Source organism: Acinetobacter variabilis, from assembly GCF_000369625.1.
GTDB lineage: Bacteria > Pseudomonadota > Gammaproteobacteria > Pseudomonadales > Moraxellaceae > Acinetobacter > Acinetobacter variabilis.
The window spans coordinates 150,536-265,878 of sequence record NZ_KB850112.1; the positions used below are offsets into that span (position 1 = coordinate 150,536).

Sequence of the window (115,343 nt, forward strand, 5' to 3'; positions counted from 1 at the left end):
TGAAGATTAACTCTGAATCAGTTGAGTCAATTCATCGACATAATCCTGCATTGGTCGGGGATTGTGATCCCGACGGCTTTCAATATTCAGACGCAATAGCGGTTCAGTATTCGATGCCCGCACATTAAAACGCCATGCACCAAAATTAAGGCTGACCCCATCGGTCTGATCGATCTCCGGCTGCTGATTGGCATAATGATCGAAAAGTTTTTGGATGGTCGCTTGGGTATCGGCGACTTTAAAGTTGATTTCACCACTGCATGGGAACTTGGCGATCATCTCCTCTACCAGAGAAGATAAAGATTGCTGTGTTTCTGATAATACGGTAATAGCCAGTAACCATGGAATCATGCCGCTATCGCAATAGGCAAAGTCGCGGAAATAATGATGGGCACTCATTTCACCGCCATAGGCCGCATTATGTTCACGCATGACATCTTTAATAAAGGCGTGACCTGATTTTGACTGAACCGTGATCCCTTGGTATTGCTCTACAATATCCAGTGTATTCCAGACTAGACGCGGGTCATGTACGATCTTTTCGTCAGATTGTTTTAGCAAGAAGGCCTGAGCCAGAAGACCAACAATATAATAGCCTTCAATAAACTGGCCTTTTTCATCGAACAGGAAGCAGCGGTCAAAGTCGCCATCCCAGGCAATCCCCATATCCGCACCATGCTGAATGACCGCCTCACGAGTGCTGTCACGGTTTTCAACCAGAATTGGATTCGGGATACCATTTGGGAAGTTACCATCCGCTTCGTGATGAATTTTAATAAATTCGACAGGAATATTCAGTTCCTTGAACTTTGCCTCAATCGCATCAATCACATGACCTGCAGCACCATTACCGGCATTCACCACCAGTTTTAACGGGCGAACTTTTGCAGGGTCGATATATGTCATTAGATGATCGACAAATTCAGGCAGGATATTATATTTTTTGGTTGTGCCTTTTTCTGCAACCTCATTAAAAGTACCTGTTTCAGCCAGCGCTTGAATTTCTTTTAAACCTGTATCGGCACTGATCGGACGGGCATTTTCACGCACCAGTTTCATGCCGTTATAGTCCATTGGGTTATGACTGGCAGTGACTTCAATACCACCTTGCACATCTAAGTGGAAGGCACCGAAATACACTTCTTCAGTCCCAGTCATACCTAAATCTAGAACATTCACGCCCGCATCATTTAAACCACGGATGGTGGCCTGCTTTAAGGCTTCACTGCTGAGGCGCACATCACAGCCCACAACGACTGTTTTAGGCTGGTAAATCTGAGCATAGGCACGGCCTATTTTATAGGCAATGTCTTCGTTAAGTTCTGTACCGAGTTTGCCACGAATATCATAGGCTTTAAAGCAAGTTAGTTTTGTCATGTAATCCTGCAATATCCCTCAAAAAAGGAAAAGATATAAAGATATAAAGATATAAAGATATAAAGATGAGCATCTGGTAAGCACATCTTAGCTAAGCATTTTAACAGCCTGAATAAGTCTTTACTAAAAAATTACCGAAAGACATCCTTTATGGGGGGAATACTTCAATGTTTACAGTATTTTTCACCAACACACGATACATGTACAGCATTACTTTTAATCGTATTATCTAAGATTAATTGAGTGGAGAATGCCCTAAGGTAGATAGGTGTCTGATAATATTCTGCCGCCATAGCTCTATTTCATCCGAAGTATATTGCATGGATTCCTGTGACTTTTTAGGATGATGAATGGTTTTAAATGACCCCCATTCTGAAAGTGTTTCCTTAGTAGGCCAACGTAAAGAGCGTTTCACAATCATCCGTGTAAGTTCCTTAATGACCTCTTGACTAGGCTGTGTGTTAGCCTTCCATTGAATTATTAGGGTAGAAATACTCTTCACGTGGTCATCAAGATCAATTTCAAAAATACTTAAAGCCTTGCCTTGATATTTGAATCTGAACTCAAGCAATGTTCGAGGCTGATCTTTATAGGTGTAGTGTAGCCGTGATTTACCTACCTTGGGTAAACGATGGTAATGTGGATCTTCGGAGTCTAATACGATAACCTTTGACTCATTTAAGCCCAGGATCATTTCTTTGAATGCGGTAAGGCCTTCACTGTAATATTCTAGATATTGCAGATCATCTGCGAGACCCATGAATTCACCTTGACCAATGGTTCCTAATATTGATGGTTCATCTGTCGCAACGACATCTGGATCATCAAAGGTACCTCGTTCTTCCCCATATGATCTGTTCATCCCCTTGTGTTTTATATAGCGTTTTGCGGTACGGATCGGTTGCTGAAAACTTAACAGTACTGGTTCAGATTTGATAATCACTGCACCCTTATCTGAACTTGCTTCCTGTAGATCATCAATATCAGGTTCTTCTGGCATTTTTTCAATACGATAGCTACCTTTTGTTGAACTGTTCTTTCCATTCTGTTTTTGGATAAAGTGAGAGCTAGAAAACTCAACCAGCTTAGGAAGTTTGGGTTGTATATTTTTAATTTCAAGAATTTCATTGATATAAATCTGATCTGATTCTTTTGAGTAATAGGCTTTTACCGTAATTTCTGTATTTCTTAAAGACGGACAACTAAAGTCGAAATTCCATTTCTCTCTTGATCTGTCTTGATATTTTTGTGAAATAAAGTGGGCGCCAATACTTTTATAGCAGGCTTTGATTTCACGATTAATCAGGATCCAAGAGAGAACACTGCGTATTTCAACAGAGTCATAGAGCGTAGAAGGAAAACTTTTTGACACTAATTCATGAATAATGTAATGATCTTTGGTTCTTTTTTGGACAAAGAACTCTGCATCCAAAAATTCTGGATTGAACACATTACGGGCAAAGTATGCATTATGAAAAAACAAAGCACGGGCAAGTTCAAGCTTGGGCAAATGCACTAAGGTATTTTCATAGCGATGATCAAGATCAGTCATGATCTGAGACAACTGATTTTGTTTGCTATAGATGTTGCATGTATTGTGCCAGCGTCTGAGATGTTCGATTTTATAAGTCAGAATGAGTGGCTCTGCCGATTTGTAATCTGGAGTTGGTTTTAAACATCTTTGACGTGCAAGTAAATGCATATTTGAAAATCTAACCCCGAGAGGATATTTTTTTTTCGACATCAGGTCGTTGAGTTGGAGTTCGATCATCCAAGCTTGGTTTTTTTGTTCTTTATAAATAGTCCCTATTGAACGAATAATGGCATTCTCAGGAAAGTTTTTCAGCATTATTACACCTTAATAATCTGATCATATTGTATGACCTGGTTGAGGAAGGTTCGGGTTTCTTTTGTCATTCTGTCTGTTGTTAAGCCAGCTTTTCTGAGTAACACCCACAAGGGGATAGACTCATTTTTGAGTTTATTTAGCAGAAGTTCACGTGATAAGCGCCGAATTTGATAGCAGCTAACATCCTCTTGGTATGTGCTTAGAAATTTTACGATTAATGGCAAGCTATCTAAATTCTTTTCAATAGTTGATGGGTTTTTTAATTGTTTGATCCACCAAGTTTTTGTCCGTCGAGGAGAGTCAAGATTATCGACTAATTTTTGATTTAAACGAAGTAAATATTTAACACCATCCCAATCACGTTGTCTCCAATTGACCTTTTTTCCAGAGGGAATAAATGGCATCTGTTTCTGACTGTTGGTCTCCATCAGCCACTTCTTATCATTACGGTACAGCCAAGCATAAAGTGCTGTATTCTGTTTTCTTGCTTCAATAATGGAATTTTGTGCTAAAGCTGTTAACCATGAATGGCGTTGAGCCTGGATAACCTCGGACTGTAAGTTTTCCTGTGAGGTGTCATTTGAAGGACGCATTGGGGTAGCATGGCAGGCTTTCACCTCTTTGAAGATATCTTGAAAAGACCAAGGACTTCCAGCATAAAATGCTTCAATTACAATTAAATGTTCTAAGTAGCTGAAGCTACGTCTATGCTTTCTAAAGATATTTTTAAGCCAACTATTTTCTGTGTCTATCTCACCTAGTCCATGTTGTACTAAAAATGACATAGACCAGCGTTGTATGATTTTCTGATAAATGAGTTCATATATGATGTGATGATTGCCTTTGACCATACCGTGCTTTGAGGCAAGGGTTTTATAGAAAAGCGTCCATTGCTGTAAGGTGGCAGAAGAGCTGTTTGCAAGTGAACAGAGTTCAGTGGCTTTTTGGGCAATCAAAATTTCGTCTGGGGATGCGGGTTCTTGTTCAAGTATTGGACAATTATCCACACAGGCGGCTTTGAATTCATGCTTATGGATTGGTCTGTATTTCACACTACTATTAAGTAGCTTGCCATGTTGAGGGCAGCAAGTGACGCCTGGAACTTGCCATAGTCTTGACCAATACCATTCTCCATATATTTGTAATTGTTCGTCGAAACACTGAGGGCAATAGCGTAAGTATTCTGGAATACGAACTTTTGATGCATTCAACCCCACTGTTAAGTGTAAGGCACCATGCGATGCTCCTTGCATGAATCGTAAGCAGTCCTGTCGTCTTTCTTTAGGAATAAAGAATGTATACAGTGGAAATAATGTGTGATGGTTAATGAGATACATTACGTCATAGTGTGCTGAGGGTAGCCACTGTAGAATTTTGTCCAAATGAGAGGGAAGATCTACGGTCGCAGAAACTTTACGGTTCTGAAACACTTCATCGAGGAGCTGTTTGGGACTGGTAAGTGCTAAACGTATTCCAGCACGCGCTACAGTACTATATATCAGCTCATCGACATGAGGCATCGGAAAATTAAACATACTGTTAACTCTCCCTGAGCCATTGCTCAATATCGAGCACGTACTCTGTGTGGTTTTTCAGATGTTGGTAAAAGGATAGGTGGGATTCTTTTTGACTGTATTGAAAACGTAAATCAGCACTTTCTAAGCGATGCCAAACTGCAGCAGTATTCGTGGATTTTCGAGTGGATTGAGGCGCCTTTTTCTGCTCTTCGTCCATTACTTTTTCGAGATCATTTTCATCTTTGAGCCATTGCATGATCACTGGCAACAAAATTTGTATATCTGTATCTGGATAAGACTGAAAAGCTCGTTTAATGATGTTGGGTAATAGATCTGATTGATAGCCCAATTCAATCAGTAGACGATGCATACGGATCGCCTGTGAATTGCCGTCATAGATATCGACATCATCTTTTTCGAAGTGTGCTTTTCTGATTTTCTCTTGTAAGTACAGGAGCTTTTTGTCGACTTCAGGAATAATTAAGTCTGAATACTGCGCAATTCTTGCAGGATCTCGACTAAGTAACGCCTCAATCATGGCATGGATTGGGATCATATCCTGCTCATAGGTGGTCTTCAGCAGTTTGATGGTGATACGCTCTATCCCAGTCTCAATTGCTCGGATTTGAGCCAGTACAAACAGTTTAACAACGATATCAGGTATACCTTGTGACAGTTCATACCAACATTCTCGTATATCTTCAGACAGGGTTAGGTCTGCTTTGGTCAACCATTGGTATTTCCAAAGTGTATCTGTAAACCCCACCCATTCAGACTTGACGACTTGCTGGGTGTGAGGAGAAATAGTATTTTTTTCATTTTTAATCGGCTCCCATAATACAGCGCCAAATCCAATAGCTCTTCGGGCTGATCTGAAATCAGCATCAAATATAGGGCGGGCTTTTGGGGTTCCTACCATTACGACTGGCAAACTGATGATATTGACAAGCGTGACGAAAAAATTAAGCATCTTTTTTTCACCACCAGACTTATTGACGCTTAAGTGCTGAATTTCATCAATAATTAATAAGCCAATCGCATGTAGATTGGCGATTTGGCTCATCAGATGCATCAGAGTTTCAATGCCGTGCCTTTTAAGAGCATATTTTTTCTCATAATCCGAACCAATAGCAGAATCCACGGCTCTAAAGAAATGCAGACATAAGCTTTTTAATGAACCATCGTGCGGACAGTCAATTTTAAGATAGGCAATTTGGGTAAAATTATATTTCTCATGAAAAATGACCTGAGGATATGTAGCTAGGATCCGATTTAATGTGGTGGTTTTTCCACTACCTGAACAACCAATGAAAGACATACTTTTTGCGGTTGACTGGGCTGTTTTAAAGCGAAATGCATTAATTTCACCTGTCATCATCCGTTCGTAACCATTCTGCAGATGAGTGGCTAAATTACCATTCTCAAGATTACGTGCGACATATCCATCACGAATCATAATTGCGATCTTTTGCTCAAGTGAATAGTGTCTTGAAATTGGAAGAAAGAAACTATTCATTAGCTGAGCAATCAGGTGGCTTCTGACTACCCCAGGTTCATGTTTTTCAAGTGGACTGATGTCTACAGTACATTTCAAAGCCGTTTTAATATCGTTAAAATCACGTATTGGCGGCAAGGCTTCAATGAGCGGGTTACCTTTGTATTGACCAAAGCTCGGTTGATAGATAGCTTTTACTTTCATGGTTGTTCCTCACTTCAGTCATCATCAAATAGTTGATCAAAAAATGCAGGTCGATCATATGAATCATGCTCATCGGTCTGTGCTGCATTTTTTGAAAAAGGAAGGATGTTGCTTGGCAGGTCTTCACTGAATTCACTTTCGGACAGAGAGTTTTTCAACATCTCTCGTTCTTTATCACGTGCTTTTAGACGATTTTCTTTGATCTTGGAAAGACGCTGAGCATTGCTGTGAGTCGATGCCCGCGTGGATGCAATGGCTTTTTGAATAATCTCCTCATTTGAGCGCTCTAATTCAGCCCGTGCGAGTTGCAATGACATATGGTAATTTGCTTGTATTGACTTTTGCTCTTTTTGAACTTTCCAAACCTCCCAAAAGCTGCATCCTATAAATTCTCTTGAACGTTGGGCTAGATGTGCTTCCCAGCGATCTGATGTCGAAGGAGAGAAAAAGAGATACACTTTTTCTGCATTGGCAGGATCGTATGCCACGGTTATTTTTTTGGGGCGACGTGTTGAGGTAGACCGATGCATCCAGCCATTTTCTAAGATTTCTTTACAAATATAGTAAAGGCCAAAAACCTTGATACCTAAATGAGAGAGAGTACCTTCAGTTCGGGGCAAGAGTGCAATATAAATAGCACGTTCAGAAGCTGTTCTTAATTTTCCGGTCCGGTTTTGGATTCCCCAATTCCATAACTGTAATGGAATATTGGGAAGATCTGTTGGCATATCGATATCACGATCATAGGATCTAATCTCATGTGTCTGATTATGCATTAATACAGAGTTAAGTATGATCTTAGTAAATTCATGCACAGTCAGAGTGGCATCTAAACGGTAGTCTGTGCCACCACGTTTCTTTTCTTTAATAGGCTGTACAACACCTGGCGCATATGGCTTAAATTCGGCTTGGATAGTACGAAAATAGCGTTCAATGATACCTTTGAGATCACCTCTGTATGCCGGTGCATTTTCAATTCGTATAGCAAAACTTTTTTCTAGATGTTCAATTTGATGACCAAGCAATTCACCGCGATCCGCTAAAATGGCTTCAGGTAAACCAATACAAGGCCAATCTTCAGAGCGTATTTCACGGCCAAAATTTTTACAGTATTCGACTTTGTCACACATAGCGATGCGTAGAACTTGCATGCTGGTGACATAGGAGGGATTTTCAAGGCCAACATACATACCGGTCACCATGCGACTAAATTCATCTATCATGAAATAGACAGTCGGGCGGCCGATAATGCATGCACGATCAGAATCAGAGATAAGATATATATCTGCAATTGTGGCATCAATTTGATATCGAGCACCTGGCCCTAAGACTTGAGAGTTTGTTGTAGATACTAAAGGCCTTGTATCTTTTAAATATTCAATTTGATGAGAACGTTTTTTCAGCCTGATGGTGCGGTTGAAATCTCTCTCGTAAAAATATTTAAATTGCCAAAAAGAAGGATATTCGCTCTCTGGTATATCAGGGTAACGTTCTTGATAAAGTATCAAAAATTTTCGGTAAGCGTATTTGACTGAAAATTTTTTGTCATTCAGTAAATATTGATTGATGACTTTTTTAAATAAATTTTCGACAGTGGTATCAATTAATGCACCTGTCCCTTCAGAAATGACACGCGGTCGTCCTAATTTCTTTTCAGTCACTCTTTTTTTTATACCTTTTCCCCCAGAATTATAGTAATGAGGAATAAGTGCATTAGGTGTCATGCCACGTTGCCAATAGTGCCGTAATAAACGATAAATAGTTTGCTTAGTCGCGACTTTTTCTTGTACAAGTTGGTTAATCAGATAAGCACGCTCTTTACGTTCATAAAATCGCTCATGTTCAATAACTGGTTTGATTATGGCAAAGTTTTGATCACGCTTTGTTTGGTAGATAGATCCTTCCGTTACAGTGAACAAACTGAGATCAGAGAATGGATCATCAGTCAGTTCGGCTTGCCCTAGTTCAATTCGTTGTTCGAGCTCCGAAATTGGAAAGAGTTCGGGCAATGCTTTGTCAGACTCAATATCTATCCAAACCAAATGCTGAGGATATATTTTCAGAATGCGAAACCGATGATTTAGTTTATAAACATGATTAACCTGAAACATTTTTAAGTTTCTCCAAATGTTGAATATTCCCAATCTCAATGTCCCGACCACGTATTTTTCTATAGCTTTTGGAGATATCGAACAAAAAATACCGCTGGGCAAGCAGTTCTCTTATTTCTAGAAGAGATGCGCCTGTTTCCATGGAATACTGAGTGTCAAGGTATTTGGATAGCTCTATCAGGGTAAGTTCAGGTTTTTGAAGAAAATGACTCTGATAAAAGTCTATTTTTGAAAAGATATGGATATCGTCAGTTGCTCTATTCAGTGGGTAGAGCCATTTAATATTTTCTATTGCTGTTGGTGAAATCTCTTTTTCTGTAACGACAAACCAAGGTACTTGTTGTTCATCCCAATAACGCCTTTCAAGTTCCAATTGGGCAATGGTCTTCTTTTGATCTAGGTGCGCGGACTTGATAGCTTTTATAACAAAGCAAGGAGGCTTTAGCGGGGAGTTGTTTACAACAAAAAAAGTTGAAGTAAGAATTTGATGAACATTCTTTTCGATAGGGTGCTGAATTTTTAAATCTTCAGCAATTTGCAGGGTAGTTGTAAGATCAAGTGGAATTTGCTCACGTATATCTTCGACCTCTTGAATTCTGTCTAATGCGAGAAATAAAGCTAACTCTAAGTCAGAAAATAAATGATGAGTTCTTTGGGTTTTATAACCATATACACGGCTAGACCGTTCCGTCAGGGATTTGTTATCTCTAACATTTAAAAAAGGCTTATATGAATGTAATCGCCCTTGGCCACGTCCTTCTTGTAGCCAGCGTAATTGTTGTTCTTTTGATGCCATCTGAACCCCCATACTTTTCTTTAAACCTATCACCTGATTTATTTTTAATCAATATAGTCTTATATTTTATTTTTATAAATTAAATATTTTTACTTAGTATGATTGTTTATTTCTATTTAAATATTGCTGTCAAAGTGATAATTAAATTATTTTATTTTTAATAATCAATTATTTATTTAATTTAAAGTTTGTAATTATAGTGATTAATATATTACTTTAACTTATGAGAAAAAATAAAATTTATAGATTTCTTGAGGACTAAATCAGATTTTTTACTGAAATCGAAAAATTTATATTTTTATTGTAGAGTAAAATAGTTTAATACTTTATTTTTTATAAGTTATTTATTTTATTTATTAAAATTTTAAATAACTATTTAAAGAAAGTATCATCCTTTCTTGGTTTGTGCTCTTTAAATATAGTCAAGAAATAAAAAAGCCCCATACTTGTATTTTAACATATTGAAAATATAAATATTATTTTATATATGTCAAAAAAAGTATGGGGCTTTATTACACTAAGTGTAGGCTTTATTACATAGTATTAAACTATTTTACTTACTTACATCATATAACAGGCTAATTTTATGGATTATTCAACTGTTACTGATTTTGCCAGATTACGTGGCTGGTCAACATCAGTACCACGCAGGACTGCCACATGGTAAGACAGTAACTGTACTGGAATACAATAAACAATTGGCGCTAAAACAGCGTTTACTTCAGGAATATGCACGACATGCTGACGTTCTTTGGCTTTAATACCGCTATTTTCATCAGCGAAGACAAATAATTCACCACCACGTGCCTGAACTTCTTCCATATTGGATTTCAGTTTATCGAGCATGTCATCTTGCGGCGCTAGAATTACTACTGGCATGTCATTATCCACCAGTGCCAATGGACCGTGCTTCAGCTCACCCGCCGCATAACCTTCTGCATGAATATAAGAAATTTCTTTCAACTTCAGTGCACCTTCCAGTGCGATCGGGAAGTGTGTACCACGACCGAGGAACAGACAGTGCTGTTTCTCTACAAACAGTTCAGAGAGACGCAGAATTTCATCATCATGACTTAAGGTATCCAGAAGTACCTTAGGCATATGCCATAGTCCAGCCGTGATCTCAGTCATCTGTTCAGCTGAAATGGCATTTTTCACTGTCCCGATTTTCAGTACCAGTAACATCAAAGCTGCGAGCTGGGTGGTAAATGCTTTGGTAGAAGCCACACCAATTTCAGGACCCGCTAAAGTCAGCAGACTGTAATCTGTTTCACGTACCATTGAAGATGTAGCGACATTACAAATCGTCATCGTCGTAATGTTTACACCTTTTGATGCAGCACGTTTTTGGGTATCACGCAGAGCGGCCAAGGTATCGGCTGTTTCACCTGACTGAGAAATACACACATAGAGTGTGTTATTGACAATCACTGGCGTACGGTAACGGAATTCACTGGCAATCTCGACCTGACAAGGCAGATTAATCAGCTGTTCAAACCAGTATTTGGCAATCATGCCGGCGTGGTAACTGGTACCACAGGCAATAATCTGGATTTGCTGGATTGTTGAAAAATCCTGTTCAGCATTCACCAGAAATTCTTCACGCAGTGTATTGCCATTTAGGGCTTGTGAAATGGTCTGTTTTAGCGCTTCAGGCTGCTCATAGATTTCTTTGAGCATGTAGTGCTTATATTCACCTTTAGAAGCATTGCTCACGGTTGCATCCAGTTCTTTTACTGGGCGATCCACCAACTGGCCATCAACAAATACTTCAATGGTAGTACGGGTTAAACGTGCAATATCGCCTTCTTCCAGATAGATGAAGCGATTGGTAATTGGTAATAAAGCCAACTGGTCAGAACTGATAAAGTTTTCACCAATCCCGACACCAATCACCAATGGTGAACCTTCACGAACAGTAATCAATTCATCTGGATGATCTGTATGTACGATCCCGAGCGCATAAGCGCCTTTCAGCTGTGGTACGACCTGACGAACAGCTTCAAGCAGGCTAGGGGTAGATTTCAGTGCATCATTGACCAGATGGGCAACCACTTCAGTATCAGTTTGTGAAGTGAATACATAGCCTAAAGCTTCAAGATCATCTTTCAGCTCCTGGTAATTTTCAATGATACCGTTATGAACCACAGCAACATTACCCGAAATATGGGGATGAGCATTGTTTTCAGTCGGTTTACCATGAGTTGCCCAGCGTGTATGAGCGATGCCTAATGAACCATTAATCTGTGATTCATTCACAGCTTGTTCAAGGTTCGCGACTTTACCCACACGACGTTCACGGAGCACCTGGCTATTATTGATTAAGGCCAGACCCGCAGAGTCATAACCACGGTATTCAAGACGTTTTAGGCCTTCAATTAAGATATTGCTGATATTACGTTCCGCGATGCCACCGACGATACCACACATACTAACTTCCTCTTATTTCTTGATTTTTTGCGGACGCTGATAGTTTTCTTTGGCAAATTGCTTAGAACGTTCTACCGCTAAACTGTTCTCTGCCACATCACGGGTAATCGTTGAACCCGCTCCCACTGTCGCGCCATTACCGATCTGGACCGGTGCAACCAGAGAGCTGTTAGAACCAATAAAAGCATGATCCCCAATGATAGTCTTAAATTTGTTGGCACCGTCATAGTTGCAAGTAATCGTCCCTGCACCAATATTGGAACCGCTACCGACTTCAGCATCACCTAAGTAAGTGAAATGATTCGCCTTAGAACCTAGACCAATGCTTGAGTTTTTGACTTCAACAAAGTTGCCAATATGGACTTCAGCTGCCAGTTTTGCCCCTGGACGCAAGCGTGCAAATGGACCAATCTGTGCATCTTCACCGATAACAGCATTATCAAACACGCTATATGGCTGAACTTTAGTACCCGCAGCAATCTTGGTATTTTTAATCACGCAGCCTGCACCGATTTCAACATTATCACCGAGTTCGCAATCACCTTCGATAATGACATTGATATCGATACGCACATCTTTACCAACAGTGAGTTGGCCTCGTAAGTCAAAACGGCTTGGGTCAATCAGATGTACACCTTGCTGCATCAACTGTTTAGCTTGATAAGCCTGGAACTGACGCTCCAATGCAGCCAGTTGCACACGGTCATTGACGCCTTCCACCTCAAAAGTCAGCTCAGGTTCTACAGATGCAACACTCATACCATCTGCCAGTGCCATTGCCACGATATCCGTCAGGTAATATTCACCTTGGGCATTGTCATTGCTTAAACGTGGTAGCCATTCATGTAATTTGGCATTGCTGACTGCATAAATACCGGTATTAATTTCTTTAATTTGACGCTGTTCTTCAGAAGCATCTTTATGTTCAACAATGGCTTGAATCTGACCATCTTTACGCACAATACGACCATAACCACTGGCATCTGCAAGCGTTAATGTCACTAGGCCAATACCTTGCTCTTGAGTAGCATCGAGCAGATTCTGAAGCGTCTGCTGGCTAATACAAGGGACATCTCCAGACAGGATTAGTGAAATACCATCTTTCGGCAAAACAGGTAGTGTCATTTGTACGGCATGACCGGTACCAAACTGTTCAGCTTGTTCTACCCACTGGATATCTTGGTCTGCAAATGCGGACTGAACCTGCTCACCGCCATGACCATAAATGGTAATAATATTGTCTGCATTGAGTTTTTTTGTTGTGTCGACCACATGGCCGAGTAAAGGTCGTCCTGCAAGCGGTTGTAATACTTTCGGTAAGTTGGAACGCATACGGGTTCCTTTACCTGCAGCAAGAATAATCACAGTCGTAGACATGTTCTAGTCCTAGATATGGCTTAAGCCATCGTGAAGTAAAAATAAATCCAAATACAAAGTGCTGCCCAGAGGCCAGCGATAATGTCATCCAGCATAATGCCAAAACCACCCCCAACCTGACGGTCAATGACTCGAATCGGCCAAGGTTTCCAGACATCAAATAATCGGAACAGGGCAAAGCCAATGAGTAGCCATAACCAGTTCATCTGACCTAAATAGATCAGTGGCAAAAAGGTGATGGATTGTCCTGCAAACTCATCCCAGACAATACGTCCATCATCATGCACACCCATGACTTTGGCAGTTTGGCCACAGATATATATGCCAACCAGGGACATGATGACAATGGCAAAAAGACTATTTACAAAACCTAAGTAGAGCCAGATGGGTACAAATAAAAGTGCAAAAGCTGAACCAAAAGTTCCGGGCGCTTTAGGCGCCAGACCAGAACCAAATCCTACCCCACTAAAGACAATGAGCCGGTTGATCCATGACATGCTTTTAAAATTGATCGCAAGTTTATGCAAAATGTTGATATCCGTTAAATTGAAGTGAATGATCTACGCCATCTTTTTCAAAAGTTAAACCGTGTTGCTGCTGAATGGAGCCAATTATACTAATCGAAACATCCAGATGTTTTTGCAATAATTTTTCATAATTTTGCGGGCTTATTGTAAAGCATAACTCGTAGTCATCACCACCCGCGAGTGCGTATTGCCAACGCTGTTCATCATTTAATGCCTGCAGGGCGGGACTGATCGGTAACTTTTCAAGTCCTAAAGTCGCTCCTACCTGAGAAGCTTTGAGAATATGTCCCAGATCCTGTGCGAGGCCATCCGAGACATCAATCATACTGTTGGCTAGGCCTTTTAAGGCAGTACCCAACTGACAGCGTGGGGTTGGATAATCCAAACGTTTCTGTAATGGATGACCAAGATGATTTAAAGCAAAAGCAGCATCACCCACTGTACCGGATACACAAATCAGATCACCAGGCTTGGCACCTGAACGGGGTACAGCTTTACCAATCTCTACCCAGCCCAGGGCAGTCACAGATAAGGTCAAATGAGGACTTTGTGTGGTATCACCACCAATTAAGCTCACACCAAATTGATCGCAACAATCATAGAGACCCTGACTAAAGGCTTTTAACCAGTCATGATCAATTTGGGGTAGGCTCAAGGCGAGTAAAATACTATGCGGGGTCGCGCCCATGGCTGCAATATCAGAAAGATTAACAGCGACAGATTTCCAGCCAATCGCATGAGGATCGGTGTCTAAAGGAAAATGACGTCCAGCAACAAGGGTGTCGGCACAGATGACCACTTGTTGCTGTAGAGGAGGGGTGAGCAAGGCTGAGTCATCGCCAACGCCTAAATCGACAGAATTTTTATTCTGACGATTAAAATAGGTATCGATAATCGAAAACTCAGCCATACAACAATTCGACTAGATTAGTTGGCTTGCTGTTTTTCTGCTGCACGTAAAGTTGTCGCTAAACGGTCCAATACACCATTGATGTATTTATGGCTGTCTGCACCGCCAAAGTGTTTAGCTAACTCAATTGCTTCATCCAGAACCACGCGGTATGGAATCTCAAGATGTTCTTTGAGTTCATAGGCGCCTAGGCGAAGTGTAGCGAGTTCTACACCATCAAGTGCAGAAAGTTCACGATCCAACACAGGGATAAGCAAAGCATCCAATGCTTCATGATTGGCAACCACTTGAGTCAACAATTCATGATAATAGCTGAGATCCACTTTGTGCATGGCATTGTCCACACGAGTACGTGCTTCAATCTCATGCACCGGATTGTGGCTCATCTGCCATTCATAAATTCCTTGTACAGCAAAGCGACGTGCTTTACGTTTTGCTGCATAAGTTGCTTGAAGTGTTTGCGACATAGCGTTAAATAGCCTTTAACAAGTTAACCATTTCAATAGCAGTTAAGGCAGCTTCACTACCTTTATTACCTGCTTTTGTACCCGAGCGTTCAATCGCCTGTTCGATACTATCCGTAGTCAATACACCATTAATCACTGGTAAGCCAGTGTCCAAGCCAACTACGCCCAGACCTTTGGCACATTCACCAGCTACAAAATCGAAGTGAGGCGTGCTGCCACGAATCACAGCGCCCAGCGCGATGATGGCATCGAAACGATCTGAAGCTGCCAGTTTTTTCGCAACTACAGGAAGTTCCCAAGCACCAGGTGCATGAACAACAGTGATATTATCCTCTGATACGCCATGGCGTTTCAATGTATCAATGGCACCTTCTAACAGATGTTCAACAACAAAGCTATTAAAACGACCAACTAAAATCGCATAACGGTCTTCGTTCGCGAGATGCAACATACCTTCAATACGGCGAACTGCCATAGGAACCTCGATTATTTCTCTGATGTTTGTTGTGCGGTGATGTATTCCACCACTTCTAAGTTAAAGCCGGACAGGGCATTGAAACGTAATGGAGAGCTGAGCAGCTTCATTTTTTCCACGCCGAGGTCACGTAAAATTTGTGCGCCTACACCAATGGTCTGATACTGCTGGGAAAGTGCAGCATTGGATTTTACATTTTTTGGTGCTGTCAGTGTATCCAGGGCAGGGCCTAAGTCCTGTAAATGGCGCTGGCCAATCCAGACCAGAACACCACGATCACTGTTTGAAATTTCTTTTAAGGCACGGTCCAGATTCCAGGCCGGTTCACCATCTTGCTTGTTCAGCTTTAATAAATCACGGGTTGGGTTAAAGCCATGCACACGTACAGTCGTCACGCCGTCTTCAGGCTGACCTTTCACTAGTGCTAAATGAATGTCCGGGTTACCGATTTCACGGTAACGATAGAGATCAAACACACCGTATTCAGTATCTATAGTTTGCTGATCAATACGCTCAACCGTTTGCTCATTGGTCATACGGTAATGAATCAGATCAGCAATAGTGCCAATTTTCAGGCCATGTTTTTCTGCGAAAATTTCAAGATCTGGACGACGCGCCATAGTGCCGTCTTCTTTGATGATTTCACAGATCACAGATGCAGGTTCCAGACCCGCAAGACGAGACAGGTCACAACCGGCTTCAGTATGACCGGCACGGTGCAATACGCCACCTGGCTGTGCCATCAATGGGAAGATATGACCAGGCTGTACGATGTCACTTGGTTTGGCATGTGCAGCCACCGCAGTTTGAATGGTGTGCGCACGTTCAGCTGCAGAAATACCGGTAGTAATGCCGTTGGCTGCTTCAATTGAAAGGGTGAAGTTGGTTCCGTGCTGAGCGCCATTGGCATCCACCATCAAGGGTAGATTTAACTGCTGGCAACGTTCTTTGCTTAAAGTCAGGCAAACCAGACCACGCGCATGGGTGATCATAAAGTTGATGTCTTCAGGACGCACGTGGGTCGCAGCAATCACCAGATCGCCTTCATTCTCACGGTCTTCGTCATCCATCAGGATAACCATTTTTCCTGCACGGATATCTGCTACAAGCTCTTCAACTGTATTGAGCGGCATCAACCTTCACCTTCTTTTTGATCTATACCAGACCGAATCATGACATTATTACTGCATAGTCTAACGCTTTTTAAGCAATTTTGCCTATGCTTATTGCTTTCCCTCAGGGGTTCATTGTTATACACAGTCTTGCGTAGCATGAAAAGTCGACTTTAAATGAAAGCACAGGCTTTATGCTGGATTTTTAAACGATCGGAAAGCATAAAAAACGACAAACTTATTTAAAATCAACATAACTATAAATAATCTCTTATTTTTTATGCAGTTTTATTTATTAGTTTAATACAGCCTCTAAAAATACGTATACCTCCTCATTCTTTCCTTTATAAATTTTTTACCAATCAGTTTAAAATTCTGTTTGAAATAATGAATGAATCAATCAGGCGGACCGAAGTCCACCCGAATTTAGATCAGTTTAGAAGAAGCCTGCTGGTTTGGTTGAATAACTCACTAACAGATTTTTGGTTTGCTGATAATGGTCCAGCATCATGCGATGGTTTTCACGACCAATCCCGGATTTTTTATAGCCACCAAAGGCTGCATGAGCCGGGTAGATGTGGTAGCAGTTGGTCCAGACCCGACCAGCCTGAATCGCACGACCAGCGCGGTAAGAGATATGTGCTGAACGTGACCAGACACCGGCACCGAGTCCATAAATCGTATCATTGGCAATCTTGATGGCTTCATCGAAGTCTTTAAAAGTCGTCACTGCCAATACCGGTCCAAAAATTTCTTCCTGGAAGGTGCGCATGTCATTGGAACCTTTAAAAATCGTTGGCTCGATATAAAAGCCTTGTCTCACTTCCTGACGTTCATTGCCGCCTAACAAGATTTCAGCACCTTCTTCACGGCCCGTTGCAATACAGCCTAGAATTTTGTCCTGCTGCTCCTGAGAAGCCTGAGCACCGATCATGGTCTCAGTATCCAATGGATGACCAGTCTTGATCTTTTTCACTCGCTCTACTGCGAGTTCCAGGAACTGGTCGGCAATACTTTCCTGAACCAGCGCACGTGAAGGACAGGTACAAATTTCACCCTGATTCAGGGCAAACATGGCAAAGCCTTCCAGAGCTTTTTCCAGATAATCGTCTTCTTGGTCCATGATGTCAGCAAAGAACAGGTTTGGAGATTTACCCCCAAGTTCCAGAGTCACTGGAATAATATTTTCAGTCGCATATTGCATGATCAGCTGACCCACAGCGGTAGAACCGGTAAAGGCAATCTTGGCAATGCGTGGATTAGTCGCCAGTGGACGGCCGACTTCAACGCCGTAGCCATTCACGATGTTTAACACACCTTCAGGCAACAGATCCTGAATCAGCTCAACCAGTACCAAAATACTCACCGGCGTCTGTTCAGCGGGTTTCAACACAATACAGTTTCCGGCTGCGAGAGCAGGGGCCAGTTTCCAGGCAGCCATTAGAATCGGGAAGTTCCACGGGATAATCTGCCCAACCACACCTAAAGGTTCATGAAAATGGTAGGCAATGGTATCTTCATCAATTTCGGAAATGCCACCTTCTTGGGCGCGAATACAGCCGGCAAAATAACGGAAATGGTCAATCGCGAGAGGAATATCTGCTGCCAGGGTTTCTCGGATCGGTTTTCCATTGTCCCAGGTTTCTGCTACAGCCAACATTTCCAGATTTTGTTCCAGACGGTCGGCAATTTTCAACAGAATATTGGAGCGGGTGGTCGGCGATGTTCTGTTCCATTGTTCTTTGGCTTTGTGCGCTGCATCCAAGGCCAATTCAATATCTTCCACTGATGAGCGCGGAACTTTGGTAAAGGCTTTACCATCTACGGGAGAGACATTATCAAAATATTCACCTTTGATGGGTGGGACCCATTTTCCGCCAATGAAGTTTTCGTATTGGGATTTAAATTGCACTTTTGAACCGTCAGTATTGGGATCTGCATAACGCATAATTCTATTCCTTGATATGATTATTATTGATGAATGCCGAACCACTTCTACTCTGCAAAAGTCCTCAGATTCAACATCTCAGCTCTACTATAGAGAGGGAAAAAAATCGCAGGATAAATACTTACAAGCTTGCTACAAAAGGCAACATTTGAATAAAAATAGAATTTATTATTTTTATAAATTTCAATATCTTATTGTTGTAATGAGATGATTTTAATATGTAAAAAGCATTACTGATCAGCTTGATATTTTTATTTTATATTCAGGAAAAATAGGTAAATAAAATTATTGGAAAATAAGACAGGCAGAGCTTTCTACCTATCTTATTCATCTGGCTTATAGGGCCTTATTCTCCAGCCATTGAAATAGCTGCTGATAGACCTGCTCACGAACCGGTTTTTCTGAAAGAACCAGATCATGTACCCCATTTTGAATAGAACAGAGTTGCACATCGCCCTGGATTTTCTGTGCATGTTCAATCATGTCGTGTACCTGAAGAATCACATCACTGGTTTGGGAATTACGGTTAAAACGTAGGGGATAAGTGGTTTTATGGGCATGCATCAGCAAAGTCGGAATATTTAAACGTACACCTTGATGAATTTCTTTTTGTGCTTCGTGAATGGCATGTACAAAACTCAGACGCACCCAGTGATAGCTGGGTTTTTTCCATTCCAGATCAAAATGCCATTCCCCCTGATAGCTAATATGCAGGCTGGGCACATAATGACGGTTTAAGCGGCTAGGAAATAGCATTTCCGGAAAACGTTTTCCCAGACGGCTCAATTTAGGCACCAGAAACTTTTTCTCAAAAGGTGTCATATTAAAGTCATAAAAAGGACTATTGAGCCATAAGCCTTTAATTAAGGGATGATCTGGATGATGTGCTGCATACAGGGTAGTAATTAGTCCGCCGGTAGAATGGCCACTGAGTAAAACCGTATCATGGCCTTCCTGTCCAATAATTTCGAGAGCCTGACTGATTTCTGCATCGTATTCTGATAGATGATAGACATTATAAAGTTTCTGATGGGACATATAGGATCGGCCATATTTACGTAAATCCAATGCATAAAAATCAAAACCTTGCTGATTAAAATGCTCTGCCATTTCAGTCTGGAAAAAATAATCAATAAAGCCGTGAATATAGAGGACAGCTTTAGAGGTGGGCTGGTCTGTCTTTTTGCGGATCAGTGTGGCAACTACTGTACCTTCAGTATCTGGCGGAAATTCTAAAGTGGCCTGTTCATAACCTTCACCCAGAATATCAGGTTGATATTCAAGGCTGGAAAGCGGATGGGACATATTGTTCTACTCATGATTATTTTTATTCACTTATCCTTATGGATTGGCTTGCATTTGTCAAATCCTGCTGTCTAACCCATTCGAGATCAGTAGTACCATTCAGAGAATAGCCAAATATAAAATCTCAGGTCATTAGTAACCTGATTGACTAATATAAAGATTAATAAAAAACCCCGGCATCCTGCCGGGGTTTTTCGTATTGGTTAGCTCGGTATAACTCCTGTCGTACCTTACAATCCTTGTGCTTATCTATTGTGATTGTTATATGGAACTTCCTGTTCCTGATGTAAGTATCATAGGAAAATTCCACTATCCGGGATAGCCGCAAAGAACCAGAATCGATGTAAGTCAATGCGTACATGTCTGACTAAAAATTATCCATATTTTCTGTAGAAGTGAGGATTTATTCTGAATCATGAGCTTCGATAAACTAGCCGCTTATGGCTATTTTGCCTGTTTTTAAGACAATTTTTTTATTTTAATGCAGTTAGAATATGTTGATTGATGAGGGGATAAAAAATGAAATCTATTGCAGTCTTTTGTGGTTCAGCTATGGGGAATAGCAAAAATTTTAAAGAGCAGGCCCAAGCTTTGGGTGAGTCTATTGCGAATCGTGGAATCACACTGGTTTATGGGGGTGGCCGAGCTGGTCTGATGGGTGTTGTGGCTGATAGTGCCTTAAATGCCGGTGGAACAGTCATTGGAGTGATTCCACAAAATTTGGTCGATGCAGAATTGGCTCATCCGCTGTTAACAGAGCTGCATGTAGTGAAAAATATGCATGAACGTAAAACAAAAATGTCTGATCTGGCAGATGCGTTTATTGCCTTGCCGGGCGGGGTGGGGACTTTAGAAGAAATTTTTGAGCAGTTGACTTGGGGGCAGTTGGGCCTTCATCAGAAACCTTGTGCATTTTTAAATATCCACGGATTTTATGATGAATTACTAAATTTCCTGATGAAAACGACTGAGGCTGGATTTACCCAGTCACGTTTTACCGATGCCTTGATCTTCTCAAGTTCAATTGAGGAAGTATTGGATGCTGTGGAGCATTATCATGCGCCTGAACCGAAATGGAATAAAAGCGTAAAGGCAGTAGAATCGGTATGAGTAATACCCCAACCTTGGCAATAGTCACCGACATAAAATACACTAAATAACATAATTGGTATTTCAATAAACCCTATATATAACAGTTATATAGGGTTTTTATTTTGTGTGGTGTAATTTAAGGTAGAGTAGGGTGCTTTAAGTTTTGGTCACTAATTTTAATATGTAAATCAACAATAATTACCGACATATATATTCTCTTTCTAAGAGTAGTTTACTATTTGGTATAATATTATGATGAGGTTAGGGCTTTGACTGCTACGATTTCTGTTTGGCCTTTTGGCGTAAGACATACAAATATAAGTTTTCTACTTTTTCACGTGCCCATGGGGTGGTACGCAAGAATCGCAATGATGATTTAACACTTGGGTCTATGCAAAAACATCTAATCTCAATTTTACGACTTAAACCTTCAAAGCCACCGTAGTAATCCAATAATTCATCCAAAATGTCAGCAAGTTTTTTACCGTGTAAAGGATCATTGGTGGTGTTCATAATAGATCAATCGTATTTTGGGTGGCCATTATTATAACCTGGGCTAGTTGGAAAACTAGAGAGTTGGAATGTAGGTAATGATGGACTGAATAGCCACTAAAATTCTAGACACACATAACCATATTTTGGACTGCCACTGCTGTCCCACAATTTTTACAAGAGGAAGCTTACGCGAGCTTCCTCTTGATTGATGGAGGCTTTATCGAGTGAAAATAACGCTTTTAAGGTTTTTATTTCAAATAAATTTACTGGAATTATTCTGAGTAAGCGCTGAACTGTATTAGTTCAGAGTTAATCTGATTTTTTATCTTAGGAAAGAAAATTATTTCACCTAACCTTAAAATAATGTTTTTCAGTAACCAGCTAAATTTTTATTTGTTTATAAAGACGCTCTTTAGGGTCTTCATTTGATTTTGTGACTTTATCAGCAAATTTCTTATCTAACATCAAGGCTGCATATGTTTTGGAACCTATCTCCAATCGGTCTACCTTATTTCCTTCTTGTTCAAACTCTTCAATTAATTTATTGACTTTTTTTACGCTGATATCACTCATATCTTTCAACCATTTAATTTGGGGTTCTTTTAATCTAATCTTTAATTATTGAGATTAGATTAAAGTACAAAGCGCATTTAAGGGCTAATAGCTTATGGAGTAATCACCCCAGGTTAATTAACCCGAATCGCGGATAAGAAATAAACTTGAAAAATAAGAGGACTAGAGCCATCAGTTGAGTTACCAAACCTAAAGCTTTAGCCCCGATGTTCAATAGTAACGAATTATTCTGCGTAATTGATGATTTCTTTCTGAAATTTGAAGCAACTTATTGGAAATTTTCTAAATAAAGTCATCAGTCTATAAGAATTCGAATAGCCCAACTCAGCCTCTCAGAAATTAGTTTTATCGTCATTTGGTATATTTAGGACTTGGAAAAATTAGGCTTCATAGAAATGTCATAATTTAGAGATATTAATGTCATCGAACTGGATTAAAAAAGAACAAAAAACCCACAATAGCAAGCTGTTATGACTAAAAAAATATCCAGACGTGAACTGCTTAAGACCTCCATTGCAGGCTTCGGTGCTTTGTCTTTACCCATATCTTTGACCGCTTGTGGCAGTGATGAGGATGCTTCAGATCAAGCTCAGGCACATCCTAAAGTCGCTTTTAAACATGGGGTGGCCAGTGGTGATCCCTTACAGGATCGGATAATTCTATGGACACGCTTAAGTCCGGAAGATGAAAACCTGCGTTATCAGGTGCAGTGGGAAATTGCTGCCGATCAGGATTTTCGCCAGATAATCAATACAGGACAAGTTGAAACCAGTCGGTCGCAAGATTTCACGGTTAAAGTCGATGCGGATCGTCTATCGGCAGGGCAAACTTATTTTTACCGTTTTAAGTGTGCATCGGTATATTCATCTGTCGGTCAAACCAAAACTTTAGCCACGCAAAGCAAGCTGGTGCAATTTGCCGTTTGTTCATGTTCCAATTATCCAGCCGGATATTTTCATATCTATCAGGAAATTGCCCAGCAAGACCTAGATGTGGTGATTCATTTAGGGGATTACATTTATGAGTACGGGATGGGTGGTTATGCGACTGAACAGGCTGCAGCATTAGGCCGAAGTCTGGCTGCAGATAATGCTGAGGAAATCATTAAACTGGAAGACTACCGCAAGCGTTATGCCTTGTATCGAACTGATGCGGACTTACAAGCAGCACATCAGCGTCATCCATTTATTGTGGTCTGGGATGATCATGAGCTGACCAATGATACCTGGGAGCAGGGTGCGGAAAATCATGATGTTTCAGAAGGTGATTTTTTTGCACGTAAGCTGGCTGCTTTGCAGGCCTATTTTGAATGGATGCCGATTCGTCCAGTGTCTGAAAAAGATCATTTGAATATTTATCGCCAGTTTAATTTTGGTGATCTGGTTCAGCTGAATATGCTGGATACTCGTATTTTGGCGCGTAACAAGCAATTGCAATATGCTGACTATCTTACCGCGACAGGACTAGATGTCAATAAATTTCAGACAGATTTGCTCAATCCGACGCGTACCTTGTTAGGACATACACAACGTGAATGGATACTGAAACAACTCAGCCAATCGAATGCCGTCTGGAATGTGCTGGGTCAGCAGGTGCTGATGAGCAAGATGCTAATTCCGGCCGAAATTCTGGCTGTTTTGGGGCAGATCACCAGTGGTCAGGCCACTGCAGATGTGTTGCTACAAGTGCGTCAGATGCTGACAGAACTGGTAGGCCTAAAAATACGCTATCTGCAAAATGATCCAACTTTGACAAAGGCAGAATTAGCCAGAATACTGACTGTTGTGCCTTATAATCTTGATGCCTGGGATGGGTACGTCGTGGAGCGTGAGGTGATTTATACGGCTTGTAAACAGCTGAATAAAAAACTGATTGTACTTGCAGGAGATACCCATAATGCCTGGAACTCCACTTTGAGAGATCAAGCCGGCAGTACAGTCGGGGTAGAACTAGCGACCAGTTCAGTTTCATCACCGGGTATGGAGAAGTATTTGCAGATTCCCTTAGCCCAGTTACAGGAATTTGAAATGGCATTTACTACGCTAATTGATGAGCTGAATTATTGTAATTTGAATCAACGCGGATACTTGAGTGTTGCATTTACCCCGGATCAGGTACAGGCGAACTGGATTTTTATCGATAGCATCCAGAATCGTAGTTATCAGGTTGATCAAAGCCGTGCGTATCAGCTTCAATTAGATCATGAATTAAATGAAATCAAACCGTTAAAGCAAACTGCCTAAGCTGCTTAGAGTTTAAATATCCGGGCCAATGCCCGGATATTTTTTTATAACATTTCATCCCTATAGCTATCAATATCCAGATGTTTGATCGTATTTGCAATACTGATGCTCATATTTTAGTAGCCGCGTATATAATCCGGCAAAGTGAATTAATTGCTGTTTTAGTTCGGCATACCGAGGATCATGGCTTGAATAAAAACGTAATTTTAGTCGTAGCAGGCAGGTTTTTTATAAGCCCAAAAACAGATTTTATGTAATGGGAACAAAAATCATGGCAGCCAAGGCCCAAGGAATTAAGAGCTTGGCTTTGTCCCTGATTCCGCGGATTTTAATTTGGGGATTTACGCATTGTTATGTGCATATCAACTCACCCATCAAAATAAGCCAAAAATTCTAATTATAGAATCAGTGGCTTAAACAGGATTCGGGTTAATTAAGATGTATGGTTTAATAAGTGCTGTTGTGCGATATACATGGGCTTATCCAAACTTGGTGTACATTGAATCCATGTTCCATCTGCTTGAAGCTCCCATGCACGGCGGTTATCTTGAAGATAATTCATTAAGCCATCTTGCAGAATTTGTTTACGAAGTTTTTTATCTTCGATTGGGAAACAGGTCTCGATGCGAGAGAATAAATTACGCCCCATCCAATCTGCACTGGCGCAATAAAGCTTGTTTTCGCCCTGATGGTAAAAATAATAAACCCGGGTATGTTCTAAAAAACGTCCCACAATTGAGCGGACTCGAATATTTTCAGAAAGCCCTTTCACCTGTGGGCGTAAGCAGCAAATTGAACGGACAATCAAATCGATTTGAACGCCCGCTTTAGATGCCCTATATAGGGCATCAATTAGTTGAGGTTCAGTTAAGGCATTTACTTTAATAATAATCTGCGCTTTTTTGCCTGCTTTGCTATTTTCAGTTTCAGTTTCGATGAGTTCAATCAATTGAGAATGCAGAGTAAATGGTGCATGAAAAAGTTTTTTCAATTTGACCATTTTCCCCATGCCTGTGAGCTCCTGAAAGACTTTATGGACATCTTCACAAATATCAGCATCACTGGTCAGTAGTCCATAATCAGTATAGATTTTGGCATTCATTGCATGATAGTTACCTGTGCCTAAATGAACATAACGTTTAATTTTGTCTATTTCACGACGCACGATCAGAATCATTTTGGCGTGGGTTTTATAGCCAACGATCCCATATACAACAACCGCCCCAGCTTCTTGTAATAGATTGGCAACTTCGATATTTGACTCTTCATCAAAGCGAGCACGTAATTCAATCACTGCTGTGACTTCCTTACCATTTCGTGCCGCTTCAGCAAGGACTTGCACAATTTCAGAATGTACACCACTCCGATAAAGGGTTTGTTTTATGGCTAACACATGTGGATCATGGGCTGCCTCTTTCAGTAGCTTAATGACCGGAGCGAAAGAGTGAAAAGGGTGATGTAATAAAACATCTCCGGTTTTTAATACCTCAAATATGGATTTTTTCCCATACAACACTTTCGGTAATTTTTGTACATGGGGAGGAAAACGTAACTCTGGCAAATTGAAGTTCGATATAAAGCGCGCCAGATTAAGCGGGCCGTCAATACGATAGAGTTGCTCTTGCTTAAGATCAAATTGTCCAAGTAAATAATCAATAATATTTTCAGGGCAATTTTTAGTCACCTCAAGTCTTACAGCCCGACCAAAGCGCCGTGAGGATAGTTCATCTTTTAAGGCAATTGCTAAGTCTTCAACATCTTCTGAGATAGTTAAATCTGCATTACGTGTGACCCGAAATTGATAACATCCAGTGGTGGTTACCCCTGGAAATAACTCATGAAGATGTTGCTGAATAATGGCTGAAAGTAGAATGTAGTGTTCATCCTCGCCAGAAATACTATTAGGTAACTTTACTAATCTAGGTAATGATCGTGGTGCGGGAACAATCGCCAAATCAATTTTTCGTCCAAATGCATCTTTACCTTCTAGGGTTACAATGAAATTTAGACTTTTATTCACTAGCCGAGGAAAGGGGTGGGCTGGATCTAAACTGATAGGTGTGACCACAGGTCGAACTTCATTATGGAAATAGTCCTTAATCCATTCTTTATGTTTTTCGAGGATGTCACCATACTGAATGAAATGAACACCATGTCCTTGCAGTTGTGGTAAGAGATTATAATTAAGTATTTTATACTGTTCTTCGACAGCTTCGTGTGCAAGTTTGGAAATGGTGGTGACTATATCTGAGAGGAGTGAGTTATCTGGACGAGCTCTAGCATGATCTGAAAGTTCAATTTGTTGCATTAAACTGGCAACTCGTATTTCAAAAAACTCATCCAGATTACTTGAAAAAATAATTAAAAAATTTAATCGTTCAAGTAAAGGGTATTCAGTATCTTTCGCCTGTGCCAACACCCGCTTATGAAACTCAAATAGTGAGAGCTCTCTATTTATATACTTTTTTAACGGATGTGATGAAGAGTTTGAAGACACATTTAAGGTAGTCATTTATGGCTCTTATAAAGTCAGATTGCAGCGCTGAAGGAAGCTAATAGAAAATTCTTTAAAGCCTTTGAAAGAGGTTAATTGACTCTTTGTAAATAAAAAAATGACTAATTCTGTAGAAAGGCTAAGAATTAAACTTTATTCAACTAAGCATTCTGTGACTGTTTCATGACATATTTATGACATCGTACTGTATTGTTATTTCATCTGGGTAATATTCAGACTTTTATCTGAATTTAGAAGAAAAGGGGCAACGTTGATTTAAACCGGGACAACTTGGGGGCTTAATGAGAAAAATTCTAGAAAAGCGATTTCACTAAAACTGTCATCAGTTATTCATAGTGATGTCATGTATAAAAACTAAGCTATTTTGAATTTTAACAACTGTTCAAAATCATTATGAATATAAAACCAAAAATATTGAGTTTAAGTTTAATACTTATGGGGTGCTCGTTTTCTGCACATGCACAATTAATGTTTAGTCAGTATATAGATGGTACATCTAATAAAAAGGGTTTGGAAATCTATAACCCTGACAGTTTAACAGTGAACTTAGCTGATTATGAGATTCAACAATTTACTAATGGTTCAACCACGAAATCTGCGACTTTTCAATTAGAAGGTTCATTGGCAAGTAAAGCAAAATACATTATTGGTCGAACAGAGTTGCAGGCAGTAATTGGTAATAAAGTCAATCAAGTGGCAGGACTTGCATTTAATGGAGATGATACCTTGGTCCTGTTTTATAAAGGTACTCCAATAGACCGTTTTGGTCGTGTGGGAGAGGATCCAGGTACTGGTTGGGGAGTGGGTTTTAGTAGTTATCAAAATAGTTTGTCACGTACTAAAACTTCAAATAATGTAACTTCAATTGATCCTGCAACAGCATTTGAGTTAGAAAGCGAATGGTCTAAATGGTCTGATCGAAATGAGTTTTCCCAGTATTTAGATACAAGCGCGCCTATAACCTCCCCCGTTACTCCTATCAGTTGTAATACAGCAGATACGGCGATTGCGGACCTACAATCTGCCGCAGAAAATCAACCATATGTTGTTCGTGGTGTTATTACCGCAGACTACCGTTATGACAATGGTTTTTCTGGTTTTTATATACAAACGCCCGATAGTAAAGCCAAATCCAATTTAAGTAATGCTATTTTTGTCTATCTTCCTGCAAGTAGTAAAATCACTGGAGGAAAAGTAGGTGAAGAGGTTATTTTAAAAGGTCGTTTAACCTCATATCAAAACCAACTCCAAATAGATCAACTTGATCAAAATATTCAAACCTGTCATACACAAGCATCCAATACAGTCACGGCACAGGCACTTAATTTACCGTTTACCAGTTTGACGGAGATAGCAGGAAATGTACCTAAACGCTATCAAGGGATGCTGGTTAAAATCCCACAAACTTTAACGATAAGTGAAAATTACAATTACGGTCGTTATGGTGAGCTATCTTTAAGTTTAGGTCGCTTGTATATTCCAACTAATCTATATCCTGCAAAATCTGCTGAAGCAGTTGCATTAGCCCAGCAAAATCTGCTTTCTAAAATTATCTTGGATGATGGCTATAATAATCAAAATAGAACACCATTACTTCCGCAAAACTTCAATGCCATAAATACATTAAGAACAGGTTCTGAACTGAAAAATGTTGAGGGGATTTTAGAATATCGTTTTAATGCATGGCGAATTCAACCGATACAGGGGAAGGTACAACCTGAAATTATCAAGGATACTAATTTACGTCCTTCAACGGTGATTCCAAAAGATGTTAAACAAATTCGCGCTGCGGCTTTTAATGTCTTAAATTATGATAATGGTTCAGAAAAAGGTTTCCCAACAGAACGTGGTGCAAGCTCAGAAACTGAGTTTAAGAAGCAACATCAAAAAATTGTCAGTGCTTTAAAAACAATTGATGCCGATGTGTATGGGTTAATGGAAATCGCAAATAATGGTTTTGATGATAAAAGTGCAGTGGCATACTTATCGCAAGCCTTAGGTGCAGACTGGAAATATGTCATTCCAACCCAAATGACAAAATTAGGTACAGATGCAATTGCAGTTGCGATTATCTATAACAGTAAGCGCGTAAAACCTGTAGGTGAGCCTGCAGTTTATGATGATCAGACTGAAAAGAACCGTGTCACCATGGCGCAAAGTTTCCAATCTGTAAATGGTGGAAAAATATTTACGATAGTACCCAATCACTTAAAGTCGAAAGGCAGTTGTCCTACCGATAAAACTCTGGCCGATGCTGATCAGGGTGATGGTCAAGGTTGCTGGAATGCAACACGTTTAACTGCAGTACAAGAACTTATGCAGTGGATTGCAAAAAATCCAACACAAGTGGCTAAACCAAATTATTTGCTGGTCGGTGATATGAATAGTTATGCTAAAGAAGATCCGATTTTAGCATTAGAAAAAGCCAATTATAAAGTCTTGCTCAATGACGAAAAAATTGGACAAGGTAAAACAGCCTATAGTTATGTATTTGGTGTTGCAAGTGATGCCAATGGCAATGGGGGCGCAGGAAACCTAGACCATGCAATTGCTGATGCAGACTTATATCCAATGGTGAAACGCGCTTTTGCTTGGCACATCAATGCTGATGAGCCGACGGCCTTAGACTATAACGAAGAATATAAAACAGATGAGCAAATTGCAGCATTCTATAGCGATGATGCATTCCGTTCTTCCGATCATGATCCTGTAATTGTTGATATGGATTTAAACGAAAATATATCGAGTAATCCTGATACAGGAAAAATAAGCGGTGGCAGCATGGGGATCTGGTCAATGTTAACCTTAACGGGCCTCGTTTTAGTTTCCATGATACGCAGACGTAAATTTTGATATGAGTTCATCGACTGTAAATTAAGAAAACTGACGAAATAAATTTAATCTATAAGGGGAAATTTCATATTTCTCCTTATTTTATTGAGTGCTTAAAAAATTAGCCAAGCAATAATCAAACATATGCTTATTCAAAATTTATAATTTAAGCTTGGGGCATGAAATGAAAAGTTCCCTAATGGGATAACTTAACCATTTGTTAAAAAACAATTAGAAAAAATAGTGAATGTCATGAATTTTAAACAGCAGACCTACATGATGTTTGTTTAAATTATAATCAGGTGGGGTGGTCATGTCTTTTAATAATAAACTAACTAGGTATTCGGGTTTTACATGCAGTTTATTAGTTTCTAGTATGTTTTTAACTGGGTGTAATAATGATAGTAAAGAAAATACGAATATAACGCCTGTTATTCCTCCTAAACCGCTGGAAGTCAATTTAGTACATATTAATGACAGTCATTCACATTTGGATGAGGAAAGTACTATATTAATGCTTGAAACTTCGATGGGTAAACGTGAAGAAATACAAGTCTCTAATGGTGGTTTTGCACGCGTTGCTGCGTTGATGAATACTTTGGCAAGCACTGAGAAGAATCCAATAAAAATTCATTCAGGTGATGCCATTACTGGGGACCTCTATTTTACTTTGAAAGAAGGTGAAGCAGAGGCAGATCTCATGAATAGTGTTTGTTTCGATACGTTAACGCTAGGTAATCATGAATTCGATAATACGGATGATGGCTTAAAAAAATTTATTGGATTCTTAAATGATAAAGGTAATTGTGAAAATAAAACCCAAGTCTTGAGTGCAAATGTCGAGTTTGGAAAAACTTCAGCACTATACCAAACTAACCTTGTTAAACCTTATACAGTTATGGAAAAAGAAGGGCAGAAAATTGCTTTAATTGGTTTAACGATTGCCAATAAAACTAAAAATGCTTCTCGACCAAATCAAGATACTGTATTTAATGATGAAGTAGTTACTGCACAAAAATATATTGATGAGCTAAAACAGCAAGGCATCAATAAAATTATTGTTCAATCTCATTTAGGGTACGGGTTAGAAAAAGATTTAGCCACTAAATTGTCAGGCGTTGATGTCATTGTTGGCGGAGATTCTCATACCTTGCTGGCAGATGCGAAACTTAAAAGTTACGGTATAAGCCCAGAGGGTGACTATCCCACTGTATTAAAAAATAAAGATGGTGATCAGGTCTGTGTTGTACAGGCATGGCAATATAGTTATGTCGTCGGACAACTCAAAGTCAACTTTGATGCCGATGGTAAAATTGAAGCATGTGCAGGAAAAGCCAATGTATTGATTGGCGATGATTTTAAACGTACAGCTAAAGATGCTCCAGCATTGATGAGTACGGAACTAGATTCTATTAAGCGAGATATTGAAAATAGTAACTCCTTACGTATTGTACAGCCTGATGCTATAGCTTTAAGTATTTTAGAACCGTATAAAGTCGCTAAAAACTTATTAGGCAAAGAAAAAGTTGCCATTGCTAATGATAATTTATGCTTACGTCGTGTTCCAGGAATGACCAAAGATACATCACGTTCTAGTTTAGGTGATGTCTGCAATAAAGCAGATTTTATTAATCAGCATGGGGGTGATGTACAGCAGCTGGTTGCCGAAGCATTTCTACAGCAAGGTAAAAAATATTTTAATGCAGATATTTCAATCCAAAACGGAGGAGGGGTAAGGGTAGATCTGCCTCAAGGTGATATTACGGTAGAGAAAATTTATACAGTGCTGCCATTCAAAAATACCTTAGTACAATTAAATGCAACTGGCCAAGAAATTAAAGCAGTGCTGGAAGATGCCATGGATGCTGTTACGAGTAATAACACAGGCAGTTATCCATATGCGGGTGGACTACAATGGGATGTAGATTTAACTAAGGCAAAGGGTCAGCGTTTATCCAATTTAAAGGTTCGAAATGCACAAGGTCAATATCAGCCATTAAATATGAATCAGACCTATCAAGTAATTACCATCAACTTTCTGGCTGATGGTCAGGACTTTTACACAAGCTTTAAAGACATTACTGGTGAGCGTCGTATAGATGTGGGATTAGATTATGCAGAAGCATTTTTGCAGTATGTAGAAGGGTTACCTGGTGAAAAAGGGCAAAAGGCCTTGTCCCGATTGCCAGTTGAGCAATACAGCACGCAAAATTATAAAGAATAAAAAGGATTTATTGATAAAAGATAAAAATTTTGGCTCAGACCGATCCATAGTTTTAAAAAAAAGAAGCTCCATTGAGCTTCTTTTTTTTAAAACTATGGATTAGAGAAATATTACTTTTTAAATTTTCATTCAAATTAATTTAAAAGGGGAAATAACTATTCCGATTCGTAAAGCGTATATTTGGTCTATATAGTACAATGGAAGTTGATTACATAGTTTTTGCTGGAAAATCTAAGGTTTGTCGTAATTTTTTGAAAGACGTTAAGTGATATTTAAGAATCAAATAAACTATTTTCATCATAGTGAAATAATTTGATTTTATATTTAGTGCAAATAAATAATACTGAATAATTAGTGATACAGCGCAAATTGATCTGTTTAATTTGGGAGAGTTAAACAGATTTTTTTCTTGAAAAAAATATCTAATCCCTAGCCGAAATTGTTACGGCACTAACAGCCCCGTCAAGTTATTGAGCGGGGTTTTTCTTTTCTTATTGGTGGTACACATGGATGCAGTCAATGCAAAGAGAACCTTAAATAAATTACACAATGAGTGAAAGAGATATGAAAACTTTGAACCGACATTTATAAACAGCTAACAGGTGATCACTATTGATGATAATGATGCCTAGAGAGATGGATCCGTAAATTTGAACAACTCCTATAAGTGATATTCTGCTCCTCAAATGATGTTATAAACATCAATATATGGAGTATTTTATGGCACGTAGACCAAGAAGAAATCATTCAAATGATTTTAAAGCTAAGGTAGCACTTGCTGCGATTAAAGCAGAAAAAACACTTGCTGAATTGAGTGCTGAATTTGATGTTCATCAAAACCAAATTATTGACTGGAAAAATCAATTGATCTCAGCTTCCTCGCAAGCTTTCGATCAATCAAAAGCTCCATCAGAACCCCCCATTGATCTTAAAAAGTTACATGCAAAAATCGGTGAGCAGGCATTAGAAATTGATTTTTTAGAAGGTGTGTTGAAGAAACTGGGCCGCTTCAACCACAAAAGTTAATCGATCACTCACTTCAGATTTCAGTATCTAAACAAGCTAAGTTACTGAAAGTCTCCCGTGGTTGTTATTATTATCGCCCAAAACCTGTTAGCTCATCAGATCTGAAGCTGATGCGATGTATTGATGAATTACATATGCAATATCCTTTTGCAGGCAGTCGTATGATGCGTGATTTGTTGAATCGTCAAGGGCATCATATAGGACGACGTCATACACGTACTTTAATGAAGAAAATGGGTATTCAGGCGTTATATTGCAAACCAAATTTAAGCCAGGCTAATCAAGCTCACCGTAAATATCCATATCTGCTCAAAGGGTTGGCTATTCTGCGCAGTAATCAAGTGTGGTCTACGGATATAACGTATATTCCTATGGCAAAAGGCTTTGTTTATTTATGTGCTGTGATTGATTGGCATAGCCGCAAGGTACTTGCGCATAGGGTATCGATTAGTATGGATGTGGATTTTTGTATTTCGGTTTTAAATGAAGCGATTGAAAAATATGGATCACCTGAAATATTGAATACAGACCAAGGCAGTCAGTTCACCAGTGATGCATTTATTGATGTATTGAAATCAAATGGCATTCAAATCAGTATGGATGGTAAAGGTCGATGGGTAGATAATGTGATGGTTGAACGATTATGGCGGAGCGTTAAATATGAAGAGGTGTATCTCAAAGCTTATAGCAGTGTCACAGATGCGAAAAAGCAATTAAGTGCATATTTTGAGTTTTATAATTTGAAACGACCTCATTCGAGTCTAGACAAAATGACACCAAATGAGTTTTACTATGATCAGCTACCCCAACAAAACAAGGTGGCTTAACTAGAGCGGAATATCACTTATAAATACGCTTTTAGTTGTTCAAACAAGTGGGACCACCTCTCTAGTATTTACATGCCTATGAAGAATATTTAATCCAATATTAACCAGGAATATCTATTTAAATACAAATAGAACAGTGGGTTAATTTTTTAAAAAAGTCGCTCTTGGTGTAATACAGTCATAGGCTTATGTAGGGTAGCAGGTGATATGTCATCTAACTCATTAAGCTGAACAGATCGTGGGCGGCCAATACACGCTAAGCAAAACTAAAATTGCAGAGCATGACCATCTTTTACTGAATAGAGCTGCAGACGAGGAAAATCCTCTAGAGTCGATGGATATTTATCTATTGATGATTTTACTAATTTGAAAAGTTGAGGCTGTTGTTTAACATCTAACTTTTTTGCAAATCTTGTCCAAGTAAGTGCCAAAATTTGGCAGGAAATAAATCATTCAAATTATTTCACATTCAATAATTGATCCCACTTGAAGTAGTTTTGAGTTAGCCGATCTCTTGACATGTTCCAGGTTCTATTCGGTAACGTACTTGCTCCTAAAGCCAGCTTGGTTTTGCCAAACTTATGATGGATTTCCTCAAGTGAATCCATCAGGTTATTGTCTAAGCTTATTTGCTTCATGTCAGTGAACAGGTCATAAATATGGGAAGCTTTAGGCTCCAGGCACGTCAAGATCACGCCACATTTCTTAAAGGCAATATCTTTGGTATACAAGTCATCAATCATCGTGGTAGCAATTTTAGAGAACACTAACAGGTTGTCAGTAGGTTCTTGTAAAGTCACTGCAGCTGACTTGCTGTAATAAGGTCTATACGTGTCAAACGGGTTAGATTGTACGAAGCCAATTATATAACCACACAATAAATTTTCACCTCTTAAACGAGTAACTGCATCTTGCACATAGAGGCTCATAGCTTCTTTTAAGTCGTCAATATGGTAAATCCTTTGTCCAAAAGAACGGCTTGCAACAATCTGCTTTTTTGGTGCCCGCGTATGCTCTAGCTCTATACATGAAACACCCTGCAATTCCAGTAATGTCCTATGCATGACGATAGAAAACTGATCTCTGATCATCAGAGGCGAAGCCATAATGAAATCCATGACTGAGTGTATCCCCATGCTGTTGAGCTTTTGGCTGTGCTTCCTGCCAACTCCCCAGATTTCACTCACTTCTATAGCTTGGTACAGATCTTCAGCAGAGCAAGGATCCATTGAAACTAGGTTGCATACACCGTTCAGATAAACATTCTTTTTCGCAATGTGGTTTGCTAGTTTTGCTTCTGTCTTAGATCTGCCAATGCCAATACATACTGGTAAACCAAGCCAAGAAAAAATACGCTGACGAATGTGCTGGGTATAGTCAGTTAAGTCGTAATTTCCCGCATGGGCTGTCAGATCGAGAAAACATTCATCAATAGAGTAAATCTCCTGTTCTTTAGGAGAAACAAAGTCGGACAGGACTTTCATGAATCTGCGTGACATCTCTGCATACAGGGCATAATTGCTAGAAAGCACTTGGACCTGATGCTGTTCAACGATGTCCTTGATCTGAAATAGAGGAACACCCATCTTAATGCCTAGGTCCTTGGCCTCTTGAGAGCGGGCTACAGCGCAGCCATCATTATTAGACAGGACAATTACTGGTTTATCTTTTAGACCAGGGTTAAAGATGCGCTCACAACTCACATAGCAATTATTAATGTCTACTAAAGCGTAGATTTTCTGAGAATATATGGTCATTGGGCAGGAAACCAATAAAGAAATTAACGATTTCTAAATGACTTAATGACAAAAGTAACCACACCCCAAATCACCATTTCCTGGCCATCTTGCAGATGAATGTCTGAGCAATCTGGATTTTCAGCTTTAAGCCAACGATAATTATTTTCGATCATTAAGCGTTTTACAGTGAAATCATTGTCGATCAGTGCAATCACGATGTCTTCATGTTTGGCGTCAATACTTCGGTCTACAATCAGTTCATCATCAATCTCAATACCTGCATCTCGCATAGAAAGTGAAGCGACTTTCACCACAAAGGTTGCTGCTTCATTTCTAATCAAGTGTTCATTCATGTCTAGAGTTTTATCTACATAGTCTTGGGCAGGGGATGGAAAGCCAGCAGCGATTTTCTCAGCGGCTAAAGGAATTTTCATGTAGGTGGATGACTCTACAACAGAGATTGAAGCAATATCATTAAAGCACGGTGAACCGTACCGGGTTTGTCGGAGACCAAACTTTCTGAGATGAGACGCATTGCTTCTCAAGACGTAGCGAAGCGTAGTGATCCGATGAAAAAAGTAAAATATACCCCCTGAAATCAGATAGAGCGGTTCAATTAGAACTAAACCCAACTATCGCAACACTGAGCTCTGGAGAATCTCGTCGTTTCTTAATTGCGTCGTAATGATGATCATGAAGATAAAATCAAAAAATACAGATTTTTGTGTAAATCCTGAGTAGAATTCGACTTATTTTTTCTGCAGTAAAAAAGCATGGCTTCTCACTATGCTGCTTTGCAAGGACGTTTTATGCTCGCGCTAGATATACAACATGTTCGAATGAAACAACACGCCACTGATAAGGCACAAGCGTTGCAATGTCTAGTCGATATCTTAGTCGAAGACCAATTGGTTACACCTGATTATATTCATGGGTTGACCGTGCGCGAACAACAAAGTGCAACGTATTTAGGGCAAGGAATTGCCATTCCGCATGGGACGCCTCAGTCTCGCCAATGTATTTTAAAAACTGGTATTCGTCTGGCACACTTTCCTGAAGGAGTTGTTTGGGACGGTGAAAATAAAATTTATTTAGCAGTGGTGATTGCTGCGAAATCAGATGAGCATTTGCAAGTCTTACAAATTTTGACGCGAGCTTTAATTAATGATGTCGCTGATCAAGTGAAACAGGCTCAATCTGCAGAGCAAATTATCGCATTATTACAAGCCCAACCCGCATCTTTGGCATTGCATGAAAATTTAATCGCCACCCAAGTTCCCGCACTTGATGTAGAAGATTTAATTTGGCAGGCAACACAGTTGCTGAAACAGCAAAAAATGGTGGAGTGTGGTTTTCTGTCGGGTTTAAACCTAAACAGCATGATTCATTTAGGGGAGGGGGTCTGGTCGATCACTTCTAACCAGCATGTTTTGAGCCCAGCTGTAAGTTTGGTAAAAGCGGAACAGGTTTTAAGCCATCAGCAGGAAATGCTCAAGACTTTGGTGTGTATTGCCAGTAATGAGCAACTGGATATGCAACGGTTTCAACGGTTAATGGATATTTTGTTTGATACTGAACAAGTTCATACCCTCAACCAAGAGCAAGATAGTCACCAGTTGGCGCAGTTAATTGGTGCTGAACTGATTCCTGATTGGCCATCTCGTCGTATTGTCTTAGCTAACGCTCATGGTCTACATGCACGTCCCGCGACACACTTGGTCAATATGACCAAGAAATTTGCAGGGGATATTCTCGTTGCTGTAGATGAGGGGGCTTACGTTTCGGCAAAAAGTTTAACCAAATTATTAGCCATGGGGTGTCGTCGTGGTCAAACTCTGACTTTTATTGCACAACCCGATACCGATGCTGTAGCAGGCTTAGAACAGATTATTGATGCAGTTCAACAAGGTTTAGGAGAAGAAGTTGAAGCTGTTGACCTTGTATCTCATCAGCATAGCAGTAGTGCCCCAGTCGTAAATAATTTGGAATTAATGCCTTTTGAATCACATGGCGATACGGGTAGCTGCGGTATTGCGGCATCAACTGGCCTTGCTTTTGGTCCTGCACATGTGGTGAAGCCACATGAATTTAGTTATGAACGTCGCGGACAGAGTTTTAAAGCTGAGAATGAAAAGCTTGAAATTGCACTTCATCAGGTGAAAAATAACTTACGTCAATTCATTGCACATACTGAATCTACTGCCATTAAGCAGATATTCATGGCACATTTGGAAATGCTGGATGATCCAGACCTCCTCCAAAGTGTACAACGCGGTTTAAAGCAAGGGTTGTCTGCTGCAGCAGCTTGGCATGATCATATTGAAGTGGCTGCTACCGCACAGGCTGCACTTAGCGATCGTTTACTGGCAGAGCGTGCGGCTGATTTAAGGGATATTGGTGAGCGTGTTTTGGCTGCTTTGTGCGGTGTGGCCGATGTCACAGAACCCGAGCAACCTTATATCTTAATTATGCATGATGTTGGCCCGAGTGATGTAGCGCGTCTGAATAAAGATCGTGTTGCAGGCATTTTGACCGCGGTTGGTGGAGCGAGTGCCCATAGTGCTATTGTGGCACGTGCTCTGGCTATTCCAGCAGTCGTAGGTGCGGGTGTAGCTGTTTTAAATATTGAGAACCATGCCACAGTGCTAATTAATGGGGATAGTGGTGAGTATGTGGTCTCACCCGAGCAAAATCAGATTGATCATGCCATTGCAGAGCGCCAACGCCAGCGTGAGTTGCGAGAACAAGCGGAACAGCATTGTTTAGAACCTGCCATCACACTGGATCAACATCAAGTTGAAATCGCAGCCAATATTGGCAAAGTGGGCGCTACGATACAGGCTGTGGCCGATGGGGCAGAAGCAATTGGTTTGCTACGCACAGAATTGGTCTTTATGTCACACAGCAGTGCGCCTGATGAGGCTACACAGGAAGCCGATTATCGGGTGGTGTTAGATGCTTTGGCGGATCGTCCATTAGTGGTACGTACACTTGATGTGGGCGGGGACAAACCTTTGCCGTATTTGCCTATTGAAAAGGAAGAAAATCCATTCTTGGGCTTACGTGGTATTCGTCTGACTTTACGTAAGCCAGAGTTGTTACGTCAGCAATTGGTTGCTTTACTTAAAGCAGCAGATAATCGCCCATTAAGAATTATGTTTCCGATGATTGGGCGGGTTGAAGAATGGCGAGCGGCAAAAGCAATTTTGGATGAGGTTCGCATACAGCATCCATGTGAAAACTTACAAGTCGGTATTATGATTGAGGTTCCTGCGGCAGCATTGTTGGCTCCAATTCTTGCTCAAGAAGTTGATTTTTTTAGTATTGGAACCAATGACTTGACTCAATATACTCTGGCGATTGACCGTGGTCATCCACTGTTGTCTGCTGAAGCTGATGGTTTACATCCGAGTATTTTGTTATTGATTGATCAAACTGTTCGGGCAGCACATCAGCATGGTAAATGGGTGGGCATTTGTGGTGAATTGGCTGCTGATCCAAAAGCTGTGCCTGTATTGATAGGCTTGGGCGTGGATGAGTTGAGTATGTCGAGTACCAGTATTCCATTGGTGAAGGCGCAAATTCGTGGTTTGAACTATATAAATTGCCAACAGGTCGCTCAGCAAGCCTTAAGTTGTGACAGTGCAACTGCCGTACGTGCATTGGTGGAGTAATTACGAATGGCTAAGATATTAAGCATTACTCTGAATCCTGCAATTGACCTCACCGTGCAATTGGATCAACTAAAAGTTGGCGAGGTCAATCGTCAGTTAACGGCCCAAAGCCATGCAGCAGGTAAAGGCTTAAACGTGGCACAGGTCCTTAAGGATTTGGGACATGAACTGATTGTGAGTGGCTTTTTGGGGCAAGACAACCGTCAAATTTTTGACCATCATATCCAGCAAGAGCAATTTGATAACCAATTTATTTATGTTGCAGGTGAAACACGACAAAACATTAAAGTTGCAGAAGCTTCTGGTCAGATGACTGACATCAATGGCAAGGGCTTTTTTGTAGATACCTCAGCAAAACAACAACTATGTGAACGTTTATCTCAACTGATTTTAGAAGTTGATGTGATTGTGATTGCTGGCAGTTTGCCACAAGGGTTTTCTGCAGAAGAGCTTTCGACACTGATTCTATGGTTACAGTCTGCTGGTAAAAAAGTCGCAGTAGATACCAGTGGTGTTGCGTTGAAAGCAGCAATTGCTGCCCATCCTTGGTTGATTAAGCCTAATACAGATGAGTTGACGGAAACCTACCATTTGCCAGCAGAAACGTTTGCAGAACAGCAGCATCTTTTTGCCAGTTTAAATAGTCAGATCGAACATATTGTGGTCTCGATGGGTGAAAACGGAGTGAACTGGCTTCACCGCACGCAACCCCTGCATGCTACTGCACCGAAAGTCACCGTCCAAAGTACGGTGGGTGCGGGAGATTCCTTGCTGGCAGGTATGATTCATGGCTTGTTGAGTTCAACTTCCCCAGAAGAAACATTGAAAACAGCAACCGCAATTGCGAGCAACGCTGTGACCCAAATTGGGTTTGCCCTTCCAGACTTTGCTGTTATTGAAGATTTGAAATCGCAAATCTCAGTCCAATCATTGAGTTAATACGATGCAAGAGATAAAACATATTTTATTTGTGCCACATAGTCCCGAGCAGCCGATTAATGCAGTGATTTTGGCCAAAAAACTCTCCAAAGCAGCGACAGCACTTGGTATTTCCAATGATGTGGCGACATCAGTCGAGCATCTCGATTTATCAAATGTTATTGATACAGTTGTTTTTGTTGGACAGAAGTCGGTAGATGCGGATCAACTGCGTGACAAGGTTGTGAAAGTCATTGGTTTGAATAACGCACAACACGATGCGATCATGCTTTTGCAACAAGTTCTTGAGCATTCAGATGCTTTAGATGAAACTACTGCAGCCAATGTAGGGATTACACGGTTTGTCGCCATTACAGCATGTCCAACTGGTGTTGCGCATACGTTTATGGCGGCCGAAGCCTTACAACAGGGTGCAGTAAAGCACGGTTATCAGATTGATGTTGAAACCCAAGGATCGGTTGGGGCTAAAAATATTTTATCGGCAGAAAGTATTGCCAAAGCAGATGTGGTGATCTTAGCAACGGATATTGAGGTCAATACAGATCGCTTTGTAGGCAAACGTGTATATCGCTGCAGTACAGGATTTGCCCTTAAGCAAACGGATAAGACTTTTGCAAATGCAATTGCTGAGGCCAAAGTGCTTGAAACGGGTAAGCAAACAGCCACTAAGACAGAAAATGAAAACAAAGAAAAAACTGGAATTTATAAACACCTTTTAACAGGGGTATCTTTCATGCTGCCGATGGTGGTGGCGGGCGGTTTGATCATTGCCATCTCGTTTATGTTTGGCCTCAATCCTGTTGAAGGAAGCTTTGCCGCATCCTTAAAGCAAATAGGTGCTGCAGCATTTACTCTTATGGTACCTATGCTGGCAGGTTACATTGCTTATTCTATTGCGGATCGTCCGGGTTTAACTCCAGGTTTGATTGGCGGTTTACTTGCCACACAATTAGAGGCAGGCTTTCTCGGTGGATTAGTTGCAGGTTTTATTGCAGGTTATATTGCGTTATTTTTATCGAAGCAGCTTAAACTCCCAAGTAGCTTAGAAGCATTAAAACCAATATTGATTATTCCACTATTGGCCAGTTTAGCTGTTGGTTTAATCATGATTTATGTGGTTGGACAGCCTGTTGCACAATTGTTTGAATTACTCACACACTTCCTTGCCAATATGGGGACGACCAATGCCATGATCATGGGGATTATCCTTGGGAGTATGATGTGTATTGATGTTGGAGGGCCAATAAATAAAGCGGCTTATGCCTTTACGGTGGGCTTACTTACGTCACAAACATACGGACCGATGGCGATTACCATGGCTGCGGGTATGGTACCGCCATTGGGTATGGCAATTGCAACTTTTCTGGCAAAGTATAAATTTACCAAACCTGAGCAAGATGCAGGGAAGGCTGCTGTAGTTCTGGGCCTATGTTTCATTTCGGAAGGTGCTATTCCGTTTGCTGCCAAAGACCCGATTCGAGTGCTTCCATGCGCGATCGCAGGTGGTGCTGTAACTGGGGCTTTGGTTGCATTATTTAAATGTGAACTAGTCACTCCGCATGGCGGTGTAATGGTGCTGATCATTCCGAATGCGATGAATTATCCATTAAAATATTTATTGGCGATTGCGATTGGAAGTGTGGTGACTGGTGTAGCTTATGCCGTGATAAAACAACGGTTAGAATAAGCCCTTCATAGAAGCTTTGTGAAAGCTATTTAGTGCAATAAATGAATATTATGCTCAATCCAATTTGGATCAGTTGGAGAGTCTCTGCTTGAATTTGTCCAGGTAGTAGGTCATGAGCGATATTGCTGAACCGGATTGCAACCTTACAAATCGAGCCAATAATTTCATCAACTTCTTGGACACAAAGTTCCGCTTCCTGAGTACCAAGTTTCACAAGAGCTTGTCGAGGAATATTCAGTGCCTCACCCATGATATCCATTTGATGTGCAGGAAAGTTCTAAACCTCTACTGATCGCTTCTGCACTGTATTCAAAGGCGATTAATGGCCGACCTGTGATTGCGGTTGAGGAGACCAATGTACCCCAAAGCCAATATTCACCCCATCCATTGTAGTAAACATTAAGTTTTTGAGCATGGATTTATTTCCTTTTGATACGTTGGCGAGCACTACTGTTCTGAAATGACAGCTTTGTCCGTTATAATTGTATAAACATTTTTGGTTTCTGGTAATTATGTCCTCATTGATCAATTTTCTATCTCGCTTTAGTACTGCAACTCTTCAGCGCAGTCTGAGCTATGCTAAACACATTGATAGGGAAACGATTGAATTCTTTGAGGACAAAGACGGGGTTACGATGTATGCCCAAATTGAAGGGACAGATTATTACGATACTGCAATTACCTATAATCCCCAAAAAGACCGTTTAATCGATGACGATTGCACTTGTCCGGTTGGATATAACTGTAAACATGCTGCTGCTTTAGCGCGGTTATTCTTTCAAGAATATCGTCAGGAATTTCAGCAGCGTTATGCTGACTCTCAATCCCCGCAGGGAATCGCAAAACGCCAACGGGGGGATGATCAGGCGCAGCGCTGGTTGAATGATTTTAAACGGTATTTACAACAGACTGAACCAGAGCAATCTGTCAAAACAAACAATTATTTAATTTACCTGCTAGATCAGTCTGTCAGCTTAAAGAAATTGACAGTTGATGTTCAGAAGGCCAGACGCAATAAAAATGGCTCAATTGCGGGGGAAAGTTATTATACCCAATATGAAAATATCACCAGAAAGCATCTGACTTTACCTGAACAAAAACGACAATTATTTAACCAGATTTATTATTATGCCAAAATAAACAGTGACGAACGCTTTTATCAAAGCAATCTCGATATCTCCAGCATTTTATTGGAGCATTTCAAATCTTTTATTCAAAGTGGCGATGTGTACTGGCAAAAAAAGAGCCATACTGCACTTCAATGGTCAGAACAAGGCTACAACATCGAATTTAGATGGGAACAAGGGGCTAAACAACAGACAGAGCATTTAAACATTGAATTGGTCAATGGTGATATTCGACTCGATTTGAAATTAAATCCACATATTCAGATTCTCGCGAGCCAGCCACCGTGTTATGTGGATATTCAACAGAACACGGTGGGCCAGTTATATGGTGAATATACGGCAAATCTTCTGTACCATTTTTTACAGATGCCTGATCTTCCATCTATGCTCTTGCCAGAGTTTGAGAAACTGACTCATCAATATTCAGACGTGAAAAATCTACCTCAGCCCGAGTCTATTCAGCATATTGATGTCCTTGAGGGAAGTCCCCAGCCAATTTTACGCTTCGGTGTTTTAGATAAATTTGATTGGAAATGGGAAGAGTCTGTTTGTGCCGAAATTGAATTCTCCTATGTAGGCGGACGAATAAAAGCAGGTACATCAGGTGACAGTTTTATTGGTGAGCAGCATGGCAAAATGGTGCGACAGCTTCGGAACTTAGTTCAGGAACAACAGTCAATCCAGCGTTTACAGCTATTGGTCGAATCACTGAAGTGGGTGAAAGATCTTAATTATTACCAGCAATTAAAACTGGATAAACAACGTCTTGATTCTATGGTTTTTGCGTTCTATGGAGACTGGATCAAACAGCTGATGCCCATCAATCAAATTGAATTGATTGGATGGCAGATAGAGCATCTGGAACACAGCCCATTTAAGCTGCAATATGTTGAAAATTTAAATATTTCCATCACTGAATCTGAAAGCCAACAAGACTGGTTCAATATCGGGGCGACCGTTCAGGACAGTGCAGGCAATAGCTATGATTTACTCGATGCACTTGTGGCTTTGGTGAAAGAACAGCCTGATTTACTTGATCCACGGATTTTTGGTCATCTGAATGACAGTCACATTTTCACCCTGAAAACTGCAGCGGATCAACCAGATTTGGCTTTATCCGCAAAGGACATTAAGCCGGTATTGTTGCATCTGCAGAGCATTTTACAGCAAGAAGAGCGTAGCATAGATCGCTATGATGCGAGTCAACTATTAGAATTACAACATCATCTGGGGATGGTGTGGCAGGTCAGTAATCGCCTGCAGCAATTTGCGCAGAAATTCAAACAAGGCTATCAGCAACAACTGCCGACACCACAAGGTTTTCAGGGGGAATTACGTCCATACCAGCAGCAGGGCCTAGGCTGGTTACAGTTTTTAAGGGAAACCCAGCATGGCGGGATTCTGGCGGATGATATGGGTTTGGGTAAAACAGCACAAACTTTAGCCCACTTACTCATGGAAAAGCAGGCTGGTCATTTGCAGGACAGACCCGCCTTAATTGTTGCACCCACATCGCTGATGCATAACTGGTTCAAAGAAGCGGAAAAATTTACCCCTGAGCTCAAGGTACTGCTGCTACAAGGCCCCGACCGCCATCAGTATTTTGAGCAGATTTCACACTATGATATTGTGTTAACCACCTACCCGCTCTTGGCGAGAGATGAAGAGCAACTGAAGCAATATGAATATCATCAACTCATTCTGGATGAAGCGCAGAATATTAAAAATCCGCGTGCCAAAGCTGCACAGGTAGTACGGCAATTAACAGCGCGACATCGTCTATGTCTAACTGGTACACCTATGGAAAATCATTTGGGTGAGCTGTGGGCACTATTTTATTTTCTAATGCCAGGATTTTTATATTCACAAGAAATCTTTAATAAAAAGTACCGCTATCCTATTGAAAAACGCGGTGATCAGCAGTTAAGGCAAAAGTTGGTAAACCGCATTAAACCCTTTATTTTACGTCGCTTGAAAACTGACGTTGCCAAGGAATTGCCTGAAAAAACCACGATTGAAGTCAATATTGACATGAATGAGCAGCAATCCAAGCTATACGAGGCTGTTCGCGCCACGATGCAGGCAAATATTCAGAAAATTGTGGCAGAAAAAGGCTTTAAGCGTAGTCAAATCCAAATTTTAGATGCCTTGCTGAAGCTGCGTCAGGTCTGTTGTCATCCTAGCTTGCTGAAACTGGATTCAGTTAAAACCGGGCAGGCGTATTCTGCCAAACTTGAACAGTTGATGGATATGGTTGTTCCAATGGTGGAAGAGGGACGAAAAATTCTTATTTTCTCTCAGTTTACCTCAATGTTGGAACTGATTGAACAACAGCTCCATCACGCAGAAATTGGCTATGTGAAGCTGACTGGAAAGACCAAAAAGCGAGATGAAGTCATTACAGCATTTCAGTCTGGACAAGTGCCGGTATTTTTAATCAGTCTGAAAGCAGGAGGGGTTGGTCTGAATCTAACTGCCGCAGATACGGTCATTCACTATGATCCATGGTGGAACCCTGCTGCTGAAGATCAAGCTTCAGATCGTGCATGGCGGATTGGACAGGACAAGCCGGTATTTGTGTATAAGCTGATTACCAATAAAAGCATAGAAGAAAAAATTATTGCCTTGCAGCAGAATAAAGCAGAACTGGCACAGTCTATTCTAAGCACAGATCATGAGGGAGAAGTGAAACTGACGGAAAATGATGTGATGAAATTGTTTGAGAAATTTTAGCTTGGTTACAGGTTTCCTCTAATCATCTGTAAGTATCTGAAAGTCTGGATGCAATTTTTTCCAATGTTCTCTTAATTTTTCTTTATGAACAGAAAACATAGGTAAGTCTAGTAATAGCACTTGCCATACTGACCGTGCTTTGTCCATGATCGCGTGAAGTTGTTTTTCAATAACACGCCATGGAACACCGACTTTTTCAGCCCATTGTTCAAAGTGTTTCATCTCAGCTAAATACCAATCTTTATTTTTGGCAAGATTCAATGCGAAATGAAGCTCATTTTCAATATATACACTAGTCATCAATATATCGTATGCGGGAGATAATCTTGGTGTTCTTTTGTCCTGATAAATCATACTCCAGTTTTTTAAGTGTGCATCTCCATTGGCGAGCAAAATGTTGACAAGTAAGTGGCTGGCAACTTGCTGAATATCAAGAATTTTGTTATATGAAAATTGATAAATGATCTTTCCTATCTGCTCATAATTTGTGGTGCTGTATTTCTGCTGTGGATATGCACCGAAGATCTGAGCAAAGTCTTCGATGTGAATAAGCTCTGTAGTATCAGCAGTACTCTGTCTATCAAATCTTTTGATTGCAAAAGCATATTGCTCTTGGGGTAAATTTAATGGTGGAAGGTTTTGTAAGAGTGCCATATCCACCAAGCGAATCTCAGAGACATCTATTCCGACCATTTTGGCAAGGCTCATCATAGGATATTCATTTAGCGGAACAAAAGCATGTCTGGAAGAAGGAGTTTTGACAATCCAGTCCCCGTGTAGAGACGATTCCGTTGCCTGGACTAGTGTAAAACGCCCATCTTTGGCTTTCATGGAAAACTTCATTTGGACGCCGGCCAAGGAAAACTTATTATCTGTTCGGATCTCCTGTTTTAAGATCTGATCTGGATTAGAGATCTGCAGTTTGAATTTTATTTCATCTGGAATTTCTTCTGGATCTAATGGAGTCGCAATGAGTGCTCCAGGTAAATCATGACCTAAAGCTGCCAATAACTGAAATTCATTGTCTATATGTACTTTGAGGCTTTGTGCAATCAGTTCGCGTAATGCACCTTCTGGTAGCAAGTTTGATAGCAAGGGATGTAAACGCTGATGTGTAACATAGGTCTTTTCTAAAATCCTATCCACTTGAGGATACAAGGGGGAAGTCAGCAGGCTCAAGGTCGGGCGTTGCTGATCAGAGCGGAAGGAATCTGTAAAAACCAGAATATTTTTTCCGCTCTGAAATCCCGCCAAGTATCCAACGATACCGTGATGTAATGTTAATTTCAGGACGGCAACAGTATTCATGGTTCCTCTCCTCCGAGAAGACCCTTCCATGGGTTAGTCATTAAGTCATCCTGATCTTCAATAGTGACTTTAATTTCATCATTCAATAATTGTCTGATCAAATGAACCTTATCATCAGGAATGAGCATCAGTTGAGCATTTAATCCTGCCGCTATAATTTCTAAGGTCTCTAATCGAGGGTTGCCCTGACTTTCCAGTTTTTGGTACTGCTGTCTTGAAATGCCTGTACGGGATTGCATATCAACTTGCTTTAAGCCCAATTGGGTTCGTCTTTTTTTGATTTGCTGAAGTAAAGACTTATTCATTGTAGATACATTTATTGCTTTTAGGTCCTGTAAGAAACATATTAGTTTCTTTTTTTTGAAAAGCAATTTATGACTTTATCATTTCGATCTGTAAAAGCCCTAGCTACGTAGTGATCTGAAATCACTCTGAAAATACAGTTAAAATACGCGGTTCAATTTACCTTAATCTCCTTACGTAATTGGCAGCCAGATCTGAACTGTTGGCAACTCTCTGGCAAAATTTCCTGGCAGCTCTGCATTTAACTACCTAGCGCAATCTGATAATAAATAATAACAAACCCGCCGTGCAGTTAGCATACAGTAAGTAAAGGAATGGTTGACTGTGATCATAAAAATAGCATATCAAGCCGGAGGGAAACTAGACGGCTAAGTATAGTAATATCAATAGTTTTAATACTTTAGAAACATTAACCGTCGGTTCAGAACACTATCAGATTTTCAACCTGTCTAAATTGCAAGTGCAGTTAGGTGACCTGTCCCAACTACCAAAATCTTTAAAAGTCTTGCTGGAAAATTTACTACGTTTTGAAGATCAGCTCACGGTGAAAACCGAGCATATTCATGCCTTGGCAGGATGGCTTAACGATCGAACTTCAGAACAGGAAATCCAGTATCGTCCGGCACGGGTCCTGATGCAGGATTTTACCGGTGTTCCTGCAGTGGTTGATCTTGCTGCAATGCGTGCAGCAGTGGCCAAAGCCGGTGGTGATCCGGAAAAAATTAATCCGTTGTCACCGGTGGATTTAGTCATCGATCACTGGGTGATGGTCGATTACTTTGCTAGCCCGCAAGCTTTTGACTAGAATATCGCCATTGAGATGCAACGCAATGGCGAGCGCTACCAGTTTCTACGTTGGGGGCAGGCGGCGCTCAATCAGTTTCGCGTGGTGCCGCCAGGAACCGGAATTTGCCATCAGGTCAATCTGGAATATCTGGCACAAGTGGTCTGGAGCAATGAGGTCGATGGGCAGGGCTTTGCCTTTTCTGATACCTTATTCGGTACCGATTCACAATTTATTCATCATATTCTGAAAATATTTCTTCAATTTCATCCCACTGCGGCAATTTATGCTTTTTTTTATTCACTTCGAATTGTAAACCAACACCATCAAGCACACGTTCAAATATGTCAAATGAACCTGTAAAATGGCCATTTTCCATCTCTGAAATTGTTGTTTTATTGACTTGAGTTTTTTCTGCAAGGCTTTTCTGTGTATAGCCTAACCCTTTTCTTGCCAAACGTATTTCTTTACCTATTTCACCTCGTGTAGCCATTTTTTTCTCCCGAAATTTGTTAGCCATATAGCAAACTTTTAACTAATTATGGTTAATATTCGCTATATAGCAAACTTTTATAATGATTCTTGAATAGCTAAATTGAACTTATAAGATTCAATTTAGCCTCAAATTAGGTTAATAGAATCCATATATGTATGGTAGTTCTCAATAATGAGGCAGTTGTATACCTCTTGAGAAGAGAAACTTCTTATACCTTGAATTTGAATTATTAGACAAAATTATGACTTTTAATTTTCTGTGTAATGAAGCTTTATATATTCTTAATATTTACCCTGAAGCCGAAGTCCTTCGACTACGTTTAATACAGTAGCTAATCCCTGAGTAGTCTGAATCTGTTTTATCGGAATGCCTTTGGTTAGCTTATTTGGTGACTTCATAAAATGCTGCATCCATTTAGCCTCTCCACCTGTTAGAGCATCTAGTGATATCGCAATACGAATTAAAATAATTGCGAGTTCTCCTTGACTTGAATCGGGATCTAACTGAAGCGAATTTAAAGTTTCCACTGAATCTAAATTGATAACGATAGCAAGCTGGTCCAGTGTCAAACCAAGTTGTTTTGCAGATGATAAAACAGCTTTAGTTAATACCTTTTTTTGTTTTGCAATTTTTTCTGACGTTTTATGCATGACTGATCTCAGTTTCAGACGTTGCTGATACCTAGAGTTTATACTATTTGATTATCGTTTCTCAGACATCCAATTTTTACTGAAGATATATTAAATTTGGCTTTAGATAAGGAAGCAACGGTTAAATTATTTAACAGCATGTGGTTATTTTTAGACCTTCAGCTTTAAGTTCAAGAGATCGAGGTCTGCCGATACATGCTAGATGTAAGCAAAATTTAAATGCGGCCAGTGCTTTGGCATCTTTTGTCGAGTAAAGCTGGAGACGAACATAATCTTCTTGAGTCGTAGGATGCTCTGTTGTGCTCGATTTAGCCAGCTTCAGTAATAAAGGTTGTTTCTTTTTATCTAGCAATTGTACCAAGTCTTGTCCAAGCAAATGCCAAAATTGATGGGGAAACAGGTCTTTTACCTTGCAATAAAATGATTCCAATTGATCAATTTTATTCCAGCGATAATGAATGCCGGTATGCGAAACTGTAACACGACTTAAAAATGTCTCAAGCACCGCTTTTATTTGATCTGGCTTTTTTTCAAAGATATTTTGAATATTTTCAAAGAAATAGTTCCTTGCTTTGCGCTCTTCAACGGTATCTATCATCGAGGGTTTCAAAGGTTTATCCAGATGATTTGTGTTGTTGAGATCAAATAACCTTGGGTTGTTTTTTTGAGACTTGAGTTGGCCCAGTTGTTTGGCATTTTCATACCAGTAGTTAACCAGTTCGACAGGTAAACTCATTTCTTGTGATACCCGATCTGGTTCATGATGAATTTCCAGTAAATTTAGGCACTTAAAAAACCATGCAAATGAAACTTTGGATTCTTTTGTTCCCGCGAAATATTTAAAAAAATCATGATGCTTTGAGTTAAATGAAACCTCATCTAGAATGTCTTCTACGTTACTTTTTAACCAGTCAGTTTGATCGTTGAGTAACTGCTGACTTAAATGACCAGCATGCTTTTCGAAATTGAATGGAGCAGAATCTTTTACTGTGTTTAAAAATTTGAAAGAAGGTAGGTAGCCCATCATCTTTTTTGCCAGTTGAGTATCGATGTCTGGGTGATATTTCAGTATTTTATGCCCAGCAATCAGGTAGCTTAGATGAATATAACTTTTAAAAGTTTCTGTAGGGTCAATGTGACCCAGTAAATGGGCAATCATAAACCAATGATTTTGACCATGTGTATGACGGAGTAACTCTGTCCGAATGGACTGATATTGTTCTTCAGTATAATCCGTCAGATTCTTGACTAGGGGAGCGTAATCGCAGTTGAGCAGAACGGATAAGTGATTGGCAGCCGTGTGTCGAAATGAGTGAAAAGAATAATCATGAGTTTTAAAAAGCTCGTTCATAATCATTCTAAAAGGTGTTGTCACCGTATGTTTGTTCAGCTTGCTATTTTCATTCCAATTACGGAATAAGTATAAGTTTTGCTGATTGAGTAAACGTTGCTCGACTACATGATTATGAAATAGTTGATATTCATCGGTTTTTAATAAGCAATACACAGGAACTTTGCGTTCAGCACTATCTGTTTTAAGTTGATGTAAGTTTCCTTTCTTTTTTGAGCCGTAGGGCTGAATCCATACTGATAGACAGCTCAAGCCCTCAATATCCCGCACACGTAAGCCTAGAATTTCATTAATACGCATACCGGTACGGTAAGCTAAGATATAGATGATTTTTAATGTCTTATAAGTGTTTTCTTGACTATTAGCACCTGAAAATAAGGTATCTAATTTGTTCATGAAAGCTTGATAAGTCAAAGGGCCAATAATACGGGCTCTAGGCCTATTTTGTATGGCGAGTGATTCTAATTCGAGAGATTCAGCTTCGAAAACTGTTCGTTGAAAGCTATGGAAGCGCTTCAACATCCTGCTGGTTTGACCTCTGGATTTTTTAAATTCAGGTTGGCCTGCTTCATCTGCGAGACGGGTGTTCGTAATAATTTGTGTGTAGATATTTGCCAGATTCGTATTCAGATCATCTTCGCTATCTAGATATTGTAAAGAATGTGTTAGCCAAGGCTCGGCAATCCGGGAGTAATAAGTGTAAATCGAACTATCTGCTAATGGTCTATTCTGCTGAAACGATTTTTGAAATTGGTTAGCGCAAAAATTAAAATTTTCAGCCAGTTGCTGAATCTGTTCTAATTCTGGTTTATAAAGGCTGATGAGCCATAAGGCGACACGTTTACTATACTCATTAAATTTATTAGTATTTTCAATGCAATATTTAATGATTAATGCATCGACGCTTTGATCAGTTTGTGGTGTACGAATCAGTTGTAAAAGGTCTTTGTGAATCTTTATAACATCATCCAAGGCTTGCTGAATGTCATCATTAGAGTAGGATTGACCCACAATAGATGGTGATTTTTCTACATCTGAATCAGTAAGAGTGTCCTGCTGATATTTAAATTTTGGATGAAGAAATCTTTCAAATTCTATTTCTGATAAGCCACAGGTTGCAGTATTTTCTATAAGACATTGTGAGAGAGCAGGATCAATGTCAACTTTCGGGAGTTGCATCCAGTTAAAGTTGGCGTAGTCGCGTAATAATTTATAAGTTTTAAGATTAAATGGTAACTTAATCTTATTAAAAATAAGCTGTAGATAATCTTCTACATTCTGGTTTACTGTACGAATATTTCTGCTATTAAAATGAATTAACCATAAGCGGGTGATTTGATCAGGAATAAAATTACGCGATTTACGAATGGTTTTTTCATCAATAAATAGATCTCCATAAGAGGGAGAGAGCGGTTCTAAAAATATAATGTTCAGATCTTCGATCTTTCTGATTTTTGCCGGATCTTTTAAGTGTTCAAGCAAAGCTTCTAAAGACGCTTTTTGATTTAAGCCGGAATAAAGCATGGCAGAAATAACAATATTTCCAATGATTTCATCATCAGAAAATGTCTTGCTATCTTTTGCTAGAATCCAGTAGTCCCAAAGCTTATCAAGAACTTCATCAACCTGCTGTCCCTTCTCGATCCAGTCCATGGTAAAAACCGGCTGATCACGCTGCATCTCAAATGTCAGATTTGGTAGGGGCAGGGGCTCGCTCCTATTTAGATTGATTTTTTTAATATACGATCGAAAAAATTCATGCGCATATTTTTTCCAGGCCAAGCTTGAAGCTTTACGTTTAATAAACTCATAAATTGCTGGATAGAAGGATTCAAGATGTTCTTTTTGTTCTAGTTCTATTTCTTGGAAATATTGAATTAATTCCTTTTCTACATCCGATCGAGGAGATTTCTCTTTCTCAAGACGAATTTGTTTTCTACGATTTTCTGCATATAGTGGTCGAGCTTGCTTAGTTCGTTTATTGGATGAGGACATCGAGTTCAATACCGGTAATATTAAAATAATCTTTTATTTGTTCAAGAACATGAGCAATGCTTGAATATTGTGAAATAGATAAGCTGGAATAAGGATGCGCAGCTTCTTGCTGCATCGGCTCATGACCGAATAAAGCTAAAATTTCAATTTCGCTAATTTTATGGCTGAGAAACGCACGGGCTGTATGCCGGTGCCAGTTTTCATGTTCCAAACCTAACTCTGGATGAAAGTCTTCTACAGTCGAAGGTCTCAAAGGTTGCCATTGACCATCCTGAAAGATATTTAACAGTGGGAGCTTGCTCTCTAGAATCTGCTGAATATTATTTGAAATTTCTGGCTGAATAGGAGTAATTTGAGTTTTAAAATAATGTAGAAAATCTATGAATTTCAGGAGTTCTTGTACAACAAAATGACACAGTGGAATCAAACGTCCATAGCCTTGACGCCCACCCACCTCTTTATCAGAAACCATCAAAATTTTTCTTTTCAGGTTAAAGCTTTTTAAAAAACCAGGAAACTCAGCGACGGGTCGCGCAGCAGTAAAAAGCAATAAAAAATGCCACATCCAGATATTGTAGTGATTAAAAATTGCTATCCAGTCATCTTCTTTTTGTGAAATTATTCTGAATTTGAGAGTGGCAAAGATATTTTGAATCACATTTGAAGTAGGTGCTTTGCGGCTTCCAAAGTTTTTTTCTGCAGCATATTCAATATTCTGGTATTCATCGGATAGCGACTCACACAGCTCTTTTAAAATTAAGACATATTCAGTCTGTAAAGTCAGGATATTTTGATGACAATAAGAAGTAGAAGAAGACTTATTGGCATCAATACCAGTGAGAAGGTCAGCAAGCTGTTTATTTCCAGTGCGTTGCAAAATAGTCTGATGTAAAAGAGAGCCAATTCTTATTAGTGATAATTTTGGAATATAAAATTTGGCTCTCAGCTGTTTCAAATGTTGCTGAAGGTCCTCTTCCTTAACGGGGTCACCGTCTCGCAGAGATTCAATAAATGAATTCGGGATCGGGATGTCCAGATGAACTGTTTGGTTGAGCAAGCCCTCTGGATAAGCAAAATCCTTATTTTCAAAAATTGAAAATTTACTTCTCAGATAATATTGTCCATTGCTTTGCTTGATCTGTTGGCGAGCATTTAAATTTTTAGCACGTTTACTTTGTAGACGGAGCCACTCCTGGATTTTATTTCCTGTCAGAAATGACAGCATCAGGATCAAGGATGCCTTCTTTTTTTTGATTTCTTTATCCTTGTCTTTAGAGTCTTCTTTAACCTCAACAATGTAATTTTTATATAGTTCAGTAATTAGGGCACTTATGCTTGTGGTATTAGGAAAGAGGCTGCTGTATGGCAGCAAATGTTCTTTCCGTTGAATATGTTTGGCAACCAGAGGCAGCACATAGCTTTGGCCGGATTCTGAATATGCAGCAAGGGGGGTAACGATGGTTGGGTCTACAAGTATTTGACGTGTATCTTGGTCATCTAATTGTTCTTCTATATTAAGAGCTTTAGACTTTTGACCTTTTTTAATTTCTGAACTTTCTACAATCAGCTGATCTTCATCTAAAAAATCATGTTGAAGTTGAGTCTCGATGCTCGCTTTGGCAATTTTGGCCTTATTGTTTAAAATATAAGTAAATGTAATGCGTAGATTATTCAGTAGATTTTTTTCAAAATCATTGGATGGATCTGTATTGAAATTACTTAAATATTGAACAAATTCAGTTAACGAAAGCGTAGGATCTTTAAGATGCTTTTCCCAAAGGATCATGTATTCGCGTGTATTTTGATATTCTTTATCGGGATTCAGAACCCTATTGGCCACACGGAAGCGTTGAAATAAGCGTTTTACAGTATTGAAATGTTCAGTGTAGTCTTCTTTAAAAAGCTCAGGTTTAATGTCTGGAAGGGCAATTAAATAGATTGCTGCTTTTAAGACCAGGATATTCCAGATTAAAGCGTTTTCTTCCGACTCTGCTAATTGTGCAATTGAGTTCACATACCAAGTAACTGGTGTTGCGCTAACAGTATGTTTTCGAGAGGAGACCAATGCAGCTGGTCTAGCAACAACAGAATTGGTTTCTAGATCAAAATCTAATAGATCGAGATTCAGTCCTTCCAGACATTGATCAGTTGGGTGCGAAGTCAGTAAATCAGCAACATATTGAATATGTTCGGTACGTTGGAGCTGCTCATCACCAAAGAGTTTTTCCAATGTCTGTTTTAATGATACCCCTGGAATATCAGCAATATTTTGATGGGTTGGGTTGGATTCTGACATTATGCTTTCCATAGCTGATCTGGCGTGAGAACGAAGTCCGCATTATTTAAAAGCTGTTGTACAACTTCACTAGTTTGTTCTAGTTGATCAAGCACACTTTGTCTTTTTCGGTTTATAACTTTATTGCGATAATTCAGCTGATATCGTGTGTATGAGAGTCGTTTTGCTAGCAGGTCTAAGCTCATAGTACGGTGAGGTTTGAAAGAATTTTCTTTGTTTAACTTGTAAATAGCCTCGGCAGAAATGTATTCATTTATTAAGTTATGTAACCTTTTGGGATTTAATCGATTAAGATCATAATAAGTAGATGATAGAAATTTTAGAAATTCGGAACTAGCCACATTTTTTAATAGTTCGATTTTTTTGTTATCTTTGGGAAGAGAATGGATAATTAGATTAATTTCTTTGGGTGCATTCTGAGTCCAGTATAGGAACCATTGGATATTACTGGCGATGGTATAACCGGATAGATTAGTATCTTTCCAGACGTGAATTTCGGGACGTGGATTCAAGATACCTAGATCTGTTTTTAAAGCTTTGAAAGCCTCTTGATAGCAAAGATAAATTCCAGAAAAATCAGGGTGTATACTGATTTGGATTTTATTAAAATTTTTGCACAACAATTTTTTAGGTGCGCCAAATTTTTCATTGAAATCAAAAGCCGTTTGCATATTTACTTGGTGATTATATAAAAAAATCAAGTAAATATTCGTATATTCGTTAACAGTCAGACAATGGCTAAAAATTCCATATATTGTGCATCTAAATTTCAAAAACCACTAGACCTCTTGCGAAAGTAAAAACCACCTCAATCTAAATTTCATGAGATATCAGAAATTAAATCGTTTTTCAGATTCTGAATTCCAGCGCTTGGTTGGTGTACCTCGACCAGTTTTTAGTGAAATGATCGAAGTTTTAAAAGAAGTAGAATCACTTAAAAAGAAATCTGGGCGTCCTCATACTTTAGCTATAGAGGATCAATTATTATTAACACTCAATTACTTACGGAATTACAGCACTCAATTGGAGTTGGCTGCAAATTACCATATCGCTGAAAGTAATGTGAATCGAACCATTAAAAAGGTTGAAGATGCATTGATGAAATCAAGACGGTTTACTCTGCCAAAACGAAGCATTACCACAGCAGACGAACAGTTTAACTGGGTCATTATTGATGCGACAGAATGTTCAATAGAACGTCCGAAAAAAAAATCAGAGTAAGTTCTACAGTGGTAAAAAGAAGAAACATACGCTAAAAGCACAAGTGATCTATCATCCGAACAGCAAACAAATCATAGGGCTAGATATATCGAATGGCAGTCAGCATGACATTAAATTGGCAAGAAGAACGGTTAAAAAATTCAAACATTGTAAAGAGGTGGTTCCACATGTTTGAACAACTAAAAGCTTATTTATAAGTGATACTCTGCTCTAGTTAAGCTACCTTATTTTGTTGTGGTAGCTGGTCATAGTAAAACTCATCTGGAGTCATTTTGTCCAGACTCGAATGAGGTCGTTTCAAATTATAAAATTCAAAATATGCGTTTAATTGCTTCTTCGCATCCAAAACATTGCTGTAGGCTTTGAGATACACCTCTTCATATTTAACGCTCCGCCATAATCGTTCAACCATCACATTATCTACCCATCGACCTTTACCATCCATACTGATTTGAATGCCATTTGATTTCAATACATCAATAAATGCATCACTGGTAAACTGACTGCCTTGGTCTGTATTAAATATTTCAGGTCGACCATATTTTTCAATAGCTTCATTTAATGTTTCTATGCAAAATGTAACCTCCATACTAATCGATACTCTATGCGCAAGTACCTTGCGGCTATGCCAATCAATCACAGCACATAAATAAACAAAGCCTTTTGCCATAGGGATATACGTTATATCCGTAGACCACACTTGATTACTGCGCTGAATAGCCAATCCTTTGAGCAGATATAGATATTTACGGTGAGCTTGATTAGCCTGGCTTAAATTTGGTTTGCAATATAACGCCTGAATACCCATTTTCTTCATTAAAGTACGTGTATGACGTCGTCCTATATGATGCCCTTGACGATTCAACAAATCACGCATCATACGACTGCCTGCAAAAGGATATTGCATATGTAATTCATCAATACATCGCATCAGCTTCAGATCTGATGAGCTAACAGGTTTTGGGCGATAATAATAACAACCACGAGAGACTTTCAGTAACTTAGCTTGTTTAGATACTGAAATCTGAAGTGAGTGATCGATTAACTTTTGTGGTTGAAGCGGCCCAGTTTCTTCAACACACCTTCTAAAAAATCAATTTCTAATGCCTGCTCACCGATTTTTGCATGTAACTTTTTAAGATCAATGGGAGGTTCTGATGGAGCTTTTGATTGATCGAAAGCTTGTGAGGAAGCTGAGATCAATTGATTTTTCCAGTCAATAATTTGGTTTTGATGAACATCAAACTCAGAACTCAATTCAGCAAGTGTTTTTTCTGCTTTGATCGCAGCAAGTGCTACCTTAGCCTTAAAGTCGTTTGAATGATTTCTTCTTGGTCTACGTGCCATAAAATACTCCATATATTGATGTTTATAACATCATTTGAGGAGCAGAGTATCACTTATAGGAGTTGTTCAAATTTCCGGATCCATCTCTGTAAATATGTTATGACCGATTTAGGGTACTACGGATTAGAGCAAGATGGCTTTAAATTATTGATGCCAATAAAGAAAAAGAAGAATTTACCCTTATTTGATGTTGAGAAAAAGTACAATAAAATGATTGGAAAAATACGAGTTGTGATCGAACATATTAATAGTCAATTGAAAACATTTAGAATATTAAGTGAACGCTATCGAAATAGACGGAAAAGATTCGGTTTACGCATTAACTTAATCGCTGCACTGGTAAATCGGATGAACTTGCAATAACGACTTTCGCAAGAGGTCTACTATATATAGTATTTTTGAGCTTTTTTTAATGGTAATTAAAACCAAACAGGAATCAATTTTTGATAAGTATAGTAAGTGTCCGCTGAATCCCATACCAATTTTTAATTCAATTTAGGTTTCCAGCAGTGTGGCAGTAACTCTTCAATCTGGGTCACTTTATGTGTCGGTAACCTTTTCAGCACATCACTTAAATAGGCAGTAAGCGTCCGCTGAACCCCATGCCTATTTTTTAATTCGATTTAGGTTTCCAGCGGTGTGGCAGTAACTCTTCAATTTGGGTCACTTTGTGTGTCGGCAGCCTTTTCAGCACATCACTTAAATAGGCATACGGATCCAAGCCATTCAGCTTTGCTGACTGGATTAACGTCATGATGTTTGCCGCTCGCTGACCACTGCGCAGCGAACCTGCAAACAGCCAGTTCTTGCGCCCCAACGCCCAGGGACGCATCTGATTTTCAATCGGCTTTGTTGCACAAAGATTTCATAACTATTTGATTTTAAAAGTTTTGATTATTTTTTGATCCAAAATTAAATTTATTTAAATCAGATGCTTACATATTTATGCAACAAAGCCAGTTTAATGGCGTAAAAAGGTAAAAAACCGTTAGCCCAGTCACAGGCTAACGGTTTTTGAATGATTAAAGGCGATGTAGTTTTTTACCCAATGGGTGAAATTTTACCCCAAACAATGCCCCCATAACCGCCCCGCTACTGGTTTTTTGCCAAATTTAAAGGTTATAAAAATCTTTATCAAATGCCTGTTTTAGATTGATTGGCTCGGCACGTTTTTTATGATTTAAACGATGGCGAGTGGTCGAGGCGGTCTGATAGGCACGCAGTCGCGCATGTTGCAAATTACCAATCGGACGGTTGGCTTCAATACAGCGAAACGGGGTAAATGACAAGTGTTCCATAATGTCAAAATTACCGTCATCCGGCACATCTTGGCAAGGGATGGTGAGTTTTGCCACTGTCACAAACGGGGCGTCTTTTTCATCCCATTCTTTGGTCAAGTCATTAATGGGTTGGTCTTTTAAGTTACGGCACAGCTGGATTTGCACATCAAACTCATAATCGTGCTGACGGATTTCTTGTAAAATCAGAGGACGAATCGCCTCGCTGGTGGCATTGACATCGAGATCTCGGCGTTTGATTTTGGCTTGTGACGCTTTGGTCGGGGCGACACGGATTTTCGCCATATAGTCGCCATGACGCACCGCCCCTTGTGAGTAAAAACTGTATAACAAGGTATTTTGCGGTTTGATGGTTTTAAACTTACTAAAAGCCCTAAAAGTCTTGAGGGATTCTTTGGATGGCAGTTTTTTGCCATATTGGGTAATCCAGTCAAAGGCAAATTTGGCTTGCCCTTTCGCGCCTTTGGCAAAATAATCATTTAATTGTAAAAATAGCCGTGAAATATAACTATAGTCTTGGATAGTATTACAAAAGAAAATAGGAAAATTAATCAGATTGTAGTCAAAGTTTGGGCTATCTGGCTCATCTGGCAGTAATTTGTCGCCTTTGACACCAAAGACTTTAATCGCCAACCCTTGAGAAAGCCCCAACTTGTTGTCGGCAGCCACACGAGATGAGCCGTTAGAAAAACGAATCACTGCTTCATGACGAGCGGGTTTGGCATAGATACCTTGGGCATATTCTTTGGGCAGTTTTGGTAAAATCTCAAAGTTGGCTTTTAATGCACAGTAGCCTTTAGCGTGGGCATCTCGGGTGTGATAATTGATTTTGCTAACCGTGTCTGATTTGCCGATATAGTCACGAATATCTGCGGTGATTTGGTCGATGGCTTTTTCATCGTCGCTAGTAAGCTGGTCGATGGCTGGGTCAAACTTGGCATAACGACGACCGAATAATTTATTTAACATGATGATTGTCCTTTGTTATTTTTATCAGGTTAGGTTTACTAAACCCACCTAACCTTTTTTTATTTAGATTTACTCTAATATGAATTTTCGTTAAGCTCACTCATCCATTTGAGTGCCGACAAGCTCGGTACAAAAAGATATTCACCGCCTTGTAGGGTATTAAATTGCAAAATATTGGTATGACGCTTACGAATTGGCTCATCGGGTACGGTGAACACATCGCTATCAGCGTCACTACCTGCGTGTACGCCTAGCATTGGGTCACGTTCTTCCCCAAGGTTCATAAAGTTGCCGTCATTAATCCATTGGCTTTGCAAAAACTCAAGCGTGTCCATGGCATGGGCGTTGATACCGATAAAAAATAACCCCCGCTCTTGACCATCGTCTTGGGTCACGTTGGGCGGCACGATATCGCCATACGATACACTACGGCGGATGATACGGTGAAGACGCACATCGCTTAGAATAAAATCTTTGGTATTGCGGGGGTTCATACGGCGAGCATGGGCACCAAACGGGCAGCCTTTGCCATAGGGATCGTCCGTGTAGTCAAATTTATTGTTTGCTACATTGTCTTTGCCGAGGGCTTCATCATCATGGTCTGGGCTTAGGGTGATGGGGGCACCCGAACGCCAGCGACCAAACATTTTTGCCCCCAATTTATCGGCTTTAGCTGGGTCATTGTCGCTTTGTTCAAGGCAATAGCGGTGAAAGTCAGCGACATTACTGCGGTATTTTCGCAGTACCATAAACGAACCGTTTTTTCCCAATACTTCAGGCTGTGGCATGGGAGGTACCACGCCCGCTTCACCTTTATAACCTAACACAAATTCACCCGCCGCAATCGGACGTTCGGTGTTATTTTCAAGGCTGATACCACTGCCATCAACTTCTGGGTTACTGATGCCATCGCGATAACCAAACACGTTTTTGACGTCACCATCTACGCCAAAATCATGTTCCACTAAGATTTCGATCGCGTTACGGCTGGTATCTAGATAAGGGGCAAACGTCTGTTTAAGTTCGGCAAGTTTGGCTTGCCATTTTTCTTGGCTATTGGCAATCACCGCGCCGCAAATATGAATATCGCCTTTATCACCAAATGGCGCAAGCCAGTTGCTAGGGTCATTATCGCCTTTGTCACCCAAGATATCGGAGCGGCCTGCCATACCTGCTTTGAAATTTTCTGGGAAAGAATCAAGCGAGCTTTGCGGTAAGCCTAAAGCTTTTAGCCCCTTATACGTCATCACAATGGTCAAATTGGCATCCATATCTTTTTGGAAATTTTTTGAGCCTGTGACGTTTGGTAATACCGCTTTTAGTAATTCACGACCCGCGTTGCTGTCATTGACTTTTAGCGCGACAAGCGTGCCGTAGTAAGGCGCAGGGCGGTCATGCAAAATAATAGCTTGAATATCCTCAAGCTCCATCGTGGCGATATTGGGATAGATAGCGTTCGTTGCCCGTGTCATGACGCTGTGCAGCTGCGTGCCGATTTTTTGTTTCGCTTCGTGTACCCGTTCTTTGACACTGCCTTTTTCAGCGGGTGTATCGCTGTGTTCAAGTTTGTCTTTAACGGCCTCTATACCATGCTCGATACCATCTTGTAGATGGGTTTTTAATTTGCCAAGTAGGCTTTCATTCGCTGGGTTGTCGTTATTCATGGTCGTTCCTAGCAGAGAATCTTAAAAATTTGATGCTGAAAGCTTGTTCACCATACACCACGCTAAATATCGCTTGCTTATGGTAAAATCACTGAACAAATCGCTTTTGTATCGAAATTTTAACCTAAAGCTTGCCCGTTCAGAGTACGGTTAGAATAGTACGCTGATAAACGTGATATGGTGAATACAGGTTCTAAGCGGGCTTATTGGGCTTGTTCAATGGCTTTATTAATGCCACGCACGATTTTGTCATTACGCGCAATATCACGAACCGTCAGATGCGGTACACCTACATACCAACCGGTAGCGGTAATCTGATGGTCAAGGATAAATTGCTTGACAGTCGGGCTTTTAATCCCAGGCCAACCCTCTACATTGCCAAAAATCAAATCCATGAGTTCTGGAATTTTGGTAGCAAAGTCGTTGATGTAAGCATCCCAATCGCCATCATAGGCGGTACAAAACAGTAGCTTAGTATCATTGTCTAAAAACACCAACCGCAAATCATGCAAGGTGCCTACATTGGTCGCCCCTGCAAGATTGCCTTTGGTAATTTCCAAAATTCGCTTGATACGAGCTGCCCCATCTTTGGTCAAGGGGGCGATGGCGGTGAGTTCAGACACTTTGCCTGATTTTAAGCCCTTTTCACCGGCACTGGTGACAGAATGGTCATAGCCATCATTAGCGCCCTCTTTTAGATTTGCCATGAGCATTTGGGCTTTTAATGCCACATCGTCTAATAAAGAAAGTTTTTCATTGTTTTCAGTTGTCATATTTATTGCCCTTATAGTTAGTTGATCATTAATTGAAGTGCATGATTTAAATTTATTTATCCCATTGTTTTATGATTTAAAATTTAAATCTTTTTTATTATATAAGCCGCAAAAAGCAAAAGCGTTAAAATAACTTTTATCACCCATAAAATTACACAACTAAGCTATTGATTAAAAAATGACATACTAGAGACCGTAAAACTAACAGTGTTGGCTTAAAAAATATTCATTACTATCAATAGGTTATTCACATCCCGAATATAACCTAGCTATAGAGAAGTCATTTTTCCTGTGTTGCATTTGCTAAAAAAGTTGGGATATTGACACCTTGATGATTAACTTTAGCAAAGTAGCTTGCTGGTCTAATCTCACCGTATAACTGGCTACCACTTTTTAAAACAAAGTCTATCAGTTAAAAGGTTTATCAGTTAAAAGATGTTTATCATGGCTAGGGTGGATTCCACACACCCTGTCGGATGATAGGTGTCTAATGATAGGTATAGACGAAGCGAAAAACGTGCTTTAATTAGCACGTTTTATCACAAGCATTGAAGACGCCTTTAATATGTCTTTAAGATGAATTTAAGAGGCGATGGCGTGTTTAGGTGCAGCAGTGGTAGGTGTTTTTGGGGTTGCAGTGTCACGGGTTTGTTGCGGTGGTGCATAGTTATTAGCGACAATCTCACCAAACGGTCCTGTCAAATTTGGCTTGACCAAGGTGTTTTGGGTGTCTTTCGGTAATAATGGGAAAACCAATTCAGCAAACCGATACGCCTCTTCTAAGTGTGGATAGCCTGAAAAAATAAAGTTATCAATGCCCAAATCGGCATACTCTTGAATACGCGCGGCAACAGTTTGTGGGTCGCCCACCAGTGCGGTGCCTGCGCCACCACGTACCAGTCCAATCCCTGCCCATAAGTTGGGCGAAATTTCTAAGTTATCACGGCGACCGCCATGCAAGGCTGCCATACGTTGTTGTCCCACCGAGTCCATTTGGGCAAATTTGGCTTGGGCAGCGGCAATGGTGTCGTCATTCACATGACTCAATAATTCATCAGCGGCTTGCCAAGCGGCTTCATTGGTTTCACGCACAATCACGTGCAGACGAATACCATAGCTTAATGTACGACCTTTGGCAGCGGCTTTGGTTTTAAGCTGCTCAATCTTCTCTTTGACGGCGGCAGGCGGCTCACCCCACGTCAAATAACTGTCAACTTGTTCGGCAGCCAGTGTTTGCGCCGCCTCAGATGAACCGCCAAACCACAAGGGCGGATATGGCTGTTGTAGAGGGGGGTACAGCAATTTAGCATCTTCTACTTGCAAGCGTTCACCGTTAAAAGTAAAGGATTCGCCTGTGTGCGAGCGAGTCAAAATCTCTCGCCAAATCGTGGTGTATTCACTGGCTGTCTGATAACGCGTCGCGTGGTCTTCAAAGATGCCATCGCCTTTAAGCTCTTGTTCATCGCCGCCTGTGACCAGATTAAGCAGCAATCGACCATTTGATAATCGATCAAAGGTGCCTGTCATGCGAGCAGCAAGCGCGGGTGTCGTCACCCCAGGGCGTAATGCCGCCAAAAACTTTAAGCGAGTGGTCGCATCAATGAGACTAGCGGCGACCAACCAAGGGTCTTCACATGAGCGACCTGTCGGAATCAACACGCCCTCATAGCCAAGGTTATCGGCTGCCACTGCAATTTGCTTCATATAGGTATGGTCAACGGTTCTTGCCCCTTTACTCGTGCCTAAATAACGACTGTCGCCATGTGTCGGTATAAACCAAAAAATTTTCATCGTAACCCCTGCTTGTAAGCTCAAAAATTGATTAAGATAACTCGCCTTCGGTCGTCTTTGCGTAAGTCCTATTAATAAGTACGCTATTCGGTAGTAATTATTTTGATACCGGTAATTCATTAATGAACTTTATGATTTTCAACATAAAATGATAGGATTTCCTCTCTTTTTCTAGAATTTTTCTGTCTATATTTTAGAGAATAAAGTTGAGATTTTTAGAAATTAATTATAAAAAATGCCAATTATATCAATAAGATAATTGGCGGTAGTAAAGACTTCTTTTATCCGGTGATGCGTCTATCATCCCAATAACACGGTACTACAATCAAATTGTTTTCATGTAATCGTGACCATAATCGGACACCTAAATCTCGCTGCATATTTTGGACTGTGAAGTTGGAAATCAGCAGAGTAGATTTCATGTTGTCATAACGGCTATATAAGACCTTATGCACCATCTCCAGGCGTTTTTCATGCCGGTCATGCAGGCCATATTCATCAATCACCAATAAATCAAAACTGGAGAAATGGTCGATGACTTCTTTCTCAGAGCGTGAAGCATCTGACCAGGTATCCATCATTTTTTGAGCAATTTCTGCGCTGGTATAGTAGCGTGCAGATTTTGTACTGTTATGCAGAATGTTGCGAATGATTGACGCACTCAGATGAGTCTTTCCTGTACCCGGTGTACCAATGAGCAGTAGGTTTGGATAATGGTCAGAAATAATCTGCTGTGCAAAAGCCTGACATAGTTTGATGGCATTGTCTTGTGCAGGACATGCAACTACATAATTCTTGAAGCCACGATCCAGGTAGCGTTTATTGAGCCCTGAGTTTTTGATTTTCTGTTGTAGCAATCGCTGTTGCAACTCATCTGCATAGGCTGCATGTGAGTGATGGACGGTTTCTTTGGCACACAATTTACATAGCTTGTGACCAGCGATTTCCATCAGGGGTATATGATGGGTAGGGCAAAGTGTTTCCGTTGTTTCTGTGCGAAACTGGAGCGTTTTAAGCATGGTATTCATGATCACTCTCCTAAATCCATTTGGAATTTTCTAAAAAATCCTCATTTTTTTCTTCAAAATTTGAAGATGAAGATGAAGATGAAGATGAAGATGAAGATGAAGATGAAGATGAAGATGAAGGGCATGGTTCAAGCATGACTTGAGTAATACTCGGGTTCTTCTCAGGAGCTGCTTGAGCATTTACTTTTCGTTGCTTGGCTGATGCTTGAGCATTACTTGCGGATTTCCCCCAACGTACTTGAGCTGCATTTTTAGCTTTATCAGATTTCATTTGCTGATTTTGCAATGCTTGGCTTTTTAAACTGCTTAAGAAATTTGAATGAATCTGCTCAGACTCGACTTCAAACAATTCTAGGGCCATCAGCGTATTTAACAAAGTTTTAGCCTTGGTGTGCTGCGGTAATTTCGTGATGCTACAAACAGTCGCTAGGTCGTGAGGAATGGCACCATTTTTCCAGAAATCCATCATTAACAGCAGTGCCGCACCAATTTGTTCTGCCGTCATTCGTGCAAATTTTGCCTGTAGGTCGCCAATATAGAGTGGCATCCAAATTGAAATATCTTTATGCATGTGTTCACCTTTTTATAGGTATAGAGGGGCTAAGGTCATCGATTTGATGACCTTTTATGATTGTTTTATTAGTGAGCTAGGCTCATTAACCGGAAACGGGCCTGTTGAGCCAAGTCATCGTAATGAGCTTGCCCTTCATCCAGCATTCGCTGTAGCCAGAGTCTTAATGCTTGGTGATCATCGAAGCATTTATTGATTTCCAGCAAAAAGGCCAGATTGTGCAGTTTGGGAATGTGTAGCTCATGGATTAATTCACGAGCGACCATATCTGCTTCTGGGCTAACGACTACGCCGCCAAAAAAAGCTTTACTGTTCATGGACAAGCTTCTCTGTATTCAGTCTCTCCAGCATGGCTTCAAAAGCACTACCATCGCGGCGCGTAACATTAGGGATGTAACGGCTATAGACCCGGAATAGCATTTCAGTCGTTGAATGTCCCAGCTGGCGTGCAATCCATTCTGGGTTCTCGCCTGCCGACAGCCAGAGCGTAGCTGCAGTATGACGTGTTTGATAAGCACGACGAGGTTTTAGCCCTAAATAGCGTAGCAGGGGATGCCAGACACGCTTATTGACCAGGCGATAATCAAGCGGCCCACCATCGCGATTACAAAATACAAATTCTGATTTTCCAGAATTTAAGCTTTTTTGTTGCAGAAAGGCCTGATAAACCCGATCACTCATCTGGATCGTGCGGTCAGAACCATAAGTTTTGGTTCCACCAAGCTCCCCATTCACCAATGCTTCACGAATGTGGATTTCCCGACGTTGTAAGTCCACATTTTTCCATTGCAAGCCATCGATCTCACTGGTGCGCATACCTGTGAAAAATCGAACAGTATAATAAGGCTTAAAATCATCACGAACTGTGGCAAGGATTGCGTGTACTTCCTTTAATGAAAAAGGTGTTACTTTAATCTTTCCTTGCTTTAAGTTCTTGATATTTTTATAAGGGCTATCAAATTCATATCGTTCGGCAGCACTATCGAGTATCATACGAAGCACTATCATAATCTGGTTGATTCTTGATGGTGAAAGGCATTCTTGGTTTTTTCCGTGAGTCACTTTGGCGAGGGATGAACGGAATCCAAGAATGTCTGACTTTTTAATATTAATAACAGGAATTGCGCCAAAAAAAGGGATCAAGTACTTTTTGATTACAATTTGAATTTTCTCCTTATAACTTGTACGCCACTCTATTTCTTTATCAGTGAACCAGATTTCACAGAACTTTGAAAATAGAGGTGTTTTAGAGCTGATTTCATTTACTCTGTTTTCTGCATTTTTGATTTCTTTCAAACGAGAACTTTTTGGAAAGTACTTAGCATAGTCAAAAATACCCAATAAGATTTCCGCTTCCATTCGCTCAATCACTTTTTCAAGCTTTTTGCGATTCGGAGCATTGTCTTCAAGAGCTGTTGTTTCACGACAACGGATGTTTAAGTATCGAAAATCGACACATAACTTACCGTATCTAGTACGGATGGCAGCCATAATAATATCCTCCTTATTGAAGTTGTAGGCTGTGTAGCGAGCCTAAAGTGGTTTTAGTCATATCTTCTTCAATACGCTCCCATACATATAAAATTTTGCGTCCACCAAAAGGGCGGATGTAATGAATACCTTCGATTAGAACGCTATCCTTTAACTGATTACGAATGGTACGTTCGTTATAATGGATTCGTTCTGCCAATTCTTTTGTAGTAATATAAGTAAGATTCATGTTTGTATCCTTTTATAAAGTATCACAATGGTGTTATTTAAGATCACAATGCAATAATAAATGCGTTTAATACATCATGCAAGTACTTTATTACACAATGGTGGTAATTAATGATAGTTTGTAACTTGCCTGTTCTTTTGGCGGAACGAAGAATGAAAGTGGCAGATGTAGCTCGGGCAACCGGAATGAGTAAGACGACTTTACATAAGCTTTATAATGGTCAATCAACTCGTATTGATTTTGAAACATTAGAAAAATTGTGCGTATTGTTAAATGTAGACGTTGGTGATTTATTAAAGTTCAAGCCAGATGAATAATTATTGCTAATAAAAAGCGTCATATAATTTAATAATTTTCTAGTTAGTATATTGTTTTTATTAAGTATTTTTGGTGACCAAATTTGGTCACCATTTTTTATAAGAGATTAAAAAGCTTTAATGAAAGCCATAAGGCAGTGCTTCAGGTTTTTTTAAAAATTACTCAGTTCATATTGAGTAGAATTCATGCAAAAACTTAAACATGTTGATCTATAGTTGACATTGATAGGGCACGTTTTGGTCACTTTTGGTCACGTAAGCCCACTCTTAACTGATCTAACTTAACTTTTTACTCACTTTGAAGCTGATAGCTTTATAGACTGAAAGAAAAAATGTTATTTAAAATCAACAACGAAAAAGCCCCAATCTTTCGATCAGGGCTTTTTGAATTTGGAGCGGGAAACGAGACTCGAACTCGCGACCCCAACCTTGGCAAGGTTGTGCTCTACCAACTGAGCTATTCCCGCAGGGTCGATCGATTTTTTACTTTAAAAAATGAACAAAAAAGAATTTGGAGCGGGAAACGAGACTCGAACTCGCGACCCCAACCTTGGCAAGGTTGTGCTCTACCAACTGAGCTATTCCCGCATGCCGTGTATAATACAGCATGCAAAAACAGGGTCAATAACTTTATGAAAAATCTTATGTCGATTGCATAAAATAAAAGCAATATTCTCTGTGCTTCCAGACAATTAGACAAAATTTATGCAAAATTTAATGAAATCTCGGCACAATCAAATAATTGCAGACATTTTTTGCACCGAAATAGCGGATAGAACAGGGTATACTGGACCCATATCTTGAATCGGAGTCAGGCCATGAGCTTAGAACAACAACTGAAAGACCGTTTGGCACAATTGTCACCTACTTACCTGGAAGTCGTGAATGAATCTTCGGGTCATGGTGGATATTTTCCGGGTAAGGAATCGCATTTTAAGGCAGTGATTGTCAGTGAAGCCTTTGCCGGCCTGCGTGCGGTACAACGCCATCAAAAGGTCTATGCTGCGGCAGGTGATTTGCTGTCTAAAGATAAAATTCATGCCTTGGCAATTCATGCTTTCTTGCCTGAAGAGTGGACAGGACAGGATACGTCTAGTCCGGAATGTGCACATGCACCAAAAAACTAAGAGGACTTTATGGATACCCAGCTTTTAGTCAAGATTATTCATATGTCTGCGGCAGGACTGGCCATTGTGGCCATTCTTGCGCGTGCTATTACCCTGTTTATGGGTACACAGGGCAATCAACCGAATCCAAAAGCACGTGTATTTCTGGTCGCTTTGCAGCACCTGGTGATTAGCGTGATTGCCTTAACTGGGATTATTGCCCTGTTTTTAAAGAATTTTGATGTACAGCCTTGGTTTTATGCCAAAATTATTTTATTTCTGGTGCTGATTTCATCCTTGGGCAAAGCGTATAAAAAAGATGATTCAATCCTGCTGGTACAACGCCGTGCTGGCTTATTTATTGCTGTGGTTTCACTTATTGCGATTATGGTATTGGTCATGATCAAGCCGAATTTTGGCTAAATTATTCATCAGTCAATGAACTCAAACATACTGATCATTAGAAAAATAAAGAGGGGTGTTTATGCATACTCGTGTGGTTTTTAATCAAAAAGGTGGGGTGGGGAAATCGAGTATTGCAGTCAATTTGGCAGCAATCAGTGCGCATCAGGGGCTTAAAACCCTGTTAATCGATCTTGATCCGCAGGCAAACTCCAGCCAGTATTTACTAGGGGATGATGCAACTTATTCGAGTGACAAGCCGGCGCTGGAGCCGAATATTGAAAACTATTTTGAAGATGTATTGGGGAACCAGCAGAGCAAAAGCTTAATTGGTAATGCGATTGGTTCCATTCTCAAGACCCGGGCTAAAGGGCTGGAAAGTTATCTGCATCAATCACCTTTTAAAAATCTGGATGTCATTCCGGCCAGTCCAAGTTTGGGCACATTGGCCCATGCACTGGAATCCAAGCATAAGATTTACAAGCTGCGCGATGCCTTGCAACCACTTGCTGAGCATTATGACCGGGTGTTTATTGATACTCCGCCAGCATTTAATTTCTTTACACTTTCAGCCCTGATTGCTGCAGACCGTGTTCTGATTCCGTTTGACTGTGATGTGTTTTCTAAACGGGCCTTGCAAACTCTGATTGAGAATGTCATCGAAACTCAGGATGATCATAACGAACGTCTGGAAATTGAAGGCATCGTGGTCAACCAGTTTCAGGCTCAGGCAAAACTGCCTCGCGAAGTGGTACAGCAACTAAGAGATGAAGGTCTTCCGGTACTAAACAGCATGTTGCCACCGTCGGTGCTGATGAAAGAGTCACATCAAAAAAATCAGCCATTAATTCACTTGGCAACTGATCATAAATTGACTCAGGCCTATCAATCATTGTTCAATGAGATAGAGCAGCATTAAGATCGAGTTAACTATGAAACTTGTGAAAATAAGCCTGGCGATCAGCATACTTAGCTTGCTGAGTGCCTGTGCAACGACGGTCAAACCGACCTATGTTTCACCCACTCATTATCAAACCCTCAACTGTCAGCAGCTTCAGGGGGAATACAACCGTATTCAGCAATATCTTGATAATGGTGTTGAGCCGCCTAAACGTACAGGTGTCGGCGTAGGGGTAGGCATCGGTGGTGGCTGGGGCAGCCGCGGTGGCTGGGGCATTGGTCCGAGTGTATCAGTGAATATGGGACAGTCTTCCAATACCAAACGCACTGAAACGGCACGTCTACTGGGTGAACAGGAAGCTATTGTACAAGCTGCAAAATTTAAAGCCTGCCCAATTGTTGTCCGTCAAAACACCAATAAATAGCCCTCTAAATATCAAAAAAATGCTGACTTTAAGTCGGCATTTTTTCTATCTTAAAAATGATTGCTCAAGTGACACAGTTCACAGTATTCACCAGAAAAAATGACCGATGCGCATAAAATTTTGAAAGATCCCGTCTTGTGATCAGAACACGAGATTGGTTAAGGTAATCACCTTGTCTGATATGTTTAACTACCATGATTGAAAACTGGCTCTTTGTTTTTGCAACAATAGCAGTGCTGATGATCCCTGGACCTGCCAATGCATTGGTGGCCAGTTCTGCCTATCAGCAGGGAACAGCCAAAACCAGTCTGTATATTCCCGTCATTCTGGTAGGGTATTTATACGCGATCAATGGGTGGGCTCTGCTGGTCCATCTGTTTTCACCGATCTGGCCCAGTTTTCAGGAACTGGTGCATGTGCTGAGTGCAATTGGTGTGGGCTGGATGACCTTCCATTTATTCAAAGCACGGCAACTGGAACAATATAATCAGAGTCATCCTCAGATCCGTCCCTGGCAGATGTTTAAGGGAACCTTGAAAAATCCCAAAGCAGCGCTTCTGGCGACAGGGATATTGCCGCTGTCTACTTGGGAAAGTCCGAGTAACTTTGTTCTAGTCTTTGCGATTTTTACTGGGATTGCTTTGCTTGTTGCATTGTTCTGGATGATCTTTGGACAAGCGATTCTGGCGGGAGAGTCGGCAAAAAGAAAAGCCGACCTGATTTATAAAGGGTCGGCTCTGTTTTTACTGCTTTGCCTGGTGCCCTTGTTGATCAATTGGCTGGAATAAATTTTCAATCAATAATTCTAGGCTTTCAGGCGATTTTATTTTTCTTGAGTTTCTGCTGAATAAAGCCAATCACACCAGGCATGACACTTAAAATAATGATACCGAAAATCAGATGAGTGAAGTTGTCTTTGACGATTGGCATGTTGCCAAACAGATAACCTAGGATCACAAATGAACTGATCCAGAGAAAGCCACCGATTATATTGTAAGTCAGGAAATATTTGTAATTCATACTTCCCGCACCAGCAACAAAAGGTGCAAAGGTACGTGCAAAAGGAATGAAACGGGCAAAAATAATGGTTTTACCACCGTGTTTCACAAAGAACTGCTGGGTAGCAAGCAAATGCTTTTTATTAATAAAACGTGATTCAATCTCAAATACACGTGGCCCAATATATTTACCAATATGATAATTCAGGGTGTCGCCCAGCACTGCCGCAGTGAACAGTAGCGGAATCAGTACCCATGGATCCATTGCACCCGTTGAAGCCGCTAGTGCACCTGATGCAAATAACAGGCTGTCTCCCGGCAGGAATGGCATCACCACCAGTCCCGTTTCAACAAAAATAATCAGGAAAAGAATGCCATAAATCCAGATGCCGTAATTGGTAATGAATTCGAGCAGGTGATCATCAACGTGGAGGATAAAATCAAGCAGTTCCATAGGGAAAAAACAAGCAAAAAGGTGATCAAATCCTAACAGTCTGCGGCATGAAAGTCAGTACCGAACAGGAAAATAATTGCCCGCTCATCCCTGATGGGTGAATTAAAAATTTATCTTACAAATTGGCGGTAAATTCCTATAAAACAGGCTTAGCATGAAAATGTCATTAAAATAAAAATCAAAAGGTGGCTCCCATGTTTAACCCTAAACGCCATCCCAGTGAAGACCGTGATAGAGGTAAGCGAAATAAACCTTCAATAGCAACTTAACTGGCCGGTCTTAAAATATTGAAATCCAAATAGCGTAAATATATTGAATTCTGGGGAGAGAAGGGAAAGCTCTCCTGCTGAATCGAAAGCTTAATTCTATTTAAAAAAATAAACTGCTTAATTATTATGCGGATGGGAATAGTGTGCTTAAGCCTAATAAAAATGTTAGAATACGGCGCTTATCTTTCGTTTGCCTTTCATAGTTGTTTGTCATGACTACCAATACTCAAATTACTGAAGATCGTATCCTGATTCTGGATTTCGGTTCTCAATATAGTCAGCTCATCGCACGTCGTGTCCGTGAAGCTGGTGTATATTCTGAAATGTATGCCTATGACATGTCTGAAGAAGACATTCGCGCATTTAATCCAAACGGTATCATCTTGTCTGGTGGACCTGAAAGTGTTCACCTGGAAGGCAGCCCGCGTGCGCCGCAAGTGGTATTTGAGTTAGGTGTACCTGTACTGGGTATCTGTTATGGCTTGCAAACCATGTGTGAACAGCTTGGCGGTAAAGTTGAGCCAGGTACTGTACATGAGTTCGGTTATGCAGAAGTGGATATCGTGGTACGTGACCAGCTGATTGGTCAGCTGCAAGACCGTGAAAACCAGCTGCATGTCTGGATGAGTCATGGTGACAAGGTTGCACGTATTCCAGAAGGCTTCCAGGTGACTGCAAGCACACCAAGCTGTCCGATTGCCATGGTGTCTGATGAAACTCGCCGTTTCTATGGGATCCAGTTCCACCCTGAAGTGACACATACTTCGAAAGGTGCAGAATTACTGTCTAACTTCGTACACCAGATTTGTGGTTGTCGTGGTCTGTGGACACCAGAACATATTATTGACCTGCGTGTAGAACAGCTTCGTGAACAGATTGGCAATGAAAAAGTATTGTTAGGTCTTTCAGGTGGTGTGGATTCATCAGTTGTAGCTGCGCTTTTGCACAAAGCAATTGGCGATCAGTTGACTTGCGTATTTGTAGACAACGGTCTGCTTCGTTTGAACGAAGGCGATCAAGTGATGCAGATGTTTGCAGACAACATGGGGATCCGCGTGATCCGCGCTGATGCTGAAGACCGTTTCCTTTCTGCTTTGGCTGGCGAAGTTGATCCAGAGAAAAAACGTAAAATCATCGGTCGCGAATTTATCGAAGTCTTTGCTGAAGAAGCGCGTAAGCTCGATGGCGTAACCTTCCTTGCACAAGGTACGATTTATCCAGATGTGATTGAATCTGCTGCCAGCAAACAAGGTAAGGCACATGTCATCAAGTCGCATCACAACGTAGGTGGCTTGCCTGAAGATTTGGCATTTGACCTGGTTGAACCATTGCGTGACCTGTTTAAAGATGAAGTACGTAAATTGGGTACAACTCTAGGCTTGCCACACAGCATGATCTATCGTCATCCGTTCCCAGGTCCAGGCCTTGGTGTTCGTATTCTGGGTGAAGTGAAAAAAGAATATGCTGATATTCTTCGCCTTGCTGATGACATCTTCATGCAAGAACTTCGCGCAAGCGGCTGGTACGACAAAACTGCTCAAGCTTTTGCCGTATTCCAACCAGTGAAATCTGTGGGTGTGGTCGGTGATGGCCGTCGTTATGCATGGGTAATTGCACTTCGTGCAGTTGAAACCATCGACTTTATGACAGCGCGTTTTGCACATCTTCCATATGACCTGGTAGACCGTATTTCTACACGTATCATGAACGAAATTGCTGAAGTTTCTCGTGTGGTATATGACGTTTCATCTAAGCCACCAGCAACAATTGAATGGGAGTAATTTTCTAACGAAAATTACCTATAAAAAAAGAGCGCTTAGGCGCTCTTTTTTTCATTTATACTCAAGAAAAATTAATTCTTAAGCTAAAAAATATATGTCATTACCTACTTATGATCAGTTAATGCTGCCTTTGATGAAATTATTATCAGAAATAGAAGGGCCAATTAAAATTTCAGATGCCGCCAATATCCTAGCTGAGCGTTCTGGCTTACCTGAAGAAGATCTAAATAAGGTACTACCAAGTGGTAAAAATATATTTAAAGATCGAGTTGCTTGGGCAAAGACATACTTAGTCAAAGCAGGTTTAATTCATCAACCAAAACGAGCATATTGTGAAATTAGCGATTTAGGAAGAAAAATTGATTTAAAAAACTTAGAAGCAATAACTAATGAATTTTTAGCACAGTTTGATGGATTTATAGATTTTAAATTTGGAAAGAAAAACGAAGAGGGATTAGAGGTCGAAATTTTAAAAAATTTTGAAAACTCAAATAAATTGCAAGAAACACAAACACCTGAAGAAACAATTCAGACTACGACTGAATTATTAAGGTTCAATTTGAAAAGTGATTTACTTCAAATGGTAAAGGAAAAGTCTCCTTCATTTTTTGAGAGACTTGTTGTAGATCTGCTTGTTGCTATGGGCTACGGTGGTTCACATCAAGATGCAGCCCAAGCAATTGGTAAAACCAACGATGGTGGAATTGATGGAGTAATCAGTGAAGACCGATTAGGGTTAGATAAAATTTATATTCAAGCAAAACGTTGGGAAAATACAGTAGGACGTCCTGATATTCAGCAGTTTAAAGGAGCTTTGGCGGATCAGGTTGCCAAGAAAGGCGTATTTATTACTACTTCTAATTTTAGTAAAGAGGCAATTGAATCTGCAAAGAAGTCGGGAATTGTATTAATTGATGGTGATAAGTTAACGTCTTTAATGATTGAATTCGGTTTAGGCGTACAAATAGAACGTAGTTTTCATATCTATAAAATTGATCAAGATCGTTTTGATGAAGATAATTTTTAACTCATAAAAAAGAGCGCTTCGGCGCTCTTTTTTATTATTTTTCAAATGACATTTAAGCCGGTTTAACCTGCCAGTTTTGAAGTTCTCCAAGCAAACCTTGGTCAAGTTCAGGATCATAACACTCGACTCGGTTCCGACCATTGGCTTTAGCCTGATACAGGGCAATATCAGCCTGTTTAATCAGCGCCATTAAATCCGTTTCACTACTTTCCAGAATGGCTGCACCAATTGAAACGGTGAAATCGAGACGATGCCCATGTTCCAGATTGACCATAATATTCTCGATTTTGTGTCTTAAACGCTCGGCAATTTTGAGTGCATTATCTAGTGAAGTTTCAATAAGGCATGCGATAAATTCTTCACCCCCATAGCGTGCCAGCACATCATGGCGTCGCATTTCATTGCATGTGGTTTGAGCAATCATCTGGAGCACCTGATCTCCAACATCATGTCCATAACGGTCATTGATCTGCTTGAAATGATCGACATCAAAAACCAGCAAACTGATTGGAGCAGGCTGTTTAAGATTGTTTTGGATCAGCTGTTGTACCAGATATGCGAAACAGCGTCTATTATTCAGACCTGTCAGCGAGTCAGTATGGGGGAAATTTTCAAAAGTCTGACGATGATATTCATTCAAGGTATGTTGCAGGAATACCAAACGGGATTTTAGTGTAGAGCTCCAACTGATATATAAACTGAAGGTCAATACCGGCATATAGATCAGGGAAAACAAGAACATCTGATACAGATTAGCTTGGGTATTGAAATACACACCAATATAAATTACCAATGTAATCAGACCGGAATTAATCAGACTAGGCCAGAGGCGGATCTGCATACATAAATTGGCCAGGACAATAAAGACCAGTGAAGCATATTGATAAATGAGTTTATGCGGACTTTCAGACTGATTCAGATTAAAAAACCAGATTGCACTTGCTCCGATAATCGAGGTCGGCAACAGCAGGTCAAATACAGGCAAATTCCGGTAAAAATGATACATCCAGATGGTAATCAGCACGATCACCAAGGTATAGCCTAGCTTGGTCAGAATGAGCAAATTCATAATGTCATTCAGTACCAGGATATCGGCAAGGGTATAGGAGGCATATGCCACCTGTGCAAATAGGTTTACCTACAACAAATATTTTAGAGTGAGCTGTTTCTGATGGTTAAAGTAGGCAGGTTTTAAAGACCCAAGAATACGAACAAGAGGATCGTGAAGGGCATCCTGAAGCAGGAGGCGAGCTTCTTCTTGATATTTATCTGGCATGCAGCCTTCCCACATTAAATCCAAAGAAATGAATAAGATGAATATTTATATTTGTATGAAAAATATTCTATTCTTTTAGGAATTATTTGAAAAGCATCACAAACAAATTTAGGCCTAATTCTTAAATTCTTGTCTAATAATCTTGATTTTGCTATCAGGTTACAAAGCAGACCAAGACTGTTTCGCTTTATGATGAGTGCCAGCCTGCTCCTGTTTATTCAGTGGTTTAAATACATTCCAGGGATTTGGAGAGAGCGGTTTAGTCGGTTGCAGCATATTAGGATGATAGACCCGAATCCGATTTCGTCCTGCTTTTTTGGCTTCGTAAAGCGCAATATCCGCATGCTTAATCAGGTCTTCAAGTTCCTGTTGTGGAGATTCAAGTTCAGCAATACCGATAGAAATCGTGAACTGGATTTTCTGGTCAGAATTGATGTACATCACCTGCTTTTGAATCGAGCAGCGAATCCGTTCTGCAATCATCAGGCAATCCTGTAGCTGGGTATCTTCCAGCAAGGCAATAAATTCTTCTCCACCAAAACGTGCCAGTACATCACTAGAACGCATTTCTTTACGGGTAATTTCAGCAATCAGTTGTAGCACCCGGTCACCCACATCATGACCATAATTGTCATTGATTTTCTTGAAATAATCGACATCAAACATCAATAGGCAGGTGCTGGCAGGCTTTGGCCATTGATGGATTGAACGTTCCGCCATATCCACAAAATGACGACGATTAAATAACTGCGTCAGATCATCAGTATGAGCAAGATTTTTTAAGGTTTGATAGTTCCATTCATCCAGCAAAGTGCGTAGAAAAGAGCGCCGTATGTTGATGATATTATTCCAGTTGATATAAATACTAAACGCCCAGAGAGGTGTGAAAACAACGGTGAAAATAAAGGCCTGCGATAGACTCATGAGATGAGTCACTCCAATCATGATAAACAAGGCGATAAAAATGGAACAATACAAGGCACTCTTAAACTCAGTCTGTACACAGAGGTTGGTAATTAAAATAAAGATCGCAGAAGCATAGATATAAGTCGACACATGCGGGCTGCTCGACAGCAGGAGCAGGCCAATCCAGGTCGCTGCAGCCACAGTCGTGCCCACAGGCAAAATCATGTCCAGAACCCGGATATTCTTTTGATGCTTAAACAGGTAATAGCAGCAAAACATGACAGCAATGACCAGTGATACCCGGATCAGGCCAGACAGGAAAAACATGTCAGGAATAATAAAAATATCGGCAAAGAAATACAGCAAAAAGGCGATCTGCGCCATGTAATTAATCTGGCGAAGATTTTGATGACGATGCAAATAAAGATAGTTATAAAAGTACTGCTGGAATTGCGCAGGAATATGTGCAGCGCGATGTACAAGCGCATCTTCAATTAACTGGCGATTTTGCAGATCACATTCGGCCAACTTTAATGATCTATCCGTGGTCGAGTTTTGAAAAGACATATTCGCCGTTGAATATATATTTTCATTCGAGGATGACATGTCCTGATCCAATCTTATTTTTATTGGGCCCTATTATGAACCAAATGAATAAAAAACAATCTCCCTAGAATTAGGGGGTAGCACAATTTTTAAAAAGAAAACGTAACAAAATTTTTGTTTTTGTGAACATAAAGCTAGACGGATCACATTTTTATAGATTGCTGATTTTAAAAGTTTATATAAATAAAAAAAAGCGTTTCACGTGAAACATGAGCAGGATGAATAAGTTGATTTAAACGAGATAATGCTGATTACTTGAATGATTATATAATTCATCACCAAGAACTTGATTACAGTCTTTGGAAGACTGAAGCCTTTAAGTATTTGAACTGTTCTGATGAGTAGCACATTTTATACGTATCGAAATATTTCTAAAGATAAATTTTGCGGGTAGACGCGGTACATTGTTCTATGAGGTAGACATCTTGTGATGATCAGGGAAAGATGTCTTGATACAGCATACAGCCAGAATGAACTTGCCGAGGTCAGCTCAACCATGTCGAATAATAATGATATTGAACTGTCAAATTCAGATGATTGTGAAAAGTATATCAATCAGTTCATACAGGAAGTTCCTTTACGGCGTGCGGAAATCGGGCAGGGAACCGTCATTAAACGCGCCTTGCCGAGTCGGCATAAACGCATGATTGGCGCCTGGTGTTTTCTGGATCATGCCGGTCCCACTCAATTTCCTCAGGGAGATGGTCTGGATATCGGACCGCATCCGCATATTGGCCTGCAAACTTTTACCTGGATGATTGAAGGCACCATGATGCATAGTGACAGTCTGGGTAACCGGCAATTGATCCGACCGAAACAGGTTAATCTGATGACTTCAGGCTATGGCATTTCGCATACAGAGGTTTCACCGGAAACTGAAACCAAAATGCATGCAGCACAGCTCTGGATCGCCCTGCCTGATGACAAGATCAATATGGCTCCGGCGTTTGATCATTATCCGGAATTACCTGTGATCGAAGAACAGGGCATTCAATGTACGGTCCTGGTCGGGGAATTTCTGGATACACTATCACCAGTTAAGGTTCATACCGAACTTTTGGGGGTGGATCTATTCGCTGCTGAAAGTACCCGTGCCCGTCTGAGTTTAGATCCAAGATTTGAATATGGTTTTATGGCCCTTGAGGGGCTGGCAAGTATTAATGGGCATGAACTGACTGAAGATAATATGGTGATTCTTGAACCCGGATTACAGCATGTGGATGTTGAAATTCATGCGGGTGGGCGAATCTTGCTGATTGGTGGAGAGCCATTTGAAAGCCCTATTTTATTGTGGTGGAATCTGGTGGGTCGTGATGTGGAAGAACTGAAGCTGGCCCGTGAACAGTGGATGATGGAACACCCGCGTTTTGGCACCATTCCAAGCTATGATGGCCCACGTATGGAAGCACCGGCATTTCCGGAACATATGCGAGCTTCTAAATAGTTTTCATAATTATAAGAACAAAGGATCAGTATGGCCCGAATCGCAATTGCCAAAATACAGAGCTTAACCATACCGTGGCAGGGAGAAATCAGTCATGGCCAGCATCATTACCTGACCGATAAACCTGAATCCTTCGGCGGGCAGGATGCAGGTCCTGCACCTTATGATCTGCTTTTAGGCAGTCTGATCTCTTGCACCATGATTACTTTGCGCATGTATGCCAAGCATAAGAATATTGAACTGGGCGACTTTCAGGTTGAAGCAGAATTTTTTGCTAATAAAGAAGGGCAGGAATGGATTGAACGACGCTTAAGTTTTGATACTGTTCATGATTCGGCTTTGCAGCAGAAAATTCTGGAGATTTGTGCCAAAACCCCGGTGACCAAAACCCTGTTACGCAGTCTGGAGATTCCCACTAGCCTGATTTAAGCTAAAGAGGGTACGCTATATCCGGTAGGGAAAATGTAAGTAGACTAATAAACTCTTTAATCAGATCTGGACTTTTTGCTATGCTCACGCAGTAATAACAATAAAATCATGAGTCTAATATGCGTGTTTTACATCATCTCGAACAATCAAGATCATTTCGAATCATGTGGGCCTTGGAAGAGCTGGAACTTGATTATGAGATCAAGTATTACAAACGCCTGCCAAACTATTCTGCTCCGCCTTCTTTGAAACAGGTTCATCCTCTGGGTAAAGCCCCGATTCTGGAAGATCAGAATCTGGTACTGGCTGAGTCTGCCGCCATTCTGGAGTATCTCCAAGAAACCTATGATTCGACCCATCAGTTTCAGCCGATCAGTGCCGAGAACAAGGCGCAATACCGTTATTGGATGCATTATGCAGAAGGGTCTTTGATGCCTTTGCTGGTCATGCAACTGGTGATGACCAAAGTTCCTGAGCAAGTGCCATTTTTAGTTCGTCCGGTTGCTAAAACAATTTGTGAAGGAGTGAAAAAGCAGTTTGTACAAAGCCGTCTAAAAGACCATATCCAGTTTCTGGAAGATCATTTAAGCCAGCATGAATATTTTGCCGGGCGTTTCAGTTTTGCGGATATTCAGATGAGCTTCCCACTCGAAGCCATGCAAAGCCGTACTGGTAAAAGTTATCCGGCGATTCAAGCCTATCTGGAACGGATCTCGCATCGAGCAGCTTATTTCCGGGCCTTATCCAAAGAGCAGGCATTAAAGTCTTAAAACCTTCGCTAAAAAAGAAAAGGTGCGACTTGCACCTTTTTTTTATTTTTGAATCAGTCTGGGAAACTGAGACGTTCTTTAGGGAAAATCACTTTAAAGGTGGATCCCTGATTTTCACGGGAGTCAATTTCGAGCTGGGCCTGATGTTGCATCAGTACATGCTTCACAATTGCCAGACCCAGGCCTGTGCCACCAGTACGGCGGCTACGGTCAGAATCTACCCGGTAGAAACGTTCGGTCAAACGTGGCAAGTGTTTAGGATCAATCCCAATCCCGGTATCTTCTACGACAAAATAAGCCGATTCACCATCATCATGCCAGCCCATGGTCACGGTTCCACCTTTAGGCGTGTACTTGATGGCATTGGTAATCAGGTTACTGAAGGCACTGGCAATTTCCATATCTGAGCCGATTAGGTCACAGTGACTGTCAATGTCCAGATTTAGGGTATGGCCATAATCCACGTTATAGGCTTGCGCATCATCAAACAGCTGGTTCATCAGATTCGGCATGTCAATAATCTGGTTCTTGGCAATATTCTTGTCATTTTCCAGACGGGATAGCAGTAACAGGTCATTCACCAGTGCATTCATGCGACGGGTCTGAGACTGCATCTGGTCAAAGGCGCGTTTCCAGCGCGGGCTAATATCTTCCTGATCGGTAAAGGTTTCGATATAGCCGCTGAGCACAGTTAAAGGTGTACGCAGTTCGTGCGAAATATTATCGACGAAGTCCTTACGCATCTGTTCCAGATTATGCATCCGGGTCACATCATAAGCGACCAGTAAGCGGCTTTCACCGCCAAAACGGGTCATTTTGATTTGCACATAATGATCTTCGAATATCGAAGACTTCATTTTAAGACCATCAGGTGCATCATCAATATGATGATAGTAATCAATGAAATTTGGCTGACGTAACAAACTCAGGATATTACGGCCGCGATCTTCCTGACCAATCCCTAGTAAACGTCCTGCCGCTGGATTCCACCATTCAATCTGCTGGTTTTCATCAATCAGCACTACAGCTTCTTGAAGGGCGACTAGCGAGGATTGTGCACGGTCAATCAGCTCGACCATTTCAGCCTGAACAACGCGTTCCTGACGCTGGGCCCGATAAACATTGAACAGTAAAGCGCCCCAGATTCCGTTGATATTTGGCGGTACATCATAGGGACGGTTCGAGATCCATTCATTGACCAGGTAGAGTGAACGCAACTGTGTACCAAAGAAGGCAACAAAGGCCAGAACGATACAGATCCAGAAATAACCGATGCCTAGGCCAATACAACTGGCAATTACCAGGAAGAGAAGAAGGAGACGTAAATCTTGCTTGGCAAAATCCCATAAGCTGCTGTAACGAAATCTTTTGTGCTCGTGTGACAGTTCGGGAACAGGATAGGGCTCATACATAAAACGAGATTTACCTAAAAACAATTAACCGAGTGCAACATCGACACGGGTCGAGAAACGGTAACCGGTGCCACGCACAGTTTGTACATAGCGGTCAGCGCCATAAGGTTCGAGTACCTTGCGCAGGCGACGGATATGCACATCAATGGTCCGGTCTTCAATATAGACGTTGCCACCCCAAACCTGATCCAGCAACTGCGCACGGGTATAAGCACGTTCCGGATGGGTCATGAAAAATGCCAAGAGACGATATTCAGTGGGTCCCATGTCCAGTATAGTATTGCCAAAATTCACACGCTTACTGACTGGATCTAATACCAATCCATTAGCATCAATGGATTTTTCACCACTGAGGGCATTGGAGCGACGTAAAACAGCTTTAATACGTGAAACCAGCTCACGGGTCGAAAACGGCTTGGTCATATAGTCATCGGCACCGGCGTCCAGTCCCTGAACTTTATGATCTTCTTCACCACGCGCAGTCAGCATGATGACAGGAATTTCGGACAGGTTTTCATCACGTTTCAAACGACGACATAGATCGACACCACTGACGCCACCCGGCATCATCCAATCCAGCAAAATCAATGCTGGACGCTGGTCCACAATCATTTGATGAGCCTGCTTGGCATCTTCTGCCTGTAAACATTGAAAGCCTGCCATATCCAGAGAAGTGTGGATCATTTCACGAATCGGCAGTTCATCATCAACAATTAGAATGTAGTCATCTTTCACAGCGCAATACCCTATTTCATGCAAACGGTGGACCGTTTTATATTTATGACAGGCTTATTACAAAGATTAATTATGACAGTATCATTGCAGAATAGGTAGTTCTGGAACTTTTTGCAAAGATTTGTCACAATTTAAGCTGTTATTTTATAAGAGGGTCTTAATTCAAAATATTGTAGATCACTTACAAGTAAATTTATCTGGAACTTATCTTGATTTAAAAATTATTTAACCGGATCCGCTGGTTTTTCTGTACCCAAAGTGTCTAATAAAGCAAAGAACACCAGACTACAGGAAGACAGAATTTCTTCCAGTGACTGTTTAAAGCCGCTCATGACCCAGCGAATCGCAATCTGGGTGACATAACCATTAAGTCCGGTCGAGACCAGGGAAATCTCTCGTTCAGAACGATTCAGGTTTGGCATCATCAGCATGACAAAGGTCTGAATCATACGGTCGAAACGTCCCATGGTTTCATGAATCGTAGCCTGATTATGCAGTTCCTGAACGAGCATGGCATCGATATAAATAATTCGTGCCATACCCGGATTGTCACGTAAGGTCGTTAGCAAGGCAGTCAGACCGGCTTCGATCATTTTCTTTGGATCAGAAGAGGCTTGCATCATGGCCTGCATGACATTCTGCTGTAACTGGTCAATTAGCTTGAGGAAAATGGTCTGGAACAGATGTTCGCTTTTCTTAAAGGATTCATAAAAATAACGTTCAGTCAGTTTGGCTTCGTTACAGATATCCTTCACTGTGACTGAAAAGAAACCATGACGACCATAAGCTTCAATCCCGGCCTCAATTAGCTTTTCACGACGCGCCTGCTGACGCTCAGCCATAGAAAGTCCTTTAAACTGGCGTTCCTTACTTTTACTCGCTAGTTTTTGTCCTGAATTTACTGCATCCGTCATAAAGACCATAGACTCATGTGCTTGAGATTTTAAGTATCTTATCAATAAATCCGGCTTTGACCTATGCTGAAATTCAAACCTGAAAATTGGCCCGTAGAGACATGCTGGAATTATTGACAATAAGGATTGTCAAAACTATATTGAAACGGTGTGCTGTATTCCTATGCGACAGAAAAACAGGCTGTCATGGAAGGGCAGTGTTCTAATCAAGGAAATTCAATGAAAAATTTTAATAATAAAGTCGCGGCCATTACTGGTGCAGGTTCAGGTATCGGTCAACAACTTGCGGTGCTTTTAGCAAAGCAGGGCTGTCATTTAGCACTCAGTGATGTGAATGAACAAGGCCTGGCTAAAACCGTTGAGCTGCTAAAAGGTACTGATGTTCGTGTCACAACCAAAAAAGTCAATGTGGCTAATCTGGAAGAAATGCACGCTTGGGCCGCCGAGGTCGAGAAAGATCATGGCAGCGTGAATATGATCTTTAACAATGCTGGTGTAGCTCTTAGTTCTACCGTAGAAGGTGCTAGCTATGAAGAGCTGGAATGGATCGTCGGGATTAACTTCTGGGGTGTAGTTTATGGCACCAAAGAGTTTCTGCCTTTAATCAAGAAAACCGGTGATGGTCATGTCATCAATATTTCCAGCCTGTTTGGTTTAACTGCCCAGCCAACCCAGTCTGCTTATAATGCCACTAAATTCGCTGTGCGTGGTTTTACCGAATCCTTGCGTCAGGAACTGGATATGGAAAACTGCGGCGTAAGCGCACTCTGTGTACACCCAGGCGGAATCCGCACCAATATCGCCATTGCAGCGAAAATGAATGACAGCATTCGTAGTCTGGGAATGCATCCGGAAAAATCTGTACAGAATTTCAATAAGCTGCTGCGTTGCCCACCGGAAGAAGCAGCCCGTCAAATTTTGGACGCGGTACAAAAAGACAAACGCCGTCTGCTGATTGGAAATGATGCCAAAACGATTGATTTAATTCAGCGCCTCATGCCAACTGGCTATCAGAAAGTCACGGCTTTAGCTACCCGCCTCGGCAAGCAGAAGAAAAAGTCAGCTTAAAACACTCTGATCAAAGCCCGCGTAAGCGGGTTTTTTTATGCCCGAAAACTTAAGCAGCTAAAGTATTTTATAAATCAAAAAGGCTTTGTTGCACAAAGATTTAAAAGACAGCACCTGCTTATCTGAACAGAACTCAAGTGACAACTTGGGTATGAGGACGACCTAATTCTGTAAATCTGTTTAATACTGCTATGCGTGCATGAATCTCATTGACCTGACTAGGAAAACTCCTTGCTGTTAATTTATCGCCTAATCATTTGATGCAATGCATCTTGGTTTCGACCAAACTTCGACGAAGATAACCAGACCATTTTTTCCAAATAGTTCTTCCTAAACGTTTCACTGTTTTTAATAATTCATTCCGCTCTAAAGATCTCAATTTCTGATCTTTCCATGGTTTTGCATTTTTTCTTGGTGGAATGACCGCATGCGCTTGCCGATCTGCAATGACCTGACGGCATTGCTTGGTGTCATAAGAGCCTTCAGTATAAACAGAGTCAATCCGCTCATCTTGTGGAGTTTGATCAAGTAAATCACCAAGCACCTGTGAATCACTGACATTATTGGTTGTAAGCTGAACTGCTCGTATTTGCAAGGTGTCGGCATCAATACCAATATGAAGCTTACGCCATTGGCGACGATATTCAGGTCCATGTTTCTTACGTTTCCATTCACCTTCACCTAGAAACTTCAAACCAGTTGAGTCTACGAGTAGATGTAGCCCATCGCTACTTTTTTGATAGCTAATCGCAATATCAATATGTTTTTGTCTTCGACAAAGCGTGCTGTACGAATATCGCTGATATTCGGAGCAGCTCATTTACACAGTTTAATCAAACTTTGAACAAAACCTGTGACCATGCGTAAAGAGAGTTTGAATAGAGATTTGATCATTAAACAGCATTGAGTAGCGGTATCAGAGTAAGTTTGATTTCGACCTTGCTTGCCTTGTGGTTGTGCATACCACTGAGTGTTTGGATCAAACCAAAGGGAAATATTACCTCGGTTAATGAGGGCACGATTGTAGGAAGACCAGTTAGTTGTACGATAGATTTTAGGAGCAGGTTTATTCATATTGAAATTATAGGACTGAATAATCTTTCTAGGCTAGGTTTATGCAACAAAGCCGCCACAAAGACAGAAACCCCCGGCATTACTTTTAGATCATCCGGATGACGGCCATATTTAGCCAGGCGCCCTTTGACATCACGGTAGAAGGCTCGAGCATCAGCTAAACTTTGCTGGGCGGTAAAAATCACTTCGGCATATTTGGCGGCCAGTTCACGTCCATCTTCAGACTGACCTGCCTGAACAATCACTGGATAGCTCTGTGGCGGACGAGGGACATTCAGTGCACCTTGGACATTAAAATATTTGCCACTATGAAGTGGTTCGTACTGTTTAGATGCATCAAAGAAATGACCGTTTTCTTTGTCATAGAGGAATGCATCATCTTCCTAGGAGTCCCAGACCATCTGCAAGGAAATAAGCATCAAACAGGCCGCGTTCAGCAGTTTTCGCCAATTCAATCGCATAATCGATGCTTAAATGCTCCTGAGGACGAGATTCAGGATGGCACCAACCTGCCGCATGTTGCGAAGTCGTTGGAATAAAAGCACCCAGTTTAATTTGTCGTTTAGCCATGAGAAGACCTTGTGTTTTTATACAATACACTGCTTATAACAAGGATCTTCATGGCTGAAAAATATAATAAAAATGAATCCATATAAAAAATATGGATTAAGCAGGAAATACGCTATTTAGAGGTGCTTTGCTAAGGTTTATCCAGTAGTCCAAGCTGGAAGATTAAACCAGTGCCTCGATGGTTTTTTTCTTCCAGATAAACTGGTAATACAAGCCTTGCATAATACAAAGACAGACAAATGCCAAGGCATAACCATACCAAATCCCTTGTAAACCCCACCAGCGGCTGAACATATAGGCAGCTGGTACTTCAATGCCAATAATGGCAATGATATTGATCAACATCGGGACTGTCACTGTGCCACTGGCCCGCATGATCGAAGCAAAAATTGCGCTAGCACCAAAGAACAGAATCGACCATAAGACAATGAAGAGAAGTTGCTGACCTAGGACCACGACCTGCGGGTCAGTGATAAACAAAGCCATGAGATATTTAGAAAACAGATAAGCTAGAATTACCAGACTACCTGTGAACAAGATATTCATACTTAAGGCAGTTCGAGTCACTTTATTGAGCAAATCATTTTTACCAGCACCAATGGCCTGTGCCCCAAAGACTGAAGCTGCAATGGCAATAGAAAGAGCAGGGAACTGAATATAATTCAGTACCTGATTCACGGCACCATAGGCCGCCGTCGCTTCTGCACCATAACGGTTGACCAGACCCACAATGACCAGACCAGCGACTGAAGTTGTGACCATTTGAACCCCGGTTGGAATACCTAAGCGCAGGATAGTCTTGCTGAGCTGGGGCTGATGACGAATATCTTTGATTAAAGCCCAGTCTGGTTTTAGAGGGTGACGTTTATAATTTAAATAGAGAATAAGAAATAACAGTACAGCCAAGTTACCCAGAATGGTTGCAATTGCTGGAGAGATGATCCCCATCTTAGGAAAACCAAAATAACCCGCGATCAGGACCGGTGTCACTACCAAGCCTACACCAATCGTTAGGGCAGAGGCAAACAGTGGCGTAGTACTGTCTCCAACCCCGCGTAAAATTGAAGTATAAATAATATAAATAAAAATCAGAGGACTACCAGCCAGCATCCATTGTACATAAGGTAAAGACAGGTGCATCACATCCGGATCTGTACCTAATAATTGCAAGATATTTTCAGCAAAAAATACACCCAATAGGGCAATCAGGCTGCCACCAATCAACGTCATAAACAGGGTAGAGCCAACTACACAGCGCACTTTTTCAAGATTTCTGGCACCCCAAGCTTGTCCTACCAGAACCGTAGAACCTGCAGAGAGACCAATCACAAAGGCCATCAGACAGAACAGAATCGGGAAAAATACTGCAACTGCAGCAATCGCTTGCACGCCCAACATTTGCCCCACAAAAACAGTATTAATCGTACCGGACAGGCTTTGCAGGATGTTGGTAACCACCAGCGGTAACAGGAAAATAAAAAATGTTTTCCATAAATTCTGCTGGTGAACCAATGCTTGCTGTGCCATATGACATCCTGTTCTTGATTTTTCATATATTTATCAGGACTAAATTATCCTTGATCAGCATCAAGAACGCTTTAGCTTTTCAGTAACCAATAAGTCTATTTTTTTAAACTTTGGAAAGAATATGTGCTGCTTCTATCAAGGTTTCATCTTTTTTGGCAAAGCAGAAGCGCAATAAGTGTAAATCTTTAGGCGGCTCCTGATAAAACGCTGATACCGGAATCGCCACAACACCGTGTTGTTCCGCCAGATAGTGACACATCGACAGTGCATCCAGATCAGGACGAATTTCACTGTAATCCAGATTCTGGAAATAGGTGCCTTGTGACGGCGTCCAGTGAAAACGGGAATCTGTCAGTGCATGATTAAACAGATCCCGTTTGGCCTGATAAAAACCGGACAGCTCATGAATATGTTCAGAATGTAGTTGCATATATTCGGTCAGAGCCACCTGAATTGGGGTCACGCCACAGAAGCTGACAAACTGGTAAATCTGTCTGAACATCTGCATTAAGGCTGGTGGTGCAACACAGAAACCGGTTTTCCAGCCGGTCACATGAAAGGTTTTACCAAAAGAACCAATCACAAAACTGCGTTCACGGAGTTCCGGAAATGATGCTGCAGAATGATGACGAACTTCATCAAATACCAGATGTTCATAGACTTCATCGGACAGAACCACGATATTACGATCACAAATCAGTTCAATCAGCTGCTGCCAGTCTTGCTCTGTCCATACCGTTCCGGTGGGATTATGCGGTGTATTCACTACAATCATGCGGGTACGGTCATTGATTGCATCTTTGACCTTATTCCAGTCCACAGAAAAACCAGGATATTCTAGAGCGATATGTACCGGTTTGGCACCGACCAGCTTCACGCTTGGCGCATAGCTGTCATAACTGGGATCAAAAATAATGACTTCTTCACCTGCTCGTACCGTTGCCTGAATTGCACAGAAGATTGCAATCGTTGCACCAGGAGTAATGGTGATTTCATCTACCGGATCTAGAGTGAGCCGGTCACGATGCTGATAAAGATCAGCGACCAGCCCACGTAATACTGGTAAACCATCACCCGGTGCATATTGATTAAAACCATTTTCAACCGCCCGACTGAGGGCTTCAATCAATTGTGGTGGAGCAGGAAAATCTGGAAAACCTTGTGACAGGTTAATTGCCCCGAGTTTTTGTGCCAAGGCCGACATGGTACTAAAAATAGTAACGCCCAGATTGGGAAGTTTAGAATGTAACTCAAGCATGTCCTTGGCCTCTGGCTTATCCTGTAATCGAGGATGATGTAGGAGATATAAAGTATTCGGCTTTCAGTGTAGCAGTAAGTGAATCAGCAAATAATCAGAAAAATCGAAAAGGTTGAAACAGAATACATCTTCTATTTCATAAGCATAGAGAATATAAGGTCAGGGTAAGGCTATTCGTGGTTAATTCATGTGAAATAAATACCAAGATGGATTGTTCTAAGCTTATTCCCTAAAATCAGTGCGATAAAAATAACCTCAAATAATAATTATAAAATGCTACAGAGTATTTATACGGTGCTTGAAGGCTTGGGTCTAAGCTCACAGAAGCGTGCACTTCATCTCCGATTTTCCAATGAAATTTTAAATTCTCAGGTCCTGATTCAGCGTATTGAAGGCAGGCACTGGATCAATGAGGGACTACATGCTGAATTACTTTGTTTATCCACCCATCCCTATATTGCCTTAAAGCAGTTTATTGGCTGTCAGGTTGCTGTTGATCAGGTCACTGATCAAGGTAAGCTTTTCCGGACTACAGGTATTATTACTGCAGCTAAACAGGGGCATAGCGATGGTGCTTTAAGTGTCTATCAGCTGACTCTCGAAGATGCGACTTCACTTTGGCATAAACGCCGTAATAGCCGTGTGTTTTTGAATAAAAGTATCAAAGCGATTAGTGAGATTCTGTTTACTGAATGGCAAAAGCGAAGTGGCTTATTTGCGAAAAGTTTAAGTTTGGATCTTTCCGGACTAAATCGTGAATATGATGTACGGCCATTGGTCATACAGTCCAATGAAAGTGATTATGATTTTCTGACCCGCTTATGGCGTAGTGAGGGTATTAACTGGCTGATTGATGAAAAGGAATTAATTATTCCAATCTCAGCTCAAACCATTCAGCCACAAGTCCTGCGTCTTGTTAATGGGCAGCAATATTTTCAAGCCTTAAAACGCCGTTCCATCCGCTTCCATCGCAGTCATGCAACTGAGCAATTCGATACTATCACCAGCCTAATTGCTGAGCGACAACTTGTACCAAATAGTGTTGCATTGCAACGCTGGCAAGCTATAGATCTGGAGCAGGAGCAAAACCAGCAGTTAGTGAATATTCAGCAGAGCAGTGTTCAGGATCATACCAGTTTAAGTCTGGAAGATGTCTGGAACATCAGTCCAGCTTGGACCAGTGACCTAAAGAGAGAAGATCAGGCTACATCATCCAGTCCAGCTCAACTGGATCAACTCAGTCAGCAACTTAGTCACTATCATGCCATGCAGTCCAAATATTTTAAGGCCAGCAGTAGTGTTCGTGATGCCCAAGTCGGTTACTGGTTTGAACTGCATGACCATCCCGAAATTGATCAACATCCGCACAATGAGCGTGAATTTTTAATTTTGGGCAAACACTTCTATAACCAAAATAATTTACCGAAAGATCTTTTGCTACAGCTGGATCAGCTCATGCAGTCCAGTCACTGGAAAGTTCTGGATGATGAGAGACAAGGTAATGAGCTGTATTTAATTCGTCGAGATATTCCTGTAATACCTAAATATCATCCACTACAACATCGGCCTATGGCCTATCCACAACGGGCGAAAGTAGTAGGGCCTGAAGGTGAGACTATTTATGTCGATGAATGGGGACGTGTGAAGGTCCGTTTTTTGTTTACCCGTAGTGAAGATCATCAGCATGATGGTGGTGCTGGTGCCAATGATAATGACACTGATTCGGTCTGGGTAGATGTGCTAACGCCATGGGCAGGTGAAGGTTATGGCGCCCGATTCCATCTACGTATCGGGGAAATCGTAGTGATTGATTTCTTCGAAGGGGATATTGATCGCCCCTTTATTGTTGGACGTATTCATGAAGCTGAACGTTATCAAACTATGTTTGATAAGAAGGGGCAATTGCCATTCACTAAAAAACTAAGTGGTATCCGTTCTCAAGAGGTGGATGGCGAAGGTTTTAACCAGATTCGCTTCGATGATACAACTGGACAGATTAGTGCACAGCTGCAAAGTAGTCATGGGGCCAGTCAGCTAAATTTAGGAAATCTAAGTCATCCAAAAGAAGATGAGGCTAGCGACGGGCGTGGTGAGGGCTTTGAGTTAAGAACAGATCAATGGGGAGCACTTAGAGCGGGAGCTGGCTTGCTTCTTTCTACCTATAAACAAGAAAATGCCAATGCTAATCACTTAAATACCAGTCCTGCGAAAAGCCAGCTTGAATCAAATTTGAATCATAGTAAGGCTTTAAGTGAGATTGCCAAAAATCAGCAAACAGACCCCTTAGAAGGGTTAGATCATCTAAAAAAATTTCTGGATCAGATTGAACAGCAAGATCAAAGCAAGGCTGAAACTTTCAAACAAGCTTTAATGCTGCTGTGTGCACCGAATTCAATTGCACTCTCAACTAATGAAGATCTGTATCTTTCAGCTGATCAGCAGATTAACCACAGTGCTGCGGATAATATTAATTTTTCCACACGGAAATCTTTGATTGCTCACGCTCAGGACAAGATCAGCTTATTTGCAGCTCAACAAGGATTAAAAGCCGTTGCGGCAAAGGGAAAGGTCGAACTCCAGGCACAAGATGACGCAATAGAAACAATTGCTCGTCATAAAGTAAAAATTATTTCAACTGAAGATCGAATTGAAATTATAAGCCCTAAAGAAATTGTGCTTACTGCCGGTGGATCTCAGTTAAAGATTAATGGACAAGGTGTATTTGGAGTAACAGGTGGGAAGTTTGAGTGTAAAGCGGGGCAGCATATATTTAAAGAAGGAGCCAAAACTATTTATGAGATTCCTGAGTTGCCTAAATCTGGACCATACGCTGTAGATTTTTTATTTAATAGTTTAGGTGGTAGTGGAATTGAAGGTGCTGAAGTAACTATGTTTATACCTGAAAATAAGGAAATTTTATGGGAAGGTAAAACTGATTCTAATGGTAAAACGCAATTATCTATTTCTCAAGAATGGGTTGCTTATGAAGCATTGGTAGGATTTAAGCAATGGTCAAATATCTTTGAAGATTTAGATACTAAAGATTTAGAGGAGGAATTTGATGTGGGTGAGCATGGAATTCAAATTGAAGATATTCAATAATTATAAAGGTGTTCTCTGTGAATTATTATATTGTAAAAAAAGGAGATACATTGTGGGGTATCTCGAAAAAATTTAATATTAGAGTACAAAAAATAGCTAAAATTAATAAATTGAATGGTTCTTCTATTCATAAAATACAAGTAGGTCAAAAAATACATATTGATGAGATCAATAAGATTGAAGCTGAATTGATTTTAAAAATTATATTATTAGATTTATCTTTTAAACCTATTTCAAAAGGAATTGTAAAACTAGAATATGATGGTAAATCAAAAGAAATAAATTTTAAAGATGGTGTAATTAATGATATAGAAATCTTAGATCATTCAAAAGGTTTAAAAGTTTATTATAAAAATATAAAAAGTAATTTTGATTTAATAGCTAATCATAAAACTTTACCAATAGGGAAAAAAGTTTTAAGGCTGACTTCAAGGCAAATGAAAGTCTCCGGCAGTCACTATCCTCAATCGGGTATAGTTCAACAGACAATAGAGGAAATCAAAAAATCCTTAAAAAATTTAGCAGATCCTATTGAAAAAGGGGTAAATGAAAAAATAGATACTAGTCAACCATCTATAATTTTACCTAAGCCAGTAAATAGCCAAAAAAGAACTGATTTAGGTAATAGTACCCATATAATTGCAAGCCAATTTACAGAAGAGAACTTCATACTCAATACAGTAAATAATAAATATAGAAAATTCGTTATAGACGCTTCGAAACGTCATGGATTTACTCCACATAGTCTAGCAGCTTTAATTCATGCTGAAGCTGCAAAAAAAAGTAATGGAGAATGGGATTCCAAAAGTTTTAATACCACTACAAATGCCGCAGGATTAACACAATTTCTTAAAGGTACTTGGCTTGAACTTTGTAAAAACCAAGAATCTTTAATAGGGCAATATGCTTCAAAAAATAAATATCTTACTGAGGAGCAACTTTTAAATCTTAGATTCAACTCTGAGTTTTCGATTGATGCAGCAGCTGCTTATGCAATTATAAATTTTAAATGGTCAAAACTACCTTATCAAAAATTAACAGAGCCGAGCTCAATAGCTAAATTTGCTTATCTATTACATCATGAAGGAGCTGGAGGTGCGAGGTCATTCATAAACAATAGTTTTTCCCCAGAAAGAGCAAAAATGTTATTGCTTGCACAATTTGGAAATAAGGGTAAACAAAATGCTTTAGATTATTTGAAAAGATATGACAACGATGCAAAAGTTGCTTATGGAATATGGCTAAGAGCATACATCGATGCACATATTAATATTTATGATTATGTATTGGATAAATCTAAAACTTCTGGAATAAATTTATCTTTAGATGAAACAATTAAAATTTTATTGGGGCAAATTTCTTCACCAACACCAACACCAACACCAACACCAACACCAACACCAACACCAACACCAACACCAACACCAAGTACCGAAATACAAGAAAATAAAATTGTTGGAGGCAGCGGAATTTGGGTAGATCCTTTAGCAATAAACCAGTTAAGAGTTGCCGGTCTAGCTAATGTAAAAAGTGCTACTTTTGGGAAAGTTAGAAATGGAGGTACTAGAAACCATCAAGGTATAGATTTAGCTGCTGATTCCGGTACGAATATTTTTGCGGTATGTAGTGGGGTTATTGCTATTGCAACAGATAGTGGAAAGGCATATGGCAAAATTATAGTATTAGAAGTAAACATTGATGACTTGCCTGAAAAGCAAAAAACTTATGCATCAAAAAATATTACAAACAGCCAATCAATTTATTTTTTTTATGCACATCTATCTACCATAGATGTTGAAAAAGGAGATGTTGTTGATGCTAAGACAATTTTAGGTAAAACAGGTTCTACTGGAAATGCGAAGGGAATGACTACTATATCGAAAGGGGGACATTTGCATTTCGAGGCAAGAAGTTCAGCATTGCTCGGTACAGGCTTGCAAGGAAGATTTGATCCTATTCCTTTTTTTATAACCAAATTGATTTAGGCACTTAAAATATGAAAATACTTAAATCTATAGTAATAATTAGCAGTAGCTTCTTTTCACTATCATGTCACGCAAAAAATATAGATTGGAATGATTACCAGCAAAGTGCTACCCAAATTAAAGAACCAGTTTTATTTCTGGATCAATTTGGTAGATTCTCTCAATTAAATAAAAATTTAAAATTAAGTTTAGTTGATTATGGGGGTAAAAACAAAAAATATTCTGGTGGAGATTACATTCTTAAGAGTTATGGCGTCGAAGTTTTAAATAATCAAAAAAATTATATTTTATATCAAGGTACTGTGCCTTTAAAATCAACTGTAGATTTAAAAATACTTTATCAAGATAAAAAAATAGTTGCCTTTCGGATAAGGGAATTTAGTGAATTAGATTATGTGAAAAGACCTTATAAAAAATTTATATCTAACTTTTTTATATATAATAAGTTATCAAATTTAGTTATTGAAGCTCCAGTAGTAAATTCTTCATCTGCTAATTTAGAAAGTGATTACGGGAGTATATTGGCTGGTGATAATTTTTCTTATATTAAAGAAGAGAAAAAATATTTATATAATGCCAATATTAGGGAAAGTAACAGGAAAATTAATGACTATAAATTGATTTTAGATTCAGATTTAAAGTGCTTAACATTTACTCTAGGGTGTGAAAATATTAATTATAGAAACTTTCTTAAAAAATAATTTTTTAGATTGCTACATTATGGAGAATGTAGCAATCACCGACCTTATAAATTTTACCCTTCCAAAACCTCTTCTAGCAACTCCTCACTTGGTGCAAAGTAATACGCACCATCCATTGGAGTCACGAAATGTAGCAAGCAGTCATGGATCCCATCGCCTGATGTACCAAACATACGCACTAACATGGCATCAATGATTTTCAGGTCTTTGGTATAAGCAATGAAGAATAGGCCTTGGTCACCACGACCATCTCCATAAGGCAGAGAGTGACGTAGAATTTCCATTTCCTCGCCTTCCTCATCTTCAACAACAGTACGAGCGATATGCGCATTGGCAGGTTTTACCTCATCCTCGAGTTCAATCGATTCAAGTTTGGTACGACCCATGACTTGTTCTTGAGCATCGACTTTGAGTTTCTTCCATTTATCCAGGTTATGCGCATAACGCTGCGCAAAAATAAATGAACCGTCTTGGAAAATACCAGCATCTTCACCGAGTAAAGCCACTTCAGCACGATCATCCGGAAATTGTGGATTTTCAGTCCCATCAATGAAACCGGTAATATCACGGCCATCAAAGTAACGGAAGCAAACACGCTCATCTAATACTTCAACCTGATCGCGAATACCTTCGAAGAAAGACTGACTCAAGGCGAAACAGATATCGGCACGCGTACTGGCAATATGAATCAATACATCAGCGGGAACCACAGGCATATTAAATGAACCTTGAATTGGCTCTAATTGTTTAAAACCAGCAGGTGCCTGTTCATACAGTTTTGACCAGAGTTCAGGACCAAAAGCGACAGCCGTTTTAATTTGCGCATTCGGGTGTTGGGTAATCAGGCGATCGCGTGTAGTAAAGAGCTGTTCTAATCGTTCCTTAAAATCTTCAATACTGAGATCTTTCAGACGTAAAACAATAAAGCGAGCATGATCTGAAGGTAATGGCAAAATTACAGATTGGGCTGTCATTCATGGCTCCTGTAATAAATTTTCTGTATCCAATCCTGCTATTGTGCCTGAAGCGCTATAGAGTGAATAGTATGCAGTCTGATGTTTAAGCAATTTTTTTGGCTGAAAATATTGGAAAAGTCATATAATTAGATCCTGAATTTGAATGAGTTAAATCTCCATGTCCTATCAAGTCTGGTTTGCTTATATGTTAGCCTGTTGGGTGATCAGTATTTCCCCAGGCGCGGGTGCTATTGCTTCAATGTCGAGCGGACTGAATTATGGCTTTCGACATGGATACTGGAATGCGCTCGGCCTGCAACTCGCCCTATTGGTTCAAATTGCCATTGTGGCTGCCGGGGCAGGGGTATTGTTCGCGACTACACCTTGGGCATTTCTTGCAGTGAAATGGTTTGGAGTTGCCTATTTATTGTATCTGGCCTTTTTGCAGTGGAAAGCACCAGCGCAGTCGATTGAAATTAAACATGAACTCGCACGAAAATCAGCTGGAAAACTCGTCATCCACGGTTTTCTAGTCAATATGAGTAATCCCAAGGCAATTGTATTTTTGCTGGCAGTATTGCCGCAATTTCTGGACTTATCTAAACCGCAATGGATTCAATATGTGATTATGGCTGCGACCATGGTGACGATTGATCTGATTGTGATGGCAGGTTATACCGGTCTGGCTGCCAAAGTTCTGAGTCTTCTAAAATCGCCAAAACAGCAGAAAGTCATGAATCGAACTTTTGCCAGCTTGTTCGCTGGAGCTGCGTTTTTATTGAGTTTGGTGCATCAGTAGGGAAACCTCTCCTTAAAAGAGAGGGAATTCAACGATCTCTTAAAGAATCATCTGTAAAAATTCATCTTCAGTCATGACCTCAATATCATGCTGTTTAAATAATGCAGCCGTCACGCCATCACCCTGAATTTTATTTCCAGTAAATGAACCATCATAAATCAGCTTGCTGCCGCAAGATGGACTATTGGCTTTTAAGATAGCATGGGTGACTTGAAATTTCTGTGCTAGCTCCAAGGCAGCATAAGCTCCCTGTATAAAAGCAGTAGATACATCCTGTCCTTGAATATCTGTTACTTGAGCTAAACTTTTAAGAACTTCTAATCCTGTCCCGCCTTGAATCTCTGCTGCGGGTCGGGGTATAGGCAAACCACCACTGACTTCAGGGCAAATCGTGACATATTGATCCAGCAATAAATAATCGACCAACTCTTTTACCAGACAGTCGCGGCCATCATATCGAACCTTGTGTCCAAGCAAGCAGGCACTGATCAGGTAAAATTTGCCTGCCATGTCTTAAGCCAGTTTTTTAAACTTCTGCAGGATAAAAATAGCAGCAAACAGCACTGACATGGTCAGCACAATGGTCAGACCTGTTGACGTATTCAGACCTGCACTTGACCAGAGCCCGACTGTCACACCAATTTGTGCAATCACAAAAGCCCAGATCACCATTTGACGAGGAGAATTTGCCAGTAGGCGAGCCGTCAAAGCTGGAATCACCAGCAATGCACCCATCAAAAGAGAACCGACCGCACGTAATGCCAATACAGTAAACAATGCCAATAAGAGCATAAAGATCAGACGTTGCAGTTTTGCATTCACCCCTTCACTGATCGCCATATCAGGATCAATTGCAATCTGGATTTGCGCCTGCCAACTTTTATACAGAACGGCCAATGCCAAGATAATCACAACGGCAAAAGTAGGAAGATCTGTCCATGAAATAGTGAGTAGATCACCAAATAAATAACTCAGCAGTTCCGGTCTTAAACTCGGTAAATGCTGAATGAATAGTAGGCCTGAACAGAGCAGGGTTGCTGAGCAGAGTGCCAACAATGCATCATTCGGCAAACGTGGGTCATGAAGTACCCATAAAATCGCCACCAATAGTAAGGCGATTAAGGTGACACCAGTCCATAATGGCAAACTGAGTGCACCTGCAATGGCCACACCCAATAAAGTGCCATGTGCCATCGTGTCAGCAAAGAAAGACATACGGCGCCATAACATCAGACAGCCGAGTGGTGCGGTCAGGAACACCAAGAGTGTTCCCATAATCCATGCAGGTAATAGGAGAGATAACCAATCCATCATGGCTTAAGCTTCCGGCTCAGGGTGAATGTGGGGGCGTGAATCGTGCTGGCATGGTGTGGCTGAATCACCATGCGCACAATGGTCATGATGATGCTGGTAGAACACCCGGTTGGTACCAAAAATGGCTTGATATTCTGGATGCTGCTGTACGCTTTCTGGCAGGCCGCTACAGCAGATATGTTTATTCAGGCATACCACACGATGCGTACCTTGCATCACCCATTGCAGGTCATGTGATACCATTAAAATGGCACAGCCATATTTTTCCGGCAGGCTACGCACATATTCATACAGTTCAGCCTCAGACTGAATATCTAGACCCTGCATCGGTTCATCCAGTACCAGAATATCCGGCTGACGTAATAAGGCACGAGCCAATAGGACGCGTTGACGTTCACCGCCAGAAAGCTGTTGAACTTTGGAATTTTCCAGCTTGGCAATGCCGGTATCACGAATGATTTCAGCTTTAATAGCTGAAGGGCATTTTTCTAGTGCCAACAGATCTTTGACACGTAGCGGTAAACTATGTGAAGGATTGAATTTCTGTGGCACATAAGAGAATTTCAGCTTGCGCGCCGTTTTGATTTCACCGGATTTCGGTTTGACGATCCCAAGCATGACCTTTATTAAGGTCGACTTACCGGCACCGTTCGGACCAATCAGCGTAACAATCTCTTTCTCCTGCAAAGAGAAATCAATGGCCTTTAAAATGTCACGATCATCAATATTGACCCAAATCTTGGAAAGCTGGATCAAGGGTGATGCATTCAAGCTTTGTTGCGACACTGCTGACAGATTCCTGAAATTTCGATAATGCTGTGGTGTGCACTAAAATCGTCTGAAGCCGCCAAGGCATCCAGTTGTTCTAATAAACCTTGTGCAGATGCTTCTTTAACCGCTTTACATTCAGTACAAATCAAGAACGCTGCCTGATGGCCTTCACGCGGATGGCAACAGGGAATATAGGCATTAATGGACGTCAGGCGGTGAATAAAGCCTTTTTCTAATAGAAAGTCGAGTGTACGGTACACTGTTGGTGGGGCAGCAGGACGGTCGCTGGCATTTTTCATTTGTGCCAGCAGATCATACGCACCCATCGGGCCGCTTGCATTCAGAATCAGTTCCAGTACCTCTTTGCGTAAAGGAGTGAGGCGTGCGCCACTTGCCGCACAAAGACTCTCTGCTTCGGCCAGACGCTGCGCGACATTTGGATGGTCGTGTACGCCGTGCAATGCATTGTGGTGTTCGTGCGAACATGAACCCATAGTTCACCTCAGGTGCGAAACTGAAAATTAAAAGATTTCAAATCTTAACATGAAGCGTCCAGAGTTTCGATTGGGCATAGGTATTTTTGTAATTTTGTTATATTATAACACTACTAAATTTGTCCTTATATAGCGATTTCTCTTCATGTTCCGTTTCCTTGCCCTGTGTAGCCTGGCTTTGTTCAGCACCCTAAGCTGGTCGCAAAGTCTGGTGGTTTCAACGCAGCCGATTTATCTGATTGCCAAGTCCATTACTCAAGGCGTGGAACAGCCGACTTTATTATTGGCTAATCAAAGCGGTCATGATGTCAGCCTGACCCCGGCACACCGGAAAACGATTCAGGATGCTGGTCTGGTGATCTGGTTAGGGCAGGCACATGAAGCACCGTTGGCAAAAGTGTTGAACAATAACAATAAAAGTATCGCGATTTTAGATTCGGGTATTCTGACCACTTTGCCAATGCGTAATCCACGTGGGCAAGCCTTAAAAGATACTATCGATACCCATGTCTGGCTCGATCCTAACAATGCAGTACGTATCGGTTTCTTTATTGCAGCCCTACGTTCTCAGCAACTGCCTGAGCATCGGGAGGCCTATTGGAAAAATGCGCGTGACTTTGCCCAAACCATGTTTTTGACTGCACAGCGTTATAGTTCTACAAGTAAAGCTAAACCTTATTGGTCCTATCATGATGCCTATCAATATCTGGAACGCCCATTGAACCTGAAGTTCATGGGGGCTTTGACGGATGATCCACATGTGTCACCAACCGTGGCGCAGATCAAGTATCTGCAAGACAGTCGTGTGCAGAGCAAAATGTGTCTGCTGGCAGAAGCACATGCTGGTGAAAATCAGTACCGTAAACTGAAACCGATTGTATTCCAGAGTGTCGATGAAAGCATGAGTGGGGCAGGGGACTTTATCCAGGCCTGGCAGAAATTGGCCGAGCAAACCCGTAAATGTGTGTTAAATGCCCATCAATGATTTAAAAATAATCAAGTTTTGATTAGTTTGCCAGCATTTGATCTGTTGAAAAAAACACGACTAAGGTCGGGAAAAGATTGCATGTTCAGGGGTGTAACTCTATAATGCCTGCGATTAAAAATAATCATCAGCTAAACTTGTCAAGCATGCTTGCTGTGAGTGAATAAATAATGAGCCGAACTAGTCGCTTGATTGACCGACGATTAGCGAAAGCTTTAGTCCTCTTACAAGCATTAATGATTCCTGTTTCAGCCTTGATTGGCTGGGTCGTGAAAGACTCAACCTTAGCCTTGAGTGCCGCTTTGGGGGCGTTCGTCTGCTGGCTTGCGAGTTGTTATTTTTCATGGCAATCATTTCGAGCGGCAGGAGCCCGGGCATCTAAGCAGGTTCTTTCGAACATGTATAAAGGCCTGATGGGCAAGTTTGCAATTGTGATTGTTGGTTTCATTTTAATTTTAAGCAATGTCAAGCCGTTATCCCCGGTTGCGTTGTTTTGTGGTTTTATGCTCGTTCAAGCCATGTCGTGGGTCGCTCCTTTTTGGGTGTCACGTCTACAAAAACGAGTTTAAACACAACAAAAAATTGAAAAGTTTTTTTAGGAGCAGGCGAGATATCAAGCAGCACGCGATATTCGTTTGTTCTATAGTTTTTTGACATTGACCAGGTGTGATTTATGGCTGCTGAAGAACATGCCCTTACTTCGACCGAGTATATCAAGCATCACTTGACCAATATGACCTATGGCAAAATGCCAGACGGTACATGGAAATTGGCCGAGAATGGTGCTGAAGCTCAACAGATGGGGTTCACTGCTATTCACTTGGATTCAATGGGTTGGTCAATCGGCCTCGGTATCATTTTCTGCTTGTTATTCTGGCTCGTAGCGAAAGCTGCAAACTCTGGTGTTCCTACCAAGTTCCAGTCTGCAATCGAAATGATTATCGAGTTTGTTGACTCAAGTGTACGCGATACCTTCCATGGTAAATCGCGTTTGATCGCTCCACTAGCGCTAACCATCTTCGTGTGGATTTTCCTCATGAACTTGATGGACCTTATCCCGGTTGACTGGATTCCTTATGTCGCTCAACACGTGATTGGTGGCCTGTTTGGTATTGATCCACACCACGTATACTTCAAGATCGTTCCATCTACTGACCCTAACATTACCCTTGGTATGTCATTGTCTGTATTTGCACTTATCTTGTTCTACAGCATCCGTGAAAAAGGTGTTGGCGGCTTCGTTGGTGAACTAGCACTTAACCCATTTAACCCAAGTAACCCAGTTGCAAAAGCGATTCTTATTCCAGTGAACTTGATTCTGGAATTGGTAACCTTCCTTGCACGTCCAGTTTCATTGGCTCTACGACTATTCGGTAACATGTATGCGGGTGAGTTAATCTTCATTCTTATCGCGTTATTACCGTTCTGGATCCAGTGGGCGTTATCTGTGCCTTGGGCGATCTTCCACATTCTTGTTATTACGCTACAAGCATTCATTTTCATGATGCTGACTATCGTATACTTGAGCATGGCAAGCGAAAAGCATTAATGGTATTGCCTAACTGTCACGGGATGGTTGGGCACAATTTTTTAACTTAATTTGGTATAAACCTAACCTCTGAGGAATTATCATGGAACTCACTTTAGGTCTAGTTGCAATTGCATCTGCTATCTTGATCGCTTTCGGTGCTTTAGGTACTGCGATTGGTTTTGGTCTTCTAGGCGGCCGTTTCCTTGAAGCTGTAGCTCGTCAACCAGAATTGGCTCCACAACTTCAAACTCGTATGTTCTTAATCGCGGGTCTTCTTGATGCTGTGCCTATGATCGGTGTTGGTATTGGCTTGTTCTTCATCTTCGCTAATCCATTTGTAGGTTAATCAGCTTAATTCCGAAATTCACTATTTGAGGAATTTGCAATGAATATCAACCTCACATTGTTTGGCCAAGCGATTGCGTTTGCGATTTTCGTCGCATTCTGCATGAAGTTTGTATGGCCACCACTAATCAATGCGATTAGTGAACGTCAGCGTAAAATCGCTGATGGCTTAAATGCTGCTGAAAAAGCGAAGGCTGACCTTGCAGATGCGCAAGCACAAGTGAAAGCTGAACTGGACGCGGCAAAAGCACAAGCGGCTCAATTGATCGAACAAGCGAACCGTCGTGCAGCGCAATTGGTCGAAGAAGCTCGTACTCAAGCGTCAGCTGAAGGTGAGCGTATTCGTCAACAAGCTAAAGAAGCTGTTGATACTGAAATCAATGCTGCTCGCGAAGAATTACGTCAACAAGTGGCTGCTCTTGCAGTTGCTGGTGCTGAGAAAATTCTTAGCCAGCAAGTTGACGCAGAAGCTCACAATGCCATGCTGACTCAGCTGGCTGCTAAACTTTAAGAGAGGCGGATTATGGCTGAACTCTTGACGTTGGCACGCCCTTACGCTAAAGCAGCATTTGCTTACGCTTCTGAGCAAGGTACAGCTGACTCTTGGTCAACTGCACTTGAATTGCTCAGTGCTGCGGTGCAAGACGAAGCATTTTCAGCTTATCTAAATCGCCCTGAGTTGACACCTGCTGAGCAGGTGGCACTTTTTGCTAAAGTTTTAGGCGAAGACCAAACGCCTGCAGTGTCAAACTTTTTGACTATGCTTGCTGAAAACGCACGTTTGGCTTTGCTTCCTGAAATCGCTGCAGAATATGAACAGCTCAAATCACAGAATAACAATACTGTGGATGTTGTAATTGAATCAGCATTCCCATTGACTTCTGTACAGGAACAACTTCTTACTCGTGCGTTAGAGAAAAAATTCAATGCAGCAGTAAACGTTTCTGTAGAAGTTAACCCGGCGTTAATCGTGGGTGTGGTTATTCGTGCAGGCGACCAAGTGATAGATGATTCTGCGCTTAATAAGCTTGAAAAAATGCGTACTCGTCTTCTTGCTTAAGAAATAAGAAGACTGAACTTTAAAAAGATTGAGGTATAGCGCAATGCAACAACTGAATCCATCCGAGATCAGTGCGCTCATTAAACAGCGTATCGGCGATCTGGACACCAGCGCGACCGCTAAAAACGAAGGTACCATTGTTATGGTATCCGACGGTATTGTGCGCATTCACGGCCTTGCTGATGCAATGTACGGTGAAATGATCGAATTCGACGGCGGCTTATACGGTATGGCACTGAACCTAGAACAGGATTCAGTGGGCGTCGTTGTTTTAGGTAACTACTTAAGCCTTCAAGAAGGTCAAAAAGCTCGTTGTACAGGTCGTGTATTAGAAGTTCCGGTTGGTCCTGAACTTCTTGGCCGTGTCGTAGACGCTTTGGGTAACCCGATTGATGGTAAAGGCCCTATTGATGCAAAACTGACTGATGCTGTTGAAAAAGTAGCACCAGGCGTAATTTGGCGTCAATCAGTGGATCAACCTGTACAAACTGGTTATAAATCAGTAGATACAATGATCCCAGTAGGCCGTGGTCAACGTGAGTTGATCATTGGTGACCGTCAGACTGGTAAAACAGCTATGGCGATCGACGCGATCATCGCTCAGAAAAACTCTGGCATTAAATGTATCTACGTTGCAGTTGGTCAAAAACAATCAACTATCGCAAACGTAGTACGTAAGCTAGAAGAAACTGGCGCTATGGCGTATACAACTGTTGTAGCAGCAGCTGCAGCCGATCCAGCAGCAATGCTGTTCTTGGCTCCATACTCTGGCTGTACAATGGGTGAATACTTCCGTGACCGCGGTGAAGACGCGCTTATCATCTATGATGACTTGTCTAAACAAGCTGTTGCTTACCGTCAAATTTCATTGCTTCTTCGTCGTCCACCAGGTCGTGAAGCTTATCCAGGTGACGTGTTCTATCTACATTCACGTCTACTTGAACGTGCTTCTCGTGTATCTGCTGACTACGTTGAGAAATTCACTAACGGTGAAGTTAAAGGCCAAACTGGTTCATTAACTGCATTGCCGATTATTGAAACTCAAGCAGGTGACGTATCTGCATTCGTACCAACCAACGTAATTTCGATTACTGATGGTCAGATCTTCCTAGAAACATCATTGTTCAACGCGGGTATTCGTCCTGCTGTGAACGCGGGTATCTCTGTATCTCGTGTTGGTGGTTCTGCGCAGACTAAAGTCATCAAGAAATTGTCTGGTGGTATCCGTACTGCACTTGCACAGTACCGTGAATTGGCAGCGTTTGCTCAGTTCGCTTCTGACCTTGACGAAGCAACTCGTAAACAGCTTGAACACGGTCAACGCGTAACTGAGTTGATGAAGCAAAAACAATATGCTCCATACTCAATCGCTGACCAAGCTGTATCAGTTTATGCATCTAACGAAGGCTACATGGCTGACGTAGAAGTTAAGAAAATCGTAGACTTTGATGCTGCGTTAATTGCTTACTTCCGTTCAGAACACGCTGCATTAATGCAAAAAATTGACGAGACTGGTGCTTGGGATAAAGATATCGAAGCTGAATTCAAAGCTGGTATTGAAAAATTCAAAGCGACTCAAACTTACTAATTTAGCAACTTGCTAGATTGGTGTTGGTTTGGTTCACGGAATCAACCTTCGAGGGCTCGTAAGGGCCTTCGAATACTAGGTTAAGCGTATGGCAAATTTAAAAGAAATTCGCGCCAAAGTAGCTAGTATCAAAAGCACGCAGAAAATTACTCGCGCGATGCAGATGGTAGCAGCTTCTAAGATGCGTCGTGCGCAAGAGCGCATGGCTCAAGGCCGTCCGTATGCCGAAAATATGCACCGTGTAATTGCTCATTTGGTACAAGCGAATCCTGAATATAAACACCGTTATATGGTTGAACGTCCTGTTAAGCGCGTTGGCTATATCATTGTGTCTTCAGATCGTGGCCTTGCTGGTGGTTTGAACATTAACCTGTTCAAGAAAGTGGTAAAACACGTTCAGCAGCAACAAGAGCAGTCAATTGAAGTTCAATTTGCTTTGATTGGTCAAAAAGCGGTTTCGTTTTTTAAAAACTACGGCGGTAAAGTGCTTGGTGCGACCACTCAAGTGGGCGACACTCCAAGTCTTGAACAGTTATCTGGTTCTGTACAGGTGATGTTAGACGCTTATGATAAAGGCGAATTAGATCGTATTTATCTGGTTTCTAACGGCTTTGTCAACGCCATGACTCAAAACCAAAAGATCGAACAGCTTGTTCCTTTGGCAGCTGCTGAAGAAGACAAGACGCTTAACCGTCAATACGGTTGGGACTACATCTACGAGCCTGAAGCTGAAGAGCTTTTAAATGGCTTGTTGGTTCGTTACATCGAGTCTGTGGTGTATCAAGGTGTGATCGAAAACATCGCGTGTGAGCAGTCTGCTCGTATGGTTGCAATGAAAGCTGCAACTGATAACGCGGGTGAGTTGATCAAGAACCTGCAACTTATTTATAACAAGCTGCGTCAAGCCGCGATTACTCAGGAAATTTCTGAGATCGTTGGTGGTGCCGCTGCCGTTTAACATATATTAGTTTGAATTGAGGAGACAGCAATGAGTAGCGGTCGTATCATTCAGATCATCGGCGCGGTTATCGACGTCGAGTTTGAACGTAACAGCGTTCCTAAGATCTATGACGCTCTCCAAGTTGACGGTACTGAAACTACTTTAGAAGTTCAGCAACAACTTGGTGATGGCGTAGTTCGTACTATTGCAATGGGTTCTACTGAAGGCCTTAAGCGTGGTTTGAACGTAACTAACACTAACGCTCCGATCTCTGTACCAGTAGGTACAGCGACTCTTGGCCGTATCATGGACGTTCTTGGTCGCCCTATCGACGAAGCTGGTCCTGTTGCGACTGAAGAGCGTTTACCAATTCACCGTCAAGCGCCTTCTTATGCAGAACAAGCGGCTTCTACTGACCTTCTAGAAACTGGTATTAAAGTCATCGACTTACTTTGCCCGTTCGCGAAAGGTGGTAAAGTTGGTCTGTTCGGTGGTGCCGGTGTTGGTAAAACTGTAAACATGATGGAGTTGATCAACAACATCGCTAAAGCTCACTCAGGTTTATCTGTGTTTGCTGGTGTTGGTGAGCGTACCCGTGAAGGTAATGACTTCTATCACGAGATGAAAGACTCTAACGTTCTAGACAAAGTAGCAATGGTCTACGGTCAGATGAACGAGCCACCAGGTAACCGTTTACGCGTAGCCTTGACTGGTCTGACTATGGCTGAGTACTTCCGTGATCAAAAAGACGAAAACGGTAAAGGCCGTGACGTACTATTGTTCGTCGACAACATCTATCGTTATACACTAGCAGGTACTGAAGTATCAGCACTTCTAGGCCGTATGCCATCTGCAGTAGGTTACCAACCGACTCTTGCAGAAGAGATGGGTGTTCTTCAAGAACGTATTACATCGACTAAGTCTGGTTCTATTACGTCAATCCAAGCGGTATACGTACCTGCCGATGACTTAACTGACCCATCGCCTGCAACTACGTTCGCTCACTTGGACGCAACTGTTGTATTGAGCCGTGACATCGCTTCTCAAGGTATTTACCCTGCGATCGATCCACTTGACTCTACTTCACGTCAGCTAGATCCACTTGTAGTTGGTACTGAGCATTACGAAATCGCTCGTTCAGTTCAAAACGTTCTTCAACGTTATAAAGAATTGAAAGACATTATCGCAATTCTTGGTATGGACGAATTGTCAGAAGAAGACAAACTTACTGTATACCGTGCACGTAAGATCCAACGTTTCTTCTCTCAACCGTTCCACGTAGCTGAAGTGTTTACTGGTGCTCCTGGTAAACTTGTACCGCTTAAAGAAACGATTCGTGGCTTTAAAGGTCTTCTAGCTGGTGAATACGATCACATCCCAGAACAAGCGTTCTACATGGTTGGTGGTATTGACGAAGTGATTGCTAAAGCTGAGAAACTTTAATTAGTTCCCTAATTTAGGAGATTCTCATGGCGACTATGCAATGTGACGTTGTAAGTGTTCAAGAGTCTTTGTACTCAGGCACTGTAACTATGCTAATTGCTAAAGGTGCTGGCGGTGAGTTAGGTATTATGCCTGGTCATGCTCCGCTGGTAACTTTGCTCCAACCTGGCGCGATCCGCGTTATTTTGGAAAACGGTACAGAAGAATTAATCTATGTATCTGGTGGTGTTCTAGAAGTTCAACCGCATGTTGTTACGGTTCTTGCTGATACAGCAGTCCGTGCAGAAAACTTGGATGAAGCTGCAATTATTGAAGCGCGTAAACACGCTGAACAATTGCTCGCAAATCAAAAGAGCGATTTGGACTCTGCTGCTGCTTTGGCTGCTCTTGCAGAAACTGCTGCTCAGCTGGAAACGATCCGCAAAATCAAAAACCGCGCAATGTAATTGCTGGTTTAAGATTGAAAAAACCACCCGAAAGGGTGGTTTTTTTATGGGAGTAAACCTTGAATAGTACTTCCAATAGAAAAGATGCTGTCAGTTATTCCTAGACCTAATGCCAAACCTCCTAAATACATTTTCCAATCTTGGCTTTTTTCACTTCTCATAAAATCTTCGTACTTTTGATTGGTAAATGTATGACCAATCGATTCTTCAAGAATTTCTAATAACCCATCGTTTCCAAATATATGGTAGTAGTCTAAAGCTTCAACGATCTTTCTTAATTTTTTAACAATAAATGATCTAACGCTATCATCTAAAGATTTATTATCTAAAATAGAAAGTATTAAATTTAAAGTATTATTTTTAATATCATTTATATCGTTAATGTTCAAAGTGAGTGACTTGTTATTGATTAATTCCCAAATCCTAATTTGAGAGTAGATATGTGATTGAATATCAGGGTAGAGTGATCTTGCGGTTGAGTAAAAGTTATGAACATCGAAACTTGTGTAAGAAATTAAGTCAATTAAGTCTTGCTGCCAACTATATTCATTGGATGGCTGATCAGCTCTCATAAAATCAACCAAGTCATAAATGTTATTCGCAAGTTGTATTCTTAAGCGATCGTAATTTTCACTGTCAGGTTCGACTTCTAACCCAATTGCTAAGCATTCATATGGCTGTAAAGTACCAGCATTTACATAAGGTTTGATACGTTCTAAAAAATTATAAATAATTTGAGGTTTATTCATATTTTCAAAAAATATTTGAGGAATAATCTTAAATCTTATATATGAAATGTTTTAAATAGAATGGGGAATAATCTCAAACTCCCCATTCTCCACAATCCTCACCTTAAATGTCTCATCAAATCCTTCTGCTAAACTTGATACTTCAAGCTTTTTATAGTGATGTGTGCTGAAAAAACAGGAGGTTTTAACTTGGTAAACTAAACACACTCATCAGGAGTTTACCATGAGCAAGAAATACAAGACTTACACCACAGAATTTAAAGCTGAAGCCATCAAATTAATTGAAGCCAATCAAGGCAATGTCTCGGAAACAGCTAGACAACTTAGCATTTCAATGCAAACTCTTTCAAATTGGAATACCAAAGCAAAGGCTGGAACTTTAGCAGGTACAAAACAGTATTCACCTGATCTAAACGCTCTACTCGAAGAAAATAAAAAACTCAAACAACAGCTCAAAATAGCTGAAATGGAACGTGAATTTTTAAAAAAGGCAGCAGCGTACTTTGCCAAAGAAAGTCAGTAAGGTACGCCTATATGAAACAAAAAAGATATTCATTTCCAATTACCTTAATGGCTCGATTACTTCATGTTTCAGTTTCATGTTTTTATGATTGGCTCAAGAGAGGCGTGAGCAAAAGAACGATTCAACGAAATCAACAGACGATATTGGTGAAAATAGCCCATGAGGAGACAAGGCAGAGCTATGGTTATATTCGATTAACCAAATACTTACAAGCTCAGGGCATAAAAATGAGTATGTACGCTGTACGTCAGATAAAAGCGCTGAACCACCTGTATTGTAAGCGACACAAGCGTTTTAAAAGGACTACGAATAGTGACCATAATCGAGCGATCTATGAAAACCTGCTGGAGCAACAATTCTCAATGACTAGACCAAATCAAGCATGGTCAAGTGATATTACGTACATATGGACTGTTGAAGGATGGCTGTACTTAGCAGCGGTAAAAGACCTTTACACGAAGCAAGTGGTTGGCTATAGCTTAAATGAGCGCATGACAACACAGCTTGTTTGTAATGCGCTAAATATGGCTATTCACAATCAAAAACCAACCAAAGAACTGATTGTGCATTCAGACAGAGGAAGTCAATATTGCAGCCATGAATATCGAAATATACTTGAGCAATATGGTTTTCAAGGTTCAATGAGCAAGCGCGGAGACTGTTACGATAATGCACCGATTGAAAGCTTTTGGGGAATACTGAAAAATGAGTTAGTGCATCATTACAACTATCAAACCAGAGAAGAAGCCAAAGCAGATATTATAAAATACATTGAGTTATTTTATAATCATCGAAGAATTCAAAAGGGTTTGGGTTTTAAGACACCAAATCAAATGGCCGAAGACTTTTATAAGTTGGCTGCCTAAAATCTCCCAAGGGAAAGTCTCCTGATAATTCAGCGTATATCAATAGTTTGCTCGAACCCTAACTTCAGCACTATTGGCTTTAGTTTGATATTTATTAGAAAACTTTATTTTGTACCGCTCGATATAACTTTTACCATTTCTCAGTAATGTTTTGAACCAATCTGTAAACCTGCACACGCCATAAAAAAATCAGTGATAAGTTAAATGATTCGAACAGATTTCGCTTGTTATAGCTTAATACGATAGAAGTTTAGAACAGGCAAAACTTATAATTGAAAAAAGGGAAAACTATGGCTTATCAATCTATTAATCCATTTACCAATCAAAAATTGAAAGACTACCCATCGCATAGCGATCAAGATATTCAACATGCACTCGATACTGCAGAAAAAATCCTGAAGTCGGATTGGACTCAACACGTAGATACCCGAATTGAGGTACTTCGTAAACTGGCAAGCAACATGCGGGAACGCAAGTCAGAACTGGCTAAAATCATGACGCTGGATATGGGTAAGCTGATCAAGCAGAGTGAAGGTGAAATCGAAACCTGCGCCAAAATTGCTGAATACTATGCTGATCATGCCAAAGAGTTTTTAGCGCCAGTTTCTTATGAAACGGAACTGGGAGAAGCTTGGGTAGAACATCATCCCTTAGGAATTATTATGGCGGTAGAGCCTTGGAACTTCCCATTCTATCAATTGATGCGTGTCTTTGCCCCGAACTGCGCAATTGGTAACCCTGTGGTAGCCAAGCATGCCAGCATCGTTCCGCAATGTGCTGAAGCCTTTGAACGGTTGATTCTTGATGCAGGCGCACCGAAAGGTGTGTGGACTAATCTGTTTATCAGTAGTGATCAGGTCGCAGATATTATCGCAGATCCACGTGTACAAGGCGTTGCTCTTACGGGATCAGAAGGTGCAGGGCGTGCAGTAGCGGGGCAGGCCGGTAAACATGTCACCAAATCCACATTAGAATTGGGTGGTAATGATGTATTCATTGTGCTGGATGATGCTGATCTGGAAAAAGCGATCAAAATTGGCTGTCAGGCACGCGTTAATAACACGGGGCAAGTTTGTACAGCAGCTAAACGTTTTATCCTGCATGAGAAAATTGCAGAACAATTTAAAGCGGGCATGCTCGAGGTCTTTGAAGGCTTAAAAATTGGTGATCCATTGGATTCTGAAACTACTCTTGGCCCACTGTCTTCAGCAGATGCGTTGGAAAAACTGACCAAGCAGGTGGATAAAGCTGTAGAGAATGGCGCGAAAGTTTTGACTGGTGGTAAGCCTTATGAACATGAAGGTAATTTCTATCAGCCAACTATTCTGGAAAATATCAGCCGTGATAATCCGGCTTGGTATGAAGAATTCTTTGGCCCGGTCGCTCAAATTTATGTGGCAAAAGATGAAGATGAAATTGTATCGATTGCCAATGATTCCAATTATGGTCTCGGAGGCGTGATTCATTCACAAAATATTGAGCGGGCGAAAAAGCTGGCTTCACGTGTAGAAACCGGCATGATCTGGATTAACTGGTATACCGACACTGCGCCAGAGCTACCATTTGGCGGGATCAAAAATTCAGGTTATGGTCATGAACTTTCAATTGATGGTTTCAAAGAATTTGTGCAGAAACGATTGGTAGTGGTGAAAAGCCCAAAAAAATAATATTGAATTTTTAAAATAAAGAAGCCACTTAAACAGTGGCTTCTTTTTGAACGAGATATCAACGTAAATCAGGTGTTTTCTGGTTCAGCTTCTGATGAAGCGTCTTTATCTGGGTTTTGAATCAGCATGCCTGCTAGTTTAAGCATTTCAGCTTGCACACTGACCATCTGGCTTTCAATTTTCTTTAAATCAACCTGGCTGAAATCGACCTGGCCATTCAGTAAAGGAGAAGCCAGAACCTGTTGATTGGCACTCATGATATTGCTACGTACCTGATCAATTTCCTGACTTTTTAAATTCAGTTCACTTAAGGCCTGATTAAAGCCTGTCAACTGTTGTTGTAACTTGCCTGCTGTAGCTTGCAGTTGCTGGGTATCTTTAGTATCTACCGCAGTTTGCAGATCAGTTTGGGTCTGCTTTAACTGTTCAACATAACTGCCTGCCTTGAATTGCAGATCAGCCACATCACGCACCATATAAAACATATTGCCAGACTTCAGCTCTGTTTGCGCAGTCGTCGTGCGATCACTTTGCTGTGCAGGTTCAAGATCAGTAGAAAGAGTACTTTGTTCTTGCTCGACCGGTGCTTCGGTCGCCTGTTCACAGCCCATTAATAAAATGCCTGAGCTAAATAATGCAAAAGGAAGAAGAGCATTTACAAGAATCTTGGACATGAAATCGTGGTCTCGGTGCAGGTGGTTCTAAGGCATGACTATAAGAATAAAATGTGGAGATAAAAAAGATTGTTGCAAAGTAATAACAAATATTTTGAATACAAATGATTAAGACATTAAAAAAGAGTGCCGAAGCACTCTTTTTTCACCGAGGAGGATAAAACTTATCCTGCAATAATTTTGATAATGTTATGGCTCATCACATTGGTCAGGATATAGTCACCATTCACTTTGATCCATTGCTGGTTTTTACCAGGTTTGCTGAGTCTTTTGTATTTGCTGTGGTCTACCTTGTACACTTTGTTCTGGAACTGAGCTGGTATTTTTTGACCTACGCGCCAATCGCGTGAAGGATCTATTTTCTTATGTATCTGTTTATGCTGTTGAGCGTGTGCAGGGGATTTATGCTGTGCATGCTGCTGAACATGCGTTTTTTGTGGCTGATGGTGTTGCGAGTGATGCTCTGGAGCTGCAGCAAAAGCTGAAGTCGCCACAAGTGCACTAGATAATGAAAATATGACTGCTTTTACTAAGTTTTTCATGTTTTGAACCTATCGTTATCTCTCTTGGGATAACTGCATATTAGGCTCAACTCATTGATAAATATGGAATGAAGTGTTGTAGAAAAATAAAAATTAAGTGTAAATCATGGAGGTTTTAGAGCTACGTAAATATGGTTTTAAGTATTTGATTTTAATATAAAGAATAAGTATCTATTCTTGAAATAGATACTTACATTACTGTTACAAATTATTTAGCCAATTCTGCATTGATCGTATCTCGCAAGCGAGCATCATCTGCTGGAATATTGGGTGCAAAACGCGCGACCACTTCACCTTGCTTGTTGACCAGGAATTTTTCAAAGTTCCATAGCACTTCTGGTAATTCATTTGGCGTGTTGCCAAAACTTTTCAGGCGCTCTGCAAAATCTTCGCCGCCTGTACGTTGCGGCTGAGCTTGGGTCAGATAATGGTAAAGAGGATGCTGATCTTCACCCACGACAGAGATCTTGGAGAATAGCGGGAGATCCACATTGTAGTGCAGACTGCAGAACTGCTAGATTTCCTCGTCTGTGCCCGGTTCCTGACCTTTAAAGTTATTCGCAGGAAAAGCCAGAATTTCCAGTCCTTCGGTTTTTTTCTCATTATAAAGTTTTTGCAGTCTTTCATATTGTGGGGTTAAACCACATTTCGATGCGACATTCACAATCAGCAGGACTTTGTCCTGATAACTGGACAGAGTCGTATTTTCTCCAGTGACGGTTTTTACCGGAATCTCATAAATGGACTGACTCATATTATTTCGCTCGAGTTGTTATGGAAATAGACTCATGTTTTATCGGGTCTGGGCGGTTTCAGTAAACATAAATTTTAGATAAGTTTTTGAAAAGAGTATGAAATTCAATGTTCATGCCTATGAGTCAGGTCGGCTAAACTGGTCATCAGTTGCAACCGACCTATTAAAAGACTTATTTAGCAAGCTCAGCATTGATTGCATCCAGCAGGCGTGAATCATCTGCCGTGATATCCGGTGCAAAACGTGCAACGACTTCACCCTGTTTGTTCACCAGGAACTTTTCAAAGTTCCAGAGGACTTCAGGTGGTTCATTTGGAGTCAGGCCATAGTCGACCAGATCTTTCCACCACGGACCTTCACCGATACGTTCTGGCACAGCTTGAGTCAAAGTAGCATACAAAGGATGTTTAGCTTCACCCACGACCGGAATTTTAGCAAACAGCGGGAAATCCACCTGATAGTTCAGGGAACAGAATTCCTGAATTTCCTTTTCACTTCCAGGTTCCTGTTCCAGAAAATCATTGGAAGGGAAGCCTAGAATTTCCAGCCCTTGTTCTTTTTTCTGCTGATAGAGTTTTTGCAGACCTTCATATTGTGGGGTCAGGCCGCATTTAGAGGCTACGTTTACAATCAGTACCACCTTGCCCTGATACAGGTTCAGCGTGGTTTCTTCACCCTGAATGGTCGCAACCGGAATGTCATATACAGATGCCATGTGTTTATCCTAAAGTGATTTATTATCGTTCTCTGTTGTAACGGGCTTTGCCCAATCCCGCAAGACCCATTACTGCGGCTTTTGACAGATTTTTGTATAGCGCTGTGTCAACGCAGCATATTTTAAGCAGGTACTGGATTGAAGCAGGGCTGAATGATGGGACGATCTTGAACAGAACAACATTTCGCAGCAGTACACTGCCCCAAAACGCTTAAATTGGACTAGAATGAGGGCGCAAGGAAAGTTTAAAAATAAAGTGAAAAGGCATTCATTCAGAGCAGGAAGCAGAGTCTGCTTCAGGTCTATCGACTCAACAAGGAACAGAATATGACACAGCAAGAAAAAATGCTGTCTTGGGTCATTCTTTTACCGGTCAGTGCGGTACTGATCTGGTCACTGAATATTGTCGTGACCCGCTATGTGACGGACTTTATTTCGCCGGTGAGCATCAGTTTTTATCGCTGGTTTTTTGCCTTTCTGATTCTGACCCCGTTTATTCTGCCGCGAGTGATTCGTGAACGTGCCCTGATCGTCCCGCATCTGAAACAGCTGGCAGTGCTGAGTGCATTTGGTCTGGTGCTGTATCAGGGCCTGGCGTATACCGCCGCACATTACACCACCGCCACCAATATGGGCATTATTAATGCCTTTATTCCAATTTTCACCATTTTTGTGTCGATGCTGATTCTGCGCGATATCCCGAATCGCTATGCGATTATTGGCAGTCTGTTGTCCTTTGCCGGGCTGATCTATGTGATGGGGCAGGGTAATCCGTGGGGGCTGTTGCATGCTGGCGGCCAGTGGGGTGATCTGCTGATGATTATTGCCGTATTTTTCTATGCCTTTTACGGGGTCTTTCTGAAAAAATGGCAGCTGCAGATTCCGCTCATGCTGAGCCTGTATGTGCAGATTCTATTTGCATTGCTGTATCACCTGCCGTTTGTGGCGTGGTTGGGTCTAGATGTCATTAATCTGGCCAATGCTGGCAGCGTCATCTACGCCAGTATTTTCCCGTCACTGATTGCACCTTTGCTGTGGATGATGGCGATTCAGCGTCTGGGGCCGAACCGTACCAGTATCTTTATGAACCTGATGCCGGTGTTTACTGCTTTAATTGCCTTGGTCTGGTTAAAAGAGGCCTGGACCATTTATCACAGTATTGGTGGGGCGATTATTCTGTTCGGCATTGTACTGGCCCAGAAAAAAACCATGGCGCCGGTGCTGCTAAAAGCCAAATAATTGCCTAAAAAACGAACAAACAAACTTAGTTTTTTTGCTTGAATGATCTCGTAAATAAAGACAAATAGACTTTAGTCGAGGATGGGAGGTTTTAGGTTCTTTAAAAAGCACTTTAAAAAGAGCAAGATAATTTGAATTTTTTTAAAATAATGATTGATTAATCATAGGTTTAAGCTGCTTTTTAAGAGCTAAAATATATTTGTTTTTTTTAAACTGTTCGCCCATAATACGCTCCATCGCAGATCAGCAACTGTTGCTGAAATGTCCAGAGATTTCGATACCCTCTGGATGTGAT

Annotated in this window: 94 protein-coding genes, 2 tRNA genes and 13 pseudogenes; 43 read left to right on the forward strand and 66 right to left on the reverse strand. The window is 40.8% G+C overall.

All coding sequences use genetic code 11. From position 1 onward, the window contains the following. Positions 1-6: 6 nt before the first annotated feature. The 15 genes from F897_RS03295 to F897_RS03365 all read right to left on the reverse strand — a co-directional run bounded on the left by F897_RS03295 (position 7) and on the right by F897_RS03365 (position 19,900). Complete coding sequence (locus F897_RS03295) at positions 7-1,377, reverse strand: phosphohexomutase domain-containing protein (protein ID WP_005233257.1); 1,371 nt, start codon at positions 1,375-1,377, stop codon at positions 7-9. 235 nt (positions 1,378-1,612) lie between these two features. Beyond that, entirely contained in the window at positions 1,613-3,226 is a 1,614-nt protein-coding gene (locus tag F897_RS03300; RefSeq protein ID WP_005233258.1) for a Tn7-like element transposition protein TnsE, read from the reverse strand. A 2-nt stretch (positions 3,227-3,228) separates the two neighbouring features. Beyond that, positions 3,229-4,761, reverse strand: coding sequence for a TnsD family Tn7-like transposition protein (locus tag F897_RS03305; RefSeq protein ID WP_005233259.1), 1,533 nt, complete (start codon positions 4,759-4,761; stop codon positions 3,229-3,231). A gap of 4 nt (positions 4,762-4,765) precedes the next feature. Then, complete coding sequence (locus F897_RS03310; RefSeq protein ID WP_005233261.1) at positions 4,766-6,442, reverse strand: AAA family ATPase; 1,677 nt, start codon at positions 6,440-6,442, stop codon at positions 4,766-4,768. A 14-nt stretch (positions 6,443-6,456) separates the two neighbouring features. Beyond that, entirely contained in the window at positions 6,457-8,553 is a 2,097-nt protein-coding gene (locus tag F897_RS03315) for a Mu transposase C-terminal domain-containing protein (protein WP_005233263.1), read from the reverse strand. Beyond that, positions 8,540-9,349, reverse strand: coding sequence for a heteromeric transposase endonuclease subunit TnsA (locus tag F897_RS03320; RefSeq protein WP_005233265.1), 810 nt, complete (start codon positions 9,347-9,349; stop codon positions 8,540-8,542). The genes F897_RS03315 and F897_RS03320 overlap by 14 nt, the downstream gene beginning before the upstream one ends. 591 nt (positions 9,350-9,940) lie before the next feature. After that, complete coding sequence (gene glmS, locus F897_RS03325; RefSeq protein WP_005233266.1) at positions 9,941-11,779, reverse strand: glutamine--fructose-6-phosphate transaminase (isomerizing); 1,839 nt, start codon at positions 11,777-11,779, stop codon at positions 9,941-9,943. Between the two features lie 12 nt (positions 11,780-11,791). Further along, positions 11,792-13,156, reverse strand: coding sequence for a bifunctional UDP-N-acetylglucosamine diphosphorylase/glucosamine-1-phosphate N-acetyltransferase GlmU (glmU, locus tag F897_RS03330; protein ID WP_005233267.1), 1,365 nt, complete (start codon positions 13,154-13,156; stop codon positions 11,792-11,794). Between the two features lie 20 nt (positions 13,157-13,176). Further along, on the reverse strand, positions 13,177-13,653 hold the full coding sequence (locus F897_RS03335; RefSeq protein WP_051069698.1) for a phosphatidylglycerophosphatase A family protein: 477 nt from the start codon (positions 13,651-13,653) through the stop codon (positions 13,177-13,179). A gap of 22 nt (positions 13,654-13,675) precedes the next feature. Next, positions 13,676-14,593, reverse strand: coding sequence for a thiamine-phosphate kinase (gene thiL, locus F897_RS03340; RefSeq protein ID WP_005233269.1), 918 nt, complete (start codon positions 14,591-14,593; stop codon positions 13,676-13,678). Between the two features lie 17 nt (positions 14,594-14,610). Beyond that, complete coding sequence (gene nusB / locus F897_RS03345) at positions 14,611-15,060, reverse strand: transcription antitermination factor NusB (RefSeq protein WP_005233270.1); 450 nt, start codon at positions 15,058-15,060, stop codon at positions 14,611-14,613. Between the two features lie 4 nt (positions 15,061-15,064). Beyond that, on the reverse strand, positions 15,065-15,535 hold the full coding sequence (gene ribH, locus F897_RS03350; RefSeq protein WP_004280926.1) for a 6,7-dimethyl-8-ribityllumazine synthase: 471 nt from the start codon (positions 15,533-15,535) through the stop codon (positions 15,065-15,067). 11 nt (positions 15,536-15,546) lie between these two features. Then, the gene (ribBA, locus tag F897_RS03355) at positions 15,547-16,668 is read right to left on the reverse strand and encodes a bifunctional 3,4-dihydroxy-2-butanone-4-phosphate synthase/GTP cyclohydrolase II (RefSeq protein ID WP_005233275.1); all 1,122 of its coding nucleotides are present in this window, start codon (positions 16,666-16,668) and stop codon (positions 15,547-15,549) included. 415 nt (positions 16,669-17,083) lie between these two features. Next, a complete protein-coding gene (gene exaC, locus F897_RS03360; RefSeq protein WP_005233276.1) occupies positions 17,084-18,595 on the reverse strand; it encodes an acetaldehyde dehydrogenase ExaC in 1,512 nt (503 codons plus the stop codon). Positions 18,596-18,931: 336 nt separating this feature from the next. Beyond that, the gene (locus F897_RS03365; RefSeq protein WP_005233277.1) at positions 18,932-19,900 is read right to left on the reverse strand and encodes an alpha/beta hydrolase; all 969 of its coding nucleotides are present in this window, start codon (positions 19,898-19,900) and stop codon (positions 18,932-18,934) included. Between the two features lie 519 nt (positions 19,901-20,419). On the opposite strand from F897_RS03365, the gene F897_RS03370 reads away from it, so the two are divergent. Continuing rightward, positions 20,420-21,010, forward strand: coding sequence for an LOG family protein (locus F897_RS03370; protein WP_005233278.1), 591 nt, complete (start codon positions 20,420-20,422; stop codon positions 21,008-21,010). A gap of 258 nt (positions 21,011-21,268) precedes the next feature. Here the strand turns inward: F897_RS03370 and F897_RS03375 are convergent, their stop codons facing one another. From F897_RS03375 to F897_RS03380, 3 genes and pseudogenes are all read right to left on the reverse strand, one after another. Next, positions 21,269-21,505: a VF530 family protein gene (locus tag F897_RS03375; protein ID WP_004280931.1), complete on the reverse strand. Its 237-nt coding sequence runs from the start codon at positions 21,503-21,505 to the stop codon at positions 21,269-21,271. A 153-nt stretch (positions 21,506-21,658) separates the two neighbouring features. Next, positions 21,659-21,784: pseudogene (locus F897_RS17430) on the reverse strand (IS4 family transposase); the annotation flags it as partial. 84 nt (positions 21,785-21,868) lie between these two features. Further along, entirely contained in the window at positions 21,869-22,060 is a 192-nt protein-coding gene (locus F897_RS03380; protein WP_005233279.1) for a hypothetical protein, read from the reverse strand. A gap of 206 nt (positions 22,061-22,266) precedes the next feature. Here F897_RS03380 and F897_RS16915 point away from each other — a divergent pair. Further along, a pseudogene (locus F897_RS16915) lies at positions 22,267-22,422 on the forward strand (IS982 family transposase); the annotation flags it as partial. Between the two features lie 108 nt (positions 22,423-22,530). After that, complete coding sequence (locus F897_RS03385; RefSeq protein WP_005233285.1) at positions 22,531-24,303, forward strand: alkaline phosphatase D family protein; 1,773 nt, start codon at positions 22,531-22,533, stop codon at positions 24,301-24,303. Positions 24,304-24,347: 44 nt separating this feature from the next. On the opposite strand, the pseudogene F897_RS18110 reads toward F897_RS03385, so the two are convergent. Next, a pseudogene (locus tag F897_RS18110) lies at positions 24,348-24,560 on the reverse strand (hypothetical protein); the annotation flags it as partial. 70 nt (positions 24,561-24,630) lie between these two features. On the opposite strand from F897_RS18110, the pseudogene F897_RS18175 reads away from it, so the two are divergent. Further along, a pseudogene (locus tag F897_RS18175) lies at positions 24,631-24,720 on the forward strand (IS982 family transposase); the annotation flags it as partial. Positions 24,721-24,736: 16 nt separating this feature from the next. Here F897_RS18175 and ppk1 read toward each other — a convergent pair. Further along, complete coding sequence (ppk1, locus tag F897_RS03390) at positions 24,737-26,815, reverse strand: polyphosphate kinase 1 (protein WP_005105077.1); 2,079 nt, start codon at positions 26,813-26,815, stop codon at positions 24,737-24,739. A gap of 393 nt (positions 26,816-27,208) precedes the next feature. Between ppk1 and F897_RS03395 the strand changes: the two genes are divergently transcribed. The 3 genes from F897_RS03395 to F897_RS16925 all read left to right on the forward strand — a co-directional run bounded on the left by F897_RS03395 (position 27,209) and on the right by F897_RS16925 (position 33,727). After that, the gene (locus F897_RS03395) at positions 27,209-29,671 is read left to right on the forward strand and encodes an ExeM/NucH family extracellular endonuclease (RefSeq protein WP_200004097.1); all 2,463 of its coding nucleotides are present in this window, start codon (positions 27,209-27,211) and stop codon (positions 29,669-29,671) included. A 292-nt stretch (positions 29,672-29,963) separates the two neighbouring features. After that, positions 29,964-31,874, forward strand: a complete 1,911-nt coding sequence (locus F897_RS03400; RefSeq protein ID WP_005105082.1) for a bifunctional metallophosphatase/5'-nucleotidase — start codon at positions 29,964-29,966, stop codon at positions 31,872-31,874. Between the two features lie 708 nt (positions 31,875-32,582). Continuing rightward, positions 32,583-33,727, forward strand: a protein-coding gene (locus tag F897_RS16925; protein WP_122959111.1) for an IS3 family transposase whose coding sequence is annotated in 2 segments (ribosomal slippage) — positions 32,583-32,847 and positions 32,847-33,727 — 1,146 coding nt in all. Because the reading frame shifts where the segments join, the coding sequence is not laid out codon by codon here. A gap of 149 nt (positions 33,728-33,876) precedes the next feature. Here the strand turns inward: F897_RS16925 and F897_RS18180 are convergent. The 3 genes and pseudogenes from F897_RS18180 to F897_RS03420 all read right to left on the reverse strand — a co-directional run. After that, positions 33,877-34,175, reverse strand: a pseudogene (locus F897_RS18180) (hypothetical protein); the annotation flags it as partial. A gap of 10 nt (positions 34,176-34,185) precedes the next feature. Further along, the gene (locus tag F897_RS03415; protein WP_005108359.1) at positions 34,186-35,484 is read right to left on the reverse strand and encodes a Y-family DNA polymerase; all 1,299 of its coding nucleotides are present in this window, start codon (positions 35,482-35,484) and stop codon (positions 34,186-34,188) included. A 23-nt stretch (positions 35,485-35,507) separates the two neighbouring features. Next, the gene (locus tag F897_RS03420) at positions 35,508-36,011 is read right to left on the reverse strand and encodes a LexA family protein (RefSeq protein ID WP_034580556.1); all 504 of its coding nucleotides are present in this window, start codon (positions 36,009-36,011) and stop codon (positions 35,508-35,510) included. Positions 36,012-36,275: 264 nt separating this feature from the next. Here F897_RS03420 and ptsP point away from each other — a divergent pair, with 264 nt between their 5' ends. The 3 genes from ptsP to F897_RS03435 are packed head-to-tail and all read left to right on the forward strand — an operon-like array spanning position 36,276 to position 41,766. Further along, positions 36,276-39,140: a phosphoenolpyruvate--protein phosphotransferase gene (gene ptsP, locus F897_RS03425; protein WP_005233291.1), complete on the forward strand. Its 2,865-nt coding sequence runs from the start codon at positions 36,276-36,278 to the stop codon at positions 39,138-39,140. A 6-nt stretch (positions 39,141-39,146) separates the two neighbouring features. Continuing rightward, positions 39,147-40,079, forward strand: a complete 933-nt coding sequence (gene pfkB / locus F897_RS03430; protein ID WP_004883949.1) for a 1-phosphofructokinase — start codon at positions 39,147-39,149, stop codon at positions 40,077-40,079. Between the two features lie 4 nt (positions 40,080-40,083). Beyond that, positions 40,084-41,766 (forward strand): fructose-specific PTS transporter subunit EIIC, encoded by a 1,683-nt coding sequence (locus F897_RS03435; RefSeq protein ID WP_004883948.1) that lies wholly within the window; start codon positions 40,084-40,086, stop codon positions 41,764-41,766. Between the two features lie 29 nt (positions 41,767-41,795). On the opposite strand, the pseudogene F897_RS17885 reads toward F897_RS03435, so the two are convergent. After that, positions 41,796-42,031, reverse strand: a pseudogene (locus tag F897_RS17885) (hypothetical protein); the annotation flags it as partial. A 247-nt stretch (positions 42,032-42,278) separates the two neighbouring features. Here F897_RS17885 and F897_RS03445 point away from each other — a divergent pair. Continuing rightward, positions 42,279-45,626, forward strand: coding sequence for a DEAD/DEAH box helicase (locus F897_RS03445; RefSeq protein ID WP_005233294.1), 3,348 nt, complete (start codon positions 42,279-42,281; stop codon positions 45,624-45,626). A gap of 18 nt (positions 45,627-45,644) precedes the next feature. Here the strand turns inward: F897_RS03445 and F897_RS03450 are convergent, their stop codons facing one another. Beyond that, positions 45,645-46,934: a type II toxin-antitoxin system HipA family toxin gene (locus F897_RS03450; protein WP_005233296.1), complete on the reverse strand. Its 1,290-nt coding sequence runs from the start codon at positions 46,932-46,934 to the stop codon at positions 45,645-45,647. Further along, on the reverse strand, positions 46,931-47,239 hold the full coding sequence (locus F897_RS03455) for a helix-turn-helix transcriptional regulator (RefSeq protein WP_004282130.1): 309 nt from the start codon (positions 47,237-47,239) through the stop codon (positions 46,931-46,933). The genes F897_RS03450 and F897_RS03455 overlap by 4 nt, the downstream gene beginning before the upstream one ends. A gap of 380 nt (positions 47,240-47,619) precedes the next feature. Between F897_RS03455 and F897_RS16940 the strand changes: the two are divergent. Beyond that, positions 47,620-48,249, forward strand: a pseudogene (locus tag F897_RS16940) (aconitase family protein); the annotation flags it as partial. Positions 48,250-48,253: 4 nt separating this feature from the next. Here F897_RS16940 and F897_RS17890 read toward each other — a convergent pair. The 5 genes from F897_RS17890 to F897_RS03485 all read right to left on the reverse strand — a co-directional run bounded on the left by F897_RS17890 (position 48,254) and on the right by F897_RS03485 (position 55,480). Continuing rightward, positions 48,254-48,514 carry a helix-turn-helix domain-containing protein gene (locus F897_RS17890; protein ID WP_004647603.1) on the reverse strand — a complete coding sequence of 87 codons (261 nt, stop codon included), beginning with the start codon at positions 48,512-48,514 and terminating at the stop codon, positions 48,254-48,256. A 284-nt stretch (positions 48,515-48,798) separates the two neighbouring features. Further along, on the reverse strand, positions 48,799-49,167 hold the full coding sequence (locus tag F897_RS03470) for an MbcA/ParS/Xre antitoxin family protein (protein WP_005233302.1): 369 nt from the start codon (positions 49,165-49,167) through the stop codon (positions 48,799-48,801). A 130-nt stretch (positions 49,168-49,297) separates the two neighbouring features. Further along, positions 49,298-52,513, reverse strand: coding sequence for a tyrosine-type recombinase/integrase (locus F897_RS03475; protein ID WP_005233303.1), 3,216 nt, complete (start codon positions 52,511-52,513; stop codon positions 49,298-49,300). Next, a complete protein-coding gene (locus tag F897_RS03480; RefSeq protein WP_005233304.1) occupies positions 52,497-54,809 on the reverse strand; it encodes a hypothetical protein in 2,313 nt (770 codons plus the stop codon). Before F897_RS03480 ends, F897_RS03475 begins: the two co-directional genes overlap by 17 nt. After that, a complete protein-coding gene (locus F897_RS03485) occupies positions 54,809-55,480 on the reverse strand; it encodes a hypothetical protein (protein WP_005233305.1) in 672 nt (223 codons plus the stop codon). The genes F897_RS03480 and F897_RS03485 overlap by 1 nt, the downstream gene beginning before the upstream one ends. 151 nt (positions 55,481-55,631) lie before the next feature. Here F897_RS03485 and F897_RS03490 point away from each other — a divergent pair. Then, a pseudogene (locus F897_RS03490) lies at positions 55,632-56,193 on the forward strand (IS5-like element ISAba27 family transposase); the annotation flags it as partial. Positions 56,194-56,244: 51 nt separating this feature from the next. Here F897_RS03490 and F897_RS16945 read toward each other — a convergent pair. Next, positions 56,245-57,389, reverse strand: a protein-coding gene (locus F897_RS16945) for an IS3 family transposase (RefSeq protein WP_122959112.1) whose coding sequence is annotated in 2 segments (ribosomal slippage) — positions 56,245-57,125 and positions 57,125-57,389 — 1,146 coding nt in all. Because the reading frame shifts where the segments join, the coding sequence is not laid out codon by codon here. A 75-nt stretch (positions 57,390-57,464) separates the two neighbouring features. On the opposite strand from F897_RS16945, the pseudogene F897_RS03505 reads away from it, so the two are divergent. After that, a pseudogene (locus F897_RS03505) lies at positions 57,465-57,740 on the forward strand (transposase family protein); the annotation flags it as partial. Between the two features lie 122 nt (positions 57,741-57,862). Here F897_RS03505 and F897_RS18030 read toward each other — a convergent pair. The 11 genes and pseudogenes from F897_RS18030 to F897_RS03555 form a co-directional block, all read right to left on the reverse strand. Next, positions 57,863-57,958: pseudogene (locus tag F897_RS18030) on the reverse strand (transposase domain-containing protein); the annotation flags it as partial. A gap of 32 nt (positions 57,959-57,990) precedes the next feature. Then, positions 57,991-58,221, reverse strand: a pseudogene (locus F897_RS18035) (transposase domain-containing protein); the annotation flags it as partial. A 268-nt stretch (positions 58,222-58,489) separates the two neighbouring features. Then, positions 58,490-59,644, reverse strand: a complete 1,155-nt coding sequence (locus F897_RS03515; RefSeq protein ID WP_005233312.1) for a catalase family protein — start codon at positions 59,642-59,644, stop codon at positions 58,490-58,492. A gap of 74 nt (positions 59,645-59,718) precedes the next feature. After that, positions 59,719-61,308, reverse strand: a complete 1,590-nt coding sequence (locus F897_RS03520) for a Dyp-type peroxidase (RefSeq protein WP_005233314.1) — start codon at positions 61,306-61,308, stop codon at positions 59,719-59,721. A 203-nt stretch (positions 61,309-61,511) separates the two neighbouring features. After that, positions 61,512-62,081, reverse strand: a complete 570-nt coding sequence (locus F897_RS03525; protein WP_004280952.1) for a hypothetical protein — start codon at positions 62,079-62,081, stop codon at positions 61,512-61,514. Positions 62,082-62,663: 582 nt separating this feature from the next. Next, entirely contained in the window at positions 62,664-63,872 is a 1,209-nt protein-coding gene (gene ssuD, locus F897_RS03530) for an FMNH2-dependent alkanesulfonate monooxygenase (protein ID WP_005233317.1), read from the reverse strand. A 281-nt stretch (positions 63,873-64,153) separates the two neighbouring features. Then, the gene (locus tag F897_RS03535) at positions 64,154-64,900 is read right to left on the reverse strand and encodes an ATP-binding protein (protein WP_002058176.1); all 747 of its coding nucleotides are present in this window, start codon (positions 64,898-64,900) and stop codon (positions 64,154-64,156) included. A gap of 10 nt (positions 64,901-64,910) precedes the next feature. Further along, positions 64,911-65,471, reverse strand: coding sequence for a DUF1376 domain-containing protein (locus tag F897_RS03540; protein ID WP_005233320.1), 561 nt, complete (start codon positions 65,469-65,471; stop codon positions 64,911-64,913). A gap of 68 nt (positions 65,472-65,539) precedes the next feature. Continuing rightward, positions 65,540-65,788 carry a hypothetical protein gene (locus F897_RS03545; protein WP_001084944.1) on the reverse strand — a complete coding sequence of 83 codons (249 nt, stop codon included), beginning with the start codon at positions 65,786-65,788 and terminating at the stop codon, positions 65,540-65,542. Beyond that, positions 65,778-66,962, reverse strand: coding sequence for a site-specific integrase (locus F897_RS03550; protein ID WP_005233321.1), 1,185 nt, complete (start codon positions 66,960-66,962; stop codon positions 65,778-65,780). Before F897_RS03550 ends, F897_RS03545 begins: the two co-directional genes overlap by 11 nt. 13 nt (positions 66,963-66,975) lie before the next feature. Beyond that, positions 66,976-67,191, reverse strand: coding sequence for a hypothetical protein (locus F897_RS03555; protein WP_001054887.1), 216 nt, complete (start codon positions 67,189-67,191; stop codon positions 66,976-66,978). Positions 67,192-67,301: 110 nt separating this feature from the next. Here F897_RS03555 and F897_RS03560 point away from each other — a divergent pair, with 110 nt between their 5' ends. Next, positions 67,302-67,508 (forward strand): helix-turn-helix domain-containing protein, encoded by a 207-nt coding sequence (locus F897_RS03560; RefSeq protein WP_004280956.1) that lies wholly within the window; start codon positions 67,302-67,304, stop codon positions 67,506-67,508. 391 nt (positions 67,509-67,899) lie between these two features. Here F897_RS03560 and F897_RS03565 read toward each other — a convergent pair. After that, a tRNA-Gly gene (locus tag F897_RS03565) sits at positions 67,900-67,975 on the reverse strand. Positions 67,976-68,020: 45 nt separating this feature from the next. Continuing rightward, positions 68,021-68,096 (reverse strand) — tRNA-Gly (locus F897_RS03570). Between the two features lie 230 nt (positions 68,097-68,326). On the opposite strand from F897_RS03570, the gene F897_RS03575 reads away from it, so the two are divergent. The 5 genes from F897_RS03575 to F897_RS03595 all read left to right on the forward strand — a co-directional run bounded on the left by F897_RS03575 (position 68,327) and on the right by F897_RS03595 (position 71,129). Beyond that, on the forward strand, positions 68,327-68,635 hold the full coding sequence (locus F897_RS03575; protein WP_004780643.1) for a BolA family protein: 309 nt from the start codon (positions 68,327-68,329) through the stop codon (positions 68,633-68,635). 9 nt (positions 68,636-68,644) lie between these two features. Then, positions 68,645-69,037, forward strand: a complete 393-nt coding sequence (locus F897_RS03580; RefSeq protein ID WP_005233322.1) for a SirB2 family protein — start codon at positions 68,645-68,647, stop codon at positions 69,035-69,037. A gap of 61 nt (positions 69,038-69,098) precedes the next feature. Continuing rightward, positions 69,099-69,935, forward strand: coding sequence for a ParA family protein (locus F897_RS03585; protein ID WP_005233323.1), 837 nt, complete (start codon positions 69,099-69,101; stop codon positions 69,933-69,935). A gap of 13 nt (positions 69,936-69,948) precedes the next feature. Continuing rightward, entirely contained in the window at positions 69,949-70,341 is a 393-nt protein-coding gene (locus F897_RS03590; RefSeq protein WP_005233324.1) for a hypothetical protein, read from the forward strand. Positions 70,342-70,535: 194 nt separating this feature from the next. Further along, positions 70,536-71,129 carry a hypothetical protein gene (locus tag F897_RS03595; protein ID WP_005233326.1) on the forward strand — a complete coding sequence of 198 codons (594 nt, stop codon included), beginning with the start codon at positions 70,536-70,538 and terminating at the stop codon, positions 71,127-71,129. Positions 71,130-71,154: 25 nt separating this feature from the next. Here F897_RS03595 and F897_RS03600 read toward each other — a convergent pair whose 3' ends face one another. Further along, positions 71,155-71,793, reverse strand: coding sequence for a DedA family protein (locus tag F897_RS03600; protein ID WP_004780651.1), 639 nt, complete (start codon positions 71,791-71,793; stop codon positions 71,155-71,157). A 481-nt stretch (positions 71,794-72,274) separates the two neighbouring features. Between F897_RS03600 and guaA the strand changes: the two genes are divergently transcribed. Both guaA and F897_RS03610 read left to right on the forward strand, forming a co-directional pair. Continuing rightward, positions 72,275-73,843, forward strand: coding sequence for a glutamine-hydrolyzing GMP synthase (gene guaA / locus F897_RS03605; RefSeq protein ID WP_005233328.1), 1,569 nt, complete (start codon positions 72,275-72,277; stop codon positions 73,841-73,843). Between the two features lie 94 nt (positions 73,844-73,937). Further along, positions 73,938-74,870, forward strand: coding sequence for a restriction endonuclease (locus F897_RS03610; protein WP_004780654.1), 933 nt, complete (start codon positions 73,938-73,940; stop codon positions 74,868-74,870). Positions 74,871-74,922: 52 nt separating this feature from the next. Here the strand turns inward: F897_RS03610 and F897_RS03615 are convergent, their stop codons facing one another. Together F897_RS03615 and F897_RS03620 are read right to left on the reverse strand one after the other, a co-directional pair. Then, positions 74,923-75,990 carry a GGDEF domain-containing protein gene (locus F897_RS03615; protein ID WP_005233330.1) on the reverse strand — a complete coding sequence of 356 codons (1,068 nt, stop codon included), beginning with the start codon at positions 75,988-75,990 and terminating at the stop codon, positions 74,923-74,925. Positions 75,991-76,305: 315 nt separating this feature from the next. Further along, a complete protein-coding gene (locus tag F897_RS03620) occupies positions 76,306-77,658 on the reverse strand; it encodes a GGDEF domain-containing protein (RefSeq protein ID WP_005233341.1) in 1,353 nt (450 codons plus the stop codon). 496 nt (positions 77,659-78,154) lie between these two features. On the opposite strand from F897_RS03620, the gene F897_RS03625 reads away from it, so the two are divergent. The 3 genes from F897_RS03625 to F897_RS03635 all read left to right on the forward strand — a co-directional run bounded on the left by F897_RS03625 (position 78,155) and on the right by F897_RS03635 (position 80,301). Then, complete coding sequence (locus F897_RS03625) at positions 78,155-79,102, forward strand: pirin family protein (protein ID WP_005233343.1); 948 nt, start codon at positions 78,155-78,157, stop codon at positions 79,100-79,102. 30 nt (positions 79,103-79,132) lie between these two features. Further along, positions 79,133-79,531 carry an OsmC family protein gene (locus F897_RS03630; protein WP_005233345.1) on the forward strand — a complete coding sequence of 133 codons (399 nt, stop codon included), beginning with the start codon at positions 79,133-79,135 and terminating at the stop codon, positions 79,529-79,531. 119 nt (positions 79,532-79,650) lie between these two features. Beyond that, positions 79,651-80,301 (forward strand): glutathione S-transferase, encoded by a 651-nt coding sequence (locus tag F897_RS03635; protein WP_004780664.1) that lies wholly within the window; start codon positions 79,651-79,653, stop codon positions 80,299-80,301. Between the two features lie 53 nt (positions 80,302-80,354). On the opposite strand, the gene phoR is transcribed toward F897_RS03635, so the two are convergent. The 3 genes from phoR to F897_RS03650 form a co-directional block, all read right to left on the reverse strand. Continuing rightward, entirely contained in the window at positions 80,355-81,713 is a 1,359-nt protein-coding gene (gene phoR, locus F897_RS03640; RefSeq protein WP_005233347.1) for a phosphate regulon sensor histidine kinase PhoR, read from the reverse strand. Positions 81,714-81,737: 24 nt separating this feature from the next. Then, complete coding sequence (gene phoB, locus F897_RS03645) at positions 81,738-82,448, reverse strand: phosphate regulon transcriptional regulator PhoB (protein ID WP_004780667.1); 711 nt, start codon at positions 82,446-82,448, stop codon at positions 81,738-81,740. A gap of 221 nt (positions 82,449-82,669) precedes the next feature. Then, positions 82,670-83,362, reverse strand: a complete 693-nt coding sequence (locus F897_RS03650) for a TetR/AcrR family transcriptional regulator (RefSeq protein WP_005233348.1) — start codon at positions 83,360-83,362, stop codon at positions 82,670-82,672. Between the two features lie 219 nt (positions 83,363-83,581). Between F897_RS03650 and F897_RS03655 the strand changes: the two genes are divergently transcribed. Then, complete coding sequence (locus tag F897_RS03655) at positions 83,582-84,430, forward strand: SDR family NAD(P)-dependent oxidoreductase (RefSeq protein ID WP_005233350.1); 849 nt, start codon at positions 83,582-83,584, stop codon at positions 84,428-84,430. A gap of 133 nt (positions 84,431-84,563) precedes the next feature. Here the strand turns inward: F897_RS03655 and F897_RS03660 are convergent. The 5 genes and pseudogenes from F897_RS03660 to F897_RS03675 form a co-directional block, all read right to left on the reverse strand. After that, positions 84,564-85,504: pseudogene (locus F897_RS03660) on the reverse strand (IS5 family transposase). Next, entirely contained in the window at positions 85,501-85,782 is a 282-nt protein-coding gene (locus tag F897_RS17900) for an LLM class flavin-dependent oxidoreductase (protein ID WP_224214007.1), read from the reverse strand. The pseudogene F897_RS03660 and the gene F897_RS17900 overlap by 4 nt, the downstream one beginning before the upstream one ends. 97 nt (positions 85,783-85,879) lie before the next feature. Then, positions 85,880-86,074 carry a hypothetical protein gene (locus F897_RS17905; protein ID WP_005233364.1) on the reverse strand — a complete coding sequence of 65 codons (195 nt, stop codon included), beginning with the start codon at positions 86,072-86,074 and terminating at the stop codon, positions 85,880-85,882. Between the two features lie 162 nt (positions 86,075-86,236). Next, a complete protein-coding gene (locus tag F897_RS03670) occupies positions 86,237-87,601 on the reverse strand; it encodes an MATE family efflux transporter (RefSeq protein ID WP_005233366.1) in 1,365 nt (454 codons plus the stop codon). A 103-nt stretch (positions 87,602-87,704) separates the two neighbouring features. After that, positions 87,705-88,859 carry a methionine aminotransferase gene (locus F897_RS03675; protein ID WP_005233368.1) on the reverse strand — a complete coding sequence of 385 codons (1,155 nt, stop codon included), beginning with the start codon at positions 88,857-88,859 and terminating at the stop codon, positions 87,705-87,707. Between the two features lie 273 nt (positions 88,860-89,132). Here F897_RS03675 and F897_RS03680 point away from each other — a divergent pair, with 273 nt between their 5' ends. Genes F897_RS03680 through F897_RS03690 form a run of 3 tightly spaced genes read left to right on the forward strand, consistent with a single transcriptional unit; the run spans position 89,133 to position 94,647 of the window. Next, entirely contained in the window at positions 89,133-91,961 is a 2,829-nt protein-coding gene (locus F897_RS03680) for a type VI secretion system Vgr family protein (protein ID WP_005233370.1), read from the forward strand. 17 nt (positions 91,962-91,978) lie between these two features. Continuing rightward, a complete protein-coding gene (locus tag F897_RS03685) occupies positions 91,979-93,946 on the forward strand; it encodes a peptidoglycan DD-metalloendopeptidase family protein (RefSeq protein WP_005233371.1) in 1,968 nt (655 codons plus the stop codon). Positions 93,947-93,957: 11 nt separating this feature from the next. Beyond that, entirely contained in the window at positions 93,958-94,647 is a 690-nt protein-coding gene (locus F897_RS03690; RefSeq protein WP_005233373.1) for a hypothetical protein, read from the forward strand. Positions 94,648-94,700: 53 nt separating this feature from the next. On the opposite strand, the gene F897_RS03695 is transcribed toward F897_RS03690, so the two are convergent. Continuing rightward, positions 94,701-95,621, reverse strand: coding sequence for a Dyp-type peroxidase (locus tag F897_RS03695; RefSeq protein WP_005233375.1), 921 nt, complete (start codon positions 95,619-95,621; stop codon positions 94,701-94,703). 160 nt (positions 95,622-95,781) lie between these two features. Between F897_RS03695 and F897_RS03700 the strand changes: the two genes are divergently transcribed. Continuing rightward, entirely contained in the window at positions 95,782-96,402 is a 621-nt protein-coding gene (locus F897_RS03700) for a LysE family transporter (protein ID WP_005233377.1), read from the forward strand. Positions 96,403-96,441: 39 nt separating this feature from the next. Here the strand turns inward: F897_RS03700 and F897_RS03705 are convergent, their stop codons facing one another. From F897_RS03705 to F897_RS03720, 4 genes are read right to left on the reverse strand one after another with little or no spacing between them, the layout of a single operon-like run. Then, a complete protein-coding gene (locus F897_RS03705) occupies positions 96,442-96,912 on the reverse strand; it encodes a 2-thiouracil desulfurase family protein (RefSeq protein WP_005233379.1) in 471 nt (156 codons plus the stop codon). A gap of 3 nt (positions 96,913-96,915) precedes the next feature. Continuing rightward, on the reverse strand, positions 96,916-97,716 hold the full coding sequence (gene znuB, locus F897_RS03710) for a zinc ABC transporter permease subunit ZnuB (RefSeq protein ID WP_005233381.1): 801 nt from the start codon (positions 97,714-97,716) through the stop codon (positions 96,916-96,918). 3 nt (positions 97,717-97,719) lie between these two features. Further along, the gene (gene znuC, locus F897_RS03715; protein ID WP_005233382.1) at positions 97,720-98,502 is read right to left on the reverse strand and encodes a zinc ABC transporter ATP-binding protein ZnuC; all 783 of its coding nucleotides are present in this window, start codon (positions 98,500-98,502) and stop codon (positions 97,720-97,722) included. Then, the gene (locus tag F897_RS03720; RefSeq protein WP_005233384.1) at positions 98,484-98,981 is read right to left on the reverse strand and encodes a transcriptional repressor; all 498 of its coding nucleotides are present in this window, start codon (positions 98,979-98,981) and stop codon (positions 98,484-98,486) included. The genes znuC and F897_RS03720 overlap by 19 nt, the downstream gene beginning before the upstream one ends. A 145-nt stretch (positions 98,982-99,126) precedes the next feature. Between F897_RS03720 and F897_RS03725 the strand changes: the two genes are divergently transcribed. The 10 genes from F897_RS03725 (at position 99,127) to F897_RS03770 (ending at position 107,319) form a co-directional block, all read left to right on the forward strand. Next, positions 99,127-99,966 (forward strand): metal ABC transporter solute-binding protein, Zn/Mn family, encoded by an 840-nt coding sequence (locus F897_RS03725; RefSeq protein WP_005233388.1) that lies wholly within the window; start codon positions 99,127-99,129, stop codon positions 99,964-99,966. A 170-nt stretch (positions 99,967-100,136) separates the two neighbouring features. Further along, positions 100,137-100,535, forward strand: coding sequence for an ATP synthase subunit I (locus F897_RS03730; RefSeq protein WP_004780700.1), 399 nt, complete (start codon positions 100,137-100,139; stop codon positions 100,533-100,535). Between the two features lie 104 nt (positions 100,536-100,639). Then, entirely contained in the window at positions 100,640-101,515 is an 876-nt protein-coding gene (gene atpB / locus F897_RS03735; RefSeq protein WP_004780701.1) for a F0F1 ATP synthase subunit A, read from the forward strand. A gap of 82 nt (positions 101,516-101,597) precedes the next feature. Further along, entirely contained in the window at positions 101,598-101,843 is a 246-nt protein-coding gene (gene atpE / locus F897_RS03740; RefSeq protein WP_000424060.1) for a F0F1 ATP synthase subunit C, read from the forward strand. Between the two features lie 39 nt (positions 101,844-101,882). Then, positions 101,883-102,353, forward strand: a complete 471-nt coding sequence (locus F897_RS03745) for a F0F1 ATP synthase subunit B (RefSeq protein WP_004780703.1) — start codon at positions 101,883-101,885, stop codon at positions 102,351-102,353. 12 nt (positions 102,354-102,365) lie between these two features. Then, on the forward strand, positions 102,366-102,902 hold the full coding sequence (locus F897_RS03750; protein ID WP_005233391.1) for a F0F1 ATP synthase subunit delta: 537 nt from the start codon (positions 102,366-102,368) through the stop codon (positions 102,900-102,902). A 43-nt stretch (positions 102,903-102,945) separates the two neighbouring features. Further along, entirely contained in the window at positions 102,946-104,490 is a 1,545-nt protein-coding gene (gene atpA, locus F897_RS03755; protein WP_005233393.1) for a F0F1 ATP synthase subunit alpha, read from the forward strand. Between the two features lie 88 nt (positions 104,491-104,578). Continuing rightward, on the forward strand, positions 104,579-105,448 hold the full coding sequence (gene atpG / locus F897_RS03760; RefSeq protein WP_004780708.1) for a F0F1 ATP synthase subunit gamma: 870 nt from the start codon (positions 104,579-104,581) through the stop codon (positions 105,446-105,448). Positions 105,449-105,478: 30 nt separating this feature from the next. Then, on the forward strand, positions 105,479-106,873 hold the full coding sequence (atpD, locus tag F897_RS03765) for a F0F1 ATP synthase subunit beta (protein WP_004780710.1): 1,395 nt from the start codon (positions 105,479-105,481) through the stop codon (positions 106,871-106,873). 26 nt (positions 106,874-106,899) lie between these two features. Next, positions 106,900-107,319 carry a F0F1 ATP synthase subunit epsilon gene (locus F897_RS03770; RefSeq protein ID WP_004780711.1) on the forward strand — a complete coding sequence of 140 codons (420 nt, stop codon included), beginning with the start codon at positions 106,900-106,902 and terminating at the stop codon, positions 107,317-107,319. Positions 107,320-107,363: 44 nt separating this feature from the next. Here the strand turns inward: F897_RS03770 and F897_RS03775 are convergent, their stop codons facing one another. Next, on the reverse strand, positions 107,364-108,068 hold the full coding sequence (locus F897_RS03775) for a hypothetical protein (RefSeq protein ID WP_005233394.1): 705 nt from the start codon (positions 108,066-108,068) through the stop codon (positions 107,364-107,366). Between the two features lie 223 nt (positions 108,069-108,291). Here F897_RS03775 and F897_RS03785 point away from each other — a divergent pair. After that, positions 108,292-109,457, forward strand: a protein-coding gene (locus F897_RS03785) for an IS3-like element ISAba22 family transposase (RefSeq protein ID WP_087748731.1) whose coding sequence is annotated in 2 segments (ribosomal slippage) — positions 108,292-108,550 and positions 108,550-109,457 — 1,167 coding nt in all. Because the reading frame shifts where the segments join, the coding sequence is not laid out codon by codon here. 290 nt (positions 109,458-109,747) lie between these two features. Then, positions 109,748-111,124, forward strand: coding sequence for an NAD-dependent succinate-semialdehyde dehydrogenase (locus F897_RS03790; RefSeq protein ID WP_005233395.1), 1,377 nt, complete (start codon positions 109,748-109,750; stop codon positions 111,122-111,124). A 68-nt stretch (positions 111,125-111,192) separates the two neighbouring features. Here F897_RS03790 and F897_RS03795 read toward each other — a convergent pair whose 3' ends face one another. The 4 genes and pseudogenes from F897_RS03795 to F897_RS03810 all read right to left on the reverse strand — a co-directional run bounded on the left by F897_RS03795 (position 111,193) and on the right by F897_RS03810 (position 113,809). Continuing rightward, positions 111,193-111,798 (reverse strand): primosomal replication protein PriC, encoded by a 606-nt coding sequence (locus F897_RS03795; protein ID WP_034580597.1) that lies wholly within the window; start codon positions 111,796-111,798, stop codon positions 111,193-111,195. Between the two features lie 164 nt (positions 111,799-111,962). After that, a complete protein-coding gene (locus F897_RS03800) occupies positions 111,963-112,340 on the reverse strand; it encodes an RcnB family protein (RefSeq protein WP_005233398.1) in 378 nt (125 codons plus the stop codon). A 208-nt stretch (positions 112,341-112,548) separates the two neighbouring features. Continuing rightward, positions 112,549-113,094: pseudogene (locus F897_RS03805) on the reverse strand (glutathione peroxidase). A 172-nt stretch (positions 113,095-113,266) separates the two neighbouring features. After that, the gene (locus F897_RS03810; RefSeq protein WP_005233403.1) at positions 113,267-113,809 is read right to left on the reverse strand and encodes a glutathione peroxidase; all 543 of its coding nucleotides are present in this window, start codon (positions 113,807-113,809) and stop codon (positions 113,267-113,269) included. Positions 113,810-114,136: 327 nt separating this feature from the next. Between F897_RS03810 and F897_RS03815 the strand changes: the two genes are divergently transcribed. Continuing rightward, on the forward strand, positions 114,137-115,048 hold the full coding sequence (locus F897_RS03815) for a DMT family transporter (protein ID WP_005233405.1): 912 nt from the start codon (positions 114,137-114,139) through the stop codon (positions 115,046-115,048). Positions 115,049-115,343 lie beyond the last annotated feature (295 nt).

Coding starts and splice junctions, on each gene's coding strand:
- F897_RS03795 (WP_034580597.1), bottom strand. CDS start 111,798: ATGTCCAAGATTCTTGTAAATGCTCTTCTTCCTTTTGCATTATTTAGC.
- F897_RS03720 (WP_005233384.1), bottom strand. CDS start 98,981: ATGGGTTCATGTTCGCACGAACACCACAATGCATTGCACGGCGTACAC.
- F897_RS17905 (WP_005233364.1), bottom strand. CDS start 86,074: ATGGCTAAACGACAAATTAAACTGGGTGCTTTTATTCCAACGACTTCG.
- F897_RS03680 (WP_005233370.1), top strand. CDS start 89,133: ATGCTACAGAGTATTTATACGGTGCTTGAAGGCTTGGGTCTAAGCTCA.
- F897_RS03775 (WP_005233394.1), bottom strand. CDS start 108,068: ATGAATAAACCTCAAATTATTTATAATTTTTTAGAACGTATCAAACCT.
- F897_RS03445 (WP_005233294.1), top strand. CDS start 42,279: ATGTCCTCATTGATCAATTTTCTATCTCGCTTTAGTACTGCAACTCTT.
- F897_RS03655 (WP_005233350.1), top strand. CDS start 83,582: ATGAAAAATTTTAATAATAAAGTCGCGGCCATTACTGGTGCAGGTTCA.
- F897_RS03485 (WP_005233305.1), bottom strand. CDS start 55,480: ATGCAAACGGCTTTTGATTTCAATGAAAAATTTGGCGCACCTAAAAAA.
- F897_RS03470 (WP_005233302.1), bottom strand. CDS start 49,167: ATGCATAAAACGTCAGAAAAAATTGCAAAACAAAAAAAGGTATTAACT.
- F897_RS03545 (WP_001084944.1), bottom strand. CDS start 65,788: ATGAACAGTAAAGCTTTTTTTGGCGGCGTAGTCGTTAGCCCAGAAGCA.
- F897_RS03375 (WP_004280931.1), bottom strand. CDS start 21,505: ATGAACACCACCAATGATCCTTTACACGGTAAAAAACTTGCTGACATT.
- F897_RS03810 (WP_005233403.1), bottom strand. CDS start 113,809: ATGGCATCTGTATATGACATTCCGGTTGCGACCATTCAGGGTGAAGAA.
- ptsP (WP_005233291.1), top strand. CDS start 36,276: ATGCTCGCGCTAGATATACAACATGTTCGAATGAAACAACACGCCACT.
- F897_RS03815 (WP_005233405.1), top strand. CDS start 114,137: ATGACACAGCAAGAAAAAATGCTGTCTTGGGTCATTCTTTTACCGGTC.
- F897_RS03450 (WP_005233296.1), bottom strand. CDS start 46,934: ATGAATACTGTTGCCGTCCTGAAATTAACATTACATCACGGTATCGTT.
- F897_RS03695 (WP_005233375.1), bottom strand. CDS start 95,621: ATGACAGCCCAATCTGTAATTTTGCCATTACCTTCAGATCATGCTCGC.
- F897_RS17890 (WP_004647603.1), bottom strand. CDS start 48,514: ATGGCTACACGAGGTGAAATAGGTAAAGAAATACGTTTGGCAAGAAAA.
- F897_RS03415 (WP_005108359.1), bottom strand. CDS start 35,484: ATGACCATATATTCTCAGAAAATCTACGCTTTAGTAGACATTAATAAT.
- F897_RS03480 (WP_005233304.1), bottom strand. CDS start 54,809: ATGTCAGAATCCAACCCAACCCATCAAAATATTGCTGATATTCCAGGG.
- atpE (WP_000424060.1), top strand. CDS start 101,598: ATGGAACTCACTTTAGGTCTAGTTGCAATTGCATCTGCTATCTTGATC.
- F897_RS03620 (WP_005233341.1), bottom strand. CDS start 77,658: ATGTCATCCTCGAATGAAAATATATATTCAACGGCGAATATGTCTTTT.
- atpD (WP_004780710.1), top strand. CDS start 105,479: ATGAGTAGCGGTCGTATCATTCAGATCATCGGCGCGGTTATCGACGTC.
- F897_RS03800 (WP_005233398.1), bottom strand. CDS start 112,340: ATGAAAAACTTAGTAAAAGCAGTCATATTTTCATTATCTAGTGCACTT.
- F897_RS03310 (WP_005233261.1), bottom strand. CDS start 6,442: ATGAAAGTAAAAGCTATCTATCAACCGAGCTTTGGTCAATACAAAGGT.
- glmU (WP_005233267.1), bottom strand. CDS start 13,156: ATGTCTACGACTGTGATTATTCTTGCTGCAGGTAAAGGAACCCGTATG.
- F897_RS03335 (WP_051069698.1), bottom strand. CDS start 13,653: ATGTCATGGATCAACCGGCTCATTGTCTTTAGTGGGGTAGGATTTGGT.
- F897_RS03520 (WP_005233314.1), bottom strand. CDS start 61,308: ATGAATAACGACAACCCAGCGAATGAAAGCCTACTTGGCAAATTAAAA.
- F897_RS03610 (WP_004780654.1), top strand. CDS start 73,938: ATGTCATTACCTACTTATGATCAGTTAATGCTGCCTTTGATGAAATTA.
- F897_RS03725 (WP_005233388.1), top strand. CDS start 99,127: ATGTTCCGTTTCCTTGCCCTGTGTAGCCTGGCTTTGTTCAGCACCCTA.
- F897_RS03730 (WP_004780700.1), top strand. CDS start 100,137: ATGAGCCGAACTAGTCGCTTGATTGACCGACGATTAGCGAAAGCTTTA.
- F897_RS03560 (WP_004280956.1), top strand. CDS start 67,302: ATGATAGTTTGTAACTTGCCTGTTCTTTTGGCGGAACGAAGAATGAAA.
- F897_RS03625 (WP_005233343.1), top strand. CDS start 78,155: ATGTCGAATAATAATGATATTGAACTGTCAAATTCAGATGATTGTGAA.
- F897_RS03575 (WP_004780643.1), top strand. CDS start 68,327: ATGAGCTTAGAACAACAACTGAAAGACCGTTTGGCACAATTGTCACCT.
- F897_RS03540 (WP_005233320.1), bottom strand. CDS start 65,471: ATGCATAAAGATATTTCAATTTGGATGCCACTCTATATTGGCGACCTA.
- phoR (WP_005233347.1), bottom strand. CDS start 81,713: ATGTATGAGCCCTATCCTGTTCCCGAACTGTCACACGAGCACAAAAGA.
- F897_RS03380 (WP_005233279.1), bottom strand. CDS start 22,060: ATGAGTGATATCAGCGTAAAAAAAGTCAATAAATTAATTGAAGAGTTT.
- F897_RS03700 (WP_005233377.1), top strand. CDS start 95,782: ATGTCCTATCAAGTCTGGTTTGCTTATATGTTAGCCTGTTGGGTGATC.
- F897_RS03750 (WP_005233391.1), top strand. CDS start 102,366: ATGGCTGAACTCTTGACGTTGGCACGCCCTTACGCTAAAGCAGCATTT.
- F897_RS03300 (WP_005233258.1), bottom strand. CDS start 3,226: ATGCTGAAAAACTTTCCTGAGAATGCCATTATTCGTTCAATAGGGACT.
- F897_RS03315 (WP_005233263.1), bottom strand. CDS start 8,553: ATGTTTCAGGTTAATCATGTTTATAAACTAAATCATCGGTTTCGCATT.
- F897_RS03295 (WP_005233257.1), bottom strand. CDS start 1,377: ATGACAAAACTAACTTGCTTTAAAGCCTATGATATTCGTGGCAAACTC.
- F897_RS03790 (WP_005233395.1), top strand. CDS start 109,748: ATGGCTTATCAATCTATTAATCCATTTACCAATCAAAAATTGAAAGAC.
- F897_RS03550 (WP_005233321.1), bottom strand. CDS start 66,962: ATGGCTGCCATCCGTACTAGATACGGTAAGTTATGTGTCGATTTTCGA.
- F897_RS03535 (WP_002058176.1), bottom strand. CDS start 64,900: ATGAATACCATGCTTAAAACGCTCCAGTTTCGCACAGAAACAACGGAA.
- nusB (WP_005233270.1), bottom strand. CDS start 15,060: ATGTCGCAAACACTTCAAGCAACTTATGCAGCAAAACGTAAAGCACGT.
- F897_RS03320 (WP_005233265.1), bottom strand. CDS start 9,349: ATGGCATCAAAAGAACAACAATTACGCTGGCTACAAGAAGGACGTGGC.
- F897_RS03770 (WP_004780711.1), top strand. CDS start 106,900: ATGGCGACTATGCAATGTGACGTTGTAAGTGTTCAAGAGTCTTTGTAC.
- F897_RS03585 (WP_005233323.1), top strand. CDS start 69,099: ATGCATACTCGTGTGGTTTTTAATCAAAAAGGTGGGGTGGGGAAATCG.
- F897_RS03385 (WP_005233285.1), top strand. CDS start 22,531: ATGACTAAAAAAATATCCAGACGTGAACTGCTTAAGACCTCCATTGCA.
- atpA (WP_005233393.1), top strand. CDS start 102,946: ATGCAACAACTGAATCCATCCGAGATCAGTGCGCTCATTAAACAGCGT.
- F897_RS03650 (WP_005233348.1), bottom strand. CDS start 83,362: ATGACGGATGCAGTAAATTCAGGACAAAAACTAGCGAGTAAAAGTAAG.
- F897_RS03365 (WP_005233277.1), bottom strand. CDS start 19,900: ATGTCCCATCCGCTTTCCAGCCTTGAATATCAACCTGATATTCTGGGT.
- glmS (WP_005233266.1), bottom strand. CDS start 11,779: ATGTGTGGTATCGTCGGTGGCATCGCGGAACGTAATATCAGCAATATC.
- F897_RS03370 (WP_005233278.1), top strand. CDS start 20,420: ATGAAATCTATTGCAGTCTTTTGTGGTTCAGCTATGGGGAATAGCAAA.
- F897_RS03670 (WP_005233366.1), bottom strand. CDS start 87,601: ATGGCACAGCAAGCATTGGTTCACCAGCAGAATTTATGGAAAACATTT.
- F897_RS03455 (WP_004282130.1), bottom strand. CDS start 47,239: ATGAATAAGTCTTTACTTCAGCAAATCAAAAAAAGACGAACCCAATTG.
- F897_RS03400 (WP_005105082.1), top strand. CDS start 29,964: ATGTCTTTTAATAATAAACTAACTAGGTATTCGGGTTTTACATGCAGT.
- exaC (WP_005233276.1), bottom strand. CDS start 18,595: ATGCGTTATGCAGATCCCAATACTGACGGTTCAAAAGTGCAATTTAAA.
- F897_RS03475 (WP_005233303.1), bottom strand. CDS start 52,513: ATGTCCTCATCCAATAAACGAACTAAGCAAGCTCGACCACTATATGCA.
- znuB (WP_005233381.1), bottom strand. CDS start 97,716: ATGATGGATTGGTTATCTCTCCTATTACCTGCATGGATTATGGGAACA.
- F897_RS03435 (WP_004883948.1), top strand. CDS start 40,084: ATGCAAGAGATAAAACATATTTTATTTGTGCCACATAGTCCCGAGCAG.
- ppk1 (WP_005105077.1), bottom strand. CDS start 26,815: ATGACTACCTTAAATGTGTCTTCAAACTCTTCATCACATCCGTTAAAA.
- ribH (WP_004280926.1), bottom strand. CDS start 15,535: ATGGCAGTTCGCCGTATTGAAGGTATGTTGCATCTCGCGAACGAAGAC.
- thiL (WP_005233269.1), bottom strand. CDS start 14,593: ATGGCTGAGTTTTCGATTATCGATACCTATTTTAATCGTCAGAATAAA.
- F897_RS03705 (WP_005233379.1), bottom strand. CDS start 96,912: ATGGCAGGCAAATTTTACCTGATCAGTGCCTGCTTGCTTGGACACAAG.
- F897_RS03305 (WP_005233259.1), bottom strand. CDS start 4,761: ATGTTTAATTTTCCGATGCCTCATGTCGATGAGCTGATATATAGTACT.
- atpB (WP_004780701.1), top strand. CDS start 100,640: ATGGCTGCTGAAGAACATGCCCTTACTTCGACCGAGTATATCAAGCAT.
- F897_RS03595 (WP_005233326.1), top strand. CDS start 70,536: ATGATTGAAAACTGGCTCTTTGTTTTTGCAACAATAGCAGTGCTGATG.
- F897_RS03525 (WP_004280952.1), bottom strand. CDS start 62,081: ATGACAACTGAAAACAATGAAAAACTTTCTTTATTAGACGATGTGGCA.
- F897_RS03580 (WP_005233322.1), top strand. CDS start 68,645: ATGGATACCCAGCTTTTAGTCAAGATTATTCATATGTCTGCGGCAGGA.
- F897_RS03690 (WP_005233373.1), top strand. CDS start 93,958: ATGAAAATACTTAAATCTATAGTAATAATTAGCAGTAGCTTCTTTTCA.
- ribBA (WP_005233275.1), bottom strand. CDS start 16,668: ATGCCGCTCAATACAGTTGAAGAGCTTGTAGCAGATATCCGTGCAGGA.
- F897_RS03635 (WP_004780664.1), top strand. CDS start 79,651: ATGCGTGTTTTACATCATCTCGAACAATCAAGATCATTTCGAATCATG.
- F897_RS03555 (WP_001054887.1), bottom strand. CDS start 67,191: ATGAATCTTACTTATATTACTACAAAAGAATTGGCAGAACGAATCCAT.
- F897_RS03600 (WP_004780651.1), bottom strand. CDS start 71,793: ATGGAACTGCTTGATTTTATCCTCCACGTTGATGATCACCTGCTCGAA.
- pfkB (WP_004883949.1), top strand. CDS start 39,147: ATGGCTAAGATATTAAGCATTACTCTGAATCCTGCAATTGACCTCACC.
- F897_RS03745 (WP_004780703.1), top strand. CDS start 101,883: ATGAATATCAACCTCACATTGTTTGGCCAAGCGATTGCGTTTGCGATT.
- atpG (WP_004780708.1), top strand. CDS start 104,579: ATGGCAAATTTAAAAGAAATTCGCGCCAAAGTAGCTAGTATCAAAAGC.
- ssuD (WP_005233317.1), bottom strand. CDS start 63,872: ATGAAAATTTTTTGGTTTATACCGACACATGGCGACAGTCGTTATTTA.
- F897_RS03590 (WP_005233324.1), top strand. CDS start 69,949: ATGAAACTTGTGAAAATAAGCCTGGCGATCAGCATACTTAGCTTGCTG.
- F897_RS03675 (WP_005233368.1), bottom strand. CDS start 88,859: ATGCTTGAGTTACATTCTAAACTTCCCAATCTGGGCGTTACTATTTTT.
- F897_RS03630 (WP_005233345.1), top strand. CDS start 79,133: ATGGCCCGAATCGCAATTGCCAAAATACAGAGCTTAACCATACCGTGG.
- guaA (WP_005233328.1), top strand. CDS start 72,275: ATGACTACCAATACTCAAATTACTGAAGATCGTATCCTGATTCTGGAT.
- F897_RS03515 (WP_005233312.1), bottom strand. CDS start 59,644: ATGTTAAATAAATTATTCGGTCGTCGTTATGCCAAGTTTGACCCAGCC.